138 protein-coding genes and 2 tRNA genes (1 of these 140 running past the window's edge) are annotated in these 113354 nt (G+C 38.2%); 100 read left to right on the top strand and 40 right to left on the bottom strand.

The window, feature by feature from the left end; all coding sequences use genetic code 11:
- A protein-coding gene (locus tag A33I_RS11430; protein ID WP_022628558.1) for an acetyl-CoA hydrolase/transferase family protein crosses the window boundary here: on the top strand, nucleotides 1-1197 show its 3' portion. Its footprint begins 87 nt before the window's first position; 1197 of the gene's 1284 nt are visible here — the last part of the coding sequence; its start codon lies beyond the left edge, outside the window; the stop codon is at nucleotides 1195-1197.
- A 15-nt stretch (nucleotides 1198-1212) separates the two neighbouring features.
- Here A33I_RS11430 and A33I_RS11425 read toward each other — a convergent pair whose 3' ends face one another.
- The 3 genes from A33I_RS11425 to A33I_RS11415 form a co-directional block, all read right to left on the bottom strand.
- Nucleotides 1213-3750 carry a CBS domain-containing protein gene (locus A33I_RS11425; RefSeq protein ID WP_022628557.1) on the bottom strand — a complete coding sequence of 846 codons (2538 nt, stop codon included), beginning with the start codon at nucleotides 3748-3750 and terminating at the stop codon, nucleotides 1213-1215.
- A gap of 103 nt (nucleotides 3751-3853) precedes the next feature.
- Entirely contained in the window at nucleotides 3854-4519 is a 666-nt protein-coding gene (locus A33I_RS11420) for a hypothetical protein (protein WP_022628556.1), read from the bottom strand.
- 219 nt (nucleotides 4520-4738) lie between these two features.
- The gene (locus A33I_RS11415) at nucleotides 4739-5329 is read right to left on the bottom strand and encodes a cell wall hydrolase (RefSeq protein ID WP_022628555.1); all 591 of its coding nucleotides are present in this window, start codon (nucleotides 5327-5329) and stop codon (nucleotides 4739-4741) included.
- Nucleotides 5330-5685: 356 nt separating this feature from the next.
- On the opposite strand from A33I_RS11415, the gene A33I_RS11410 reads away from it, so the two are divergent.
- Nucleotides 5686-6501, top strand: a complete 816-nt coding sequence (locus tag A33I_RS11410; RefSeq protein WP_022628554.1) for a CAP domain-containing protein — start codon at nucleotides 5686-5688, stop codon at nucleotides 6499-6501.
- Between the two features lie 103 nt (nucleotides 6502-6604).
- Nucleotides 6605-7729, top strand: coding sequence for a D-alanyl-D-alanine carboxypeptidase family protein (locus A33I_RS11405; RefSeq protein WP_022628553.1), 1125 nt, complete (start codon nucleotides 6605-6607; stop codon nucleotides 7727-7729).
- 49 nt (nucleotides 7730-7778) lie between these two features.
- Here A33I_RS11405 and coaA read toward each other — a convergent pair whose 3' ends face one another.
- Together coaA and A33I_RS11395 are read right to left on the bottom strand one after the other, a co-directional pair.
- A complete protein-coding gene (gene coaA / locus A33I_RS11400; RefSeq protein WP_012959754.1) occupies nucleotides 7779-8729 on the bottom strand; it encodes a type I pantothenate kinase in 951 nt (316 codons plus the stop codon).
- 146 nt (nucleotides 8730-8875) lie between these two features.
- The gene (locus A33I_RS11395; RefSeq protein ID WP_022628552.1) at nucleotides 8876-9685 is read right to left on the bottom strand and encodes a PRC-barrel domain-containing protein; all 810 of its coding nucleotides are present in this window, start codon (nucleotides 9683-9685) and stop codon (nucleotides 8876-8878) included.
- Nucleotides 9686-9883: 198 nt separating this feature from the next.
- Here A33I_RS11395 and A33I_RS11390 point away from each other — a divergent pair, with 198 nt between their 5' ends.
- The 4 genes from A33I_RS11390 to A33I_RS11375 all read left to right on the top strand — a co-directional run bounded on the left by A33I_RS11390 (nucleotide 9884) and on the right by A33I_RS11375 (nucleotide 14284).
- Complete coding sequence (locus A33I_RS11390) at nucleotides 9884-10318, top strand: MarR family winged helix-turn-helix transcriptional regulator (protein ID WP_022628551.1); 435 nt, start codon at nucleotides 9884-9886, stop codon at nucleotides 10316-10318.
- A 32-nt stretch (nucleotides 10319-10350) separates the two neighbouring features.
- Nucleotides 10351-11331: a ring-cleaving dioxygenase gene (locus tag A33I_RS11385; protein ID WP_022628550.1), complete on the top strand. Its 981-nt coding sequence runs from the start codon at nucleotides 10351-10353 to the stop codon at nucleotides 11329-11331.
- A gap of 30 nt (nucleotides 11332-11361) precedes the next feature.
- Nucleotides 11362-11979 carry an alpha/beta hydrolase gene (locus tag A33I_RS11380; RefSeq protein ID WP_022628549.1) on the top strand — a complete coding sequence of 206 codons (618 nt, stop codon included), beginning with the start codon at nucleotides 11362-11364 and terminating at the stop codon, nucleotides 11977-11979.
- Nucleotides 11980-12112: 133 nt separating this feature from the next.
- A complete protein-coding gene (locus tag A33I_RS11375; RefSeq protein WP_022628548.1) occupies nucleotides 12113-14284 on the top strand; it encodes a DNA topoisomerase III in 2172 nt (723 codons plus the stop codon).
- A 51-nt stretch (nucleotides 14285-14335) separates the two neighbouring features.
- Here the strand turns inward: A33I_RS11375 and A33I_RS21295 are convergent, their stop codons facing one another.
- Both A33I_RS21295 and A33I_RS20885 read right to left on the bottom strand, forming a co-directional pair.
- On the bottom strand, nucleotides 14336-14632 hold the full coding sequence (locus tag A33I_RS21295) for a hypothetical protein (RefSeq protein ID WP_012959748.1): 297 nt from the start codon (nucleotides 14630-14632) through the stop codon (nucleotides 14336-14338).
- A 33-nt stretch (nucleotides 14633-14665) separates the two neighbouring features.
- On the bottom strand, nucleotides 14666-14803 hold the full coding sequence (locus A33I_RS20885; protein ID WP_012959747.1) for a hypothetical protein: 138 nt from the start codon (nucleotides 14801-14803) through the stop codon (nucleotides 14666-14668).
- 175 nt (nucleotides 14804-14978) lie between these two features.
- Between A33I_RS20885 and A33I_RS11365 the strand changes: the two genes are divergently transcribed.
- The 5 genes from A33I_RS11365 to A33I_RS11350 all read left to right on the top strand — a co-directional run bounded on the left by A33I_RS11365 (nucleotide 14979) and on the right by A33I_RS11350 (nucleotide 18071).
- Nucleotides 14979-15824 (top strand): DUF2268 domain-containing putative Zn-dependent protease, encoded by an 846-nt coding sequence (locus A33I_RS11365; RefSeq protein WP_022628547.1) that lies wholly within the window; start codon nucleotides 14979-14981, stop codon nucleotides 15822-15824.
- Between the two features lie 59 nt (nucleotides 15825-15883).
- The gene (locus A33I_RS11360; RefSeq protein WP_031311585.1) at nucleotides 15884-16090 is read left to right on the top strand and encodes a YuzI family membrane protein; all 207 of its coding nucleotides are present in this window, start codon (nucleotides 15884-15886) and stop codon (nucleotides 16088-16090) included.
- Nucleotides 16091-16218: 128 nt separating this feature from the next.
- Nucleotides 16219-16965, top strand: coding sequence for a YjbA family protein (locus A33I_RS11355; protein WP_012959745.1), 747 nt, complete (start codon nucleotides 16219-16221; stop codon nucleotides 16963-16965).
- A 172-nt stretch (nucleotides 16966-17137) separates the two neighbouring features.
- A complete protein-coding gene (locus A33I_RS21425) occupies nucleotides 17138-17260 on the top strand; it encodes a hypothetical protein (protein ID WP_012959744.1) in 123 nt (40 codons plus the stop codon).
- Nucleotides 17261-17432: 172 nt separating this feature from the next.
- A complete protein-coding gene (locus A33I_RS11350) occupies nucleotides 17433-18071 on the top strand; it encodes a hypothetical protein (RefSeq protein ID WP_152976470.1) in 639 nt (212 codons plus the stop codon).
- 124 nt (nucleotides 18072-18195) lie between these two features.
- Here the strand turns inward: A33I_RS11350 and trpS are convergent, their stop codons facing one another.
- Entirely contained in the window at nucleotides 18196-19188 is a 993-nt protein-coding gene (gene trpS, locus A33I_RS11345) for a tryptophan--tRNA ligase (protein ID WP_031311584.1), read from the bottom strand.
- A gap of 194 nt (nucleotides 19189-19382) precedes the next feature.
- On the opposite strand from trpS, the gene A33I_RS11340 reads away from it, so the two are divergent.
- Complete coding sequence (locus tag A33I_RS11340; protein ID WP_022628543.1) at nucleotides 19383-20519, top strand: MGDG synthase family glycosyltransferase; 1137 nt, start codon at nucleotides 19383-19385, stop codon at nucleotides 20517-20519.
- A gap of 49 nt (nucleotides 20520-20568) precedes the next feature.
- Here A33I_RS11340 and A33I_RS11335 read toward each other — a convergent pair whose 3' ends face one another.
- Both A33I_RS11335 and A33I_RS11330 read right to left on the bottom strand, forming a co-directional pair.
- Nucleotides 20569-21660: a class II aldolase/adducin family protein gene (locus tag A33I_RS11335; protein WP_022628542.1), complete on the bottom strand. Its 1092-nt coding sequence runs from the start codon at nucleotides 21658-21660 to the stop codon at nucleotides 20569-20571.
- Nucleotides 21657-22898, bottom strand: coding sequence for a zinc-dependent alcohol dehydrogenase (locus A33I_RS11330; protein ID WP_031311583.1), 1242 nt, complete (start codon nucleotides 22896-22898; stop codon nucleotides 21657-21659). Before A33I_RS11330 ends, A33I_RS11335 begins: the two co-directional genes overlap by 4 nt.
- Nucleotides 22899-23071: 173 nt before the next feature.
- Here A33I_RS11330 and A33I_RS11325 point away from each other — a divergent pair, with 173 nt between their 5' ends.
- Nucleotides 23072-23950 carry a diacylglycerol/lipid kinase family protein gene (locus tag A33I_RS11325; protein ID WP_022628540.1) on the top strand — a complete coding sequence of 293 codons (879 nt, stop codon included), beginning with the start codon at nucleotides 23072-23074 and terminating at the stop codon, nucleotides 23948-23950.
- 15 nt (nucleotides 23951-23965) lie between these two features.
- Here A33I_RS11325 and A33I_RS20880 read toward each other — a convergent pair whose 3' ends face one another.
- Both A33I_RS20880 and A33I_RS21095 read right to left on the bottom strand, forming a co-directional pair.
- Nucleotides 23966-24118: a hypothetical protein gene (locus A33I_RS20880; RefSeq protein ID WP_161808683.1), complete on the bottom strand. Its 153-nt coding sequence runs from the start codon at nucleotides 24116-24118 to the stop codon at nucleotides 23966-23968.
- 68 nt (nucleotides 24119-24186) lie between these two features.
- Entirely contained in the window at nucleotides 24187-24354 is a 168-nt protein-coding gene (locus A33I_RS21095; protein WP_022628538.1) for a hypothetical protein, read from the bottom strand.
- Nucleotides 24355-24444: 90 nt separating this feature from the next.
- On the opposite strand from A33I_RS21095, the gene A33I_RS11320 reads away from it, so the two are divergent.
- Nucleotides 24445-25002: a TlpA disulfide reductase family protein gene (locus A33I_RS11320; RefSeq protein WP_022628537.1), complete on the top strand. Its 558-nt coding sequence runs from the start codon at nucleotides 24445-24447 to the stop codon at nucleotides 25000-25002.
- A gap of 62 nt (nucleotides 25003-25064) precedes the next feature.
- Here the strand turns inward: A33I_RS11320 and A33I_RS11315 are convergent, their stop codons facing one another.
- Together A33I_RS11315 and A33I_RS11310 are read right to left on the bottom strand one after the other, a co-directional pair.
- Entirely contained in the window at nucleotides 25065-26060 is a 996-nt protein-coding gene (locus A33I_RS11315) for a sodium:calcium antiporter (protein ID WP_022628536.1), read from the bottom strand.
- 426 nt (nucleotides 26061-26486) lie between these two features.
- Nucleotides 26487-27008, bottom strand: a complete 522-nt coding sequence (locus A33I_RS11310) for an HD domain-containing protein (protein ID WP_022628535.1) — start codon at nucleotides 27006-27008, stop codon at nucleotides 26487-26489.
- A gap of 169 nt (nucleotides 27009-27177) precedes the next feature.
- On the opposite strand from A33I_RS11310, the gene trhA reads away from it, so the two are divergent.
- From trhA to spxA, 5 genes are all read left to right on the top strand, one after another.
- Nucleotides 27178-27822, top strand: a complete 645-nt coding sequence (gene trhA, locus A33I_RS11305; RefSeq protein ID WP_022628534.1) for a PAQR family membrane homeostasis protein TrhA — start codon at nucleotides 27178-27180, stop codon at nucleotides 27820-27822.
- A 173-nt stretch (nucleotides 27823-27995) separates the two neighbouring features.
- Nucleotides 27996-28226: an excisionase family DNA-binding protein gene (locus A33I_RS11300; protein WP_022628533.1), complete on the top strand. Its 231-nt coding sequence runs from the start codon at nucleotides 27996-27998 to the stop codon at nucleotides 28224-28226.
- 39 nt (nucleotides 28227-28265) lie between these two features.
- Entirely contained in the window at nucleotides 28266-29477 is a 1212-nt protein-coding gene (locus A33I_RS11295) for a putative glycoside hydrolase (RefSeq protein WP_022628532.1), read from the top strand.
- A 198-nt stretch (nucleotides 29478-29675) separates the two neighbouring features.
- Entirely contained in the window at nucleotides 29676-30245 is a 570-nt protein-coding gene (locus tag A33I_RS11290) for a GNAT family N-acetyltransferase (protein WP_022628531.1), read from the top strand.
- A gap of 533 nt (nucleotides 30246-30778) precedes the next feature.
- Complete coding sequence (gene spxA / locus A33I_RS11285; protein WP_012959728.1) at nucleotides 30779-31174, top strand: transcriptional regulator SpxA; 396 nt, start codon at nucleotides 30779-30781, stop codon at nucleotides 31172-31174.
- A 49-nt stretch (nucleotides 31175-31223) separates the two neighbouring features.
- On the opposite strand, the gene A33I_RS11280 is transcribed toward spxA, so the two are convergent.
- On the bottom strand, nucleotides 31224-31892 hold the full coding sequence (locus tag A33I_RS11280) for a TerC family protein (protein WP_022628530.1): 669 nt from the start codon (nucleotides 31890-31892) through the stop codon (nucleotides 31224-31226).
- 463 nt (nucleotides 31893-32355) lie between these two features.
- On the opposite strand from A33I_RS11280, the gene mecA reads away from it, so the two are divergent.
- From mecA to pepF, 4 genes are all read left to right on the top strand, one after another.
- Nucleotides 32356-33009 (top strand): adaptor protein MecA, encoded by a 654-nt coding sequence (mecA, locus tag A33I_RS11275; protein WP_022628529.1) that lies wholly within the window; start codon nucleotides 32356-32358, stop codon nucleotides 33007-33009.
- Nucleotides 33010-33116: 107 nt separating this feature from the next.
- Complete coding sequence (gene cls / locus A33I_RS11270) at nucleotides 33117-34628, top strand: cardiolipin synthase (protein WP_022628528.1); 1512 nt, start codon at nucleotides 33117-33119, stop codon at nucleotides 34626-34628.
- A gap of 156 nt (nucleotides 34629-34784) precedes the next feature.
- Nucleotides 34785-35987: a competence protein CoiA gene (locus A33I_RS11265; protein ID WP_022628527.1), complete on the top strand. Its 1203-nt coding sequence runs from the start codon at nucleotides 34785-34787 to the stop codon at nucleotides 35985-35987.
- A 100-nt stretch (nucleotides 35988-36087) separates the two neighbouring features.
- On the top strand, nucleotides 36088-37890 hold the full coding sequence (gene pepF / locus A33I_RS11260) for an oligoendopeptidase F (protein WP_022628526.1): 1803 nt from the start codon (nucleotides 36088-36090) through the stop codon (nucleotides 37888-37890).
- Nucleotides 37891-37956: 66 nt separating this feature from the next.
- Here pepF and A33I_RS20580 read toward each other — a convergent pair whose 3' ends face one another.
- The 3 genes from A33I_RS20580 to A33I_RS11250 form a co-directional block, all read right to left on the bottom strand.
- Nucleotides 37957-38133: a hypothetical protein gene (locus A33I_RS20580; protein ID WP_235806186.1), complete on the bottom strand. Its 177-nt coding sequence runs from the start codon at nucleotides 38131-38133 to the stop codon at nucleotides 37957-37959.
- A gap of 244 nt (nucleotides 38134-38377) precedes the next feature.
- Nucleotides 38378-39295, bottom strand: coding sequence for a ClpXP adapter SpxH family protein (locus A33I_RS11255; RefSeq protein WP_022628525.1), 918 nt, complete (start codon nucleotides 39293-39295; stop codon nucleotides 38378-38380).
- Nucleotides 39296-39340: 45 nt separating this feature from the next.
- Nucleotides 39341-39715 carry a globin domain-containing protein gene (locus tag A33I_RS11250; RefSeq protein ID WP_022628524.1) on the bottom strand — a complete coding sequence of 125 codons (375 nt, stop codon included), beginning with the start codon at nucleotides 39713-39715 and terminating at the stop codon, nucleotides 39341-39343.
- 231 nt (nucleotides 39716-39946) lie between these two features.
- On the opposite strand from A33I_RS11250, the gene A33I_RS11245 reads away from it, so the two are divergent.
- On the top strand, nucleotides 39947-41986 hold the full coding sequence (locus tag A33I_RS11245; RefSeq protein WP_022628523.1) for a molybdopterin-dependent oxidoreductase: 2040 nt from the start codon (nucleotides 39947-39949) through the stop codon (nucleotides 41984-41986).
- 33 nt (nucleotides 41987-42019) lie between these two features.
- Here A33I_RS11245 and A33I_RS11240 read toward each other — a convergent pair whose 3' ends face one another.
- Entirely contained in the window at nucleotides 42020-42730 is a 711-nt protein-coding gene (locus A33I_RS11240; protein ID WP_022628522.1) for a lytic transglycosylase domain-containing protein, read from the bottom strand.
- A gap of 63 nt (nucleotides 42731-42793) precedes the next feature.
- Nucleotides 42794-43390: a CYTH domain-containing protein gene (locus A33I_RS11235; RefSeq protein WP_022628521.1), complete on the bottom strand. Its 597-nt coding sequence runs from the start codon at nucleotides 43388-43390 to the stop codon at nucleotides 42794-42796.
- A 177-nt stretch (nucleotides 43391-43567) separates the two neighbouring features.
- Between A33I_RS11235 and A33I_RS11230 the strand changes: the two genes are divergently transcribed.
- The 4 genes from A33I_RS11230 to A33I_RS11215 are packed head-to-tail and all read left to right on the top strand — an operon-like array spanning nucleotide 43568 to nucleotide 46387.
- The gene (locus tag A33I_RS11230) at nucleotides 43568-43954 is read left to right on the top strand and encodes a UPF0738 family protein (RefSeq protein WP_022628520.1); all 387 of its coding nucleotides are present in this window, start codon (nucleotides 43568-43570) and stop codon (nucleotides 43952-43954) included.
- 21 nt (nucleotides 43955-43975) lie between these two features.
- Nucleotides 43976-44608, top strand: a complete 633-nt coding sequence (yjbM, locus tag A33I_RS11225; RefSeq protein ID WP_031311579.1) for a GTP diphosphokinase — start codon at nucleotides 43976-43978, stop codon at nucleotides 44606-44608.
- Between the two features lie 23 nt (nucleotides 44609-44631).
- Nucleotides 44632-45426 carry an NAD kinase gene (locus tag A33I_RS11220; protein WP_022628519.1) on the top strand — a complete coding sequence of 265 codons (795 nt, stop codon included), beginning with the start codon at nucleotides 44632-44634 and terminating at the stop codon, nucleotides 45424-45426.
- The gene (locus tag A33I_RS11215) at nucleotides 45419-46387 is read left to right on the top strand and encodes an RluA family pseudouridine synthase (RefSeq protein ID WP_083477637.1); all 969 of its coding nucleotides are present in this window, start codon (nucleotides 45419-45421) and stop codon (nucleotides 46385-46387) included. The genes A33I_RS11220 and A33I_RS11215 overlap by 8 nt, the downstream gene beginning before the upstream one ends.
- A 51-nt stretch (nucleotides 46388-46438) precedes the next feature.
- On the opposite strand, the gene A33I_RS11210 is transcribed toward A33I_RS11215, so the two are convergent.
- Nucleotides 46439-46903, bottom strand: coding sequence for a hypothetical protein (locus A33I_RS11210; protein WP_022628517.1), 465 nt, complete (start codon nucleotides 46901-46903; stop codon nucleotides 46439-46441).
- A gap of 50 nt (nucleotides 46904-46953) precedes the next feature.
- Nucleotides 46954-47691, bottom strand: a complete 738-nt coding sequence (gene prpE / locus A33I_RS11205) for a bis(5'-nucleosyl)-tetraphosphatase PrpE (protein ID WP_022628516.1) — start codon at nucleotides 47689-47691, stop codon at nucleotides 46954-46956.
- A 202-nt stretch (nucleotides 47692-47893) separates the two neighbouring features.
- Between prpE and A33I_RS11200 the strand changes: the two genes are divergently transcribed.
- Nucleotides 47894-49957, top strand: coding sequence for a cation:proton antiporter (locus A33I_RS11200; protein WP_022628515.1), 2064 nt, complete (start codon nucleotides 47894-47896; stop codon nucleotides 49955-49957).
- A gap of 60 nt (nucleotides 49958-50017) precedes the next feature.
- Here the strand turns inward: A33I_RS11200 and A33I_RS11195 are convergent, their stop codons facing one another.
- The 3 genes from A33I_RS11195 to A33I_RS11185 all read right to left on the bottom strand — a co-directional run bounded on the left by A33I_RS11195 (nucleotide 50018) and on the right by A33I_RS11185 (nucleotide 52524).
- The gene (locus A33I_RS11195; protein WP_022628514.1) at nucleotides 50018-50983 is read right to left on the bottom strand and encodes a glycosyltransferase family protein; all 966 of its coding nucleotides are present in this window, start codon (nucleotides 50981-50983) and stop codon (nucleotides 50018-50020) included.
- Nucleotides 50984-51095: 112 nt separating this feature from the next.
- Complete coding sequence (locus tag A33I_RS11190) at nucleotides 51096-51749, bottom strand: class F sortase (RefSeq protein WP_022628513.1); 654 nt, start codon at nucleotides 51747-51749, stop codon at nucleotides 51096-51098.
- Entirely contained in the window at nucleotides 51703-52524 is an 822-nt protein-coding gene (locus A33I_RS11185; protein ID WP_022628512.1) for a DUF4397 domain-containing protein, read from the bottom strand. The genes A33I_RS11190 and A33I_RS11185 overlap by 47 nt, the downstream gene beginning before the upstream one ends.
- Nucleotides 52525-53024: 500 nt before the next feature.
- Here A33I_RS11185 and fabI point away from each other — a divergent pair, with 500 nt between their 5' ends.
- On the top strand, nucleotides 53025-53801 hold the full coding sequence (fabI, locus tag A33I_RS11180) for an enoyl-ACP reductase FabI (RefSeq protein WP_031311576.1): 777 nt from the start codon (nucleotides 53025-53027) through the stop codon (nucleotides 53799-53801).
- A 51-nt stretch (nucleotides 53802-53852) separates the two neighbouring features.
- On the opposite strand, the gene A33I_RS11175 is transcribed toward fabI, so the two are convergent.
- Nucleotides 53853-54284 carry a hypothetical protein gene (locus A33I_RS11175; RefSeq protein WP_022628510.1) on the bottom strand — a complete coding sequence of 144 codons (432 nt, stop codon included), beginning with the start codon at nucleotides 54282-54284 and terminating at the stop codon, nucleotides 53853-53855.
- A 144-nt stretch (nucleotides 54285-54428) separates the two neighbouring features.
- Here A33I_RS11175 and A33I_RS11170 point away from each other — a divergent pair, with 144 nt between their 5' ends.
- Nucleotides 54429-54779 (top strand): DUF1360 domain-containing protein, encoded by a 351-nt coding sequence (locus A33I_RS11170; protein ID WP_022628509.1) that lies wholly within the window; start codon nucleotides 54429-54431, stop codon nucleotides 54777-54779.
- 46 nt (nucleotides 54780-54825) lie between these two features.
- Here A33I_RS11170 and A33I_RS11165 read toward each other — a convergent pair whose 3' ends face one another.
- Both A33I_RS11165 and A33I_RS11160 read right to left on the bottom strand, forming a co-directional pair.
- Nucleotides 54826-55530, bottom strand: a complete 705-nt coding sequence (locus A33I_RS11165) for a hypothetical protein (protein ID WP_022628508.1) — start codon at nucleotides 55528-55530, stop codon at nucleotides 54826-54828.
- A 108-nt stretch (nucleotides 55531-55638) separates the two neighbouring features.
- Entirely contained in the window at nucleotides 55639-56307 is a 669-nt protein-coding gene (locus A33I_RS11160) for a BMQ_0737 family morphogenetic spore coat protein (protein ID WP_022628506.1), read from the bottom strand.
- 193 nt (nucleotides 56308-56500) lie between these two features.
- Here A33I_RS11160 and A33I_RS20875 point away from each other — a divergent pair, with 193 nt between their 5' ends.
- A complete protein-coding gene (locus A33I_RS20875) occupies nucleotides 56501-56662 on the top strand; it encodes a hypothetical protein (protein ID WP_022628505.1) in 162 nt (53 codons plus the stop codon).
- A gap of 51 nt (nucleotides 56663-56713) precedes the next feature.
- Here A33I_RS20875 and A33I_RS11155 read toward each other — a convergent pair whose 3' ends face one another.
- A complete protein-coding gene (locus A33I_RS11155; RefSeq protein WP_022628504.1) occupies nucleotides 56714-57163 on the bottom strand; it encodes a hypothetical protein in 450 nt (149 codons plus the stop codon).
- Nucleotides 57164-57302: 139 nt separating this feature from the next.
- Here A33I_RS11155 and A33I_RS21420 point away from each other — a divergent pair, with 139 nt between their 5' ends.
- The 6 genes from A33I_RS21420 (at nucleotide 57303) to A33I_RS11125 (ending at nucleotide 63695) form a co-directional block, all read left to right on the top strand.
- Nucleotides 57303-58259 carry a BclA C-terminal domain-containing protein gene (locus tag A33I_RS21420; protein WP_022628503.1) on the top strand — a complete coding sequence of 319 codons (957 nt, stop codon included), beginning with the start codon at nucleotides 57303-57305 and terminating at the stop codon, nucleotides 58257-58259.
- A gap of 102 nt (nucleotides 58260-58361) precedes the next feature.
- Nucleotides 58362-59483, top strand: coding sequence for a DegT/DnrJ/EryC1/StrS family aminotransferase (locus tag A33I_RS11145; RefSeq protein ID WP_022628502.1), 1122 nt, complete (start codon nucleotides 58362-58364; stop codon nucleotides 59481-59483).
- A complete protein-coding gene (locus tag A33I_RS11140; RefSeq protein ID WP_022628501.1) occupies nucleotides 59480-60538 on the top strand; it encodes a Gfo/Idh/MocA family protein in 1059 nt (352 codons plus the stop codon). The genes A33I_RS11145 and A33I_RS11140 overlap by 4 nt, the downstream gene beginning before the upstream one ends.
- 15 nt (nucleotides 60539-60553) lie before the next feature.
- Nucleotides 60554-61264 (top strand): acyltransferase, encoded by a 711-nt coding sequence (locus A33I_RS11135; protein WP_022628500.1) that lies wholly within the window; start codon nucleotides 60554-60556, stop codon nucleotides 61262-61264.
- Nucleotides 61265-61351: 87 nt separating this feature from the next.
- Complete coding sequence (locus A33I_RS11130) at nucleotides 61352-62605, top strand: nucleotide sugar dehydrogenase (protein ID WP_022628499.1); 1254 nt, start codon at nucleotides 61352-61354, stop codon at nucleotides 62603-62605.
- A gap of 19 nt (nucleotides 62606-62624) precedes the next feature.
- Nucleotides 62625-63695, top strand: coding sequence for a glycosyltransferase family 2 protein (locus tag A33I_RS11125; RefSeq protein WP_022628498.1), 1071 nt, complete (start codon nucleotides 62625-62627; stop codon nucleotides 63693-63695).
- A gap of 35 nt (nucleotides 63696-63730) precedes the next feature.
- Here the strand turns inward: A33I_RS11125 and A33I_RS11120 are convergent, their stop codons facing one another.
- Nucleotides 63731-64366: an HD domain-containing protein gene (locus tag A33I_RS11120; RefSeq protein ID WP_022628497.1), complete on the bottom strand. Its 636-nt coding sequence runs from the start codon at nucleotides 64364-64366 to the stop codon at nucleotides 63731-63733.
- Entirely contained in the window at nucleotides 64363-66720 is a 2358-nt protein-coding gene (locus A33I_RS11115; RefSeq protein ID WP_022628496.1) for an ATP-dependent helicase, read from the bottom strand. The genes A33I_RS11120 and A33I_RS11115 overlap by 4 nt, the downstream gene beginning before the upstream one ends.
- Before the next feature lie 167 nt (nucleotides 66721-66887).
- Between A33I_RS11115 and A33I_RS11110 the strand changes: the two genes are divergently transcribed.
- Together A33I_RS11110 and A33I_RS11105 are read left to right on the top strand one after the other, a co-directional pair.
- Nucleotides 66888-67070, top strand: coding sequence for a hypothetical protein (locus A33I_RS11110; protein ID WP_012959698.1), 183 nt, complete (start codon nucleotides 66888-66890; stop codon nucleotides 67068-67070).
- A gap of 94 nt (nucleotides 67071-67164) precedes the next feature.
- On the top strand, nucleotides 67165-67476 hold the full coding sequence (locus A33I_RS11105; RefSeq protein ID WP_022628495.1) for an HNH endonuclease: 312 nt from the start codon (nucleotides 67165-67167) through the stop codon (nucleotides 67474-67476).
- On the opposite strand, the gene mscL is transcribed toward A33I_RS11105, so the two are convergent.
- Together mscL and A33I_RS11095 are read right to left on the bottom strand one after the other, a co-directional pair.
- Complete coding sequence (mscL, locus tag A33I_RS11100; RefSeq protein ID WP_022628494.1) at nucleotides 67465-68001, bottom strand: large conductance mechanosensitive channel protein MscL; 537 nt, start codon at nucleotides 67999-68001, stop codon at nucleotides 67465-67467. The two genes, A33I_RS11105 and mscL, sit on opposite strands and share 12 nt — an antisense overlap.
- 107 nt (nucleotides 68002-68108) lie before the next feature.
- Nucleotides 68109-68180: transfer RNA gene (locus tag A33I_RS11095), tRNA-Gln, on the bottom strand.
- 183 nt (nucleotides 68181-68363) lie between these two features.
- Between A33I_RS11095 and A33I_RS11090 the strand changes: the two genes are divergently transcribed.
- Nucleotides 68364-69086 carry an ATPase, T2SS/T4P/T4SS family gene (locus A33I_RS11090; RefSeq protein ID WP_022628493.1) on the top strand — a complete coding sequence of 241 codons (723 nt, stop codon included), beginning with the start codon at nucleotides 68364-68366 and terminating at the stop codon, nucleotides 69084-69086.
- Nucleotides 69087-69090: 4 nt separating this feature from the next.
- On the opposite strand, the gene A33I_RS11085 is transcribed toward A33I_RS11090, so the two are convergent.
- Complete coding sequence (locus A33I_RS11085) at nucleotides 69091-70527, bottom strand: recombinase family protein (RefSeq protein ID WP_022628492.1); 1437 nt, start codon at nucleotides 70525-70527, stop codon at nucleotides 69091-69093.
- 14 nt (nucleotides 70528-70541) lie between these two features.
- Complete coding sequence (locus tag A33I_RS11080; RefSeq protein WP_031311572.1) at nucleotides 70542-71219, bottom strand: LexA family protein; 678 nt, start codon at nucleotides 71217-71219, stop codon at nucleotides 70542-70544.
- Nucleotides 71220-71384: 165 nt separating this feature from the next.
- Between A33I_RS11080 and A33I_RS11075 the strand changes: the two genes are divergently transcribed.
- The 18 genes from A33I_RS11075 to A33I_RS11000 all read left to right on the top strand — a co-directional run bounded on the left by A33I_RS11075 (nucleotide 71385) and on the right by A33I_RS11000 (nucleotide 81055).
- The gene (locus A33I_RS11075) at nucleotides 71385-71600 is read left to right on the top strand and encodes a helix-turn-helix transcriptional regulator (RefSeq protein ID WP_022628491.1); all 216 of its coding nucleotides are present in this window, start codon (nucleotides 71385-71387) and stop codon (nucleotides 71598-71600) included.
- A 15-nt stretch (nucleotides 71601-71615) separates the two neighbouring features.
- On the top strand, nucleotides 71616-71744 hold the full coding sequence (locus A33I_RS21415; RefSeq protein ID WP_022628490.1) for a hypothetical protein: 129 nt from the start codon (nucleotides 71616-71618) through the stop codon (nucleotides 71742-71744).
- Between the two features lie 155 nt (nucleotides 71745-71899).
- Nucleotides 71900-72142: a hypothetical protein gene (locus tag A33I_RS11070; protein WP_022628489.1), complete on the top strand. Its 243-nt coding sequence runs from the start codon at nucleotides 71900-71902 to the stop codon at nucleotides 72140-72142.
- 211 nt (nucleotides 72143-72353) lie between these two features.
- Nucleotides 72354-72659, top strand: a complete 306-nt coding sequence (locus A33I_RS11065) for a hypothetical protein (protein ID WP_152976468.1) — start codon at nucleotides 72354-72356, stop codon at nucleotides 72657-72659.
- Nucleotides 72643-72960 carry a zinc-finger domain-containing protein gene (locus A33I_RS11060; protein WP_022628487.1) on the top strand — a complete coding sequence of 106 codons (318 nt, stop codon included), beginning with the start codon at nucleotides 72643-72645 and terminating at the stop codon, nucleotides 72958-72960. Before A33I_RS11065 ends, A33I_RS11060 begins: the two co-directional genes overlap by 17 nt.
- Before the next feature lie 76 nt (nucleotides 72961-73036).
- A complete protein-coding gene (locus A33I_RS11055) occupies nucleotides 73037-73594 on the top strand; it encodes a host-nuclease inhibitor Gam family protein (RefSeq protein WP_022628486.1) in 558 nt (185 codons plus the stop codon).
- A 2-nt stretch (nucleotides 73595-73596) separates the two neighbouring features.
- A complete protein-coding gene (locus A33I_RS11050) occupies nucleotides 73597-74265 on the top strand; it encodes an AAA family ATPase (RefSeq protein ID WP_022628485.1) in 669 nt (222 codons plus the stop codon).
- A 12-nt stretch (nucleotides 74266-74277) separates the two neighbouring features.
- A complete protein-coding gene (locus tag A33I_RS11045) occupies nucleotides 74278-74709 on the top strand; it encodes a DUF669 domain-containing protein (RefSeq protein WP_022628484.1) in 432 nt (143 codons plus the stop codon).
- A gap of 58 nt (nucleotides 74710-74767) precedes the next feature.
- Entirely contained in the window at nucleotides 74768-77158 is a 2391-nt protein-coding gene (locus A33I_RS11040) for a phage/plasmid primase, P4 family (RefSeq protein WP_022628483.1), read from the top strand.
- Between the two features lie 274 nt (nucleotides 77159-77432).
- A complete protein-coding gene (locus A33I_RS11035; RefSeq protein WP_152976467.1) occupies nucleotides 77433-77834 on the top strand; it encodes a hypothetical protein in 402 nt (133 codons plus the stop codon).
- Nucleotides 77831-78361 carry an ERCC4 domain-containing protein gene (locus A33I_RS11030; protein WP_022628481.1) on the top strand — a complete coding sequence of 177 codons (531 nt, stop codon included), beginning with the start codon at nucleotides 77831-77833 and terminating at the stop codon, nucleotides 78359-78361. Before A33I_RS11035 ends, A33I_RS11030 begins: the two co-directional genes overlap by 4 nt.
- Nucleotides 78358-78552, top strand: a complete 195-nt coding sequence (locus tag A33I_RS11025) for a hypothetical protein (protein ID WP_022628480.1) — start codon at nucleotides 78358-78360, stop codon at nucleotides 78550-78552. Before A33I_RS11030 ends, A33I_RS11025 begins: the two co-directional genes overlap by 4 nt.
- Nucleotides 78549-79151 carry a dUTP diphosphatase gene (locus tag A33I_RS11020; RefSeq protein ID WP_022628479.1) on the top strand — a complete coding sequence of 201 codons (603 nt, stop codon included), beginning with the start codon at nucleotides 78549-78551 and terminating at the stop codon, nucleotides 79149-79151. The genes A33I_RS11025 and A33I_RS11020 overlap by 4 nt, the downstream gene beginning before the upstream one ends.
- Before the next feature lie 11 nt (nucleotides 79152-79162).
- Complete coding sequence (locus tag A33I_RS11015) at nucleotides 79163-79732, top strand: HNH endonuclease signature motif containing protein (RefSeq protein WP_022628478.1); 570 nt, start codon at nucleotides 79163-79165, stop codon at nucleotides 79730-79732.
- A 19-nt stretch (nucleotides 79733-79751) separates the two neighbouring features.
- Nucleotides 79752-80081 (top strand): hypothetical protein, encoded by a 330-nt coding sequence (locus A33I_RS11010; RefSeq protein ID WP_022628477.1) that lies wholly within the window; start codon nucleotides 79752-79754, stop codon nucleotides 80079-80081.
- A gap of 142 nt (nucleotides 80082-80223) precedes the next feature.
- Nucleotides 80224-80445: a hypothetical protein gene (locus tag A33I_RS11005; protein ID WP_152976466.1), complete on the top strand. Its 222-nt coding sequence runs from the start codon at nucleotides 80224-80226 to the stop codon at nucleotides 80443-80445.
- A 202-nt stretch (nucleotides 80446-80647) separates the two neighbouring features.
- Nucleotides 80648-80809 carry a hypothetical protein gene (locus A33I_RS20870; RefSeq protein WP_022628474.1) on the top strand — a complete coding sequence of 54 codons (162 nt, stop codon included), beginning with the start codon at nucleotides 80648-80650 and terminating at the stop codon, nucleotides 80807-80809.
- 45 nt (nucleotides 80810-80854) lie between these two features.
- Nucleotides 80855-81055, top strand: a complete 201-nt coding sequence (locus tag A33I_RS11000) for a hypothetical protein (protein ID WP_022628473.1) — start codon at nucleotides 80855-80857, stop codon at nucleotides 81053-81055.
- Here the strand turns inward: A33I_RS11000 and A33I_RS20865 are convergent.
- A complete protein-coding gene (locus tag A33I_RS20865; RefSeq protein WP_161808682.1) occupies nucleotides 81033-81179 on the bottom strand; it encodes a hypothetical protein in 147 nt (48 codons plus the stop codon). The two genes, A33I_RS11000 and A33I_RS20865, sit on opposite strands and share 23 nt — an antisense overlap.
- An 87-nt stretch (nucleotides 81180-81266) precedes the next feature.
- On the opposite strand from A33I_RS20865, the gene A33I_RS10995 reads away from it, so the two are divergent.
- From A33I_RS10995 to A33I_RS10850, 33 genes are all read left to right on the top strand, one after another.
- A complete protein-coding gene (locus A33I_RS10995; RefSeq protein ID WP_022628472.1) occupies nucleotides 81267-81809 on the top strand; it encodes a hypothetical protein in 543 nt (180 codons plus the stop codon).
- Between the two features lie 227 nt (nucleotides 81810-82036).
- On the top strand, nucleotides 82037-82951 hold the full coding sequence (locus A33I_RS10990) for a hypothetical protein (RefSeq protein ID WP_022628471.1): 915 nt from the start codon (nucleotides 82037-82039) through the stop codon (nucleotides 82949-82951).
- Nucleotides 82952-82971: 20 nt separating this feature from the next.
- A complete protein-coding gene (locus A33I_RS10985) occupies nucleotides 82972-83397 on the top strand; it encodes a hypothetical protein (RefSeq protein ID WP_022628470.1) in 426 nt (141 codons plus the stop codon).
- A 79-nt stretch (nucleotides 83398-83476) separates the two neighbouring features.
- Nucleotides 83477-83788 (top strand): hypothetical protein, encoded by a 312-nt coding sequence (locus A33I_RS10980; RefSeq protein ID WP_022628469.1) that lies wholly within the window; start codon nucleotides 83477-83479, stop codon nucleotides 83786-83788.
- Nucleotides 83739-84173: an HNH endonuclease gene (locus tag A33I_RS10975; RefSeq protein ID WP_338012134.1), complete on the top strand. Its 435-nt coding sequence runs from the start codon at nucleotides 83739-83741 to the stop codon at nucleotides 84171-84173. The genes A33I_RS10980 and A33I_RS10975 overlap by 50 nt, the downstream gene beginning before the upstream one ends.
- Before the next feature lie 79 nt (nucleotides 84174-84252).
- Complete coding sequence (locus A33I_RS10970; RefSeq protein WP_022628467.1) at nucleotides 84253-84777, top strand: phage terminase small subunit P27 family; 525 nt, start codon at nucleotides 84253-84255, stop codon at nucleotides 84775-84777.
- Nucleotides 84777-86474 carry a terminase large subunit gene (locus tag A33I_RS10965; RefSeq protein ID WP_022628466.1) on the top strand — a complete coding sequence of 566 codons (1698 nt, stop codon included), beginning with the start codon at nucleotides 84777-84779 and terminating at the stop codon, nucleotides 86472-86474. The genes A33I_RS10970 and A33I_RS10965 overlap by 1 nt, the downstream gene beginning before the upstream one ends.
- Nucleotides 86475-86642: 168 nt before the next feature.
- Entirely contained in the window at nucleotides 86643-86849 is a 207-nt protein-coding gene (locus A33I_RS10960; protein ID WP_022628464.1) for a hypothetical protein, read from the top strand.
- A gap of 15 nt (nucleotides 86850-86864) precedes the next feature.
- Nucleotides 86865-88109: a phage portal protein gene (locus tag A33I_RS10955; RefSeq protein WP_022628463.1), complete on the top strand. Its 1245-nt coding sequence runs from the start codon at nucleotides 86865-86867 to the stop codon at nucleotides 88107-88109.
- On the top strand, nucleotides 88102-88854 hold the full coding sequence (locus tag A33I_RS10950; protein ID WP_022628462.1) for a head maturation protease, ClpP-related: 753 nt from the start codon (nucleotides 88102-88104) through the stop codon (nucleotides 88852-88854). Before A33I_RS10955 ends, A33I_RS10950 begins: the two co-directional genes overlap by 8 nt.
- Nucleotides 88855-88986: 132 nt before the next feature.
- Nucleotides 88987-90177: a phage major capsid protein gene (locus A33I_RS10945; protein WP_031311568.1), complete on the top strand. Its 1191-nt coding sequence runs from the start codon at nucleotides 88987-88989 to the stop codon at nucleotides 90175-90177.
- A 14-nt stretch (nucleotides 90178-90191) separates the two neighbouring features.
- Nucleotides 90192-90521 carry a hypothetical protein gene (locus tag A33I_RS10940; protein WP_022628460.1) on the top strand — a complete coding sequence of 110 codons (330 nt, stop codon included), beginning with the start codon at nucleotides 90192-90194 and terminating at the stop codon, nucleotides 90519-90521.
- A 26-nt stretch (nucleotides 90522-90547) separates the two neighbouring features.
- A complete protein-coding gene (locus A33I_RS10935; protein WP_022628459.1) occupies nucleotides 90548-90850 on the top strand; it encodes a head-tail connector protein in 303 nt (100 codons plus the stop codon).
- Nucleotides 90847-91179, top strand: coding sequence for a phage head closure protein (locus A33I_RS10930; protein WP_022628458.1), 333 nt, complete (start codon nucleotides 90847-90849; stop codon nucleotides 91177-91179). The genes A33I_RS10935 and A33I_RS10930 overlap by 4 nt, the downstream gene beginning before the upstream one ends.
- Nucleotides 91179-91568, top strand: coding sequence for an HK97-gp10 family putative phage morphogenesis protein (locus A33I_RS10925; RefSeq protein ID WP_022628457.1), 390 nt, complete (start codon nucleotides 91179-91181; stop codon nucleotides 91566-91568). The genes A33I_RS10930 and A33I_RS10925 overlap by 1 nt, the downstream gene beginning before the upstream one ends.
- Nucleotides 91565-91900, top strand: a complete 336-nt coding sequence (locus tag A33I_RS10920) for a hypothetical protein (RefSeq protein WP_022628456.1) — start codon at nucleotides 91565-91567, stop codon at nucleotides 91898-91900. Before A33I_RS10925 ends, A33I_RS10920 begins: the two co-directional genes overlap by 4 nt.
- A 3-nt stretch (nucleotides 91901-91903) precedes the next feature.
- Entirely contained in the window at nucleotides 91904-92473 is a 570-nt protein-coding gene (locus A33I_RS10915) for a major tail protein (protein WP_022628455.1), read from the top strand.
- A gap of 2 nt (nucleotides 92474-92475) precedes the next feature.
- A complete protein-coding gene (gene gpG, locus A33I_RS10910) occupies nucleotides 92476-92826 on the top strand; it encodes a phage tail assembly chaperone G (protein WP_022628454.1) in 351 nt (116 codons plus the stop codon).
- 47 nt (nucleotides 92827-92873) lie between these two features.
- Nucleotides 92874-93020: a hypothetical protein gene (locus A33I_RS10905; RefSeq protein WP_022628453.1), complete on the top strand. Its 147-nt coding sequence runs from the start codon at nucleotides 92874-92876 to the stop codon at nucleotides 93018-93020.
- A gap of 3 nt (nucleotides 93021-93023) precedes the next feature.
- Entirely contained in the window at nucleotides 93024-96491 is a 3468-nt protein-coding gene (locus A33I_RS10900) for a phage tail tape measure protein (protein ID WP_235806185.1), read from the top strand.
- Nucleotide 96492: 1 nt separating this feature from the next.
- Nucleotides 96493-97920, top strand: a complete 1428-nt coding sequence (locus A33I_RS10895) for a distal tail protein Dit (RefSeq protein WP_022628451.1) — start codon at nucleotides 96493-96495, stop codon at nucleotides 97918-97920.
- Nucleotides 97920-98252, top strand: a complete 333-nt coding sequence (locus tag A33I_RS10890; protein WP_022628450.1) for a hypothetical protein — start codon at nucleotides 97920-97922, stop codon at nucleotides 98250-98252. The genes A33I_RS10895 and A33I_RS10890 overlap by 1 nt, the downstream gene beginning before the upstream one ends.
- Nucleotides 98252-99541 (top strand): hypothetical protein, encoded by a 1290-nt coding sequence (locus A33I_RS10885; RefSeq protein WP_022628449.1) that lies wholly within the window; start codon nucleotides 98252-98254, stop codon nucleotides 99539-99541. Before A33I_RS10890 ends, A33I_RS10885 begins: the two co-directional genes overlap by 1 nt.
- Complete coding sequence (locus A33I_RS20575; protein WP_022628448.1) at nucleotides 99541-100401, top strand: glycine-rich domain-containing protein; 861 nt, start codon at nucleotides 99541-99543, stop codon at nucleotides 100399-100401. The genes A33I_RS10885 and A33I_RS20575 overlap by 1 nt, the downstream gene beginning before the upstream one ends.
- Before the next feature lie 11 nt (nucleotides 100402-100412).
- The gene (locus A33I_RS10875; RefSeq protein ID WP_022628447.1) at nucleotides 100413-100811 is read left to right on the top strand and encodes a hypothetical protein; all 399 of its coding nucleotides are present in this window, start codon (nucleotides 100413-100415) and stop codon (nucleotides 100809-100811) included.
- A 50-nt stretch (nucleotides 100812-100861) separates the two neighbouring features.
- The gene (locus tag A33I_RS20860) at nucleotides 100862-101008 is read left to right on the top strand and encodes a hypothetical protein (protein ID WP_022628446.1); all 147 of its coding nucleotides are present in this window, start codon (nucleotides 100862-100864) and stop codon (nucleotides 101006-101008) included.
- Between the two features lie 102 nt (nucleotides 101009-101110).
- Entirely contained in the window at nucleotides 101111-101503 is a 393-nt protein-coding gene (locus tag A33I_RS10870; protein WP_022628445.1) for a hypothetical protein, read from the top strand.
- Between the two features lie 26 nt (nucleotides 101504-101529).
- On the top strand, nucleotides 101530-102036 hold the full coding sequence (locus A33I_RS10865) for a hypothetical protein (RefSeq protein ID WP_022628444.1): 507 nt from the start codon (nucleotides 101530-101532) through the stop codon (nucleotides 102034-102036).
- 84 nt (nucleotides 102037-102120) lie between these two features.
- Entirely contained in the window at nucleotides 102121-104421 is a 2301-nt protein-coding gene (locus A33I_RS10860; protein ID WP_022628443.1) for a prophage endopeptidase tail family protein, read from the top strand.
- Between the two features lie 15 nt (nucleotides 104422-104436).
- On the top strand, nucleotides 104437-104583 hold the full coding sequence (locus A33I_RS20855; protein ID WP_022628442.1) for a hypothetical protein: 147 nt from the start codon (nucleotides 104437-104439) through the stop codon (nucleotides 104581-104583).
- Entirely contained in the window at nucleotides 104573-104746 is a 174-nt protein-coding gene (locus tag A33I_RS20850; RefSeq protein ID WP_022628441.1) for a hypothetical protein, read from the top strand. Before A33I_RS20855 ends, A33I_RS20850 begins: the two co-directional genes overlap by 11 nt.
- Nucleotides 104747-104785: 39 nt before the next feature.
- Nucleotides 104786-105232, top strand: a complete 447-nt coding sequence (locus A33I_RS10855) for a phage holin family protein (RefSeq protein ID WP_022628440.1) — start codon at nucleotides 104786-104788, stop codon at nucleotides 105230-105232.
- Nucleotides 105229-106257, top strand: coding sequence for a peptidoglycan recognition protein family protein (locus A33I_RS10850; protein ID WP_022628439.1), 1029 nt, complete (start codon nucleotides 105229-105231; stop codon nucleotides 106255-106257). The genes A33I_RS10855 and A33I_RS10850 overlap by 4 nt, the downstream gene beginning before the upstream one ends.
- A 130-nt stretch (nucleotides 106258-106387) precedes the next feature.
- On the opposite strand, the gene A33I_RS10845 is transcribed toward A33I_RS10850, so the two are convergent.
- From A33I_RS10845 to A33I_RS10835, 4 genes are all read right to left on the bottom strand, one after another.
- Nucleotides 106388-106654 (bottom strand): DUF3006 domain-containing protein, encoded by a 267-nt coding sequence (locus tag A33I_RS10845; RefSeq protein WP_022628438.1) that lies wholly within the window; start codon nucleotides 106652-106654, stop codon nucleotides 106388-106390.
- Between the two features lie 14 nt (nucleotides 106655-106668).
- The gene (locus A33I_RS10840; protein WP_022628437.1) at nucleotides 106669-108099 is read right to left on the bottom strand and encodes an MBL fold metallo-hydrolase; all 1431 of its coding nucleotides are present in this window, start codon (nucleotides 108097-108099) and stop codon (nucleotides 106669-106671) included.
- An 822-nt stretch (nucleotides 108100-108921) separates the two neighbouring features.
- A complete protein-coding gene (locus A33I_RS20265; protein ID WP_022628436.1) occupies nucleotides 108922-109068 on the bottom strand; it encodes a sporulation histidine kinase inhibitor Sda in 147 nt (48 codons plus the stop codon).
- Between the two features lie 204 nt (nucleotides 109069-109272).
- Nucleotides 109273-109629: a YhjD family protein gene (locus A33I_RS10835; protein ID WP_022628435.1), complete on the bottom strand. Its 357-nt coding sequence runs from the start codon at nucleotides 109627-109629 to the stop codon at nucleotides 109273-109275.
- Between the two features lie 134 nt (nucleotides 109630-109763).
- On the opposite strand from A33I_RS10835, the gene A33I_RS10830 reads away from it, so the two are divergent.
- From A33I_RS10830 to A33I_RS10800, 7 genes are all read left to right on the top strand, one after another.
- On the top strand, nucleotides 109764-110144 hold the full coding sequence (locus A33I_RS10830; RefSeq protein WP_022628434.1) for a hypothetical protein: 381 nt from the start codon (nucleotides 109764-109766) through the stop codon (nucleotides 110142-110144).
- 207 nt (nucleotides 110145-110351) lie between these two features.
- Nucleotides 110352-110555 carry a hypothetical protein gene (locus A33I_RS20260; RefSeq protein ID WP_041203512.1) on the top strand — a complete coding sequence of 68 codons (204 nt, stop codon included), beginning with the start codon at nucleotides 110352-110354 and terminating at the stop codon, nucleotides 110553-110555.
- Between the two features lie 123 nt (nucleotides 110556-110678).
- Nucleotides 110679-111071, top strand: coding sequence for a hypothetical protein (locus tag A33I_RS10820; RefSeq protein ID WP_022628432.1), 393 nt, complete (start codon nucleotides 110679-110681; stop codon nucleotides 111069-111071).
- Nucleotides 111055-111606 (top strand): hypothetical protein, encoded by a 552-nt coding sequence (locus A33I_RS10815; RefSeq protein WP_022628431.1) that lies wholly within the window; start codon nucleotides 111055-111057, stop codon nucleotides 111604-111606. Before A33I_RS10820 ends, A33I_RS10815 begins: the two co-directional genes overlap by 17 nt.
- Before the next feature lie 7 nt (nucleotides 111607-111613).
- On the top strand, nucleotides 111614-111973 hold the full coding sequence (locus tag A33I_RS21510; protein WP_022628430.1) for an ATPase, T2SS/T4P/T4SS family: 360 nt from the start codon (nucleotides 111614-111616) through the stop codon (nucleotides 111971-111973).
- On the top strand, nucleotides 111970-113034 hold the full coding sequence (gene comGB / locus A33I_RS10805; RefSeq protein ID WP_022628429.1) for a competence type IV pilus assembly protein ComGB: 1065 nt from the start codon (nucleotides 111970-111972) through the stop codon (nucleotides 113032-113034). Before A33I_RS21510 ends, comGB begins: the two co-directional genes overlap by 4 nt.
- A 158-nt stretch (nucleotides 113035-113192) precedes the next feature.
- Nucleotides 113193-113268: transfer RNA gene (locus A33I_RS10800), tRNA-Ala, on the top strand.
- The last annotated feature ends 86 nt before the right edge of the window (nucleotides 113269-113354 follow it).

The following is a 113354-nucleotide window of genomic DNA, read 5'->3' as shown; positions in this document are numbered from 1 at the left end:
GTACCCCTGGCAGTCGGGGAACCACCTGGATTAGTTCAAGCATTAGCGGAACATAATGGATTAGAGGGAAATCGTTTATTTCAAATGCTTTCTCTATACCCTGTTTTATCAGTCGATCCATCTAAGGTGAAAATTGTTTCTATGTTCTTAAATAAAGATGAGCGTCGTGCATTTTATGATAAAGAAGTGGATCTGCTTCCAAACCACTTTTCTGATTTGCCGCAAATTTTAAAAGAGACGACACACGACCGAGTGATTATGGCCGCCGTTTCACCAATGGATGAGGACGGATATTTTTCACTAGGAACAAATTGTGATTATGTAGCTCCTTTATTAAAAGACGCAAAACGAATCATTTTAGAAGTGAATGAGAATATGCCGAGAACATTCGGACAAAACCACATTCACATTGATCAAGTAGATGCATTTATAGAAAATCATGTTGAGCTGCCTGTGACACCAGAAATTCCTTTAAGACCTGAGGATGAGATTATTGGTAAAACGGTAGCAGATTTAATTCAAAATGGAGATACCCTTCAAATCGGTTTTGGAGCGATTCCGAACGCGATTATGAACTTCTTAAAAGATCACCGAGATTTAACCATCTTCACTGAAATGATTCCAGATAAAGTAGTCGACTTGTTTGAGAGCGGAGCTGTATCAAATCTTTCAAATCCACTTCATAAAGGGAGTATGACAGCAACTTTTGCTTTTGGCACAAAAAAACTTTATGATTTCATGGATCAAAATAAACAAGTTCAAATGTATCCGGTTGATGAAACGAATGACAGCTGTTTAATAGCAAAGATCAATCAGCTTGTTACAATTAATGCCACGATTGAAGTCGATTTATTAGGTCAGTGTAATTCAGAATCAATAGGCGGACGCTACTATTCATCAACTGGGGGCCAAGGAGATTTTGGAATTGGTGCAAGAATGTCAAAGGGCGGGAAGGGTATTATCTGTCTTCACTCCACAACAAAAGGCGGCACGATCTCAAAGATTGTTCCGACATTGGCTACTGGTTCTGTTGTTACAACATCAAAAAATGATGTGGACTATATTGTTACAGAATATGGTGTGGCTAAACTGCGAGGCAAGACTATTAGGGAAAGAACAAAAGCTTTAATTGACATCGCTCACCCGAATTTCCGAGATGAACTTACTGATAAGGCAAAAGATATGGGTTATCTATAAAAAAGCAGAAGCTAACTACAAATGGTTAGCTTCTGCTTTTTGTTTTTCTTCGAGTACCCACCTAGTAGCTTCTTCTTTTGATGAAATTTCCCCATTCAGCTGTTTGATTTCAAGCTCAAATAAGTAATCTCTGAAATGAGGTCCTGGTTTAAAATCAAGTTTTATCAGGTCATCGCCAGATAGATATAAAGACATCTCCTGTCTCTTTTTGAAGTAATCATCTAAGTGAGTGTGGAATTCTTGGGTTGGATCCAGCAGGTAGAAACGCAATGTTTCATCATGCACAGCATACAAATACCTGTGTAATTCACCTATCGATTTAACCTCTTCTATTGGTGCTTGTTTAAGCTCATTTAACTGTTCGATAAAGACTCGTTCTTTTGCCGTCATAATATAAAGTTGGATCATTTCACGCCAATTAGAAAGCGGGGAAGCAAGTGCTGTTAACATATGAAAAACAGTATGGCCGGATTGACTAAACACTCGCTCCGCATATTGCCAAGAAGATGCGGGCAGCTCTTTTTGAAAGAGTGTTTTCCATACATTTAGTGTATCCAAAAGGTAGTAAGCTTCTAAGTCTGTTGCTTCCTTATGAATTAAGGTTAGTTCCTGTCTAAGTCTTTGCTGGCTTAGAGAGAAAAGGTGAGACATCGCGCTTTGTGCGAGCCTGGCCGTTTCTTTTTCGATGGAATAGCCGAACCTCACTGCAAAACGAACAGCTCTGAATATACGTGTTGGATCTTCAATAAAACTGATTGGATGAAGAATACGAATTTTTTTCGCTTTAAGGTCTTCTATCCCCTGATATTCATCTAATAACTTGCCAAACGAATGTTCAGATATCGACATGGCCATAGCATTAATCGTAAAATCGCGCCTTGTGAGATCCTCATGAATATTTGATGATCTTACAATAGGAAGAGCGGCGGTTTCCGCGTAGTATTCAGTACGGCAGGTAACGATATCGATTTTCATATCGTCAGGAGTCGTCCATGTAGCCGTTCCAAATGTGTCGTGTTGTTTAATACTGCCGCCATGTGAAGCAGCTAAAACATTGGCAAATTTAATTCCATCTCCCTCAATGACAACATCGAGATCTTCATTAGGTCTTTCCAATAACAGATCACGAACAAACCCTCCGACTAAATAGGCACTTACCCCAAAACGGTCTGCTTCTTTTCCAATCAGCTTAAGCAAATGAAAGTGTTCTTTACTTACTGTGTCTTCTAAACGTTGCACAAGATTTGGGAGGGAGGCTTCTTGTTCTTTTCTTTGAAGATAGGAAATAATATTTGTTCTTGAAATGATCCCTGCAATGTTTTGATCGTCCATAATGGGGATCCGCCCAACATTATGACTAATCATAGCCTGCTGCACTTCATCAATGGTTGAATCTACTTGTTTTGTAACGATCTCTCGTGTCATATATCCTTTGATAGGCGCATGACCATATTGATGGTGAATCGCTTTGTCGACATCTCTTCTTGAAATAATACCAACCAGTTCTTTGTGGTCATTTACAACTGGAAAACCGGTATGGCCAAAGCGAATCATCATCTCTTTTGCATCTGTTATCGTATCATTTTCATGAATTGTTTTAACTGGATAACTCATCACTTCTTTAGCTGAAACGGTGTGCTTAACAATCAAATCTATCAGAGGGAGTACTTTCCTGCGTGCCTCTTCTAAAGTAGATTTCTTCATCATAGCTGAAGCCGCTTGGCTATGTCCTCCACCACCAAGCTCTTTAATAAATGATTGAAAATTAATGCGTGTAGAACTGGCTCTGCAGACGAGGTGGACATGCTTGCCCATCTTGACAATAGTAATCACAGCATCGGCAGAGCTAGCATCTAATAATTTTTCTGTAAGGCTGGATAATCCATTCTGAAAACGGTCTTGCTCATGACATGAAACAACTATCTGCAGTCCATCTAATTGATGCAGCGTCTGTGAGTGAAATAATTGATTAAATAAAGCCTGTTCGGCTTCGGTTAAGGCTGGTGTGACAAATCGATTAACAATCTCAATATCTAAATGATGTTTCATTAAAAAAGAGGCTGCATGGAAATCACGAGATGTAGTGCTAGGGAACGTGAAGTTGCCCGTATCAGAGTACAAACCTAGTCCAAATAAATTCACTTCTTCAGGTGTAAGATGAACATCTCTATGTTCTAGGTGTTCTATTAATAAGGTAATAGCGGCACCTACTTGTTCGATTTGATGACGCACTTTTTCTTTTGTATGTAATAGAAAAGGAGGGTGATGATCATATACAATCGTTTCGATCTCATCCATCAGTTCTTCACTTGGAATTCCGGTCCGATCTATCGCCTGGACATCTACCAAGATTAGTGAGGAAACATGCTTCCATTCAACCGACTCATAAGTGGAAAAGGAAAAAAGGTCTTTGTAGATCGACATATAGGTGGTGACACTTCGATCTAATTTATCAGAAATGGCAATGATTGCTTCTGGATATAATTTTTTTGCAGCAACCATGGAGGCTACACCATCGAAATCAACATTTTGGTGAGAAACGATAACTTGCATGCAGGTGTTCACTCCCTAGTTTTTTCCTTATTGTATCAAAAATAAGGAGATGAAGACATAGGGGGATATAATATGTGCGCAAAATTGCATAAAAAAAGAGAGGTTAAAGCCTCTCCTCAAATAATATGCCAGTATGATGATAAGGAAGTTTTTCATAGGGGTTGTTGTTTAATGTCGGTTCGCATTTATCTGCAAGAATAGATTGGTACTCACTCAAAACTTTTTTCATAAATGAACCTATGAATTCAGAAGTGACCTTAGTTCTATTTTCGTTTTTTATACTGTATATTTTTTCATCAAAGGTTAAAAGAGAATGAGCGGTTTCGATCACTCCATACCCTTCAAAAATAGCGGCAAAGCCTGCATATACTTGATGCAGTTTAGCAGTATCATTTTGGCAGCTGATTTGATCAGTATGTTTTAGCGATTGAATGAGTTGATTATAGCTGTTTACTAACTTTATTACTAATTCTTTCTCTTGATCATTTTTCTCGCTTGTTAAGAGAGCTGTGCTGTTATTTTGAACCTCATTTCGAGAAAATCGATCGGAGTGAACGTTCGTTTCACTTGATTGAGTAAGGTGTTTTTCATAGTAATAATCGTAGCTTGTAAGCTGGTGGTCGCTAGAATGCTTGGTGGGATTTTTCGTTGCTTCCGTTTTCTCAACCGGCATTACTGGATTTACCCCGTTTGAACTGGACATTTTATTGACAAAGCTTGTATGGATACGATTTGCTCGAAGTGAGGTTACTCTTGATAGACGAGCCATAATACATTGCACCACCTTTCCTATTAAGAGACTTATTATACATATACATATTCTAAGTTATGTGTTGTATTCCCTTTTTGTACGCCTTTAATCGTCAAAAATTAATTATTAGAAAAATGTTTAATGCATGGAGGTTTAGTATGGGGTTTAGTCTAGAGCAAAGCGGGTATAAAAAAAGAAGCCGACATAAAATGCCAGCTTCTTAATTGGATCTATTATTTATTTTGCAAACACGTGTTTACCGATACGAACAGTTTCTGTTTGTGTGCCAATCCAATGGTTTGTTGCAATTTCTGGATTGTAGAAGTAGATAGATCCTTGGCTGTCACTTTGAAAGGCAATGGCTTCTTGTACAGCTTGTTTTGCTTCATCATCTGCCTGCTGATTAATCATTCCGTTTTGAACAGGTGAGAAAGCATAATGTCCTGATGGACCAATTTCATTAATAACTTCTTTAATCGTATCAGGAAACTCAGGATGATCGACACGATTAAGCACAACGGTTGCTACAGCTACTTTACCTGCATATGGCTCACCTTGAGCTTCTGCATGAACTAGACGTGATAACAGTTCACGCTCTTCCGTTGTAATAGCAGCCGGAAGGGAAAGAGTTTCTCCTACTTGAAGCGCTGATGTTTCTTTATTATTAAGTTCTTTAATTGATTCAACAGTTACGCTGTATTGTTGTCCTAATTGATAGAGTGTATCGCCTTTTTGAACGGTGTGACTGTGTGATGCCGCATCCGCAGTTTGGTTTGCGGTAAATGCTAGGGCAATGCCTGCACATATTGGTAAGATGTATTTCTTCATTTAGAAAACCTCCTGTAATCTATGCTGTCTACTAAACTAACAAAAATGAAGGCAGAATACTTCATGAAATCTTTTCCAACTTAATAAAATCACCGAGTAAATCCCTTAGGTAAAGGATTACCTAGGTTTTTTTACATTTCTGTAACGAATTTTGAATAAATCTATAAAAATATGAATAAAAGAATGAATATTTATTGTTCGGTTCTGAGTTGTTTCCTTATAATATAAGGGTTTTTTAGTATGGATTGATGCTTGGTATATACAGTAATATGCATGATTTACCATAGGAACAAGCTAGATTCTGTGCTAGGATTTTGATGTACCAAAAAAACAACAACCTTCAAGGAGGCATTTTCATGAAGAAACTTATCGTTACAACAATTGCCGCTGCAACAATGGCAGCTGGTTTTGCTGGTCAAGCTGCTGCATCTGAACAGCCTAATACAAAGGTATTCACACAAAAGCATGTGATTGCATTAAATGGTGCAGATCAAGAGTCTATTCAAAAATTACTAGAAGAAGTAAAACAAACTAGTAATCTACAAGACTTACTAAATAAATGGAATATTACATTACCAGAGCTTGAGAAAGAAATGCAAAAAGAAGAACCAGCTCCAGAACAAAAAGAAGAGCAGCCGGTTGAAACACCTAAAGTAGAACAGCCTGCTGAAGAAGCACCACAAGAGGAAGCACCACAAGAAGAAGCTCCTCAAGCTGAGCCGGCTCAACCTGTACAACAACCAGCTCCAGCTGAAGAAGCTGAGCAAAATTCAGAAGAACAATCACAAGAACTGTCTGCTGAAGAACAGCAAATGGTTAACCTTGTTAATGAAGAACGTCAAAAGCAAGGTCTTGCACCTTTAAATATTGATGTTGAGTTAACAAAAGTTGCTCGTGTTAAAGCGCAAGATATGATTGATAACAACTATTTCGCTCACCAATCACCAACTTATGGTTCACCATTTGAAATGCTTGACCAATTTGGTGTGAGCTATAACACAGCAGGTGAGAACTTAGCTGGTAACCAAACGGTTGAAGCAGCTCACCAAGCTCTAATGAACTCTGACGGCCACCGTGCTAACATTTTAGGCGGTAACTACAGTGAAGTAGGAATCGGCATTGTTGATGGCGGTCCTTACGGAAAAATGTTTGTTCAACTATTTAAAGGGTAATAAGGTACCTTAAAAACTGATAAAAAAAGAACTTGGTCAAGCGGCCAAGTTCTTTTTTTCGGAATGAATCAATTGGTTATAGTGTAAAAAAGGAGGACGATCAGTGAGCAAGAGAGGCATCACAAGAGTAAAGAGTATCATGCTCCTGTTATGTGTTTCGTTCTTGATTGCCCAGGCTATTCCACAACAAGCAAAAGCATCTGATACACCTGCTATCGAAAGTGAAACAGCGGTACTTGTAGACGGGGCAACAGGCGAAGCGTTATGGGAAAAAGACAGTACGAAGAGAATGTATCCAGCGAGTGTCACTAAAATTATTACAGCCATTGTAGCGATAGAGGAAGGGAACTTAGAAGAAAAAGTAGCTGTCAGTGAGAATGTAATGGATGTTATAGGTACAAGGGTATACCTTTTGCCAGGAGAAGAAGTCAGCTTATTAAAGCTTGTGCAGGGACTAATGATTAACTCAGGAAACGATGCGGGCCTAGCCATTGCTGAGCATATGGATGGAAGTGAAGAGGCCTTTGCACAAAGAATGAACCGATTTGTTGAAGAAGAGATCGGCGTAAAAGATTCCCATTTTACAAATCCACATGGTCTATTTGATGAAAACCATTATACATCCGCGAAAGATTTGGCGATGATTACGAAATATGCAATGGAAAATGAAGTGTTTAAAGAGATTGCCCAAACAAAAGAAATGGAATGGATTGGAGAAGGGTGGGAAACGACAATTTACAACCATCATCGGATGTTATGGGATTATGAAGGGGTGACGGGTGTGAAAAATGGATTCGTACAGCGCTCCGGGTTTACTCTTTCTACCGCAGTAGAGCGTGATGATATGGAGTTAATTGCAGTGACCTTAAACGCCCCTGCAGCAAAAGTTTCTTACCAAGATACGGCAGCCTTATTTGATTATGGCTTCACGCGCTATGAACCTCATGTTATAAAAAGCGATAGAATGTTTAGTGATGCGAGCGGGCGTAAATATGAACTAGAAAATGATATTAATTATGTGATGGGAAAAGGGAAAGAATCAACAGTGGAAGTGACTAATGAAGGAATGTTACAAATTGAGAATACGGAAGGGAAGGTTCTTAAAGAAGTCCCTTTAAAGGAGCAAAAGGATAAAGAAGATCTAATAGATAACCCAAATGTGAATGAAACAGCTGAGCAAGGGTTTATTCAGTGGTTTTTGAGGGTCATCCCTTTTACTAATCCCTAATTATTAAAAAAGCCGAAAGATGAACGTCTTTGTGTCCATCCTCGGCTTATTATTTTTTCTTAACCATTATTTCTTCTACTCGATGTCCGGCCCCTTTTTTCAAAATAAGATCGGCACGGTTTTTAGTAGGCCTAATATTACGTTCAAGATTTACCCCGTTTATACTTTTCCATATATCAGTTGCAAACCCGACTGCTTCTTCATCAGATAAATGTCTGTAACGGTGGAAGAACGATTCAGGCTTTTGAAAAGCGGTATTCCTTAAGAGCTTAAACCTTTCAATGTACCAGTTTAAAATGTTATCTTCTTCCGCATCAACGTAAATAGAAAAATCAAAGAAATCAGAGACAAACATTTGTGGGATTTTTTTATTCTTTTTATTTACTTGAAGAACATTGATTCCCTCTACAATCACTACATCTGGCTCTTCTACAATTTGTTTTTCAGTTAAACGATCATACGTAAGGTGAGAGTATAATGGGGTTTCCATGTAAGCGCAACCAGACTTTAAGTCGGTTAGAAATCCGAGTAAACTTTCAATATCATAGCTCTCAGGAAAGCCTTTCCTCTTCATTAAACCCCGTTCTTCTAATACGGCATTTGGTAAGAGAAAACCATCTGTTGTCACAAGATCAACTTTAGGCTGCGTAGGAAAACGTGAAATTAATGTTTGAATCAATCTGGCTGTCGTACTTTTTCCAACTGACACACTTCCAGCGATCCCAATAACAAATGGAACTTTTTTTGTTTTCTTTTGAAAAAATTGATTTAGATCTTTATGCAAGTGGTTTGCATGCTTCATATGCAAATATATGAGCTCTGAGAGAGGCAGATATATATCTGTTACTTCCTCGGCTGAGATCGTTTCATTAAGCCCTTGCAGCTGTTCTCGCTCATCAGCTGTTAAGGTAATGGATGTTTTGTGAGATAAATTCGCCCATTCATTTCTTGTAAACGTAGTAAATGCAGACGGACGAGAAACCATTTGGTAGGTAGTCATGATAGTCTCCTTTTCATACCAATGAATGTTACGTTCTATTGTACACTATTCCATATAAATCGATAAGGATCAATTTATTTTTCTTCTACTAAAAAAGATCGCTAAACTTAGTAATAAAGTTTAGCGATCTCATAAAGCAGTGGAAATTAGCGAATATCAACCCAATATCCCTTGCGATTGTAATGCTCATATAATGCAGCCTCATCTTCACGCGTAATAGGCTGGTCGGATACAAATTCAGGTGCATCCTCGATTCGTTTATTTTCAAGGTCAAACGTAATCGTGTGATCTCTCCAACTGACATCATTAAGCCAATCGATGGAAACAAGTACTAGTTCTTTATTGAAAAAGCCTCCAACATTTACGACAAAGTATCTTATTTTCCAATCTTCATCATCAATGACACAGTCGTGGATCTTACCTGCTTCACCATCAGCTGTATGAACTTTATAGCCTTTAATATCTTCTACACTAATCAGCTGCTGATCTTCACGATATTGCTGTTCACTTGCATGTGCCTCATCGCTCTTCAAACCATCATGCTCTTCACGCGGGCCTTCAGGATTAAATATAGGAGGCATCATAGGAGCATGAGCTTGAAAGCCAGTTATATCTCTTCTTGCGGCGTTATCAGCCCAGTAATTTTCCCAACCGTAATAAGAGCTTAGTTGTTGTTCGTATCTCCTCGTGATCGGTTCATGTTCTTCTGGTTTAGGACTATCTTTAATTTGATCTTTCGTTGCATTAACTGCAATACGCTCATTCGATCGGTCAATTTCTTTAAAAGATAAGGGGCTTAGCAGAACTTTTCCTCCAAAAAACCATGTCCTTGTATCTCCAACAAAGTAACGAATGGTTGCGGTATCGGAATCAAAATAAAAATCATCCAACGAACCTAATTCTCCGTCGCTAGCTAACATAGAATACGATTTTAAAGTCTTTGCGCGTAATAACATATTGTCAATCATCCTTCCTATTTGTTTTCCTTCTTCATTTGTTTCGAGTATTTTATTGTTTATTTTCTTACAAAGTAAGTTCCCGAACTTGGGCATATTAAACATAGAGTTGTATGATCAGCCGGCCAATAAAAAGTAAATGACTTTACAATTTATCAGTTTAGTACTAAACTGATAAATGTGGGAGGTGAATTAAACGTGTTTAGCAAATCAAAACATGAAGATCGCTTAAACGTACTAATCTGGTTTCGTTTAGCAAGGCTGTATCATGCGAGTATTAAACAGTCCAATCAACATTTAAGTCAATGGGGGTTAACTGCTTCACAATTTGATTTACTCGTTCAAATCGGCACGCATCAACCTCTTTCACAACAAGAGTTAGCGGAAAAGCTTTTTGTTACAAAAGGAAATATTACACAAGCAATCGTTAAACTTGAGGCAGAAGGTTTAGTATTACGTGAGCAAGAGTGGCGTACAAAAATATTGAGTTTGACCAAAAAGGGAAAGGCATTGTTTGACGAAGTGGTGCCAAAACAAGAAGAATTTCAAGCCTCTCAATTTAATGGCTTAACAAAAATAGAACAAAAAGAATTACTGCGTTTATTGCGAAAAGTAGAAGGTCATAACAATTAGAATAAAAATGATTAACAATAGGAGTGATAATCATGAGTAGAAAGCCTTTAAAAGGACAGCACCACGTATCAGCCATCACAGCAAATGCGAAGGAAAATTACCGGTTTTATACAGAAATATTAGGGATGAGATTAGTCAAAAAATCCATTAATCAAGATGATCCATCCGTCTATCATTTATTTTACGCAGACGAGCGAGGGAATCCTGGTACAGATTTAACTTTTTTTGAAATTCCTCACGCTGGAAAAACATACCATGGAACAAATAGTATAACGGCTACGTCTTTAAGAGTTCCTAACGATAAAGCATTAGAGTACTGGCTGAAGCGTTTTGAAGAATATCAAGTGGAACATGATGAAATGACAAGACATACAGGAAGAGCGATTCTTCCTTTCAGAGATTTTGAGGGGCAGCGCTTGGTATTAGTATCAGACGAACATGACAACGGTGTGAGCGGCGGTTCTCCATGGAAGGATAGCCCTGTACCAGTTGAACATGCGATTTATGGGTTAGGTCCCGTTACATTAACGGTTTCTCGTCCGGAATTAACGGAGAAGGTTCTTACAGCAATTATGGGCTTCCGCGAAACAAGACAATATGCACCGCTTGTAGAAGGCCAGAAGCCTGTGCGTGTATTTGAAACAGGCGAAGGCGGATCAGGAGCTGAGATTCACTTAGAAGAACGTAAGGACATGGACCGTGAGAGACCAGGCAGAGGTAGTGTCCACCATGTTGCTTTTAGAGTCGAGGATGAAGAAGATATGAAAAAGTGGGTCGAACATATCAATGAGATTGGCCTGCCAAACTCAGGTTTTGTAGAAAGATATTATTTTAGATCCCTATATTTTAGAGAGCCAAACGGCATTTTGTTTGAATTAGCTACTGATGGCCCTGGTTTTGAAGGAGATGAGCCGTTCGAAACACTTGGTGAAAAACTTTCGCTGCCTCCTTACTTTGAAAGTCAGCGTCCTCAAATTGAAGCAAACCTTAAACCGTTAAAAACAAGCAAGTAAGGATGGATGTTAGTAAAGGAGGAGATTTGAATGAAACTTGAACATATTTATAAAGAAGCAGCAAAAGAAAACATGCCTACGTTACTTTTGCTGCATGGAACAGGTGGGAATGAAAAAGATTTACTGCCCTTAGCAGATATGATTGCACCTGATGCCTCAGTTCTTGGTGTAAGAGGAAATGTTCTAGAAAATGGGATGCCACGATTTTTTAGAAGATTAAGTGAAGGTGTATTTGATGAAGAGGATCTTATATATCGCACAAACGAATTAAATGAGTTTCTAGATGAAGCTTCCAAGAAGTATAAATTTGACCGTCAAAATATCATTGCGATAGGTTATTCAAATGGTGCAAATATTGCCGCTAGCTTACTTTATCATCATGCTTCTTCATTAAGAGGGGCTGCGCTGTTTCATGCGATGGTACCTAGAAGAGGAGTAGACATTCCAAACTTAGAAGATCTCTCTATTTTTGTAGGAGCTGGCAAGGCTGATCCTTTAATCCCTGCAGAAGAAACAAAAGAACTGATTAATCATCTGCGCGATGCAGGTGCCCACGTAACAGAACATTGGGGCGAAGGCGGTCACCAATTAACAAGAGATGAAGTAATCGATGCGAAGTCTTGGTTTGAGGAAAAAATAATCAAATAGAAATAGTAAGCATACCTCGCTGATAGTAGGCCAGGTATGCTTTTTTATTAAGTGGAAACGTATTAAAAAGAGGACAAGTGTTCCCTTGATTCCCTCACTTGCGGTATACTTATAAGTCTAGGGGGGAGTTTAAATGAAATTAATCATTGCAGAAAAACCTGATCAAGGAGCAAAGCTTGCCGCCCCTTTTCCAATGGTGAAAAAGCAAGGTTATATAGAAATTAAGTCATGTGAGATGTTCCCTAAAGGCGCGTTTGTAACATGGGCAGTTGGTCATTTATGTGAATTAGAATCACCAGAAAAGTATGACTCTAAATGGAAATCGTGGAAGTTAGATACTCTGCCCATTTTGCCGCCAACATTTAAATATAAAGTGAGTAAGGGAAAATATAAGCAATTTCAAGTTGTGAAGAAATTAATAGAGAATCGAAAAGTGAGAGAAATCATTATGGCTGGTGACGCAGGACGGGAAGGTGAATTAATTGTTCGTTTGATTATTGAACAATGCAGGGCATCTCAGCCGTTAAAACGTTTATGGTTATCATCACTAACCAAACAAGCGGTTATTGATGGTTTTAACACGTTAAAGCCTGAACATGAGACACGTCCTCTTTATGATGAAGCATTGAGCCGAGCATGTGCTGATTGGTTGATAGGGATGAACGCTTCTAGAGCCTATACACTGCTTCTTGGTGAAAAAGGGATTGATGATGTGTTCTCCACAGGACGCGTACAAACCCCTACACTAGCACTGATTGTGAAACGTGAAAAAGAAATCGAAGCATTTAAGCCTGAACCATTTTGGGAAGTGAAGGCTGCCTTTAAAATGGGAGAGAAAACATATGAAGGTGTTTGGCATAAAAAGGGTGAAACAAGGGTGGATTCAAGTAGACGAGCTCTCCAAATTGCTCAATTTTGCGAGGGAAAGCCAGCAATTGTTCAAGCTATAAAAGAAGAGAAAAAGGAATACGCTCCACCTTATTTATACAATCTATCAAGCTTGCAAACTGCCGCAAATAAAAGATATAAATATTCCCCTAAAAAAACACTCGACCTTGCTCAAAAGCTCTATGTAAAAGGGTATATCTCTTACCCGCGTACAGACTCAAGCTTTGTTACGAAAGGGGAAGCAAGTACCTTTCCGGCAATCCTTCAAAAGCTTTCGGCATTTAAAGAATATGAATCGTTTTTTCCTTTACCGGTTAAAAGCTTAATGAACAATCGACGATTTGTAAATGATCAAAAGGTAAGCGATCATTATGCGATTATACCGACAGAGCAAGTACCTAAGCAAGAGAGGTTAGGGGCTGAAGAGCGAAACATCTATGATTTAATTGTACGGTCGCTTCTTGCTGCTCATGAAAATTCAGCGATTATAAGTCATACTCAAGTGGAAACGATTGTTGATGGACGCGCAACGTTTCAATCGAAGGGCAAGCAAATGATAAATGAAGGCTGGCGGAAAATCATTTATGAAGGTAAAAAGCAGGAAGATACACTTTTACCTCCCCTTTCGCATGGTGAAGAAGGCGTCGTTTCAAAGTCCATTGTAAAAGAGGGGATGACTCAGCCTCCTAAGAGATACACAGAAGGACAGCTCATAACGGTGATGAAAGCTGCAGGTAAGTCAATCGAGGATAAAGAACTCGAAAAGGTTATGATGGAGTCACACGGACTCGGTACAGAAGCAACAAGAGCAGGAATTATAACGGTGTTAAAAGACAGAGGATATATGAAGGTAGAGAAAAATATAGTTTTCCCTACTCAGAAGGGCCGGTTATTAATTGATTCTCTTGGCACAAGTATCCTTGCTTCAGCTGAAATGACAGCAAAATGGGAACAACGCCTTCGTGAAATTGGAAAAGGTGCCGCATCAAAGGACGATTTTATGGAACAAGCTAGAAAATTATCTGTTCATTTAATTAATGAAGCGGTATCTCAATCTAGATCATGGGATTTTACAAACATTGATACATCAAGCATCAAGCGAAGAGGCGGAAGAGGTTCCAAGTCGTACACAAGAAACAGGCAAGTCAAGAAAACAGTAGGTCAGTGCCGGTTATGTCAGGGTGAAATCCTGGATCTGGGCACGTTCTTTGGATGTTCTAATTATAAGTCGAAAAAATGCACGTTCACTTTATCTAAAACTCTGCTTGGGAAAAAACTGACGGAAACTACCGTCAACACATTGCTATCTAAGGGAGAAACAAGGGTTTTAAAAGGTTTTAAAAAAGGGGAGCAGATATTTGATGCCGCCCTTCGTTTGACTCCTGAAGGGAAAATCACTTTTCAAAAAAAAGAATAACCTCTTTTCATTCAAAAAGGATGCAGCTACATATCGAATGCCGCATCCTTTTTATTTTTTACGATTCATAAATGCATCAATCACATCCCCGAACGGCATTTCGCTTACCTTGTCAATGATCTTCTCTAACTGGGTTTGTTTACGCAAATTCCCTTGAAGAACGATTTCGACATTTTGCTCATTATCAACAAGTACCGCTCGAACGGTGAGGGCATTTGTTGCCAATGCGGCAATGACGGCAATTTGCTGAGGAGTAAGAGCATTAGAATCTTTTTTCTGCTGGTTGTTTTTTTGATTGTTATAAAAAGATCCATTTTGGCCGCTGTAAGGTCCGTTCTGTTGATTCATATCACTTACCACCCATCCTAGCCAGTATGAAGGTTAACCTAAGAGGATGACATCTTCTGTAGGTGAGGCAGTATCAGAGTCGACGGTGCCAATACCTAAAGCAAACGAGCCAAACAATAGCACCACAACGAAAAGTAATATAAGCCTCTTAGCTTCTTCTTGATCGGACATTATCTACACCTCCATGCCCATCTGTTCTTCCTCCATCTTATGAAAAGAAAGCCTACTAGGTGCATGCCTTGTTTAGAGTGAGCACAGTTAAAAAATAGAACTCATTCTAAATAAATTTACCTATAAGCGGAATCATTTCTGCTTCCCTCATCATAAAGTAGTACTAAGAGAGGGAGTGATAAGGATTGGTATTGTAAGAACGGACAAGTGGTTAACTCTTTACTTGGCTGAATGGAAAAAGAAATCCAACCTTATGCAAAAGATTGCATGGCATCAAAAAATGCTCATCTCTCCATTAGAGAAGGTGAGTGACTCTCTGCCAGATACAAATAAATTACAACAATTTTTCATTCAATCAGGTCTCATTTTGCCAGATGAAGATAGTCATCAAGACATCAATGATATGCTCGAACGCAATTATTGGAAAGTGATATCCACCCATTATCAACAATTAAAACAAAAGTGGTCAGCTCATGATGCTGGGGTGTATATTTTTCCTGCTAGTAAAGATCAAGCTTCTATTCAATCTCTTGGCGGGAAAAATGGACTAACCATAGATCGTTTTATCTTTCTATTTTTAACAAACGGGTTATCAAATTCAGAATTAAAAGCCATTATTACGCATGAATATCATCATATATTCAGACTCTCTGTAACGGAAGAAACGGAAGAGTCGATTACTTTCTTAGAATCAATGATCATGGAGGGGTTAGCAGAGTTAGCTGTAAGTCATGAAGTGGGCAGGGATTACACAGCGGTTTGGACGAAAGATCTTTCTTTGAAGCAGATGAAAAGGTTATTTAAAGAATGGCTCGAACCCCATTTGTTCACAAGAGGCAGAAAGGACCATCACACTCTCTTATATGGAGGCGGACCTTATCATGTACCGAGGTGGCTAGGGTATCACTGCGGACATCTTATCGTAGAGCAGGCGTACAAAACTTTTAATGAACGTTCGATAAAAACAGTGACTGAAATACCAGCTGAAGATTGGCTGTCGGCATCAGGGTTTCTAAAGTGAAGGAGGGCGGTACATGTTTGTAATTTATTATTATACTAAGTGGATTGGCAGTGGTGAGTATGGTTAGAATTTTCATTATGTTTGTTGGATTTGGTTTTTCGGTTGCAGGAGGAATAAGTTTACTTGCCTATTTGAATTTACTTACTTTAGGCTATGAATTCTCCTATTATATGCGTTTTATTACAACTAGAGTTGAGTTCTATTTGTTTATTCTTGGAGTAATAATGGTCATTGGATCACTGGCTATTCCAGATCGCAGAAAGTAAGCCGGTATAATAAATTCGACTGAGCAAGAGGGTCAGCTATCTATTAAATGTATCGAGGAAAGTGTTTAAAATTCTCAAAGCTTGCCTATACTGTGGATACAAATCGCAATCAGTAAGGGGGGCTTTATATGGTCCATATCAGGGACGTATGGGTCAATTGGTTTGAAGGGGAAGAGAATGGTTATAACGTGTGCGATTTTTTTGAATGGCGCAGTGATGACCGAATCGAGGTACTCGATCAAGCAATTTTGATTAAAGTCAGCCAAGAATTATACGATTATATTGAAAATCATTTGTCAGACCTGCCAGAAGATTTACTTGAAGCCGTACACCAGCAAAGTTATTTACGTAAAAATATGTCACGGATTCAATTGGATTATTGTTTTATTGCAACAGATGGTGCTGGCATCATCGCTGTTGATACTATGGGCTACAAAACACCGATTAGGAAAAGCCGCCTGACACCTAGACAGGATCAAATTGTCTATGAAATGCTAGAACAAAATCAATTTGAGACATTTGAGTTAAAAGAAAAACATGAACCTAAAGAATATCATATCTTATCTCCAGACCCAGATGATATGCGCGGCCTTACACGTAAGGAGCGTCAGCTGAAACAGCTTTTATATATGGCGCTAGATCAGCTTTATCATTCAGGGAATGATGCAGAAGTACGTTATTGGTACACGGAATGGAATCCTAGAGACTATGTCAGAATTCAGATGATGACTAGGGATGAAGCATGGCATGAATTATATAATGAAGTCAAAGCAGGGTGGTCAAAACAGCATCATCATTTATGTGAAGCAATGGTGAAGGGACAAGCCTTCTTTGAAAAGCTATGGGAACTAGAGCATGGAGAAAGTGTAAAGTAAAACACTGGTGATTGCTCATAGAAGATGAATACGGTCCTATCATTAATTAATCGTTTTCATTATGTATGATCTAAATATGTGGATCGCGTGAAACATTGGCTTCTAACATTTACAACCTACTTTAACTCTCCTATAATAAAAAGGACTATGGCATAGCAGGGAGGGGAAACGTGTGGAGACAATGGACAACTTTGCATATTTAATTATGCAGATCCTTACGGTCGTTTTACTAGTGGGAACTTTAGGTCTTTCTTTCTTTGTAGGGAAAGTATGGAAGAAAAACCACGGATATTAAAAAGTGTTGAATTAAAATGAAGCTGCACTCACCCTTAAAGGAGAGTGCAGCTTTTTTGTGATGAAAGAGGTATGTCTTTTGTATGGTTTTAATTGTGCTAATTGACAAAAATACACAGTGTGTTAATTTGAATAAGGTTGAAGTAGATCATAACGGAGGAGGTTTCACACATATGAAAAGGTTAAGTATGGCAGTGTTTATCATTTTTTGCTTAATCCTCATCACAGCTTGCAATGCAGATCAGACAGCAAATGAACAGGTGGACGACCAAGAAGAAACAGGAGAAGAAACAGGAGAAGAAACAACGAATATTCAAGAAACTGAGGAAGAAGAGAGCGATCAGCAAGATGGAAATGAAGCAGAGGGTGGCGATGGAGATGGCGGGGAGAATGCTGAAAATGCTCAACAACCCCAAGCAGTAGAAACGTCTTCTGTTGAGGATACGGTTTCATTCACAAGAATTTGGTGGACATTTGGTTCGCCTGATCGTAAACCGGAAGCGGGAGTTTGGCTGTATACGGATGAGGAGCATCCAAGCAACAAAGCAGATACATTTGACTTTGAAGAGAATGATTACTTATTGTATCAGGTGAGTGATGAAGATTTGCTTGGGCATGACCTGCGTGCAAAAAGGATTGTTCTCCTTGAAGATGACGTAGTGAAAATTGTAACGGACATTCACTCAGAACCGAGTGATGGAAGCGATAACCTTGAAATGCCTAGACAATACTTAGAAGTAGAAAAGAATGTGTTAAGAGGAAAGAGCTTTATTATAGAGCTTGAAGACGGAACATCTCTTCGTTTGAACTAACATAAAGCAACTAAAATTGAGACAAAAGTATTTCTAAAAGGAGTTTGAACATTACAGAAGCGGTATTTATAGACCGCTTCTGTAATGTACTAGTGTGTCCAATCCGAATAATTCATCCGCTAGATTAACGCTTTTTACGTCCGAGTCCCATTGCGCGCTCCGCTTTCTCCACCATTTTGCTAGCTGTGCGGTTTGCTTTTTCGGCCCCTTCATCGAGGATTCGATCGAGTTCTTCAGACTCAATAAGCTCATGATATCGTTGTTGAATCGGCTCTAGCGTACTCACAACAACATCAGCTAAATCTTGTTTAAATTCCCCGTAGCCTGCCCCTTGATACTTTCTTTCTAATTCTTCAATTGATATTCCTGAACATAACGAATAAATGGATAATAAATTCGAAACGGCAGGTTTATCTTCTCGATTAAATTTAATTTCACCATCTGTATCAGTTACAGCACTCTTGATCTTTTTAGTGATTGTTTTTGGATCATCAAGCATTGATATATAGCTTTTTGCATTAGGGTTTGATTTACTCATTTTTTTGGAAGGGTCATTTAACGACATAATACGTGCTCCGACTTTTGGAATACGCACTTCCGGTATTGTAAAGATGTCATTATATTTTTTATTGAATCGTTCTGCAAGATCTCTTGTAAGTTCGAGATGTTGTTTTTGATCTTCACCAACGGGCACAATGTCTGTTTTATAAAGAAGAATATCAGCTGCCATTAAAGGTGGATAAGTTAATAGTGAAGCAGATACAGCCTCTTTCCCGTCAGACTTATCTTTGAATTGAGTCATTCTCTCTAGCTCGCCAATATAAGCTACACATTGCATTATCCAGCCAAGCTGCGCATGTGCAGGAACTTCTGATTGAATAAATAAAGTAGATTTATTAGGGTCAATTCCAACAGCAAGATATAAGGCAGCAAGACTTCTGATGTTTTCTCGTAACTTTAATCGATCTTGCGGTACTGTAATTGCATGCTGATCTACAATACAGAAATAGCAGTTTGCTTCATTTTGCATATCTACAAAATGTTTCATTGCCCCTAAATAATTTCCAAGAGTTAATGTACCGCTAGGCTGAATGCCTGAAAAAACTGTTTTCATAATACACGACCTTCCAATCATTATCTAATTATTGTTATGTATGTAATGTAATAAGAAAATCATAACAAATTGTTACGGAAAATCCTAGTCAGCGTTATCTGTCTTGCTAATTAATTTGAATAGTATCCTTTACTCATTTAAGGAAATAATATGGTTACCTGCTTAGTTTTTAGAAGGTTAGAGGAGGGATATTACCATTGAGCCATATAACCATTTTTTCAGCTTCAATCGGGCATGGTCATAATGAAGCATCAAAAGCATTAAAAGCGCAGTTAGAAGAGGAGGGTAGAAGTGTAGACATTGTGGATACTTTTCATGCTATACATCCAATCCTTCACAAATCGTTTGTCACAGTTTACTTAAATATGATTAAAAGAGCACCTACTCTATGGGGAAGTCTTTATAAATATGGTGCTGAACATTCTTGGTATTTATTAGTAGATAAATTAGCATCTTTATTTTGTGGAAGATTAAATGCGATTATTACAAAACAAAATACATCCATAATGATTTCTACCAACCCTTTTGTAACATCTTTTCTCTCCATTATAAAGAAGAAAAGATGTTTAGATATTCCTTTATATACAATTATTACTGATTTTGATTTGCATCCGGGGTATGTGAGGCCTGAAGTAGACGCTTATTTCACTGGATCACCTTATCATGCTGAATTCGCTGCTGAACATAACATTCCCCTAGAACAAATTCATTTTACAGGGATACCTATAAAAGCCATTCCAGAACCTTTAACACCCAGAACTCAAATGAGGAAGGAACTTGGCTTAGAACCTTATACAAAAACCATCCTTATTACTGGGGGAGGACTAGGATTAGGTAAATACAATGAAATCATTCGTTCATTAGAAGAAATAAAAGAGCCTCTCCAGATTCTATGTATGACCGGAATAAATCAAAAAGTAGCAAAGCAATTACAAAAGGTGCAAAGTACACACTCTATCCAAGTTATCGAATTTACAGAAATATTTTTAGATTATTTACGTGCAAGTGATGTTGTATTATCGAAAGCTGGCGGCTTAACTATGTCAGAAGCCCTTGCTTGTGAAACTCCTATGTTAATTTATAATCCAGTTCCAGGACATGAAGAAAATAATGCGACGTTATTGTCCGGTTTAGGTGCTGCTGTAAAAGCTGATCAATTATCTGAAGTAACATTGTTACTTGAGCATATTCTTTTTAATGATACGCATTATAATACCCTTGTACAAAACGCAAAAAGATCAAAGAAGCCTGATGCTGCAAAGCAAATTGCAAGGAAAATTGAATATTTACAACAAACTAAAGGAATAAACAGTGATCGTCTGCAACCTTCATAGGAAATAAACTGCCTCGATTAAGAAGCAGTTTATTTTATGTCTATTTATACTAATTCATAGGAATTTGACGTTGAATTTTACCTTCTATGCGTTCAAAGATATTTTCAAGAGATGGTCCGGTGATGGTTAAGCCATGGTTTTTTAGGCCGATGATGGTTTCATTGGGATTTTCAGATTCTCTTACTAATTGCGCGACTGTTTCTGCTAATTCCAGTGTACCGCATGGGTAATTAATTTCTGTTGCCTTTATACCTTCCATCCATGCGTGAATATGCACAATAGCTCCAACATCAGGATGTTCTTTATAAATCATCCAATGTTCAATGGCATCCACTGATGCTCTTTTAGGTTTAATATTCGGAGGAATACTAACCTCCATTTGATTGGATTCCTCGTTATACCCTTTTATATAAAGGATATCTCTACCTACTTCATTCATATTTGACTTATCAATTCCGCTCGCACTCATCCAGAAATGATCTTCATTAGAACGTGCACTTAAATTTCCGTAGCTTAATCCTCCAATTCCATAAAGTTTATTTAAATGACGCATATCTCTTTCACTTAAATAATGGTCAAGAGGAAATGGGGCTGGCAATAAATCCATCATGTCTAATTTTTTCCCCGAAGCACTAAGTTCAACCGTAACTTGATCTCCTTCCCATTTAGCAGCTGGCAAGTCTTCAGAAAATTGATTATCAATGACTAAACGAGAGGTTGATAATGGCTGCAGGCGTTGAAAGACTTTCATAAAAAATGTGTGTTCATCTTCCCCTTTATTATGTTGAATAGAATAACAACCCTGCTCAGGAGTGAGGAAATGAATATCAACTTGATCATTCTTATGATTTACATAAACGAGATGGTTAGCTAACGAACGTATAAGAAAGGGATACACTTCTCTAAAAATATCATAAGGTGCTCCCTTACTTTCTAAGATAGCGACAACAAATGTAGCTTGTGCTTTTCTTCGGTAAGGTTTTGGATTGTCTTGATCGATAAAATGAAAAACAAGGTTTGTGTGTGCATCAGATTGATTTGTATGGTTAAAGCCATTTTTAATAAAAGTTGAAGTGAGACCAGAGGATAACCAATCTAGTGTTGAAGTTGGTGGTTGGGAACTGAAAGTAAAGTTAGTCATGCGCTGCCTCCTACTGTCTTATCATGGTCAAAAATAACTTTTAAGACATCTTTTTTTTGCTTTCTCGATATGGTTTGAAATGCAAGTTTATAATCTGCTAAGGAAAACCGATGAGTAATGAGGGGAGATAGGTCGACTTTCCCTCGCTTCATAAGTTCAATGGCAATATCCATTGTGTCTATATTTTCACCTTCAAACTCGTTATAGCTGTAAGCAAAACATCCTTTAATCGTTAGTTCATTCAACCAAACGGCAGTCCAGTCAATTTTTTCCATGACACTTGCTAGTCCAAGTAATACCACTTTCCCGCCGCTATTAGTAAATCGTAAAGAATCTTTAATGCTTTTATCTTTACCTACACATTCATATACAATATCTGCACCACCTTGTATGACTTCATCGCCAATAACTGGCCTTAAGACTTCGGCATTTAAAACACGTGCAGTTTCCCCTACGTAAGACTTGTCCAAATAAACAATATGGTCTGCCCCGTAGGACTTAGCAGCTTCCCCTTGAAATGAATACTTCACAAGCATTGTGATAGAACACTTTATATCAAGAGCACGCAGCGCGACTAAAACGGATAAGCCGATCAGTCCGCCTCCAATAATTAATACATTATCGTTTGGTGCAGGTGGGTTTCTAAGAACGGCATGCAAGGCACAGCTAAATGGCTCTACTAATACACCGTTTAAATCATCGACTTCATCAGGCAAAGATTTAATTTGACTTTTATGTGCTACTAAATACTGTCCCCAGCTACCACCTGTATTGTGGCAGGCGCCGATAAGCAAGCCTGGTTGAATGGATCCTTTATTCTTGTTAATGCAGAGGCTTTGATCACCTCGCATGCAAGCAGGACAAGGTTCCATATCCCGGCTTTCACAAGATAAGACAGGATTGATCACAACTCGTTGACCTTTAGAAAGTCTATCCACGTTTGAGCCTACCTCATCTATTTGTCCTACTGCTTCATGTCCGATTGTGAAAGGAAACGATACAAAAGGTGAAGTAGAGGGACTATCATGTAAATATAAAAGGTTCATATCACTACCACAGATCCCCCCATATTTTACCTTTACCTTAACCCAATCTTCATTTGGTAAGGTTGGTTCATGAATTTTCCTCCACTGTAAACAAGAGATGTGATTGTTCCAAAAAACGGTTGGTATAAATCTGCCTATTGTCTTTGAGAGAAGATATCTAGGAATGGTGAAATCAAATTGCAATGCGTTCATTAGATCGACCCTTTCTTAACCTTTTTTTTAATATGTGCATTTTCTGCCTAGATATGTATATAGTTACCAAAAAAATGAATGAATTGGGCACAAAATAGTGATCCTATTAAAGGGATCCGCTGATATATGAGGAATTAAGACAAAAGGCACAAATAGGTGGGGGTATAACTATTATGTTCGTTTTTATTGTGAACACTAAAGCTGGAAAAGGTAGAGCGGAAAGGGTCTGGACTAGAGTAGAGGAATATTTAAAAGACAATAAAATTAAGTACCAAGTATTAAAAACAGTTTCTAAAGAGGAGATAATGCAGTTAAGGTCAATTCTTGAGAATGCTCGAGGTAAGGTGAGGTGTGTGATTGCAATTGGGGGTGATGGAACAAGCCATAGCGTCATTAATGAATTAGCAGGAACAGATGTCCCATTCAGCATAATTCCGACGGGTTCGGGTAATGATTTCGCAAGAGCCCATGGTATAAGTAGAGATTGTATTAAACAGATCAATCATATAGTAAACAGTGATCATGAAAAAATGGATGTGCTCACAATGGGGGAAAAGAGTTGTCTCACAGTCATTGGGCTTGGCTTTGACGGTTTAGTTGCTAAGGTTACTAATGAAATCAAAATAAAAAAATGGCTGGGCAGTGCTGCTTATATATACAGCGTGCTAAAAGTATTGAATTATTTTAAACCGGCGAATGTTGTATTAACTATTGATGGTGAGGAGATGAAGATTGACAATGTATGGCTTATTGCTATAGCAAACCATCCCTATTACGGGGGAGGGATGAAGATTTGCCCTAATGCATCGAGCAAGGATGGATTATTAGATATATGTGTAGTTCATAGTTTATCAAAATGGAAATTGTTGAGCATATTTCCTTTAGTATTTAGTGGAAAGCATTTGGGAAAAAAAGGAGTCAATGAGTATAGAGGAAAGACAATACAAGTCTCTTCTGAAAAGCCCTTAATGATTCATGGAGATGGGGAGATGATTGGAGAAACTCCAGTAACCATTTCTGTTAAAGAGCAGGCACTAAATGTGATATCGTAACGAAATGAATTTTCGTTACGATTTATAAGGATTAAGTTTATTAGCAAGAGTGTATCTTTTTTGTGTTTTCTGATCAAAGTTAAAAACTTCTTCATATTCAAGGGCAAAAAGAATTTCAAGAAATTCAATACTAATATTTTTAATTGTTCGTAAGCTGAAAGTCATCATATATTCCTCCTCTTAGGTGGTTACATTTAATGTAAGCAAAACAAGAGAAAAAATACTCACCTTAATTATTAATTATTTGTTTTTCTTTCGCGAAGTCTTAAAACCCATAAAATGATATTAATAGAAGCTATAATAAAGAAGAACCAATCTGCTTCTGTATAGTTGGTATAGGCTAATATCACATAAATTCCTAAGATCGTTACAGCAATCACTTGTAAGATTTGTAGCTTGGTCAAAATTATTCCACTCCTTTCGCATCATTACTGATAGATGGACATAATCTACATTATAGCATCTTGTTTAGTAATAAGAAGGGAGGATAACAAATGAAGGTTCGCCAAATGGCGTTTAGAAGTGCTCTTATATTGATCCTTTGTTCAGTCGCGTTTATGTACAGCCAGTCAGAGAGTATATTTCAGCAAGTTGAAGAAGCTGTAGCTGCCTCAGTTAAACAGGGGGTACAAGTTGGTAATGAGGCGAAGTCATTTGAACTTCATTCATTACGAGGGGAAACCGTTTCTCTTAACGATTTTCACGGCACACCTGTCGTTATTAATTTTTTTGCTACATGGTGTCCGCCTTGCCAAGAAGAAATGCCTGTCATTGTAGAATTAGAAAAGCGCCTGACTCAAAAAGGGGCAAAGTTCATAGCGGTTAATATGACTAGTCAGGAAGCAAGTATTGCCGAGGTTGAACCGTTCTTAAAACACTTTAATGCTTCATTTGATGTGCTGCTTGATGAAACAGGAGAGATCATGAATATGTATCAAATTATAGGTATCCCAACAACCGTTGTTATCGATGAAAATGGAGTCATTGTTCAAAGGATAAATGGAGGGCTCTCATATAGTATGATGGAGGATCTATATTTATTTAGACAGTGATGAAGATAGAAAAAAAGAAGAGAGCCAGTCAGCTCTCTTCTTTTCGTTTTATTTCATTGTTTTTACTGAACAAAAATTAAGTAGGAAGAAACAAAGTAGAGGGCAATTAACACGATAGATGGCAGCGCATATCTAAACGTGGAGTTAATGGGTTTCCTCACTAATGAATAAAGTACTACCACACATAAAATCGCTACAGCGGCCGCGGTAATTTGATGTACGCTTGATACCGCAGAAATAATGGAACCTTTTTGATAAAAAATATCAGATGCACCTAATATTAAGATATTGAATAAATTACTACCAAGGATCGAACCGATCGCTAAGTTATAATTTCGAAGCTGAAGTGCTACTAAGACAGATACTGCTTCAGGCAAGGAAGTAGTAGCTGCAATGAGAAAACTCCCTACAAAGCTTGAACCAAGTCCAGTGACAACAGCTATTTTATCACCAGAAACCGTAAGTAATGTTCCAGCACCCATAATGACTACAGCAGCGATAATAAAGCCGATTATTGCAGTTTTTAGGGGAATGGCAGAAAAATCATGGGCAGATTCCTCTTCATCAGCCACTGGCATAGGAGCTTTAGATTCTTTATTGGACATTTTAGAAATATACCATACACCAAATCCATAAAGAGTAATTAAGATCCATATATCCACACCAATATTTAAAAATGATATGTCAATTCTTATGGTTAATGCAAGCAGAGCTACTATGGCAAGCAATAATCCAAGGCTTGCAGTAAAGAAATGAGAGTGATCGGCATGACGGAATATTTGCTGCTTACGAAAGTACAAGTCAAAGCAAGCGATGATTAGTAAATTAAACATATTACTGCCAAAAACGTTTCCCACCGCAATATCTGGGTTATCTAGTACAATAGCCGATACACTGGTTGTTACCTCAGGCAGAGAGGTTGCCCCAGCAAGAAAAATGGTCCCAACCACCATCCCCCCGAGTGATGATTTCTCTCCAATGGTATCAGCATATGTTGATAGCTTAATGGCTGCAAGAACAGTGATAATGGCTGCTACTATAAACCAGACGAAAACCATACAAAAACCTCCTCAATATCAATCAAAATATAAATCATCAATCAAAAATATAAATCATTAAACAAAATTTAAATCAAAGTCAAAATAAAAATAAGAAAAGTCTGTCTAGAACACAAAAAAGACCTTTTTATGAGAGTTTGCCCAATAAAGCAAACTCTCATAAAAAGGTCTTGCGTACTTTGAATAATCAAAGCTCAATGAACCGAGTGTTATCCACTGTCATGACGACTCATTGACCATAGGTCGCTACTCCCCTTTTTAGGGCTAACTGTATTCGATTAAGTATTAATGTAGCATGTGGATTGCGGGGCGTCAATCATTTTTATTTTGGCCGCACATCAGAGTAGGATAGAAACAGCATAAAAGGTTAATCAAAAAAGATTAACCTTTTGTTGTACTATTTATAATGAAGTGCATGTCTCTGTATTATGTGGTTTGTGACAAGGCGAGTGCTACTAAGTCGTCTAGTTCGGCAAGCATTTTTCTTGCTCTCTCATCTGAGATCGTTCTGTAATGATGTTCCCCGCTTGGCTCTTCATCTGCCTCATCAGCTAAGGCAACCACTTGTTGAAGGGGATTTAAATGAAGCTCTCCTTGAGGCAGATATGAATCGGTATGGAGAAGGATAGCAAGGGCAATTTCTTTTGCTGATTTCGGATGTTCTCCAAGACGAATCAGCAATTTGTGCGCACGCTCTGCCCCTTTAATCGCATGTATATCATTTTGTTTGTATAAATCATAATCCCACTTCCCGTTGCGATACCAAGTATAATGACCAATATCATGAAGAAAAGCAGCTTTTGTCGCAAGGTCAGGGTTCACATTGTATTTTTTTGATAATTTATAGGCATGAAAGGCACAAGCAATTGCGTGCGCCATCCCAGAACGTTTTACGAATTTTTGAGTGATTGGGTGATTAAAAAGTTGAATTAATGTGACATGTCTCATGAGACTGGCTCCTTTCAAGTATGGTAAGATATCTAACGAGCAAAAAATGTATTTTTACTATTATATAGAGGACGAATAGTAGATGCAACGAAAATGTACGATTTGTTTGTTATTCTTTTATCCCATTCTCTGTTATAATAAAGCAATTATTAGCAAAAAGGAGAGACGAATGGATACGACACATACGTTTTCAAAAGGCGAAGAAATAGCAAATGCTATCACTCACGGTATTGGGGCATTATTAAGTATTGCCGCATTAGTATTACTCATTGTCTTCTCAAGTTTACACGGATCAGCTTGGCATGTTGTCAGCTTCACCATTTTTGGAGCAACGATGCTTATGCTCTATATCTCTTCAACGATGTTACATGCTCTTCCACCAGGGAAAGCAAAAAATGTATTTGAAGTGTTAGATCATGCCTCTATTTATTTGTTTATTGCAGGTTCTTATACGCCGATTTTATTTATCGTTGTTCAAGGCGCATTAGGTTGGACATTGTTTGGAGTTGTTTGGGGTCTTGCGACGATCGGGATTGTCTTTAAAGCTTTTTTTGTTAAGAAATATTTATTCTTATCGACTGTATTTTATATTTTAATGGGCTGGTTAGCACTATTTGCTATTCAGCCTATTATGACCAACTTAGGTACAGAAGGGCTGATCTTCCTGATTGGAGGAGGACTTTGTTATACGATTGGAGCAGTCTTTTATGTGTGGAGAGGATTTAAATATCACCATGCTATCTGGCATCTTTTTGTTTTAGCAGGGAGTGTACTGCACTTCTTCCTCGTCATTATTTTTATTCTTCCATTATAGAAGGTAAAAGTATAGAAGGTAAAAGGTTATGTGGAAGGTTAAAACGATAGGCCCGAAACGATAGAGAATTGAGAGAGCCGAATAACGAATGTCGTTGTTCGGTTTTTTTTGAAGGAGCTTCAAGGGTGACTTCATGAATTAGAGACGTTATAATTCAAGTGGGAGGATTATACATGTATGTAAGCATCGAGGATTTAGCGGAATATCTTGGAGTATCCAGCCTCTACATCAAAGAACAGATTCAAAAAGGCAATATTCGTGCCGTTTTTGATGGAAATACGTATTTAATAAATAAAGCACAGTTTTCAAAGCACAAGGAACAAATTGAATTAAAGAAAAAGCAATTAGCTGAGGAACTTGCAGAACCTATTCCAGAAGATTGGGATGCAAAAGATGAAGATTAATACATAAAGAAAATAGTTAGGGAGAAAGGTTGTGTATGAATGGGGAAATATCTCGGCATAGTCATGATTGTAATGACTTCTTTACTCTTATTTGTTATGTCACCAGTATCGGCAGAAGAGGCTTCTACGGTGCAGGCAAAAGACCATGCCTTTAAATTGGTTGAACGTTCGCCTCTTGGGCTGCCAGAGCAATTAAATCGATTTGTTTATGATTCAGGGTACCACTTTACTTATCCGGAAGACGGGGTTCGAGGGATTTATGTAACAGGAAATTCAGCTGGAGGAGAACGCTTTGAAAGTCTTTTAGAATTAGTTAATTCAACCGACCTTAATTCAATGGTAATCGATATTAAAGAGGATCATGGGCATCTCACCTATCGACCTGAAGAGGACTCTCCTTTTTATGGAATTTCCCAAAACTTCATTTCCAATACGGACCAAATGATGGAGACATTAGAAGAGAATGACATTTACCCGATTGCAAGAATTGTTGTTTTTAAAGATTCGATCTTAGCTGAAGAACGTCCGGATTTATCCTTTCTTGATAATGGACAAGTTTGGAAAAATGGACGAGGAGAAGCATTTGTTAACCCATTTCTAAAAGAAGTATGGGACTACAATATTGATATTGCAGAAGAAGCAGCCAAAATGGGATTTAAAGAGATTCAATTTGATTACGTAAGATTTCCTGAAGGGTTTGAGAGAAGAGATGAGATGCTTCAGTATTCAGTTGGTGAATATGAAGGCGGAGATGGTGATAATATTCAAAAACGTGTCTCTGCTGTAACCGATTTTGTTGCTTATGCTAGAGAACGATTAGCTCCATATGATGTGGACGTATCTGTAGACATCTTTGGTTACGCTGCGACGATATCAGAAGCGCCTGGCATTGGCCAAAACTTCTCAAAAATATCTGAGAATGTAGATGTAATCTCATCTATGATTTACCCGAGCCACTGGACTCCTTATTTTGGACTTGATAAACCAGATCTCTATCCATATGAGTTAACAAAGGAGTATGCAAAAGTTGAAAATCAAGTATTAGGGGCATTAGAGGAACCACCTGTTTCTCGTCCATGGATACAAGACTTTACAGCCAGTTATTTAGGTTCCGGAAATTATCTCGTTTACGGTAAGGAAGAAGTTGAAGCTCAAATACGAGCTCTAAATGAGGAAGGAATTGATGAGTTCTTATTGTGGAATGCATCAAACCGATACACAGAAGGCGTGAATTATAAGCCTCTAGATTAAAGAGTGTCCGAGTGGACGCTCTTTTTTGTTTTCTAGAGTATATCGTAGCATCTTAGAAGGATTCTATGAGAAAGAGGTGTGATCTCGGTTAGCTTCATCGTGTGAAGTTATCTCACAAAAGATGATGTAAAGTGCGAGTTTATAGTTTTTGAAAAGAGGAATATACTAGTAATAGTACATTTTACGGAGGTCATAATTGTGAATTGGTATGAAAAATTAAATAAGTATTTTCCTGTTGAAGAAATGAAATCAAAAGAACATATGGAACTGTTATTAAAAGAGAAAGCAGATATTTACCATAAAGATGAAGGGCCAAATCATGTTATGATGTATGTAGAAACAGATGACTTTACATTTGTAGATTATTTGTTTGTTTCTAAAGATGCTAGAGGTCAAGGGTTAGGTAAGAAGCTTCTCGATAATCTCAAAGCAAAGCAAAAACCGATTATCCTTGAAGTTGAACCAATTGATTATGAAGAAACGGACACAGAAAAAAGACAGCGCTTTTATAATCGTGAAGGGTTCAAACATGCACAGTCTATAGGATATCGCCGACGTTCACTAGCGACAAACGAAGTGAATGAACTTGAGATCCTATATTGGTCACCAACGGATGAATCTGAGCATAGCATCTATGAAAAAATGAAGCATACGTATGAAAATATTCATACGTATAAGGATAAAGAATTATATGGTTCTTCATATGAGGATGTCGATCAGGTTCTTACGTATAATAACCCAAGTGACGATGATCAGCCGACTGTATAAGTGGACTCTTGACGCCAAGTAAAGGAAGGTGTTCTAGATGAAAGGTTCACAGAAGAACAAGTTGAGAAAACGAAAAAGAGACATGGTGAAAGATTTCCTTAAGAAAAAGGCAAAAAATTTAAAAGGAATTCCTAAAAGAAGGCCTATGACGCAGCCTTCAAAACGGACACCTGCATCCTAGTATACGCACAGGCTATGTACAAAGTATGTACATAGCTGTTTTTATGCAAATAATTATCTTGAATTTAAAATGTCTACCATTTATGTGACGATCTTGTGACAAGTAAGGCATGAAACGAAAAAACAGCGTATAATCAACTAAGTAAACATAAATGTTTAGAAACTTTTACGTTTAATGCTTAGAGTATGAGGGTACTAGGTAAGTGCATATAGAGTACTTTGTTCAACTATTGTATAGATAATTTGAACTTTACCTATACAAAACTTAAAAAATCCATTATAATTAGATCTATAAGACAATTCCCAACAATCTTCATCAATAGATCTCAATTTTGGAAGGAGAGGTCCACACGATGGTTACATTATTAACTTCACCAAGTTGTACATCTTGTCGAAAAGCAAAAGCATGGTTAGAGGAAAATAATATTCCGTTTGAAGAACGTAATATTTTTTCTGCGCCGCTTTCAGTGGAAGAAGTGAAAGAAGTCGTACGCATGACCGAAGATGGAACGGACGAGATCATTTCAACAAGATCAAAAGTGTTTCAAGAGTTAAATGTAGAACTAGAATCTTTATCACTTCAAACACTCTTCAAAATAATTAGTGATCATCCCGGCTTGCTTCGTCGCCCGATTATTTTTGATGAGAAACGCCTGCAAGTTGGATACAATGAAGCGGAAATTCGTCGATTCTTACCAAGGAAAGTTCGTTCTTTCCACTTAGAAGAAGCAAAGCGCATGGTTAATTAATACAAAACCTTCTAGTTAAAACATAAACTAGAAGGTTTTTCTCATCTCACTATATAATATGGCGCATGTATTTTTTCTTTGTAAGATAGCCTAGAAGAAGAACCCCCCCAATGACTATAACTTGAAATGCAATTGAAAAAGATGGGTGATGAGTGAATAGAGGCGATAACATGTTTTCGTGCTTAATCATTCTTGTTGCTGTAAAGGCCAATATGGCAGCACCGAAATAAATAATAATAGGAAAGCGATCAAAAGCTTTTAGAATAATTTTGCTGCCCCATATAATAATAGGCACTGAAAAGAGGAGGCCTATTAAAACAAGGGTTGTGTTTCCGTGAGCGGCTCCCGCTACAGCAATGACATTATCAAAACCCATAACAAAGTCTGCAATGACTATTGCTTTTATTGCTGAATAAAGACTGTTTCCGCCATTAATAGTCGTGTGGTCATCTGGTGTAGCTAGAAGGGAATAGGCTATGTAAATTAATAGAGCACCGCCAATTGCTAATAAAAACGGAATTGCTAGTAATTCTACTGCTATAAAGGTTAAGCACATCCTAATCAAAAGGGCTAATGTAATTCCTAGAATAATTGCCTTATTACGAACATCTGGATGAAGATGCCTGCATGCTAAGGCCACAACAATCGCATTGTCTCCCCCTAAAATAATATCTACACCGATAATGGTTACTAATGAGATGAACCAATCTATATCCATTTATGCATCAGCTCCTATAGTGTATAAGCTAAATCCATCATATTTATTCTTGACATAACATAAAGTGATCTGTAACAATTAAAAGTCATAACAGCTAATGAGACAAAATGATCTAGCTTGTCTTCACACTCTATAGAACACATATATTTATAGGCAGGCTAAATTATGATGAAAACCTCATAAATGGAGCAGTGTGATTATTGGAACGCCTTTTTTCTGAAAAATCATAGAAAAATAGGTTTTTAGATTTCCATTTTGAGCTTATATGTCATAAAATATAAGAAACAGATAATATGCTCTATAAATCATGTCTTAAATAATTGATAGTTGAAACCAGCTAAGATTGAAACCAGTAAGGATGTAGTAGGTTATTTTTGTATGAAATAGGGCAAGCTGAGTCGATAAGAATGATATAGACTTTACTTTTCTGTTTGATTAAAGTTCGATAGGAGGGAGAGCGAACATGGATATTGAACGCGTGAATGATACAACAATTAAATTCTTTATTACGTATAAAGATATTGAGGACCGGGGCTTTGACCGAGACGAAATTTGGTATAATCGTGAACGTGGCGAAGAGCTCTTCTTCGAAATGATGAATGAGGCAAATGACCGAGATGAATTTGAATTAGATGGACCTTTATGGATTCAAGTTCATGCATTAGATAAAGGGTTAGAAATTGTGGTTACCCGCGGACAAGTGAGTGATGGCAATGTGAAACTCGAAATCCCTGTGAGTCAGGATAAAGAAAAAACTGACGAGAACATCGTTGACTTAATGACAGGTCATTCAAGTGAAGACGATGAAGGTATTGATACAGATCAGCTGGAAATTGTGATTGGTTTTAATGATTTTGAAGATATTATTTCGTTAAGCCATAACTTTTTTATAGACGATCTTGAAAATGAACTATATCATTTCGAAGGACGTTATTATTTGCATGTGCTATTTAATGACGATCAATATAACGAAGATGAGCAGGATGACATGTTAAGTCAAATGCTTGAATATGGATACGAAACAGACCTTTCCATTTACCGTATGCAAGAGTATGGTAAAGAGATTATTGGAGAATATGCTCTTAAACACCTAAGAGGTCATTTTTCACAAAATTAACTGATGTAAGCCGATTTCATAAAGAAGTCGGCTTTCTTTTATCTTGATCAATGTTAAAATAAGGTTGTTAATCAACCACCATTTATTAATTGCCATGGGAGAATAAAATGAAAAACAGATTAAATGTTTTAGCTTTTTTTGCGCTATTATTTGCTGCCCTGTACATTTCAAGAGGTTTTCTGCAAAGCTGGATGGTAGGAACGCTTAGCGTTGTGTTTACTCTATCCGTCATATTTATTGGAATTATTATTTTCTTTGAGAACAGACATCCTACAAAAACCCTTACTTGGCTTCTAGTGTTAGCGGCATTTCCAGTCGTTGGCTTTTTCTTTTATTTAATGTTTGGTCAAAATCATAGAAAAAGTAAGCGGTTTTCTAAAAAAGCAATAGAAGATGAACGAGCCTTTCAAAAAATTGAGGGGCAGCGGCAGTTAAATGAAGAGCAGCTGAAGAAAATGGGAGGGCATCAACAATTATTGTTCCGCTTAGCTCATAAATTAGGCAAAAACCCGATCTCCTTTTCAAGTGAAACGAAAGTATTAACAGATGGAAAGGAAACCTATGCTCATATCCTGCAAGCACTAAAAATGGCCGAACACCATATTCACCTTGAGTATTATATCGTTCGTCATGATGACCTTGGTAACCAAATTAAAGATATTTTAATTTCTAAGGCCAAGGAAGGAGTTCATGTACGTTTTTTATATGATGGGGTAGGGAGCTGGAAGCTTTCGAAGTCATATGTCGAAGAGCTGCAGGATGCAGGAGTGGAAATGGTTTCGTTCTCACCTGTAAAATTACCTTTTTTAACTCATACGATTAATTATCGCAACCATCGCAAGATTATTGTCATCGATGGGGTAGTAGGATTTGTCGGTGGTTTAAATATCGGTGATGAATATCTAGGTAAAGATGCATACTTTGGTTATTGGAGAGATACACACTTGTATGTAAGGGGAGAAGCTGTTAGAACACTTCAGCTTATTTTCTTGCAGGACTGGCATTATCAGACAGGTGAAACGATTTTAAACCAAACGTATTTATCTCCTTCACTATCAATGACAAAGGGAGATGGCGGCGTTCAAATGATTGCAAGCGGGCCGGATACGAGGTGGGAAGTGAATAAGAAGCTATTCTTTTCAATGATCACTTCTGCTAAAAAATCGATTTGGATTGCAAGTCCGTATTTCATTCCAGATGATGATATCTTAAGTGCTTTAAAAATTGCCGCATTAAGCGGGATTGATGTGCGAATCCTTGTCCCAAACCGTCCAGACAAGCGAATTGTTTTTCATGCCTCAAGGTCTTATTTCCCTGAGCTGCTTGAAGCAGGAGTAAAGGTTTACGAGTATAACCGTGGTTTTATGCACAGTAAAATAATTATTGTCGATCATGAGATAGCATCAATAGGCACATCTAATATGGATATGAGAAGTTTTCATTTAAACTTTGAGGTGAATGCCTATTTATATCGTACGAGCAGTGTGACAAAGCTTGTAAGTGATTATGTTTACGATCTCGAGCATTCTAACCAAATTAACTTTTCATTGTTTAAAAACCGACCATTTTTCCATCGGCTAATTGAATCAACCTCAAGGCTTTTATCACCATTATTGTAAACGTACAAATAAGTCAGAAATCCCTCTTCTTATTATTAATTAAGAATGGGGATTTTTTATTTCAATTAAATGAATGATTTAATTATTAGAAATAAACAGGAGATCGAGAAGAAGAGGTCGAATAAAGGTTTATCTTAGAATGGAGGTGTTCCTCAGTTGTTAACTGCAAAACTAAAAGATGGCACAACTATTTCAATGTGTGATCAGTGGACCTTTATCCAGCTAAAGGATATGAGAGAGGAAGTGAATTTTTATTGTCCCTGCTGTACGGCCGAACTTCTTCTCAAGATTGGCGACAAGAAACAATGGCATTTTGCTCACAAAAAAGGATCTTCATGTACTGTTCAAGGAGAGCCTGAATCCCTTTATCATTTGAGAGGGAAAAAGCAGCTATATGAATGGATCAGAAAACAGGGCTATAAAGCTGCACTTGAAGTATATCTTCCGCTTATTAGACAAAGACCAGATGTGTTATTCAAAGTGAAAGATCAGCTTTATGCTATCGAATATCAATGTTCAGTTATTGAAGAGAGCCAAATACGAAAAAGGTCGAAAGGGTATGAGCAGCTTGGCATCATTCCTATTTGGATTTTTGGCGGCAATCGTTTAAAAAGGGTAGGTGCAAAGGTCTTTTCTATCCAATCGTTTGAATGGTATGCCAGTTCGATTCTACGTGATATCCCCTCTGTCATTCACTATTATTGTTCCGACCTTCAAAAATTTATCACTCTTACACATCCCTCTCCAATTTCTAAAATGAAACACGTAGCTCCTCTTCGTGAAGTTTCGAATCAGGACTTTCTACTAGCCCACTTATTGCATATGCCAGACCCTATTTCATCCTTTAATGAGAACTGGATAGAGGTCAAAAAGAAATGGCGCTATGCTAAAGCATATCCTTACCCCACCCCAACTGATCGATTTTTTCAACAATTATTGTATCATCACCGTATCCCGCCTTCTTTATTTCCCATAGAGGCTGGATGGCCCACTCCTTCCTATTCCTTGATTGAAACCTCTCCTCATATTTGGCAGACGTATTTATTGTATGCCTGTCTTCTTCAAAAGCCAACTCACCACCCTATTACCTTTCGTTCGATTCATTCATGCTTTCTTAAAAAGGAAGGGAAACGTTGGCTGAAAATGAGGTCTTTTTATCAGCCAGTCTATTTAGAAGAAACGCTAGCTGGGTATCTCACATTTTTAACGGAAGCAGGCTTTCTGCAGGTGATCTCTGAGCAACCCAAAACGTATATGAGGCTTCGGGATGCTGTAATTCCTCTTACTGTAGAGGAAGCGAACCAGCTTGATCATAAACTATTGCATCAATCCCGAAAAAACTTACATGTGGATAGTTAATAAAGAAAGGAAAAACCTCCTTTATGACGAATAATATAAGTTGGGAAGGAATGATTTCACACCTTCTCTTTTTGAGCGATCATATTTGGAGGGATTAATCTTGGCTAAACAACGTTTAAAAAGAACTGAGGTACCTGAAGCTTCAAAATGGGACCTAGAAGCTATTTTTGCGACAGATAAAGAGTGGGAAGAAGAGTTTTCTGCTGTAAAATCTCTTTACCCGCAAATGACCGCATATAAAGGGAGACTAGGAGAATCAGCTGAGAGTCTATACGAAGCACTTCAAAAGCAAGATGAGATCAGCGAGCGCTTAAACAGACTATATACGTATGCTCATATGCGTAATGATGAAGATACAACAAATTCACTCTATCAAGGGCTGCATGACAGAGCAATGAGTCTAAGTGCACAAGTTGCACAATCTGTAGCATATTTAACTCCTGAACTGCTAGAGCTTGATGAGAAAGTAATTAAGCAATTTTTGGATGAACACGAGGGATTAATCAGATATGAGCATATGTTGGAAGAATTGTACAAAGAAAAGCCGCATGTGTTATCTGAAGCAGAAGAGGCAATCTTAGCTCAAGCGAGTGAAGCGCTTCAAAGTCCTGGGCAGACGTTTGGTATGTTAAACAATGCAGACTTAACATTTCCGACAATAAAGGATGAAGATGGTGAAGACGTAGAGATTACTCATGGCAGATTTATATCTTTACTTGAGTCAAAAGACCGTAATGTGAGAGAAAATGCTTTTAAAGCTGTTTATAATACATATGGGCAGTTTAAAAATACCTTTGCTCAAACATTAAGCGGCCAAGTGAAAAAGGATTTATTCTTTGCAAATGTACGGAAGTACCGCTCGGCTAGGGAGGCAGCATTAAGTCAAAATCATATCCCAGAGGTGGTGTATGATCAGTTAGTAGAAACGATTAATAAAAATATTCACTTGCTGCATCGATATGTGAAGCTGCGCAAAAAAGTACTAGGCGTTGAAGAGCTGCATATGTATGACTTGTATACACCGTTAGTAGAAGGCAGCAAGGTCAAAGTTTCTTATGAAGAGGCTAAAGAACTTGTAATCCAAGGGGTCGAGCCGCTTGGAGAAGAATACGTGAACGTCTTAAAAGAAGGTTTTACTAAACGCTGGGTCGACGTAGAAGAAACGGTTGGTAAGCGCAGCGGAGCCTATTCTTCAGGTGCATACGGAACGATGCCCTACATTCTAATGAACTGGCAGGATAACATCGATAACCTATTTACATTAGCTCATGAATTTGGCCATAGTATGCACAGCTACTATACTCGTAAGCATCAGCCTTATGTCTATGGGGATTACACTATTTTTGTCGCTGAAGTTGCTTCGACTCTAAATGAATCATTATTAAATGATTACTTAGTTAAAACGACAACAGATAAACAACAAAAGCTGTACCTGTTAAATCATTTTCTAGAAGGATTTAGAGGGACAGTTTTCAGGCAGACAATGTTTGCTGAGTTTGAACAGAAAATTCATGAACTGTCTGCTGAGGGGGAGGCTTTGACCCCTGAATTGTTAACTACAACCTATTATGAATTAAACAAGAAATATTTCGGTGAAGAAATGGTTGTAGATGAAGAGATTGGTTTAGAGTGGGCACGTATCCCTCATTTCTATTATAATTTCTATGTTTATCAGTATGCAACGGGCTACAGTGCAGCAGCAGCTCTTTCAAAGCAGATCTTAGAAGAAGGGGAGCCTGCGGTTGATCGTTACTTATCCTTCTTAAAAGCAGGAAGCTCTAATTTCCCAATCGAGGTGCTGAAGGAAGCTGGTGTAGACATGACGTCTAAAGAGCCAATTGAAGAAGCGCTGCGCTTATTTGAAGAAACACTTGATGAAATGGAACGTTTATTAGAAGCATAGGTAAATGTATACATTGTAAGGAGGCCCCGCGTTTACTATATGAACGCGAGGCCTTTTTGATATAAGCTATCTGTACCCCTTAAATCGATTTTGTTTCAATGGAGGACTAATGGTAAATAGAATAGAAAGGAACAATAGTGGAGCTGCAACAAACAGCGGGAACATACTCATTAGGGATAAGATGTAAAAATAGAAGGCAATGATGATTAAAATGATCCCGATAAAGCGCTTTGCCTTAGTCAATGTCAATCTTCCTTTCATTAGGAAATAGTCATATTAAGTGAATAGGTATGTAACATATGTATATGAGGGTGAGGTCTGTTTAAGACAAGTTTTTACACATATGACGATCTGATGAACGATGCAGAATCAATATTGTCTTACCTTGATTCATTTGATATTCTATACATGTGAAACACATCACATTCTCTCCCCCATAGAGGATGAAAAGAGCGCCTCATATTGAGACGCTCTTTTATCAACTCTTTTAGCTGCCGATATACCTCCAAAAGGTTCCGTATTTTACCGGGACGGCTTCTACTTTTTGCTGAAGTTTTAACAATTTTAATTGTTTCTCAGCTTCCTCAGGAGACAAATCAAACACAACCGCTGCTTCAATTGTCGCCACGAATTTATATCTCTTAAGGAATTCTTCAATAGAAATAGGCTCGGCTTTTTCCGGCGTATAGCCTAGGAGTTCTTCAATCATTTGAACGTAGATGTGATAAGGATATAAGCCTGTAATACTTAAACCTTCCTCATCTGCATTATTATTGAAGAAAACAAAGGTCGGAACCACTTCAACGCCCATCTCATTTGTTGTTTTTATATCACATTGAAGAGCCTTCTCTGCAAGTGGTGATTCAAGGTCTTTCTTAAATTCTTCTAAATCTAAATAAGCAGATTCGGCACAATTCATAATGATCTCATCTTCGGTAATGTTTTTTTTCTCCAAAAACAAATACTCTCTTAATTTACGCAAAAAGCGTGCACCTGCGTGTGGTCCTTGTAGTTCCGCAGCTTTAATGGCAATAGATGCTTTATATGGAGAAGACCATTCATGTTCTAACCATACATCCCCATCACATGACATCCCGGTTTCATGAGCAATCTTTTCCCAAACCTTAGCTATTTCACTCTTTTTGGCTAAGCCTTTTTTTGTTTCTTGGCAGAAATTCCATGCTTGTAATCGGCCAGCGACTAGAAATCGAATTTTGAAATAAGCCCCGTACTCTACTTGGAGCTTTTTTAATATCGGTTCAAACGCCCAGCATTCTGCGCATAGCGGATCAATAAAAGTATATATTTCCAGCGGCTTACGTTTTGTTTGCAGGGGGTGTTCAGGATCCAGACCACATATGCCGTGTTCGTTATCACAAGATGAATGGAGCTCTTTTGGTTTCAATGGTCATTCTCCTTTCTTAAAAGCTTTTTTCATTGTAGGCAGTCTCTATTTATTAACCATATGATGAGCAGTCATCGTTAGTCTTTCCATCATGTATTCACGTATAAGACCTTCTACCTTCACGGTATCCATTGCTTTATTCATACAAGACAGCCATGCTTCTGCTTCTTTTTTAGAAATCGGAAATGGCATATGTCTTGCTCGTAACATAGGATGGCCATGCTCTTCTGTATAAAGGGAAGGACCACCTAAAAATTGAGTCAAAAATTGTTTTTGTTTACGCGCCGTTTCCGTTAAATCCTCTGGAAATAAGGGGGCTAGGTCTGGATGATTAGCTACGTATGAATAAAACGTATCGACCAACTCAGAAAGAACGGCTTCTCCGCCGAGGGCTTCATAGGGTGTCATTTGGTTTGACATGTATCTCGCTCCTTAACACAGCCAGTACACTCTTAGGGTGAGAGCTAGTATAATTAATATAAAAGAGCAGCTGCATAATTTGACCTATCTGTACCTTACTGTTTGTGATTATAATTGCTAATCATTACTGTTTCATATTGTAGCAACCTCAAACAACTTCGGCAAATAATCTGTTTGCTAATAACAGCATAGAACAGCCTTTAGCGTCTTAAAAAGAGGGGAGCGGTCCTTTTGAATCATCCAAAAGATATGAACATGACCAAGTTACATACAGTATGTCCTCATAATTGTCCTGATACTTGCGGTCTGACCGTAGGTGTGAGGCAAGGTGTTGTGCAGCATGTCACCGGACAAGCGAGCCACCCTGTTACAAAAGGAGTCATTTGTGAAAAGGTAAGACATTATCCTAAAAAGATCTATTCAGAAAAAAGGCTGAAAAAACCTCTCAAAAGAATAGGGGGAAAAGGGGAAGGAAAGTTTGCGGAGATAAGTTGGAGTCAAGCAATGGCAGAGATCTCAGCAGAGCTTTTAAACGTGAAAAAGCGATACGGAGGGAGGAGCATACTGCCGTATAGTTACAGCGGTACAATTGGAGTCATTCAAAATGCCAGCATGGACCGGCGTTTCTTTAATCGTCTTAATTCGGCAATGATTGAGCGTACGATATGTTCAGCTGCAGGTAATGCTGCTTTTTTGTATACGATGGGTGCACAAGTCGGTATAGATCCTGAAGATACTGTCCATTCATCTCTCATCATTATTTGGGGAGCGAATACACTGTTAACAAATATCCATCAATGGCTGCTAATAGAAGAAGCGAGAAAAAAGGGAGCGAAAGTTATTGTAATTGATGTAGAGCGGACAGAAACTGCTAAAAAAGCAGATCAATATATTCAAGTGTCTCCTGGAACTGACGGTGTGCTTGCTTTAGGTTTGATTCATGTTTTATTTGAACAGGAGCTGGTTAATCAGACATTTATCCGCCGTCATACAATAGGTGTAGATCATTTGAAAGAAGAAGCATTGGCATACACCCCTGAATATGTAGAAGAAATGACTGGTGTTAAAGCAGAAGTGCTTAAGCAATTAGCTATTAAGTATGCTGCACATAAAGCTTCCTTCATCCGTATTGGGAATGGGCAGCAGCACCATACAAACGGAGGAATGAATACACGGGCGATTTTATGTTTGCCAGCGTTGACCGGTGCATGGCAGCATCGGGGCGGGGGAGCGATCTTTTTTAATTTAAGTCAAGGCAGGGTGAATTCAAAAGCACTTGAGCGGCCCGATCTTCGGACAGAAAAAGCAAAGCTTATTAATATGAATAGTCTTGGTGAGGCATTGGTGGCACGAAAGGACCCTGTTAAAGCGTTATTTGTCTATAACAGTAATCCTGCTTCAGTGAATCAAGATCAGTTGACTGTTCTAAAAGGGTTAAAAAGAGAGGATTTATTTACAGTTGTGCATGAGCAAACGATGACTGAGACAGCCATGTATGCAGATTATGTACTACCTGCAACGACAGCGATGGAGCATCTAGACTTATATAAATCATATTGGCATCGCTACTGGCAAATAGGGAAACCGGTCATTAAGCCTCTAGGTGAAGCGGTTTGTAATACAGAATTATTTAGAAAACTGGCGGATGCATGTGGTTTTAAAGAAGAATGCTTTTTAGAGGACGATGAAACCCTTATCCGACAGGCCATAATAGACAAGCCCAACCACTGGCAAGAAGATCTGTTAGCAGGGAAGGCTGTGAAATGGCCATTAGAAGATGTAGATGATGTGGAACCTTGGACGGCGGGAGATTACCTTACTCCATCTGGTAAAATTGAATTTTATTCCGAACAAATGAAACAACACGGCTTATCACCTGTCCCTTCCATCAATAAATTGATGAAAAAGGGGGAGGATGAATGGTGGCTTTTATCCTCACCGCATCGAAGGGGTTTAAATAGTCAATTTCTAACTAGTTTTTATGACGAGGGGGAAGAAGAGCCTCTTGCCGTTATTCACCCGAAAACAGCAGGGAAATGTAAAGTTGTTGAGCACGACACGGTTTCGCTGTTTAATCGAAACGGGTCCATTGAGGTGAAGGTGAAAGTTGACGATCGTGTAGCTGAATCGGTGATCATGATTAGAGGGGTCTGGCCGCATAAAGCATTTGGCGGGAAGAATACAAATGCTTTAACTACGAATAAACTTTCCGATTTTGGCGGCGGAGCGACCTATTTCACTACATTGGTAAAAATAAAGAAGAAACAGTAAAAAAACACCCCCTTATAAGGATGAAAGGGGGGCTCATGCATTTAGATACGTATTATACACTTTTGGGACGTAATTTTGGGTTTCTTTGAATGGCGGGATGCCATTATAACGGTCAACATTTCCTGGTCCTGCGTTGTATGCCGCAAGAGCAAGTTTCACGTCTCCTTTATATTTATCAAGCATTTGACGTAAGTATTTAGTTCCGCCCTCAATATTTTGTTTAGGATCTAACATATTATCTACCTTAAGCATACGGGCAGTAGCTGGCATCAGCTGCATTAAACCAGTCGCTCCTACATGACTTCTAGCAGATGGGTTAAAGTTAGACTCGTGTTTAATCACAGCATAAATTAACTTTGAGTCTACATTGTATTTTTTTGCTGCAGCTTCAATAAAGGAGGCAAATGGGGCGCTGTTGTTTAATGGCTTTGAATATTGATGCTCTTGTGAATGAACCTTATCCCCTTTGCTCGTTCGGCTTTGAACCTGACTAGCTTGATCAGATACACTTGATTGTTGCATCTGCAAAAATAAATAACGGTCTCTTAATGAGGGGTTCATAAATAAGTCTTGGTTTCTACCTATCGAAGTACCCATCAACGAATTGCTTATTTCATTTGTATTCTCTTGCTGTAAGAAGGCAGCAAAGAGAGGGCGTAAAGAAGCGGCTTGAGTCGTCGTGTCCTGAGTCACATTTCTTATAAAAGGTTGTGTGTTGACAGAGTTTAAAAATGATAAATCCATAAGGTTACCTCCGTAACAGATTTAACCTAACTTTACCAAATATTTCACTAGGCAACAATTAGTTTATGATGATAATTGTTGTTTTCTATCAAAGAAACGCTCAACTTTATTCGGTGTAAGGGCTTGGGAGAGGTTGGCGCTCGATAATAGGTTTTCTATTACGCTATGTGCATGCGATAAAGTACTGCCTTCAAATTCAACTTCATAGTCTACTTGACCTAAGTAGGTACTTTTATCAAAGCACAAAATGCCGTTCTCATATTCCCCTTCGATCCGGCTTGTTGTCAATGTACCTAAGTAGGTTAATGAATCTACGTTAACACCCAGCTGCATGAGTTGCTCGCACACCTCACCTGAAGGAAGTTCTCCTGTATTAATAGCATGCTCTGCTTCATTTAAAGAGAGCATCTGGTGGGTTTCAAGTAAGCCTTCTTGTTCGGGTTTCTTGTTCGGTTCTTTTAAGGTTAATGTATAGGTCCCTTCTTTCTCTCGAATGCGAAGAGCAGATTTTTTGTTCTTAAGGATAAAATCAGCTGTTTCAAAGTAATGATTTTTTTGAGTAACAGCATGTTCAACAGAGTAGTTTACTTTTTGGATTAAATGGTGAAAAGCCTGTTCTGTAACTAATGATTTTACTTCAATTTCAATTTCTTGCGACATATCGGCTCACGTCCTTATATTTTGAGATTTCCTCATTATCTCATAGCTCCAATGTCTACTCAATACAGATCTTAATTACCTTGTGCTGCTAATAGGAATGAACATAAGTGTGTGGTAAACTTGTGTGGTAAACTATTGAAGATAAATACTCTATGAATGTGAATGTTGGAGGGTACTATGAAGAAGTTGAACGTATTAGAAATTACAAAAAATAGTGAGGGGTATGCTGCAGTGTGTGAGCATACATTTACTCAGAATGAAATCAAGGGAATCAAAGCCGGAGAGAGAATGCTGGTTGATTCTGATGGGTTAGCACTTATATACATAATAGAAGACGATGAGCAGTTTTACTATGTATCTTTTGGTCAAAATACATGGCCTTTGCTCAATGAAGCGTATAAGACAGAGGCTCCGCTTATTTTAGAATTTGATTCTAATCATACACTTGAGTTACTGCAGCTGCATGCTGAACTAGATTTTCTTTTAGAGAATATTGAAGGGAACAGCAATTATGGTGAAGAGTTAGAGACAGCTGTTTGTGAAGTGTTTAAAAAGACTGTTTAGCAATGGACGGATGGTGATTGAATGAGTGACTGGGGAACTTTTTTAATGCCTTATAAGCAAGCGGTTGAAGAGTTGAAAGTGAAATTAAAAGGGTTGCGCGAACAATATCAGCGATCTTCTAATCATACACCGATTGAATTTGTCACTGGGCGAGTCAAGCCTATCTCTAGCATTGTAGATAAGGCAAAACGAAAAAATATTCCTTTAAATGAACTCGAGGATAAAATGCAGGATCTTGCGGGAGTTCGTATTGTTACACAATTTGTAGAAGATATTGAAACGGTTATAAAGTTAATTCGCACACGCACAGACTTTGACATCATAGAAGAACGGGATTATGTGGTGGAAAAGAAACCAAGCGGATATCGTTCGTATCATTTAGTGCTCCGTTATCCTGTCCAGACGATTGAAGGCGAGAAGAAAGTTTTAGTAGAGCTTCAAGTCCGCACGCTTGCAATGAACTTTTGGGCAACGATTGAACATTCTCTTAATTATAAGTACAGCGGAGAAATTCCAGAAGATATAAAAATGAGGTTAATGCGTGCGGCCGAAGCTGCCTTTAAGCTCGATGAGGAAATGTCGATTATACGTGATGAGGTAAGAGATGCTCAGGAAATATTTATTCAAAAACAAGAGCAAGGCAGAAAGCTATAGGAGCAGGAAGGGATGAGGACCATATGAAATTTACCGTCACTTCACGTGGTGATGATCTTTCTAACACATTACAGCAGCGAATCAAACGATATTTGTTAGATTTTGGATTAATATATGATGAAGAAACTCCTGAGATGGTTGTAACAGTGGGCGGAGATGGTACCTTGCTTCAAGCTTTTCACGACTACAGTGAACGTCTTGAAGATACTGCTTTTGTAGGAATCCATACAGGCCATTTAGGATTTTATGCAGATTGGGTGCCAGATGAGGTGGAAAAGCTTGTGATTCACATCGCTAAGACTCCTTATCAAATTGTTGAATATCCGCTGCTTGAAGTCGTCATTAGGCATGAGGGCGAAGGGAAGTCTGAGCGCCATCTTGCATTAAATGAATGTACGGTTAAAAGCTTAGAAGGTTCTCTTGTAAGTAATGTACAAATAAAAGGAGATACATTTGAGGTCTTCCGCGGTGATGGGTTATGTATATCAACACCATCAGGTAGTACAGCTTATAATAAAGCTCTTGGCGGTGCTATTTTGCACCCTTCTCTTGCTTCGATTCAAATAGCTGAAATGGCTTCGATTAACAACAGGGTATATCGGACAGTAGGCTCGCCGCTTGTCTTGCCGCAGCATCATACCTGTTTGTTAAAGCCATTAAATAATGTTGATGTTCAAGTAACAATTGATCACTATACACTTGATCACAAAAGAGTGAAGTCGATTCAATGCCGGGTTGCAGAAGAGAAGATCAGATTCGCTAGATTTAGACCCTTCCCATTTTGGAAGCGTGTAAAGGATTCATTTATCGGTGAGTAACATGTCTCAAAATGAAAGAATGTCATGTAAAATACAGTGGGTTGTACCAGCGAATGTTGTTTCTTCAAACGCTTGTTCTTCAATCAATGAGGGAGTTAATGAGGGAATGCTCCTTAGAACGTTTTTGCGGGAAGTTAATGGGATTTCTAAGAAATCGTTAGCCGACATAAAATTTAAGGGTGGAAAAATCCTCGTTAATCAGAAGGAAGTCACGGTTCGAACAACGATTTTCAGTGGGGACCGAGTGGAAGTGTATGTACCGCCTGAGCCTAAAAATGAATCACTGAGGCCTGAATGCATCTCGCTAGATATTCACTATGAAGATGATCACCTTTTAGTGATAAATAAGCCGCATGGAATGCCTACGATTCCATCTAGAGAGCACCCAAGTCGTACGCTTGCTAATGCTGTTATGGGGTACTATGAAAGCCACCATATTCCCTTTACCTTTCATGCTGTAAACCGGCTGGATCGTGATACTTCAGGGCTTTTAGTTGTAGCTAAACATGGGTTAGCTCATGATCAATTGTCTAAAGGACAAAGGGCTGGTAAGCTGAAACGATATTACTTGGCGTTAGCTGAAGGCTATGTTCAACCGAGAGAAGGAACGATTCACGCTCCTATTAAAAGAAGGCCCTCAAGTATTATTGAGCGGATGGTTGCAGCTGATGGTCAAGAGGCGATTACTCATTATAAAGTAATCAATACTAATCAAGCTTATTCTGAAGTAGAGATTAATCTTGAAACGGGCCGAACTCATCAAATCCGTGTACACTTTGCCCACTTAGGGCACCCGTTACTTGGGGATGACCTTTACGGGGGCAGTATAGAATTGTTGGCAAGACAAGCTCTCCATTGCCAAAGAGTTGAATTGATTCATCCGTTTACAGGAAAGTATCTTCACTTTTCTGCTCCACTCCCTAAAGATTTGATTGAAGTCAAAGACAAACTCATAAAATAAAGCGAAAAGCATCCTAAGAATCCTTTTGCTAGGACCCCTAGGATGCTTTTTTTATTCTGTTGTCACTTGGTTTACAGTCATTCGTGCAAGTTCCGTTTCAGATTCGTCTAACACAGCTACTTCAATCATTCCCTGTAATTCATCGATCGGCTCTTCAACTTGATAAGCGAAGGATTCAGAAATGAAATAACTTCCATTCGGTTTTATATCGAATGTTTCAAGGTTTCCTTTACGGTCCATGAATGCGAATGGAGATTCTTGGTCTAATTGGTCTAAAAGATTTTCATCATTTATATGAAACTGAACACTTAACGGTCCTGAAGGAATAGCAGTAGGATTTTCAAAACGCGTATAAATTGTGAGCAATGACCGTTCCTCATCTACGATTAAACGAGTCGCTTCTTCATCAATTGTCACTTCTAAAGACGGACCGCAGCCTGATAATAGGAAGATAAGCAATAGGAAGAACCATCTCACTTTTGATTTTTCTAGTTTCATTTTAATTTGATCTTTCAATCTTTTTCAACTTCCTTTCTAAATTAATCAATTAGGTTTACTTAATACGTTTAAGTAAATGAACGGAACTTTTCTTCGACATATGGCATAGAAGAAGAAACTTCTACTGTTTTCATTTCAGGATACCTTAAGGCGGTTAACTTTCCCCCGAATACACAGCCTGTGTCAATATTTACGGTGTGGTTCAAAAAGCGTGGCTCTTTGACCGGCGTATGGCCATAGACAACAACTGCACGTCCATTATAACTTTTTGACCAATCCCTTCTAACAGGGGTGCCATCAGGGTTTGTTTCACCTGTAATATCACCGTATAACACAAATGTCTTGACCCTTTTATTCATTTGCCCAATATCCTTGGCTTGAATCCCGGCATGAGCGATAACAAGGTTTCCGCTATCCAATACGTGGTATAGAGGGGACTTCTCAACAAGAAATAGAAACATCTTTCGGATTTGGCTGTATTCCTCTTTTGATACGTTATTTAATTCTGCAACGGTTGTCTCTAAACCATGTTTTTGTTGGACATTTCTACCTAGAAAAAATCTATATAGTTTATCACAGTGATTACCAGGTACATAATACGCTTGTTCATCTTTCACTAAGCTATAAACTAATTTTATTACTTTAAGTGAATGAGGTCCCCTGTCTGTGAGGTCGCCTACAAAAGCAAGTTTTCGCCCTTGTGGATGGGCAAAACTTGTATTAGATTTCTGATATCCTAATTTTTCAAGCAGGAATACCAATTCTTCATAACAGCCGTGCACATCGCCAATACAATCTATGTTCAATGATTTCACTCCTTATTAATCATTTTAAGACATGAAAGAATACAAGCATTTTAGCATAAATCTTTCCATACGAGATAAGGATATACAAACTATATCTATTTCAATCAAATTGTAAGGGTATACATTTCAGCTCTTCGTTGACAATGAAGAGCTGCTTTCTTTAAGATGGTTAGGATAAATAAAAATAAAAGGTGTGCTGATTTTGTTTGAACAACCCGTGACGAACCCCGTCCTTATTTTTGCTATTGCTATGGTTGTCTTTTTAATAGCCCCGTTAATCATGGCGAAGCTGCGTATTCCTGGAATTATAGGTTTAATTTTAGCCGGGGTCATTATTGGTCCTAATGGTCTTGGGATGCTTGATCGTGACCCCACCATTGTTTTACTTGGAACGGTTGGACTTCTGTATATTATCTTTATTGCAGGTCTTGAGATTGATTTAGATGGATTTAAAAAATATCGAACAAGAAGCTTGTTTTTTGGTTCTATGTCATTTACTATCCCGTTCATACTCGGAACCATTGTTGTTTACCTTCTAGGTTATTCTACAGCCGCCGCTATCTTGCTTGGCTCGCTGTTAGGTTCTCATACGCTGCTGGCCTATCCAATTGCCAGCCGTATTGGGATAACGAAGAATAAATCTGTAACGACCACTGTTGGCGGGACAATTATGACGGATACTTTAGCCCTTCTTATCTTAGCGATAGTGGCAGGCTCTACTCAAGGTGAACTAACAGCTAATTTCTGGTTTATCCTGCTCGTATCTCTTGCACTTTATGTAGCCGCGGTACTAATATTAGTACCGATTGTAGCTAAATTTTTCTTCCGCACATTGAGCAGTGAAGGAGCACTTGAATTTATCTTTGTAATGACGGTTCTGTTTGTATCAGCTTATTTTGCGACAATAGCAGGTTTAGAACCTATTATAGGGGCATTCCTTGCCGGTCTTGCGTTAAACAGATTTATTTCTGAGCAGGGTACATTGATGAATCGAATCAAATTTGTAGGTAATGCTTTATTTATTCCATTCTTCTTATTATCAGTTGGAATGCTGATGGATATAAGAATATTATTGTCGGACCCGTCTGCATGGCTTATGGCAGCTGTTGTCGTGACACTTGTTATTAGCGGTAAATTTTTGGCTGCATGGATTGCAGGTAAAATCTATCACTATTCGTCCGACGAAATTAAGCTGATGTTTGGATTATCGATTCCGCAGGCAGCTGCAACATTAGCAGCAACATTAGTCGGGTATGACCTTGGTTTATTTAATCAAGCCACAGTAAATGCAGTGATCGTCATGATCTTAGTGACATGTATGATCGGTCCATATATGGTGGAAGTGTACGCCAGAAAGATTGCTTTAAAGGAAGAACAGCGGCCGTATGAGCCTTCAGAGGCGCCGCAAAGGGTTCTAGTGCCTGTCGCAAACCCAAAAACGATTGAATCCCTGCTTGAGCTAGCATTTATTATTAGAGGGAATTCACCTGAGCCTCTATACACATTATCCGTTGCGCAGGGGCGCGGGGAAGAGGCACCTGAGAAAATCATTCAAGCGGAGAAAACTCTTAGTAAAGCAGTTAGTTATGCCGCTGGCGCTGAAGTGCCTATACAGATGTTAACGCGTGTGGATCCGAATATTACTTCAGGTATGATCCGGGCTATGCAAGAGTCTAGAATCACTACAGCCGTGATAGGGTGGAATGGTAAATTATCGACCCCGCAGCGGATGTTTGGAGGGATATTAGATCAATTGCTTGAAAGAACGAACCAAATGATTTTAGTGTCTAAGCTCGGTCACCCTTTAAATACGACGAAAAGACTTGTCGTTATTATTCCTTCAGGTTTTGACCATAAAAGGGCCGCGTATGAGTCCATTCGTACAGCTAAGCAGCTCGCAAGTCAAATAGGAGCGATCATTACGGTTTATGTGATTCATGATGAGACAAAAAGCTATGAGAAGATGTTTGACAAGGTGAAACCTGATGTGCAGCTTCAAGTGATCGGCGTTCCTACATGGAATGAATTACATCACTCCTTTATGCCTCACTTGCGTAAAGATGATCTAGTTGCTGTATTAAGTGCAAGACGAGGTACTCTTGCATGGCATCCACAATTAGAGCGGCTGCCTCGAGTGCTTGCTGTAGCGAAGCCAGAGAGCTTTATTATGATTTATCCACCAGATAGGGAACCGGTGGATTTGCGTGGATCTAGAGGGACAGATGTACCCAGAACAATGTTATCTAATAAATCTTACGAAGAATAAAATAATTAACATAAAGAACTGCATCTGAATTGAGACGCAGTTCTTTTATGTCTAATTTTTTTATAGGAAGTCTTGTATCATTTGAACAAATTGTTTTGCTCTAATTTGGTTCGTATGTTGTGAATGGATAAATTCATACCCATTATTGGTAATACGTTCTCTTTCATTAGAGTTTGACAAGTAATATTCTGCCTTTTCATAAAAGTTATCACGCGAGCATGCAACAAAGTTATCACCGTCTACAAAACCTAAGTCATTAATTTCTCGGTTAGGTTCTGCAAGCAATAAAGATCTACAACCAGGAACTTCAAAAAATTTAAGGACAGCAAACCCGCCTAAATTATCTGTACAGCCACATGTGAAAAATATTTTCGCCTTATTTATTTCTTTTGCATATTTCTCGTTAATTAATAACTTTTCATTTTCTTTTGCATTGTGTCCAGGGTGTGGATGAAAAACAAAGTTATCTAAGTTTCTCATTTTATCCAAAACTAGATCTCTAAATTGATATCTTCCTTTCTGTGGCTTCACTTTTAAATCTTCAGCCCATACTAATCCTAGAAGTAAATAGTCTATACTCTTGGGCTCTTTCCAATCTTTAATAATCAAAGGATTGATTGACCAAGGAAGCCACCTTAACTTATTTTTCAGTTGGGGGAATACTGCCAAAAATGGATGCTTGCTAACTGAAAAAACTAAATCAATCTTATTTTCGTTGAAATATTGTATTCTTTTTTTATTATCCCAGTGTAAATCGATCACATAGCAACCTTTTGGAATATTAACATTTTCTAATCCGGTAATGTTAGGAGATAGGGCATAATTCCATGCAATGTCATAATGGAAGATAAAATCTGGTGTAAAAGGAATTTCTTTAAGAATGTCTTTAATATCTCCATCCTCGTACCAATAGCACAATTGAGCATATTCTTCAATTGCATTAATGATATCCATTTTTATTTTATGTTTAGGGTGAGAAAGATCAAATCTCTTGATTAGGATTAGAATTTTTAATTGCTCTGTCAATTTAAATGTCTCCTCCCTGCAATGTGTATATCACATCTATATGCAAGAAGAAGTCAGAGTGATTGCAAAAAATAAGAAGTGCACCCTAAAGGGTGACACTTCTTACATATTGTTAATTAACAAGTTCCGTTGTCACGACTAACCGTTCGCGGTGTGTCCGCTCTACTCTGTCAAATTCACCTGTACACGTAATCAAGTTTAAACGCTTAGCAGAAGTGTAACCGAAGATTTGATCTATTGGAGCGTCATTGTACGGATAAATTTCCATACTTGTCACTTTAAATTCGAGTGTCTGGCCTTCTTGGTCAGTTACATACACTTGATCGCCAACCTCTAACTGATCGAGATGAAAGAATATGGCTAGACCAGTTCTTGAGTCCACATGACCTGCAAGTACTGCACTCCCTTGACTGCCGGGTTTGGTCCCTGGTTGAAACCAGCCTACTTCAAAGGGGTCTTCAGGAACCTCCATTTGCCGTTGTTCATTTAAACCAACTTCTAAAACGTCAGCTTCTATCTCGATCTTTGGAATAGAGATGGATGCCGGCACAATCCCTGATTGGTGTTGTATGGCTGATGGTATTACTTTCTCTTGTGCGGCCGCTTGATTGAGAGCTGTTGAATCGTTCGTTGTAAGAGTAGAAGGTGGCTCAGCAACCGTATCAGCCTGCTGGCACCCGCTTACAATGAATATGCTGACAAGAACGATAAACAGTAGATTATGCTTCTTGTCTACGACGAATATTAAGAAAAAAGACAGCTGCACCGAGTGCTAGTACTCCTGCAAATAAAATTGGCATGAAGCTAGTGTTGTTTTGTGCACCGCCCATCCCTGTGGCAGGCATTTCAGCTGGCATCGCTTCGTGGGACATGTCACTTAATACAATGATATCAAGTCCAGGTTCTCCATCAGAAAATCCTACTGCAAAAACACTGTAAAGCATGTCTGCTTGAAGTTCAGTCGCTGGAAGCTCAAGCACAACATCTTCTGTTCCTGCAACTCTGATTTCAAGATCTAATGTAGCGGGTGCTGTTTCTAAATAATCAGTAACAGCTTTAAAAGGTGAATCTTCGAATAATACATCCCCGCCTGCTACTGCTACATCTACATTTGGCGCATCAGGAGAAAAGTGTCCAACTCGTACTTTCGTTTGTCCCGCTGTAGTCATTTGTTCGTCATTAATAACAGAAAGCTCAAGGTTTTCAATCGTATTAACAGCGGCTACTGTGTATGCTTCTCCGCCTTCAACAGATAATGTAGCAGAGAGCATAGGTTCTTCTTCTTCAACTGTACCAGCAGCAAAGATTTCTACCTCATGATCTCCTGATGGAACATGAAGGTAATCAGTTGCCGCTTTGAAATCGGCCCCGTCCACGACAACATCTCCATTTAATACAACATCTACAGCTGGTGCATCGGGAGAGGCATGTACAACACGAACTTTCGCTTTATCATCCCCGTGGTCCGCTGCCAGTCCTGCACCTCCAAATGATAAGGTTAGGGCACCGACTAATGATAAAATGAATCCTTTTTTCAACATGAAATCATCTCCTCGTGTTTGATTAATTTTGTATGGTTATTACTGTTTTGAAAGCCTTCCAACAAAAAGTCACCTCCTTATACAGTTTGTTTAAGTTTTGTTGTACTAATGTACAGTTGAAGTTTAGCTTTATTCCGTCGAAGTTGTCAAAACATTAGCTATACTAATTCGGTAAAATAAGACGATAGACCTAATATGTATAATCTTCTCTAATTGGGAATGTTAGAAGAGAAGGAGGTATGACCTATGGAACCGCATATAATATGTCCTAAATGTCATAATAAGAAAGAAATTAGACATTTACTAACTGCTCAGTCAAATCAAAATATCATCTATGAATGCCCAAATTGTGCATTTATCTTACGAAATATAGAAACAAAGAAGGGATAAGATCTTAATTTGTTGAAAGAGATATTAAGGTAGTACCAAGTAATGGAGAGGTATGATATAATAATTAGTACTTGGTACTAATAACTACCTATAACGGAGGAGATTATATGATTCAGCTGTCACTAAAAGATCGTACATATGTTGTCATGGGTGTGGCAAATAAAAGAAGTATCGCGTGGGGAATTGCTCAATCACTTGCTAGTGCAGGAGCTAGATTAATATTTACATATGCTGGTGAAAGACTTGAGAAAAACGTGCGCAGTTTGATGGACACACTAGATCGTGAAGATCATCTAATTCTGCCGTGTGATGTTACGGATGATGCGGCAATAGACCAAACGTTTTCTAAGATTAAAGAAGAAGTAGGTACAATCCACGGTATTGCTCACTGTATCGCTTTTGCTAATAAAGAAGAGTTGGAAGGAGAGTATTTAAACACAACTCGTGATGGGTTTCTCCTTGCTCAAAACATCAGCGCTTACTCATTAACTGCTGTAGCAAAAGCAGCGCGTCCGCTATTGTCTGAGGGTGGAAGTATTGTGACGTTAACATACTTAGGCGGAGAAAGAGTTGTTCGCAACTATAATGTTATGGGTGTGGCAAAAGCTTCTCTAGATGCAAGTGTGAAATACCTAGCGAATGATTTAGGAAAGGAAAATATTCGTGTTAATGCAATCTCAGCTGGTCCGATTCGTACGTTAGCAGCTAAAGGAATTGGCGGTTTTAATGATGTTTTAAAAGAGATTGAAGAACGTGCCCCATTACGTAGAACTACAACACAAGAAGAAGTAGGGGATACAGCATTATTTTTAATGAGTGATCTTTCTCGTGGGATAACAGGAGAACTTCTACATGTAGATAGCGGGTATAATACATTATCCCTTTAAGAACATAACAAAAAAGCAAGCACCTGTTTAAGGTGCTTGCTTTTTTGTTGATTAACGAGGGCCAGGAGATTGGCTGCCAAAGCCTCCTTGGCCTGATTGCTGACCATAAAAACCTCCCTGACCACCGATTCCCCAGAACCACCAAGGGAAAAACGGAGGTCTAGGGCGTGGTGGTCTTGGTTGTGGCCCTGGACCAGGGCCTTGATGTGGGCGTGGTGGGATCGGCCCGTAATATGGAGCAATTCCAACTAAATCACTGTTATGCACTTGAATAAACTGAGGCTGATAGTAAGGAGCCTGATAAATAAACATAGAAACCATTCCATTACGTCGGTTAAAGTCAGTTACATAGGCAATGACTTGGCCGTAACCTGGGATAGATGTTGTGATCCACTGATTTACATATTGGTCAATAACGGATGGGGGGAGAAATTGCACAGATGGTTGCTGGCGGTAAAGGTTATGTTGTTCATAAAAAGTCATAAAAAACACTCCTCTCAATATAGAAACAAAGAACTATACAGTAGCCTATGTTAATAAAATAAATAAGTGTATGTATTTCTAATTTATATGGTCAAAGTAGTCTGCTTTTGCGTAATTATAAATAATTGAAATGGAGGGGTGAATATGGGGGAATATGTGAATTGGATAGATTTTGTAATTCTTTTTCTTGCCGTTTTCAGGCTTACTCACTTAATTGTGTTTGATCGATTGTTTGATAGAGTGAGAAATATTTTTGTTGAAATTATTGAAGAGATACAAGATGACGGTGAGGTATACCAATATATAGAAAGTAAGGGGCGTGGATTGAGAAAATTAATAGGTAATGTTATTAGTTGTTATTGGTGCACGGGGGTTTGGGTTTCAATTTTTCTAGTCATAGCATTTGTTTTTTTATATCAAATTATTTGGATTCCACTGTTAATATTCGCTATTTCCGGCGCAGCCGGTATTATAGAGAGTATGTTGCGAAAATAAATATTTATATGCACTTGACATAGAGATGTCAAGTGCTTTGAATAATTTAGATGAAGGCACAACTTATCTTGTTCAGAGAGGGCACCCCTTTAGGGTATTCTTCAGAATAAAAATAGCTTTGAATTTTACAATTAAGTAATGGAGACTTGAATGGAATCTTAATTTCAAAATCAGAGAAAGATAGATGTTCGTTTATATCTATACTATGCTGCTCAACAGGCTGTAACCAATATTGACCGGTCTTTCTAGCATCTTTAAAAGTAGTACCCTCAAGAAAACGCCAAGCTTCTATACTGTTTTCTTGAATCATGCCATCACTCATGGATGGACGATCAGTTTGAATTCTTGCAGTTAAGTTAGTTAGTAACGGGTCATCAAATTCAATACAAATGACCGGAGACGTTAAGGGAGTCGCAGTACTATTAATTATTTCTAAGTTTCCTTTAATGATAATTGGTTCTTCTTCATTAGCGGTTTTAGGTATAATTAACGTGTACATAAAAATGCTGACAGGGAGGTTGTTACCGCCGGTGTTTTTACCTGTAGGTTGTTCAATTACGGTATTATGCGAATTTCTTTCAAATCTCGATACATTTTCCATTAAAGATTGGATCGTCTCTTGTTGAGTTTTTATAAGGCTTTCACTCTTATTAAGACGAGATCTTAGTTTTTTTATTTCAGATTTATAATGTATAATCTGTTGTTGTTTTTGAAGATTATTTTGAGGTGAATTTTTTATGTTTTTATTCATAAGAGCCTCCTTTTTTTTCTTACTTTTATTCTATGTCTATGAATCAATTAAAGAAGAAAAAATCGAGCATTGGTAACCAAACCAATGCTCGACTCTTTGAACCAATATTTATTTAGTGTGTCTTCCTGGAAAAATGAGAGGACATTGAGGTGGATTTTTTTCAGGCTTACAAACCACAATATCGCTGATTGGAAATTCATTACGAGGCTTGCAATATGCTGCTTCGATTTCTAATTTAATGAAGTCTGTAACATGAACGTCCAAACAGAATGCAATATCGATACTTAAGATTGCAGTATCGTTGCAGCTGATTAACTCTACATCACACTCTCCGTCAATTACACGTGCATGTACGCACGTCCCTTTTGGTGCGCATAAATAGAATGTTTCAGTAGTGCAGAAATCTACAATTTTAGACTCGACTACACAACGCTGGCCATCTAGAATAAGCACCTTGACTTTTCCAGAAATTAGAATTTTAACTTTTTGCAGCTTTACTTCTTCACCGCTAGGTAGTGTTACCTCAACTTTTTGACGCCCATGAGCTTGAACGATCTCTTTTGCAACTAAACAATCCTCTAATACGATACATTCAGTTGTAAGTGAAGGATTTTTATCAAGAAACTCACAAAAATCGTCATCAAAGGCTTCGTTCTCTTCAAAGAGATCCTCTAATTCTGGACCGAAGAAAGTTTTTCGTTCAATCTCAACTGGTCTTATAACCCAGTCAAAGACTTTTTCAGCATTAATACATAAATTATTCTTTTTATGACTCATCCTTTTACCTCCTATTTTTACCCTTCTAAAGTATTTAGTGGGTATTCAGACTACTGTATAGTATGACAGCCCGATAAATTTGTGTTTAATAATTCAGGGAAAATTAAAAAGGGGCAAATACATAGGTACACTCAATTAGGTAAGAGCATACAATTTTTCAAGGAGTGGTCTGAAAAATGTGAGGAGGAGAATGATGATAAATGGTAATAAGTTCTATTCACGTAAACCTGAGTATGCTTCTAAAAAAAGTATCTCAAACAGGGGTGCTTTTAAAAAGAAGGTAGTAGGAAAAAAAGAAGGGTCAGAGGAAAGTTGTTGTCAGAAGAAGTTTTTTACGAAAGATGAAAGAGGATAAATCTAAAAAAAGCTATCCAAATCTTTTAGATGGGGATAGCTTTTTATATGGTTATTCATGATTTTGACTTTTTATATTTTCTTCAAACCATTTATGAGAGCTGCTGCTGTTTGAATGATTTATAGGGCTGGAATGACTGATATCTTCACTAGAACGTTTCTCTTTAATTAACAAATTATTGGAGTCCTCAAGCTTTTTTTCAACAGTTAATAATTTCTCTTCTAATAATATGATTTTCTGTTCGGCTTCTCCTAACTTATTTTTTAATGAATTTATCTCCTTATTGTATAAGGATTCTTTCTCAAATAATTCATTATTATTTAGCTGAATTTCGTTTTCTAAATTCTCCTTATCTTTCTTTAATTGATCAATTAAATTGTAGTAATAATCGTTTTTGTACTTTTCTACTTGCAGTTTGTATTTTTTTAATTCAGATTGAGTATAAATTAACCTTTGTTGTAATTGTACAGGTGTTAATCTCAAATAGGTATCTTGTTTCACAACATCCCCTCCTTATATATGTAATTTCTATGCAGTGAAACTATAAAAATGAAACTTTTATTGTGTTATCTAGTTAAACATACAGTCAATAAACAATCAGAATAAATAATATAAAAAATGAAATGAGAGGAGGTACCATATGTTTTTTAGGGGAAGACATAAATGTAATAAAAAGTCAAAAACAATTTGGAGTTGTAGTAATTCGTATTGCTACGAAAGGTGTGGGAGAAGGGGAAAACGAGGGAAGCAAGGTCCACCCGGTCCACCCGGTCCACCCGGTCCACCTGGGGTTCCTGGGGTTCCCGGGGTTCCCGGAATTCCGGGAATTCCAGGTCCAGCCGGAGAAATCGGTCCAGCGGGAGCAACGGGCCCAGTAGGAGAAATCGGTCCAGCGGGAGCAACGGGCCCAGTAGGGGAAGTCGGTCCAGCGGGAGCAACGGGCCCAGTAGGGGAAGTCGGCCCGGCAGGAGCAACGGGCCCAGTAGGAGCAACCGGCCCAGCAGGAGAAATAGGACCAGCGGGAGCAACAGGTCCAGCGGGAGCAATCGGTCCAGAGGGTCCAGCGGGAGCAACCGGTCCAGCGGGAGCAACCGGTCCAGAGGGTTCAGCGGGAGCAACGGGTCCAGAGGGTCCAGCGGGAGCAACCGGTCCAGAGGGTCCAGTAGGAGCAACAGGTCCAGCAGGTCCTATAGTTACAGAATCTTCTGGCTTCGTGAGTAATATTGGTACACCTATATTAACAGTCATTTCAACAGGTACTGCTGTACCGTTGCCAGATGCCCAGAATTTATCAACGGATATAATTTTAAATGGAGATAGTACAATTTTAACAATACAGCCTGAAGGAAGGTATTATATATCATTTAGTGTAAGGTTAACTGAAGAAGAAATAATTGGGGCTAGGTTAATTGTAAACGGGGATCCTGTAGCTTCAGCCACACTAAATGCAGTGCTGCCTAGAAGTGAACTTAATGGAGAAGCCATTCTTACATTACCTGCTAATTCATCGCTGTCAGTAGAATTATTTGATTATGATGGAGTTGTCTCTCTGCAAAGCGGTGCTGGCGCTACCTTAACGATATTACGTCTAGTATAGAGAGAGAAAAAGGCTTCTGAATATATTCAGAAGCCTTTTTTAAGTGCATGAATAAACCTTTTGCGCAAATCGCATATAGATAAGGGATAAGGGGGAGTGTAAATGAGACAAATTTCATTTTTGCAAGTCGATAGACAATTCCAAAGTATTAAAAATGAAGTAATGATTGCGATTGCAGATGTTATAGATCGAGGTCAATTTATACTAGGGAAAGAAGTAGAGGAGTTTGAAAAAGAGGTCGCAGATTATTTAAAAGTGAATTATGCCGTTAGTGTTGCTAATGGAACAGATGCCTTAGTCTTAGCTTTAAGAGCGTTAAATATAGGGAGTGGTGATGAAGTAATTACTACGCCGTTCACTTTCTTTGCCACGGCAGAAGCTATATCTAGAGTAGGCGCTACGCCTATCTTTATTGATATTGATGAGGATACGTTAAATTTAGACCCGTTCTTGATTGAAAAACACATCACATCCAAAACCAAAGCCATTTTACCGGTACATTTATTTGGTCAAAGCTGTGATCTTAAAAAAATAGGTACTATTGCAAAAAAGTATAACTTATATGTCATAGAAGACGCTTGTCAAGCATTTGGAGCCTCCTATGAAGATAAGAAGATAGGCACAATCGGGGATATCGGATGCTTTTCTTTTTTTCCTACTAAAAACTTCTCTACAATAGGTGATGGGGGACTTGTGGTTTCAAATAATCCTACGATTGCTCAAAAAATAAAAAAGCTTCGACATCACGGATCAACAAAAAAATATTTCCATGATGAGGTTGGGTATAATAGTCGTCTTGATGAACTTCATGCAGCTATATTACGAATCTGTTTGAAAAAAATAGATAGCTGGAACAATAAAAGGATTGAGTTGGCACATTCTTATGAAGATCATCTAAAAGGTTTGAATACTATAAAGCTTCCTTTACAAAAAGACACTGTAAAGTCACATGTGTATCATCTATATTGTGTCGAATGTTATAACCGAAATGAGCTAATGCAATATTTAGGTACTTGTGGCATAGCAAGTGGAATCTATTATCCTCTACCCTTGCATTTACAAGAAGTATATAGAGGTCTTGGATATAAAAAAGGAGATTTACCGATTGCTGAATCAAAAGCAGATCGAGTTTTAGCAATTCCTCTACACCCTTTTCTAAGCAATGAAGAACAACTATATATTGTTAAGGCATTGCAAAAGTTTAAAGATGGTGAAAGTCAATGACTTTAAAAGTAGGATTAATAGGGTGTGGGAGGATTGCTGCAAAACATGTTGATTCAATTAATAAATGTAATGGAATAGAAATTATAGGTTTAAGTGATATAAATCAAAACAACATAGAAAAGTTAAAGAAGCAAGTCCACAAAAACGGATATTTAAGAAGTTTTTTGAATTACAAAGATCTTTTAAGACATGATGACGTAGAATTAATAGTAATTACGTCACCCTCCAATACTCATGCAGAGATTGCAGAAGCAGCTTTGAAAGCAGATAAACATGTTCTAGTGGAGAAGCCTCTTTCATTGAGCCTAGATGATGCAAGGAAGTTAAACGAACTATCATTAAAATATAATAAGCATTTACTGGTTTCACATCAATTGCGTTTTCTGCGAGTAATAACGATGTTAAAAGAGATGATAAATAAACATTCTTTTGGTGATATTTATTATTCAGCAGTTACCATTGAGTTAAACAGATCAGAGGATTATTTCAAAGAGGCAAAATGGAGAGGGACATGGGAACTTGATGGAGGGATGTTGCTAAATCAAGGAATACATTTAATTGATCTTATGGTTTGGTTAATGGGAGACGTTGATTATGTGCACGGCCAGGTCGTTAAAAAGAATTTAATAAAAGAAACAGAAGATGCTGCTATTGGAATTCTATCATTTAGAAATGGGTCTAAGGGAATTATTCAAGCTAATACCATTACCCAACCTAATAATTTGGGTATATCACTCAAAGTATTCGGCGAAAAAGGGACAGTAGCGCTACGTGGGGATAAATTACAAATAAGAGACAGGTGGCATGTATCCAACTCTCAATACAACGAATTAACAAAACAGTTAGGAACCGAAGAGAATGAACATGTGAAAATGTATGAGGCAATATTAAAACTAATGAAAGAGGGGAAGGCTTCAACGAGTTTAGTGAGTGGTGAGACAGCCATTCAATCATTAGAAACGATATTAGCTATCTACAAATCTGCCCTAGATAGTAAACCCATACAATTACCGTTGCTATCTTTTGAGACGACTGATATGAAAAGCAAATATTAGAAAAGGGGCAATGAGATGGAAATTCATCACAGTGTAAAAGTAGGAGAAGGGGTTAAAATTGGAAAGGGAACGGTAATAGAAGAAGGCGTAGTAATAGGTAACCAAGCCGAGATAGGAATGAACTGTATTATCAAAAAAGGTACAAAAATAAATCAAGGTGTAATAATAGGTGATTTGACAATTTTAGGTAAATCTCCAACATCAAACAGGAAAATGGCTAGAAGACCGTCTACCACACTTACGGAGTTAACGATCGCGGATAATGCAAGAATAGGTAGTCATGTAATTATATACAAGGGGACGGTCATTGGCAAAGATACATTTATTGCTGATCAAGTAAGTATTAGAGAAGAAGTGACAATTGGAGAATCAACTGTAATAGGAAGGCAGGCGATGATAGAACCAAAGACAATAATAGGCTCGAATACAACTATTCAAACGGGTTGCTATATTACAGCTGATACCATAATTGAAGACAGGGTATTTATTGGTCCGTGTTGTTCCATGTCTAACGATAAACATATGGCAAGCGGGAAAGGTCTTCATACCGGTCCAGTGATAAGGTCTGGCGCGAAAATAGGAAATAACGCAACGCTTTTGCCTAGCATTATCATTGGAGAGAACGCAATTGTGGGTGCAGGGGCCGTTGTGACGAAGGATGTTAATGAAAAATCTACAGTGGTTGGAAATCCAGCAAGATATTTAAAAAAAGATAGCGACAATTGAGTGCTAGGGTGTAATAGACTAGATCACATCTACTCTTTTTAACATATTATTACTTATGTAAAGGTATGAGAAAAGGGAGAGGATGACGTGAAAACCATAGGGGTAATTGGGTTAGGATATGTAGGGCTGCCCTTAGCATTAATGTTCCATTCAAAGGGCTTTCCTGTAGTGGGTATAGATATAGACCCTGATAAACTGGCTTTGTATCATAAGGGCAGATCATATTTATCTACCATTGAAGATAAAGTAATAACAGAGTTGAAAATGTCAGATAGATTCACATTCAGTGATGACTACTCTCTTATCAATAAAGTTGATGTGATTATTATTTGTGTTCCTACACCGTTATCAGAAAAAGAGGAGCCTGAGTTAGTTTATATTTTTTCAGCATTGTCATCTATGCTGCCATATTTAAAAAAAGATCATTTAATAGTTCTAGAAAGTTCAACATATCCTGGCACAACTGAAGATGAAATTGTCTCGTTTTTACAAAGAAACGGATGGGCTCCTGGTGAAGATATATTAGTGGGTTATTCACCAGAAAGAATTGACCCAGGTAATACAACACATGCACATCAAGATATACCAAAAATAATAAGTGGTATTAATGACCAATCATTGAATGAAATACACGCTGTTTATGAACAAATTTTTAACACATTAATCCCTGTAAGTACACCTAGAGTAGCAGAAATCACAAAATTAGTGGAGAACACACAACGATTTATAAATATCTCATTTATTAATGAGATTAGTAAACTCTGTCATGAGTTAGATATAGACATTTGGGAAGTAATAGCAGCGGCTGGTACTAAGCCTTATGGTTTTACACCTTATTACCCTAGCTCAGGTATTGGAGGGCACTGCATACCAGTTGATCCATTGTATTTAAAGTGGAAAGCCGATCAACACAATTTTAAACTTAATTTTGTTGAAATAGCGAAAAAAGTAAATGATATACAACCTTCTTATATCGTTCAGAGGGTAAACGAATTGATGAAACAAACGAATCAGAGTGAAGCAGGAGGAATCCTTGTAGTAGGGTTGACATATAAACCAAATGTAAATGACTTAAGAGAATCCCGTCCACTTAAAGTTTTTGAATTATTACAAAATCAACATGACCAAGTCTATTTTTATGACCCGTATGTTAAAGAGTTTACTTTGAATGGGGAGGTCCATTCAAGTCAAAATCTTGATCGTCTTGAACATTATGAATTGGTCCTTATTCTAAGTGATCATGACAAAATAAATTATGAAAAGATATTACAATCTGCAAAATTGATATTTGATACAAAAAACTGTTATAAAAAGAATTATCCCAATGTTAAGAGGTTATAAGAGCTGGGAGGGGTAAGCAGTGATTACAATTAGTCTTTGCATGATCGTTAAAAATGAGGAAAAATTATTAAAAAGATGTTTAGAGTCTGTTGTGGACCTTGTAGATGAAATTAATATTATAGATACTGGTTCTACTGATGCTACTATTAAGATTGCAAAAGAATACACTGATAGAGTGTATTCTTATAAATGGAACGGTCATTTTGCTGATGCTAGAAATGAATCATTTAAATATGCTACTAAAGAATATATTTTATACCTTGATGCTGACGATGTTATAAAAGAAGAGGATAGAACTAAATTCAAAAAATTAAAAAATGAGTTGCCTCAAGAAATAGATTCAGTTTCAATGTTCTATCACGCGGGTTTGGATGCATACGGAAATGTAACTCTAAAATATAGAAGAAATCGATTAGTAAAGCGCTCTAAACAGTATAGGTGGGTAGGAGATGTTCATAATTATTTAGATGTACATGGGAAAGTTTATAATTCTACTATTGCTATCACCCATCTGAAAGAAAAACATACAGTCAGTAGGAACTTAAATATCTATAAAGAAAAACTGAATCGTGGTGATCAATTTTCTGCCAGAGACTTTTTTTATTATGGTAATGAACTAAGGGAAAATAATTTATATCTTGAAGCCATTCAAGCATATGATAAAAGTATAGAACATGAAAACGGATGGGTTGAAGATAAATTTTATAGCTGCATATTTAAAGCAGATTGTTTAGCACAGATAGGGAAAACTTTAAAACAACGAAACTCCTTATTACAATCTCTAAGGTTTGCTAAAACTCCTAGACCAGAGATGTGTTGCAGGTTAGGTGATGTCTACTTAAAAGAGACAGATTATATTTCAGCAAAATATTGGTATGAATTGTCATTGATTGTTCCTGAAGACTCAAATAAATGGAGTTTTACTTATCCTGCATATTCTACTTGGTATCCGCACTTGCAATTATGTATTTGCAATTTTAAGCTTGGGAAATTTAAGGCTTTCAAAGTTCATAACGAAAAGGCGGCTGCATATGTTCCGCGTCATCCAGCGATAGAACATAATAGAAAGCTGCTTAAGAATATTGCATAATAGTCAGGGCGTCATTTGCCCTGACTAGTTTCACTTTACCCCCATTCACTGTAAAACTGTTCAAGGTACGTTTCCATAAAAGCATGACGCCGAGCAGCTAATTTCATGCCAGTAGTGGTGTTCATTTGATCTTTCAGCTTTAGGAGTTTCTCATAAAAATGGTGTACAGCCGATGATTTCCCGTGACGATATTCCTCTATAGACATTTCATTTCTAACAGGTAATTCTGGGTCATACATAGGCTGTCCTTTATGTCCTGAATACACAAACGTGCGAGCAATACCAACCGCACCTAGTGCATCTAAACGGTCTGCATCTTGCACAATTTTTCCTTCTAATGTGGAGACTGGCTGGCCATTTCCTCCTTTAAAGGATATCGTGGTTATGATAGAAATAATTTGATCGATCGCCTCATCATCTAAACCATTCTCTTTAAACCACTCGGCTATTTTCTTTAAAGCCTCTTTTTCATTTTGAGCAACTTTATCATCAGCTAAGTCATGTACCAATGCAGCAAGAGTGACGATCTCATCGTTTGCGTGTTCTTCTTTAGCGATTTGCTGAGCAGTTCTTGTTACACGTAAAATGTGATACCAGTCATGGCCTGATTCTTCGTTGATCAATTGAGCTTTTACCCATTTTTCCGTTTTTTCTATAATCCCTTTATTCATCTCTTACCTCCAATTAAAGAAGGAATTTTATGTTTCGATTGGATACGAGCCATCTTCTTCACTTCTCTTACAAATCTTGATGGATGAGCTCTTTTACCACGTCTCATAGTCGGTACAGATATGGCTAGAGTATGTTTAGCTCTCGTCATAGCTACATACATTAAACGCCGTTCTTCCTCGAGAGGTTTGTCATCACCTTCACGCCAAGCATCTAATGCGTAATCATGGGGAAGAGAACCTTCATTTGCACCAAGGATATAAACATGCTTATATTCCAGTCCTTTCGCACGGTGAATTGTTAATAATTGTACAGCTGCTCTTTCAGCTGGCATCTTTCTAGCTTCCTCTTGTTTGGCAATCATATGATCCACATGTTGAATAAAAGCTTCTATCGTTTCATGTTGTCTAGCAGCCACTTTTAAATCACGTACATCATCTGACCCGCGATCAAGTTTATTCCCTTCATTTCCCTGCTTTTTAAGATAATCTTTCAAGCCCATCTCTTGTTCAATAAAGGCAATGGCCTCAACGGGTGTCTTCTTTTTGATTTGTTTAAATTGGTCAGGCAGTTTTTGCAGCTTCTTTTGTTGAAAGTTTGGCAGACCGCTTAAGTGAGTAAGCGCCTCTACAAACGTACAATCTTCCGTAATTGTGAGAGCTTTCAAATCTTGAATGACTTGCTGCTTTAAAAATAGAGCTCCAATTAGGTCTTGTATAGCCTGTCCATTATCAGGATTGATGCACAACTGCAAGTAGGCGAGAACTTTACGAACTGCTTTTCTTCGATAAAATGAATCCCCGTCACTTTCGATAGAAAATGGCAGGCTTGAAGTTACCATTCGTTCAAATAAAGCGCGTGACGTCACATTTGTTCGAAACAACACAGCAAAATCACTTGGCTCGGCGCCATTTTTTATTCTGCTTTTAATATCATTCACGATCATTGTTGCTTCCTCTTCCTCGTCATAAGGAAAAAAGAGAACAGGTGCATTCTCATCGGTGTGCTGGGCATGGAGCTGTTTATTAAAGCGAGTTTTATTAGTTGTAATGACATTATTAGCTGATTCAACAATGGGATGGGTAGAACGATAATTTTGATCGAGTACACATACTTTTGCTTCAGGGTAATCGCTTTTGAAATTGAGAATATAATCAGGATCGCTCCCGCGAAAGGCATAGATTGATTGATCATCATCTCCTACCACACAAAGGTTCCGCTTAGTTTCTGTAAGTAAAGTAATTAATTCAACCTGCACCTTATTAATGTCTTGGAACTCATCAATAGAGACATAGGCAAAGCGTTCTTGGTAGCGTTCAAGCAATGCTTGATTTGTTGTTAAGAGATCATAGCAGCCTAACAGCATATCATCAAAATCAAACAAACGTTTACTGGTCCGCATTTGTTCATAACGCTTATATAAGTAAGCCGCGCGCTCTTCCCAGATATCTTTAGGCTTAATTTCGTTGGGGTTTTGCATATGATTTTTCCACCAGCTTATCTGAGTTAGTGCCTGGTCATATGCAAATTCCTTTTCATCTAAGTCGATCTCTCGTCCAGCCTCTTTTATCATCTGGTCTTTTTGCCAATCCCATTTTAATAAATGCTGGCTGTTCCATTTTTCAAAGTCATAATGCATGAGCATTCTGTAAAAGATGCTATGAAAGGTTCCAACTACTAACTGTTGAAGGGCTTGTTTTGTGACCCCAGGATAAATTGTCATTCTTTCTTTCATTTCTTTTGCTGCTTTTGCTGTAAATGTGACTAAGATCATTTGTTTTGGTGAATAATTTTTCTCTGTAAGCATATAGGCAGCTCTAGTCGTTAGTACTCTGGTTTTCCCGCTTCCTGCTCCGGCTAAAATAAGCAGCGGTCCTTCCGTTGTAGTAGCAGCATTCCATTGCTGATCATCTAATAAAATACCTTGTTCTTTAAGGATCGCTCTGTAACCTGTGTATTTTTCATAGCCGCTCTTATGATGAGCGGTGAAAGTAGGAATGGCTTTTATTGGTTCTGGCGGTTTCCACTGGTCTGTTGCAGATGATTCATTGCCAGAAGAAGAAATCTCTCTTCTGACAGGCATTTTAAAACCGTTGAGAGAAGCTGTTTCTGTACGATCGCTTTGTTTCTTTTGAGTCTCTCGCTCATAGGCTGCTACTTCTTTAAGACAATCAAGAGAAGTAGGCGGGTGAATAAAAAAGGGTGCCTCATGAATGCCGATGTTGATGCGCAAAGGCTCCCCGCAATGCATACAAGTTAGTTCTTGTCGAATACTAGCATTATACATTTGTTGCCATTGGCTGCGTTCGATTGAAGACAGCTGAATGACTTTTTGTTTATATAAGGCTGTTTTCACATCAAAGCCTCCTTACTTCATTAACCAAATTCAATCATATTGATTTATTTAAACTGTCGTTACATTTTGTTTCACGTTGTAAACCACTTTTCTATCCTAGCAGATTTAAGAGGAGAGTTGGACTTTTTTTAATAAAGGAAAATAAGTTATTAAAAGGAGGAATTTATATGATTGCATTCTTTTCAGCAGGAGTAATCGTCACCTTGTTATCTATTTTATTGTTTGGGTATCATTGGCTTTTGAATCAGGAGTTTTTGTTTGGAGCTTTTATCGCTTCTCTTGTTGGGCTGAATTTTATCTTTATCGCATATATCCAATATAGACAAATGAAAGAAGACGGTGGTTTATAGGGTATTAAGCAGGGAATAGAATACTACATTGATTGAGTAGATTAAATTGAGTAGATTAAATTGAGTAGATTATATACAAAAGGAGAATGAACTTTTGAAGAAACAAAGAGTAGGTATATGTGAACTGTGTGAGAGAGACAACGTGCAGCTTACGGTTCATCACCTGACTCCAAGGGAGGAGGGGGGAGCACATTTAGAAACGGCATTACTGTGCATCCCTTGTCATAAACAAATTCATGCCATCTATACAAATGAAGAATTGGCTATTAGGCTTGATACAATCCCCCGTTTAAAAGATGATGAGCAAATAAAAAAATACATCGAATGGATACGTAAGCAGCCTTCCCAAACGTTAATTAAAACGAAAAAATCAAAAGAGAAGCGTTCAAAATCATCAAGGTTTTGAACGCTTTTTAATAACTGTTATTGGAAGAGCATGTGTTGGATTAGAATGATTTAAGTTTTCGGCATTTTCCTTGTTGGAACGTTGAATTAAATTTGATGTGCAGTGTGGGCACCTACGGGCTTTATAGGCAATTGATTTGAAACAATAAGAACATAACTTTGTTTTCATATCGATTAACGGATCTTCATCTGGCCTTCTGATTCTGTTCATCTGCCTGACAAATAAAAATAAGATGAAAGCTACGATGGCAAAGTGAACAATGTGATTTAAGAACATACCATATTTAAGCATGGGAATTCCGGCAGCTTCAGCCTCGGCGAATGAATTAAAGCGACGGTCTGATAAATTAAGGTATAGATTAGAAAAATCAACTTGTCCGAACAGTACACTAAAAGGAGGCATGATCACATCTTCAACAAAAGATTCTACAATTTTTGCAAATGTCGTGCCGATAATGACCCCAACACTCATATCAATCACATTTCCGCGTACAGCGAATTCTTTAAATTCTTGTAAAATATTCATTGTCACCACCTGCAATTATAAGGTTGTTCTATACAAACCTATGCATAAGTCATGAACAAATGATAAAAAAGTGGACATGAATGCTTCATGTCCACTTAGTAGATATACTGGGCTAGCTGGATTCGAACCAGCGAATAACGGAGTCAAAGTCCGGTGCCTTACCACTTGGCTATAGCCCATCGCTCTGTACTTATAGAGTAACCTGATTATGTTCGTTTATTCATTTTTATTGCAGGATTTTTAAAAATAATATCGAATAACCGTTCTTATCGAAAGAATAATCATATTGAATCACCTTTGAATGACGTTCCTTATAATTGTTCTTTTTACATTGATCTTTTAAATCGAGAGGAGAGAGAGATTTGTATGATGTAGAAAAAATAAGTATGACTATGTTTGAAGAAGCAGTAAGTGTACATGCCACCGACATCCATTTAGTCCCTCTAGAACGTGAATGGCTCATTCAGTTTAGAATGAATGGTACCTTGTACGATTATAAATCGATTCCTCTTTTGTTAGGTGAGAGAGTGCTTGGGCACTTAAAGTATCATTGCGGCATGGATATAGGAGAAAGGCGTTTTCCTCAAAGCAATGCGATGACTATTGTTGTAAAAAAAGAAAAAATTGATCTCAGACTATCAACCCTCCCTACACGTTCTAAAGAAAGTTTAGCTGTGCGGCTATTACCTCAAAAGCGAAAAAAAGAATTAATACATCTCCCGATCCTTTCATCGAATGTTCACCAACTCCAACATATCACTACTCTCCGGCAAGGGCTGTGTTTAATTTCAGGACCAACTGGCTCTGGGAAAACGACCACTTTATACGCATGTTTAGAAGAAATCCTCTATACCTCTTCAAAAAAAATTATTACCATAGAAGATCCCGTTGAAAGAACTCTTGATTATCTTGTACAAATTGAAACAAATGATAAGGCAGGTATTACCTTTGATATTGGGTTGAAGGCAGCGTTAAGACATGATCCAGATGTCATTATGATTGGAGAAATTCGAGATGAAAAAACGGCTAAATTAGCCATTCGAGCAGCTTTGACAGGACATCTAGTCAGTATAATAGGCACGTAATAAATTAGTTAAAAATAATATCCGATACTTCAACCGATGTTGGCAATCTTTTTTTAGAGATCTTATCGACTTTGAATTCCTTGACTGTTAGGTGTAATAATTTTTTCTTGTCCTTTGCAGTCAGCTTATTCCATGTATATACCATATCATTGATAAACTGTTTTGAAGGACCTTTTGAGTTATTGTTCATCCCTTGGATAAGTTCTAACTTTTGGTTTAATTCTTCTTCTTTTTGTGTTTCCTCTTGTAATCTTTTGCTAAGGTCTTCATCGGAAATCATATTATTCACCCAAGCATATTGCCATTTAGATCTTCTTTTATTGACATCACTTAACTGTCTTCTGATGAGCTTTTGCTCATCTAACTCTGTATTAAGATCTGTACCTTGTATCTTTTTAATATTTTTAGAAAAGTCCCAAATCGATAATATTTTATGGAATTGTTCTTCGAGAAAACTGTCTGTAATAGTAGGTTGATCACACATTCCTCTTCTTACATTGGAACATTTATAAGACTTCGAAAGATATGTTTTATCGCCTTTTACTTTTTTAGAAGTTTTGCCAAACAAAGGAGCTCCGCATCTTTTACACTTTGCAATGCCGCTAAAAACATAATCGCTATTTGCGGCCCGGGGATGTAATTGGGCTCTTGTGTTTCTTATCTCTTGTACGGTCTCATATAAGTCTTTATCAATAATTGGAGGGATAGCATCCTCGACTTCAAAGTAATTTTCCTTATTTGTTCTGAAGTTATATCTCATCGTACCTATATAGGCAGGGTTTGTAAGGATGTATCTGATGGATCCTTGATGCCAGTTTGAATTTGATTTGGTTTTGGTCCCATTATCGTTAAGGTCCGTCACAATTTGATTCATACCTCTGCCCTTTAAATATTGGTCGAAAATATATTTTACTGTATTCGCTTCACCGTCATTTATCTTTAGGTAGCCATTTTCTATATCGTATCCGTAGGGTGGCGTGCTTAAAGCCCACTTACCTTCTTTAGCCTTTTGTTCCAGGCCAAATCTTACACGTTCACCTAAATTCTCTCTTTCCCACTGAGCAAGGCTGGCAATGATCGTCACGAACAGTCTTCCTGTGGCGGTAGTGGTGTCATACACCTCTGTAGCAGATTTGAATTTAATATCATGCTTTTCAAATTTTTTAATCATTTCATAAAGGTCTAACACTGAGCGGGTAAGTCGATCTAATCTATAAACAAGGACGCAATCAAAAGCGCCCTCTTCCATATTGTTTAATAAACGTTGCAGCTCAGGACGGTTCATATCCTTTGCGCTCAAACCCTCATCAACGTAGAACTGTACTATTTCCCATTCTTGAGATAACGCATATGCTTCTAACTTTTTTCTTTGAGCTTTTATAGAGTATCCTTCTTGCGCTTGTTCCTGTGTAGATACTCGAATATAAACAGCAACTCTCAAATGTACCACCTCATCTAATCTAAAACTACAGAGTAACCAATGACCTTTGCATATATTTGTAAATCTCTACAAGTAGTAGAGTCGATAGCGAGCTCTCTAAAACGTCTGTTAGTTGATTCAGGGCTAAAGATAAGAGATCCGTCTTCTGGATCTTTCCAAAAACGTTTCATGCTATATTCTCCGTCGTGACTGAAAATTAAAATGTCGTTATCTTGGATTGCTGTAAATTCAATCGGCTTACATATAACTAATGAGCCATCTGGGATAATTCGATTCATGCTATCTCCATTAACTCTCATGGTAAATAAATCTTTTGAATGACTATATTTGCCTAGCATTTCCACAGGTACTTTGATGTGTTTAAGGTTTTCTTCTGTAATTCCTTCTATTGTGGCAAGTGCTCCTGCTGCTACACTGCCGTATAAAGGAAGCTCAACGTGTTGAATATTGTAGTGATTAATAGGTTCTGCTACCTGGTCCAGAGCTTTATTTTCTGTATAGTCTTCAAAGAATTCATTAATTTCTACATTGAATCTTTTAGAGATCATAACGATCTTGTCCATTAGAGGTCTATTTGAATCTCTTTCCCATGCGGAAACAGCTGTAGGGGCAACACCTAGTATTTTAGCGAATTCACTTTGAGTTAATTTATTTGAAGTTCTTATTGATTTAATTAGTTTTCCTACGGTCATATTAAACCCTCCTCGGTTAATTTAATAATACATTAAAACTGTAGAAAAGTACAGATTTTCTGTGAAAAAAGTATCTATTTGTGACATTTTTACAGTTTTTCTGTATTAATCGCTTGTAACTACAGAAAAACTGTAGTAAAGTTCTATTCAACGGAGGTGATCAACTTGAAGTACACTCTTAAACAAGCCCGAATTTTAGGTGGCTTGAATCAGGTAGAAATGGCTAACAAATTGGGCATGTCTGAGAAAACTTACATTCAGTATGAAAAATACCGTAAGGTATTGAGGATGGATCACGCCTTTACCTTTGTTCAGGAAACATCGGTTGCTTTTGATGAGATAATTTTTTTTGAAGGTCAAGTACAGAAAATCTGTAGTTAGAAGGGAAGGGTTGCTATGGAAAAAGAAAAAAGAACGCAGCCTTCCGATGAAGCACAAATGAGGGCGATTAGATTTCTTCTCACCTGTGAATATGCAATGACTGAAGATGAAGAAAAATCAACTGTTCCATGTGAGAAAGAATGAGTGCCGACGTATAAAGTGTGTTCAATATAGGTTGGTAAAATACAAGAGCAACCATATGAACTCTCGCAGAAGAGAGTTATCTTTTTACCCTAGTTGCGAAATTTGACTGCATATGAAGTCGAACCAAATCTAATAAAAGAAAGTGGGAACAAACCATGTCATTAAAATCTATTGTTCTATCAAATCCAACAGAAAAGCATTACTTCATGTTATTAAATATCGAATCGATCTTGGTACAGACAGCTGAGCACTATAAAGAAAAAGGATATAAGGAAGATCTGATTGAGGTGCTTGAAGCGAAAAAGAAAACACGTATCTTGCGAATTTGTACAAAGGCAGCACTGCAGCTGAAAGAGGCAAAAGAAAAAGCCGAAAGCGCAGCAACGCAATCGGCATAAGGATAAATCCCATGACAACGTAATACTATCATACTTTCAAATTCGAAACTAGGGTTTTCCCTAGTCTAGTGGGAATAGCCAGCCACAGCTGATGAGATAGGCTATGTTAATTGATGCGCTGTAGTGGAGCAGCCAATGAAAAACCACGTTGATCATTTAAGCGCTCAACAGGGAGCCAATGAACCTGAAAGATGAAGGGAGAGTATATGAAATGAATGTACAAGAATTACGTGATTTAGCTGCAGAAGGGTATGAAGCTCAGGTTGACAAAACCATCAAAGGTTTAGAAGAAGTGATGTGGGAGCATGCGAGATTAGGAGACACCATGATCTATATCATGAACACTCCTTTCCACAATTATGGTTACTTACTGAATCGTATGCCTAAAGACCGTGTGGATCTTATTCAATCTCACTTTGAAGATCTCGGTTTTGAAATCAAAATCACATTAAGTAGTGAAGGTCGAATAGAATCACTCTATATATCTTGGGGGCTTTCAAATGAAAGCAAAGAGTAAATTAATAATTCAGGCTGGAAAGCTTCTTGATAAGCACTGCAAGGGTTGTGAATTAATTAAAGATTTGAGGAGAGGTGACGACCGTAATCGCTTTTGCCTTTCTAATTGTGAAGTTTATAAAGAGCTAAGAGAAATTGGAAATGAGCTCGAAGGAAGTAATGTAACAATTGCAAGAGAATGGAGCAAAGACGAGGTTTTCTACTTAAAACATCATCGCAAACGTTACACGATTAAGCAGTTAGCAGTACGGTTAGATCACACTGAAGAATCGGTGAAGTGGAAACTCAAAAGCATAACTTAGACCTCATACCTTGGCAGAGGTAGAAGGCCTTTAAAAGATTTAGTCAAATTTAGTTTACCACAAATGGAGGGATAAGATGAACGCTTTACAAAAATTCGAAATGGAAGAGCTAGAAGGTGTTGAGTTAACTGAGGAAACAAAGGATCGATTTAAGATAAATGATCTTGATCAGCTAAACTGGGCTTTCCGTAAGTACAATGCACTGTTGGAAGAAAAAAAGAAGAAAGAGCAACTAGCAGCTGCTGAAATTGAGCGGATTACAATGTGGATAAATGAAGAGAAAAAGCCGATTGAAGACTCACTTCAGTTCTTCGAATTTCTAATTAAAGAGTATCACCAAGAACAACTTGTAGCTGATCCTAAAGCAAAGACGATTAGCACTCCATACGGTAAATCGAAAAGTAGAGCTGTCAAAGAAGCTCCAAAGCAAGTGAATAAAGACTTTGTTCTAGATTATGTTAAATCTAACAATCTAACAGATTTCATTAAGGAAGAAGTTAAGTGGGCTGACCTGAAAAAGACGTTGAAGATTGCAGATGTTCGCGGTAAAAAGATTGTCCTTAACGAAGATGGACAAGTAGTGCCAGGTGTTGAAGTAACTGAAGCTAATACATCTTTTAAAGTTGAGGTGTAATTATGCAAATAGTAAGCGCAAAGGAATTGTCTCATAATCAAGCAACGTATCTGATTTATGGCCCTCCTGGTATGGGCAAGACATCATCAATCAAATCTTTTCCCGGTAAGACATTAGTTCTTGATGTGGATAGGACAACTAAGGTGCTTAAAGGGGAAGAAAACATTGATATTGTTTATGTCAGTAATACTGATACCTGGGATGAATGGCAGAAAATCATTATGGAGCTTGAAGAAAAATATAGAGGCAAATACAACAATATTGTTGTGGACAACATTAGCGAGTTAGAACGATGCTTGCTTTCTGATCTAGGGAGCAAGGGGAAAAATAAAGGTGTTCCATCACAAGGTGACTACCAGTATATGCAGTTTCGAATAGTCAATAGCTTGCGATACTTAAAGAACCTTGGCGCGAATTTGATCTGGACTGCTTGGGAAACGGATGATCTATTTACTGATAGTAGTGGCCATCAATACAATCGCAGTTACCCACAAATTAATAAAAAGATTATGAACAATGTACTTGGTTTATGCGATGTTGTTGGCAGAATCCTGATTAAAGAGGACGGAGAACGAGGATTTGTTCTTTCTGCTACAAATAGCACGTATGCAAAAAATCAGTTAGATGACCGAAAAGGTTGTAAGCAAAGTGAACTAATCATAAACAAATAGGAGGAATTATACATGTTTAAAATTGATCATTCAAAAGGTGAATATTTCGAAAAGGTAGTACCAGGTGAGTATGAGGCTACACCTGTAAATTATGAGCAAAAAACATCATCAAATGGTACTCAAATGATTGTCTTTGATTATGAGATTCGTAGTGATGTGGAGCAAGCGGCCAAAGGTCAAAAGCTACTATATGACAACTTCGTAGTAAGTGATAACCCTTGGAGATTTCAACAAGCTTCTAAGGCTGCTAAACTTCCAAACGGCAAACAATATGGCAGTTATAAAGAATGGGCAGATGAGTTTTTGAATAAGCCAGTTCGTTTAATTGTAGGAGAGCGTGAATACAATGGTAAAACCTATCCAGAAGTTAAAGGCTTTAAAGAATCACAAGTAGGACAAGCTAACCAAGGTCCAACCATTTCTGATGCAGATGTACCATTTTAAGAACAATCTATAGAGGGGGCTTCATAGCTCCCTTCTTTCAACAAAAGGGGAGTTCAATATGAATTATGATTTCAATCGAATACCGGATGAACTCAAGAACACTCCTCAGTGGATTGTTTGGAAATCGGAGATCAGGAATGATAAGCCAACAAAGGTTCCTTATCAAGCAAACGGCCAGTTTGCGAAATCAAATGATCGTTCATCATGGTCCACATTCAATGAAGCGCAGCATGCTTTTGCTACTGGTAGGTATGACGGAATCGGCTTTATGTTTTCTAAAGAAGATGAATTTATTGGTATTGATCTAGATGATTGTATTGAAGAAGGCGCTTATAATGAGCTTGCAAAAGATATTGTAGACATTGTGGACAGTTATACAGAATTTTCGCCTAGTGGCGAAGGGCTCCATATTATTATCAAAGGTAAATTACCCTTGCGTGGCCCTGGAACAGGAAAGAAGAATCCAGAGTTAGGATTAGAGATCTACCGTCACGGCCGTTACTTCACTTTCACAGGAAGTGTGGTTAGAGATGTTGGTATTCAGGAAAGAACGGACGCTCTAAAAACAGTCTGGTCGAGGTATATAGAGCCGGAAGAGGATAATAGTATCAAATCCTTACCAAAACGCAATTCGTCTAATATAGGTGATCTGACGAATCGTGAGCTATGGGAAAAGATGTTCAACAGTAAAAATGGTGACAACATCAAATCATTATTTGAAGGGGCATTAATAAACCGTGATCACTCATCAACTGACCTGGCTCTATGTAACTACTTGGCATTCTGGACTGACCGAGACTCTATAAAAATGGACAATATGTTTCGTGAGTCTAATCTTTATCGTGAGAAGTGGGATAAAACTCATTCAGGTGATGGATTAACATATGGGCAAATGACTATTGATGCAGCAGTCCGCTCCTGCCCTACAACGATATCCGATTACTCTCAACCAGTATCAAAACCATATGAGATATATATTTCAGATGAAGAACCTCAAAGCGAAAAAGAAGCTAAGAAGAAAGATGAAGCTCCATTCTTTCGTCTGACTGAATTAGGCAATGCAGAACGTCTTGTTTACTACAACGGGGAGAACATTCGATTCTGCGAAGAGCGCGGTTGGTTTATATGGAATGGCAAGCGTTGGGAAGATGATAGTAAACGAAAGATCGAAAAGTTAGCTGCACAAACATTTCGTGCCCTCTATAAAGAATCAGCTGAAGCAGAGAAAGGTCGAAAGAAAGCATTATATGAGTGGGCCCAGAAGTGTGAAAGGCGCGGGATCCGCATGAATAGCATTCTTGATGCTAGACCAATGGTCGCAGTCACCAATGAAGAGTTGGATAATCACTCTTATCTATTTAACTGTGAAAACGGTGTGATTGATCTGAAGACAGGTGAGTTATACCCACATGATAGAAAATACCTCTTCACTAAGATTTCATCTATAGAATATGATCCTTTAGCTGGTTGCCCCAACTGGATTAAGTTCTTAGAAAGCATTTTTAAGAATGATAGTGATGAAACGGATTATGAAGTGATTAACTTCATGCAGAAAGCAATTGGTTACACATTGACAGGAGATATTTCAGAGCAAGTAATGTTCTTCTTATACGGCACCGGCCGGAATGGTAAGAGTACATTTATTAATACAGTACAAACCTTGCTTGGGGCGTATGGGAAGCAAACTAACAGCGATACATTCATTCGTAAGAAGAATGATAATGGAATAAACAACGATATTGCACGACTGGACAAGGCTCGTTTCGTCTCAGCTGTGGAAAGTGAGGAAGGGCAGCAATTGTCCGAGTCATTAGTAAAGCAGATTACTGGTGGGGAAAAGATGATGGCCCGATTCATGAGACAAGAGTTTTTCGAATTTACACCAGAGTTCAAAGTCTTCTTCACCACAAACCACAGACCGATCATCAAGGGTAGTGACGAAGGGATTTGGAGACGCATTTGTCAGGTCCCATTTAAAGTAACAATCCCTAAAGAACAGATTGATCGTAAGCTTCCACAGAAATTAGAAACCGAAATGCCAGGTATTCTCCGTTGGGCGGTGGAAGGTTGCTTGAAGTGGCAGAAGGAAGGGTTGGAGCAGCCGGAGTCGATCAAGAAGGCGACCGATAGTTATCGTGAAGATATGGATATATTAGGACCATTCTTAATGGAAAAGTGTTTAATTAACCCTTTGGCAAAATGTGAAGCAAAAGCTCTTTATGAAGAATATAAGGACTGGTGTTTTGATAATGGTGAAATCGAATTAAAGAACCGAGCTTTTTACAGGGCACTAGAAAGTAGGGGCTTTAAAAAAACAAATGGAGCTAAAAACAGAGTGATATTTGAAGGAATTGGATTAAGGCGTGAAAATCCAGACCTAGTAAAACAGGAGAGGGTTAATGAAGGGGTTAACGAAAAGTTAATTAATTTCGAGAGAGAAAAGTTGTGAAACCTTTGGTACATCAATGTTTTTAACTAGTGGGTTAACGAGGGTTAATTAATTTCTATGTTCCTTTCTTATGTAAAACAATTAATTAAATAATTAATAAGTATTAATAGAACTATATAGGAAAAACCATTAACCTTCGTTAACCTTTTCTAAAAAAAGCTTCTGTATCAATGGTTTGAACGGGTTAATAAACTAAATTATTAATTAACCCTTTATTAACCCATATGAGGTGATTACTATGCATCCAAAGCAAATTATAGATGATTTTTCATCAATGGGATCGGCTATAACCCGTGATGGGACTGAGCTTTTCTTGTCCAATCCAACTAATGTTACTGATGAAATGAAACAATTCGCTAAATGCTACAAAAAACGATTAATTAATTATTTATCAGGTGATTATTCGGACAAAAAGCATTTAATTAATCAAACTATCGATAAATTAATTGATTATATGACAAATAAACCAGTGGATAATCAATTAATTATTGATAATTGGTTGAAAGTTGATCAAGAGTCGTTAGATTTAACGATCCAATTAATGCAGCTACTGTATAACAATGGCTGGACTAATTACGACGAACCAGTGGCAAATTACTGTAATGATGAAACAGATCGGATTTATGAGCAGTTATTCAACAAAGCCATGTCTCAAATTAAAGGGAGGGCAGCATGAGTAGGACTCACTTTAAATACACAGACAAAGAATTAACCGAATTATTAAAAACCTTGGTAATCATCGTTGATACACGTGAACAAGTAAATGAACATGTACGTGATTATTTTAGAAGACATGACATTACTTATAAGATTCAAACAATGAAGACTGGTGATTACACGGCCATGATTCCTAAGAATGAAGAGTATGGTATCAGTCGTGATATGTACTTATCAGCTTGCTTGGAACGGAAAAATGGAGTGGACGAGCTGGTACAAAGTATTAAGGATCGAAACAGATTTGAACATGAGCTATGGAGAGCGAAGGATAATCCATTTGTGTTAGTAGTGGAGGATGTTGATGGGTACCGGAAAATTCTTAATGGTGAATATCGAAGTGCTTATAAGCCGCAGTCGTTGTTAGGCAGCTTAAAAACATTTGAGGCACGGTATGATTTTTCAACTGTTTTTATTAACCCTGCTTACACTGGAAACTATATTTATCATCATTTTCATTATCTTGCTCGTGAAGTGTTGCGTTCATGAATAGAAGTGAAGCACGGAATCAGTTAGCAGAAATATTGTCCGAACAAAAAACGGTAAGTACATCAAGGCTTAGTAAATTGATGGCTGCTTTAAATGTAGATGAGCTAGTACGGATAAATACAGAGCAAGCCAAGAAGATCACCAGGCAGAAGGAAAGATTACGAAAATACGAAATGAGGTCAGGAAAATGAACCTATCAAAACTGTTTGAGATTCAGAAGATGTTGCGTGACAAGATTGGTTACCAGGAAGATGATAAGTTCGACAAGATGAACCTAGCAGCTATCGTTGAAATGGCTGAATGTGCAAATGAATGGCGTGGGTTTAAGTATTGGAGCAAGGATCAAGAGCCGAGGACAGAAGTATTAATTGCATGTGAGGATTGTGGAGGTTCTGGAAGAGATTTATCAGGATATTGCGGTTCTTGTCACGGGGGGTATATCGGTAAAACTAACCCGATCCTTGAAGAATACGTTGATGGTCTACATTTTGTTCTGGAAGAAGGTATTGAACTTTACGAATGCGGGGAGCTTGATACCTTACCTACGTTTGAGCAAGTCATGCCATTACGACATTTAACTATCTCCAAGCAATATAAATCGATCATTAAAAATATCCTCTTGTTAGAAGATGATTTTGAAGAGGGGGATCTAGTTGATGCTCATTACCTTGCGTTATTGGGTGACTTCTTTGGATTAGGTCAAATGCTCGGTTTTACATTGGAGCAGATCGAACAAGAATATTTAAGGAAAAACGAAATTAATCATATTAGGCAGCAGAACGGATATTGAGGTGATTAAGAATGGATAAGTTAATTTGTCAATGCGGTTGCAAATCAGTTATCCCTTTTAAGAAACACCACATAAAATCTCCTCCTAAATTTATAAAGGGTCACAGTAATAGAGTTAGAGCTAGAGAAGAGTACAAGGTAGAAGATGCATTCTGGGAAAGGGTTAACAAACTAGGCAAGGAAGAATGTTGGGAATGGGAAGGTTTCTTAATGCCCAATGGGTACGGACAATTAAAGAACAAAGGTAAGAATGAGTACGCACATAGATTTTCGTACTCGCTGCATTTCGGAGACTTTCCTAAAGAATTATTAGTTTGTCATAAATGTGATAACAGAAAGTGTGTTAATCCCCATCACTTATTCCTTGGCACGCATCAAGACAATATTGATGACATGATACAAAAAGGAAGAGGTTATAAAGGGAAACCAGGTACAACTAAATTGAATGAGACGAAGGTCAAAATGATAAGAACGTTAGTAAATAATAATTTCGATAAAAATCAAATAGCGGAAGTATTTTTGGTTAAGAGATGTACTGTTGCAAATATTGCAGCTAAACGTTTATGGAAAGAAGTTAATTAGAATAGGAGAGTGGTTATTAATGTGGAGCTGGGTGTTAGGTAGTTTAATTGTGGTGTATCTGATATTGGTTATTCTTCAGTACCGTGAATATAAAGAAAAGGTAGTAGAAATGAAAGAGCTTAGAAGTGCAATTAATAAGATTAAAGAGCTACATCAAATAAAGCAAGATCAAATGAAAACGTTCAAAGATGAGCACGATCATGTGATTGACGTTGCTTGGGATAATGTAGTCCAAATTTCTGAATACCGGAAGCAATTAGAGCAGAAGGATATGGCGTATCAAAAGTTGATTCATAAAAAGTCGAATAGACGTAAAAAGAAGGTACGGGGTAAACGTAGGAAGGCATAGGAAGTAATTACATTAGCAAGCTTGGAACGTTGGCTTTCTGTAGTTTGTATTAATCATGGAGGTCCAACGTTCTAGCTTGAGATTATTATTTCTAATTAGTTGGAAATTATTCGAGGCGCTAAAGAGAGATGAGGTGGTAGGGATGAAAGAGAATCGTAGTAATTGGGTTAAAAAGGACCAGTTAGATACGCCATTGTGTGAGATTTTTGAAGACGTAAGAACTACTGGAACGGTTAGACATTATGTAACTACGGCCGAAAGAATATTGGGTCTCAAACCAAAGAGGCTAGACCGCATGCGTTATGTGGAGATGAACAGATATATTGATTCCTTGGACGAAAAAATAAAAGCAGCAGCTGAGTAAATGTTGATGAAGATCAGAGGGATACTACGAAATAAGAAAGAGGTGGGAATATTGCATACTTATCAATGCGAGGACTGTGAAAAGACGGTTGAAATCGAACAATATGAGGCGTGTTATGGTAATAATGAGCCTTATGAGTTTAGCCAATGTCAAGAATGCTTTAATAATAATAATTGAGATTGTGAATTAGAAGGAGTGGTTAATGAGTATGCAACAAGGAGCAAAAACGGTAGATGAATTGTTAGAGAAAATTAGACCATTAGCAAAAGAAATGCTTGAATTTAGCGATTGTTACAACGCTGTAAAAGAAATTGAAATTAGATTAGATGACGAAGATGGAGAGTTTCTTATTACGAGTGACTGATTCGCAGTCCGATGATATTGTCCATTAAGAAGAAAGGAGTTTTCTATGGGTAGAAAAAGAGTTACTTCAAAAAGCAAGCGACTTTTTGAGTTAATGGATAACCTTCATATATACAAGGAAGATATGGAATACCATGTTATTAAGTCTCGTTCTAACCGTTTAGATAATGTGGAAAAAAATGCTAAAGAGATTGAAGCTATAGCAATTGAAATGCAAAAGTTGGTTAAAGAAATGCGAAGAGCTTAATGAACATTACGACCATTAAATGCCGTTTAAGAATAACGATGGTATCAAGGTGAGAAACAAGAATCGTAGCAATGAGCATTAAAATATAACCAATCAATATCCACCAACCATAATGTATTTTCATTATAATCACCTTTAACAGTATTCTCGATATCGGTAATTAATATTCTATATATCTCTAAGGAAATAAGTATTGTAAGGAGGAGATGTCATGTCCAATGAGAAATTGCTTGAACAGGTGGCAAAAGTATCAGCTGAGACAGCTGTAAAAACTGCTCTTGAATATATGGAGCAGAAACAATTAAAGGCGCAAAAGAACAGACGTGACATGAGATTAAGAAACACTAAGCTGTTATTAAAACACTATCGATCGTTTGTCTTACATAGTAAAGACTTGCAGATCGAGCTCGATGAACTTGAGGTTCCAGATGATGTATTTGAAGAAATGCACTCAAATGAATTGGTTGTTGAATCGATTAAACGCAGCAAGAAACGAACGCTTGCTATGGTAAAGTTTATTGATCAAATGTTACGAGTTTACAGGGTCCTGTGTGAGGAATCTGGAAGGGATGAAGAGGTGAGAAAGTACAAAACAATCTACCATCTATATATTTCTCAAGAAAGGTTATCAGCTGAAGAAGTTTCTGAAAGGCACAATATAGACAAAAGAACAGTTTATAAAGATGTTAATAAAGCGGTAGAAGTCTTGTCCTCATTGGTATTCGGGATAGATAGTATCACTATGAATAGGTAAGCGTCAGGGCACAAAGTGGTCATTTTTTATTCATAAGTAAAGTGATACAATGATAGTGTCAAATTAGTGTGAGCAACAGAATCCTCTAACCCCATTAGAGTGAAATCTGTTGCTTTTTTCACTTTACAACAGTACAATGAGAACATAAGTTCCCTTTATATGTACCTATTTTAGTAGTAAAATAGACAACGTACTTACTAATTTGACATAAATAGGGGGATTTTTACTTGAAAAGAAGAATAACTGCTAACTTTTTCTATGTGAGCGAAGCTGAAGAATACCCCAGGACAATCGATGATCTGTTAAACTTACAAAAAGGGGTTATTGATTCTGGAAAAGTAGATAATGTTGAAGCGGGCGGTCATGTATTAAGAATAACTTATATTGAAAAGATGCAACGTGATGACCATACTGACAGACATTGGTGGGTAGGGATACTTGAAAAACTTGATACATCTTCTGAAGGAGAGATAGCTAATTTAGATGGCAAAAGGACAGCATATGCTACTAAGCCGGATGAAGGCACTATAGTTAATACAGGATTTGCATATTATCCATTTACTCAAACTCTTGTTTTGCATAAAAAAACAGGAGGAGTTAATGATAAAGTTTTTGGTGTATACCTTAGAAAATTAATTCGACAAACTGGAATAATCCCTGAAAAAAGTAGTAAATTTATAATAGAGTTAATACCCGACCTCAAAAAATTATTTAGGTTAGAAAATGCACATAATATTAAGTTCTTTGAGTATACTTACAAAATGCCAGAAAATGCAGCTGGAGTTCAAAAAGAACAACGACCGATTTTAGGTGATATTTATCTGGCAAGGAAATTAAAGGCGGATAAGATTACAGTACGTCTCAGTGCAAAAGATGGTCTTGAAGTTCTTGATACTATTGCCAAAGCAAAAAATATTATTCAAATAAGTAAAAAGGATGACATTTCGACTTTGAAAGCTATTTCCGAACACAACGGAATAGAGGAACCTTTAGACTTGATTAATGAAAAGTTAACCGATTATTTAGATGTAGAATTGGCAAAGAATAAAAAAGAGACACCTACTTTAGTAATGGAAACTATTAATAATATATTCAAAAAACAAAGAAGGCTTTTAGAAACAATGTATATTAATAAAGATTAACTTTGAAGGGGGATTATGAAATGGTTGGGTTTATTTTTAAGTTTAGTCTTTTCATATTTCCTTTTTTAATTTTCTTTTATGTGGTCCCTGATTATCAGAAAATACAAAACTTAAATGACGTTCTCTTAGGGTCCATAGCGTTAGGTTCTGCATCAGTTGGCTTTTTCATTGCGGGTATATCTATATTACAAACTTCTAATGTAAGTCGCTTTTATAGTCATCTGGTGGAGTTGCAGACAAATAAGAAAATAATTGCGTGGCTCATGACAGCTATTATCTATATGTTCTTATTGTCAGTGATGAGTCTTGTTGTCTTATTCTTTTTAGGGAGTGGCCTTGGGTGGGTAACTTTACTCTTGCATATCTGGTTAGCTTCTCTGGTAGCCTCAATATTATCAACTTTTTTAGTTATTCTATATTTTAGTTTTGTATTTCTGTTCTATTAATTTTTTATAAAGATACTAAACAAGCGCCTACCTATTTATCGGTAAGGTGCTTTTTATTTTAAGAAAGGAGAGCTGCCTAATGAATGTCACCTGTAACGAAGGCTGCCAACAGGAATTTAAGATAACTGCCTTAAAAACAGATCATGTAGAAAAAATGCCGGGGAATGTAGAGCGTTATTATTTCACCTGTCCAAATTGTAACCAAGAATATACCAGCTATTTCTTAGATGATTCGATGAAAGAGATCCAACAAGAAATTAAAGACCTAAGATCCAAAGGTGATCTTAAAGTAAAACAAAAGAACAAACTATTAAAGCTAACACGTAAGGTCAGTGCTATGAATGAAGCACACAAGCATACGTACAGAAAGCTGCAGCAGAATTATGGCTAGAAAACCTAAGCGTCCTTGTGCAGAGATATCCTGTGGAAATCTTACAGAGAAAACCTTCTGCAAAATTCACCAGAAAATTGCTGAGAAAAATCACAGAGAATCAGCCAAGTATTATAACAAGTACGGACGTGATCCGGTGGTCAATGCCTTTTACAAGTCGAAAGAATGGAAGCAGGTAAGAGACCTAGCATATGAACGTGATAACGGGCTGTGTCAACGCTGTTTGAAGCGCGGGGTGTTGAAGCCTGCGAACGTGGTCCATCACCTTGTGGAGGTTAAAGAAGACTGGAATTTAAGGCTATCAATCGACAATCTTGAGTCATTATGTCATGGATGTCACAATCGAGAGCATAAAAGTGGTCCCCCCGGGGTCAAAAATTTTTAAAAAAATTTGCCCCTGAGCGACTCGCCCTCAAACGCACACAAAAATCCGTTTATTCAATTTTTATAAGGAGGTGTAATGGATGGCAGGAAGACCAAGACAGCCTTTAGAGGTGATTAAAGGAAAAGGACGTTCCAATCATTTAACCAAGAAAGCCATAAAGGAACGTGAAAGTCAGGAACAAGCTATTCGCGGTTATACAGATAACATTGAACCACCAAGCTACTTGACTAAAGAACAGAAAAAAGAATTCGAGAAGATTGCAGCTGAATTGATGCGACTCAACATCTTCAGCAACCTAGATGTGGACGGTCTGGCACGATACATTGACTCAAGAGATCAATATATTCGAGTTCAAAAAGAATTACGTTCGATGAAACCAACTAGGATAATGGAAGTTGAGATTCTCGGTAAGCTGACGAAAGAGAAATTTCTAAATGAAAATTATACGAAGCTTCAGCGCGCTAAGAACTTACTCTTCAACGAATGTAAAGCAGCTGCCAGTGAGTTAGGGCTGTCTATTACATCTCGCTTAAAATTGGTGATCCCGAAAGTGGATGAGGAGAAACCAAAGTCAGAATTCGAAAAGAAATTCGGTGATGTGTAATGTCGCTAAGGGAAAGGCTAATTGAATACAGTAAACAAGTTATTAGCGGTGACATCGTAGCCTGTCAAAAGCATAAATGGGCGTGTCAGCGCTTTTTATTGGATCTTGAAAGAGAAGGATCGGATGAATTTCCTTATATCTTTGATGAAGAACGCGGAGAAAGATTCTTAGACTGGATGAGATCCTTTAAGCATAGAAAAGGAATCTTGGCTGGTAAATATATTGAGCCTCATATCATCCAAGAATTTAACTTCGGCAATATTTATGGGTGGGTTCACAGAGAATCAGAATATAGACGATTCACAAAAGGCTTTTGGGAAGTGGCACGTAAAAATGCAAAATCTCAATCGCTGGGCGCTGTGGGAAGTTATGAGGGATCAGCTTTTGGAGAGGCTTCAGCTGAGGTATATTGTGCAGCTACAAAAAAAGAGCAAGCAAAGATTGTATGGGATGAAATTGAGGGAATGATCAAGGCTAATGAGTTTCTGAGGGATAAATTCAAAGTTGCTTATGGAACCATCACTCACATAAAAAGCGACTCCTTTATTAAGCCGTTGAGTAAAGAGGACCGAAAAACAGGGGACGGTTACAACCCTCAATGTGGAATTATTGATGAATATCACGCTCATGAAACAGATGAAATGTACGAGATAATTGAATCAGGAATGGGTGCAAGACCGGAGCCGCTAATGATGATTATTACGACAGCCGGGTTTAATCTAAACAATCCTTGTTACAGAGTAGAATATCAATATGTGTCTCAAATTCTTGATCCGAATAGCCCAATAGAGAATGAAAACTACTTTGTTATGATTAATGAATTGGATAAAGGTGATGACATAAAGGATGAAATGGTTTGGGAAAAAGCAAATCCAATTATATGCTCCTATGAAAATGGCCGTGAATATTTAAGAAAGCGCCTTAAAGCAGCACTTGATGTTCCAGAAAAGATGACAAAGTTCTTAACCAAGAATATGAATATTTGGGTAGATGCTAAAGAGAACGGATATATGGATATGGCTAAATGGAAAAAGTGTAAATCGAAAGTTGAGGAAGTGAAGATGGATCTCCGTCAATTTCCGGCTTGGCTGGGAAGTGATTTGTCAGCCACTACAGATTTAACAAGCCTTGGTCTTGTGTTTTCCTTGCCAGATAATAAATTTGTCGTAAAACAACATTCTTTTATGCCTGAAGATAAGTTGCAAGAACGAATTAATTCTGATCGGGTTCCTTTTGATTTATGGGAGCAACAAGGACACCTCACTACAACACCTGGTAGTATCGTTGATTATTCATTCGTCGAGCAGAAGGCAGTAGAATGGAGAGAATATGGTTATCAGATTCAAGAGGTAGATTATGATAAGTGGAATGCTTCTCATTTTGCTCAAAACCTTGAGTCATTAGGTTTTACTACCATTGAAATCCCACAAATGTTAAGGCATTTATCCTTACCCACAAAAGACTTTAGAAAGTTTGTGTATGCAAATAATATTATTCATTTTGATGATCCTCTTTTAACGTGGGCGATCGGAAATGCAATAACTAAAATGGATGCTCAAGAAAATATAATGTTAGACAAGGCGAAATCAAAAGATAGAATTGATCCAATAGCAGCCATTATTAATGCTTTCTCTAGAGCGATGAGCGGTCACAGTGAGGATTTAAGCAGCCACTTTTTAAATAATTGGAGGATGTAAAAGGAGATGATCAAACGTGTTGTCAATTAAAGTAAATATTAAACTGAAGCGATGGTTTATCTTTCTACTTAAGGCATCATCTTGGACTGGGAACCATCGTATGTATAGCTGGACATTTCATACTTTCTTCCAAAGAGGTTCTGTAATTACGATAGGAGGTAAGTGAATTTGGCTAAGGTCCTAAAAGGTTTTATCATAGCATTTCTAACGGCATTCTTCACCAAATGGTTGGAGGATGTTTTTATTTTATCTGGTCTTGTATTAGTTGTTGTTAACACCTACCTCATTTCAATTGTGGAGTGGAATATCCTTGCTGGTAACTACCTGTTAGGAATGGTGTTAATCATCCTCGGGTTCGTTCTTGCTAAAAGATAGAAAGGGGGTGAGAAAGTGATTTTTCGTAATGCTTTGGCTTCCAAAGGTCAAACGACAGATTTAAAAAATCCGGAACCTTGGTTCATGAAGATGTTTGGCCACCAAGCATCAAGCGGGGAGACCGTGACAGTTAATTCAGCGTTAGGCGTTCCAGCTGTGTATGCATGTGTAAATATCCTTGCAAATGGAATAGCAACATTACCCTTCCAGGTCTTCAAAAGGACAGCTAAGGGAAGGGAAAGAGATAAAAAGCATGCAGTTGCTAAGCTATTAGAGAATCGTCCTAATCCATACCAAGGTCCTTTTAAATTCAAGCACCTTATTGAAACACACCGTAATCTGTGGGGAAATTCTTATATCAATATCGAATGGGGAGCAGACGGTAGACCTAAAGGATTATGGCTCCTTAATCCAGCCAATACAGAGCCAGTTGTGGACATAAGGACCAATGATTTGTGGTATCACACTGTACTGCCAAACGGTGAAAACGTGAAGATCTGGAATGGTGACGTGGTTCATTTAACCGCATTATCTACTGACGGAATCAAGGGGAAGCCACCAATTCAACTTATCAGGGAGTCTATAGGAAGTGCTCAGGCAGTACAAAAGTTTAAGGGGAAATTCTTTAAGAACGGAGTATCTACTACAGGCTTTTTAAAGATTCCAGGCATGCTCAACCCTGATGCTAAAGAAGTAATCCGCGGGGAATGGGAGCAAGCAAATACAGGGATTAACAATGCTCAACGTGTGGCTATTCTAGATGCTGGGCTTGACTATCAAAGTATTTCAATGCCTCTGAAAGATGCTCAATTTGTTGAGGTAATGAATTTTGACAAGAAAGAGATTGCTACCTTCTTTAATATTCCTATGCATATGGTGAATGAACTTGAAAGAGCAACTCACACAAATATTGAGCAGCAAGCAATTGATTTTATTCGAAATACATTGAGTCCGATCTACACTCAATATCAAGAAGAATTTTCATACCAATTGTTTTCATTGCGTGAGCAAGAAAGATACTACCTAAAGTTTAACCTGGAAGCACTGCTAAGAGCCGATAAGAAAACCCAAGCTGAATTTTATTCGATCATGCTTGATAAGGGTGTCTTCAGTATTAACCAAGTTCTCGAGCTTGAAGATATGGATACCATCGAAGGTGGAGATAAGCACCGTGTAGACCTTAACCATGTATCTTTAGACATAGCTGACGAGTATCAATTAGGCAAAGCAGGCTTGAAAGGAGGTGAGGAGAATGAATAAGACTAAGCATTATCCTATTTACATGAGTGCGTTGCCCACACCGAAAAAACAACATCAGCTAATGACGGTTAAGAACCTCACCTCAAAATCAGCTGATCTTTACATTTATGGAGAGATTGTGGACAACACTGACTGGAAATGGGATGAGTCGGATGTGATGCCGGAGGATGTACTAAATGCATTGAATCAGGTAAACGAATTAGATGAATTGAACATCTATGTAAACAGTCCTGGTGGATCCGTGTTTGCTGGCTTAGCTATTTACAATATGTTAAGTCGAAACAAGGCAAAGAAAAAAGTCTATATTGATGGGGTAGCTGCTTCTATTGCCTCAGTTATTGCTTTAGCCGGTGATGAAGTGTACATGCCTTCAAATGCATTCTTAATGATCCACAATCCGTGGACGTTAGCAATCGGTAATGCGAGGGACTTACGAAAAGTTGCTGATGATCTTGACCAGATTGCAAAGGGGGCTTTGGCTGTTTACAAAGATAACTTAGTTGAGGGTGTAGAAGAGGCAACTATTCAAACCATGTTAGATAACGAAACGTGGTTGAATGCAGAAGAAGCTGCCAAGTATTTCAGGCTTAACATTGTTGAATCTAAAAACTATGCTGCATCTGCAAAAGATTATCTTAAACATTACGCAAAAACACCAAAGCCATTATTGGAAGAACCAGAACCAACAGTAACGCCATTTAATAAAATCAAATTTCAAAATGAGCTGGACTTACTAACATTGTAAGGTCTATTTTTTTATGCTCAATCCAAGGAGGAAATTATGAATATTCCAATTCAAAAAGAAATGATGAAATCTTTTTTATCTCTTAAATCAAATAAAAATGTACTTGCTGTTCGTATGATCGGTACACCTGGTATGACGAAACGTGAGCAAGAGCTACGTCAATCTGTTGCTGATTATAAGGCAGAGGCTGAATCCTTAGTGGAAGCAGGTAAGGATGAAGAAGCTCAAGCGAAGTTAGTTAAAGCAAAATCTGCAAAGCAGGACCTTGATAACTTCTTAGTTATGCAAAAGGATTTCGAGGGGTTAACGGTGCCGGAACCTCAAAACAAAGGTAACAGTTTGCCGCAACCACAACAAACAGATCAAAAACCTGAATACAAATCCCTCTTCTTCAAAGCGCTACGTGGCCATAAGTTAAATGATGAAGAAGCGGAAGAAATGGATAAATACTACGCTCGTCTTACTGCAAGCAACGGTGAAGATGGTGGATATATAATTCCAGAGGACATCTCAACTCAAATTAATGAGCTGGTACAAACTACTGATGATTTACGTCAGTACGTAACAGTTGAACCTGTATCCACTAATAAGGGTGCTCGTACTCTAGAACGTCGCGCAGATCACACTCCACTAGCTCCATTGTCTGAGTATGGGGATCCTAATGCTATGCAAGAGATTGCATCACCAAAGTTTGATCGATTGAATTATACAATTGAGGATTATGCAGGTTTCTTACCTGTTGCTAACACGGTGCTTGCTGATACAGACCAATCATTAACATCATATTTAGTGAAATGGATTGCTAAGAAGTCGCGTGCTACTGGAAACCACCTGATTCTTCAAGTGTTAAATTCATTCAATAAAGTAGATTTAGGTGACTACAAAGGAATTAAAACGACTTTGAATGTAACTCTTGATCCGGCTTTTGCTCAAGAAGCCATTATCATCACTAACCAAGATGGCTTTAACTACCTAGATCAATTATACGATGGGAACGGGCGTCCACTTCTGCAACCAGATCCACAAGACGCGACACGCAAACTACTTTTTGGTCGTCGTATTGTAGTGTTATCAAATAAAACGAAACCGTCTCTAAACGGCAAGGCACCATTTATCATCGGTGATCTTAAAGAAGCTGTTGTCTATTGGGATCGTCAACAAATGCTATTAGACATGACAAAAGAAGGCGGCCAGGCATGGAGAACGAACACGACTGAGTTCCGTGTGATCGAGCGTGAAGATGTAACGAAATGGGATGAAGAAGCAATTGTGTATGGTGAGATCGACATCACAAACCAACCTGAAACAATTCCAGAAGGGTAAGGTGAAATAAATAGATGAAGGCTAAAGTGATTAAACGATTCCGCGATAAGCATACGAAGAAAACTCACAACCTTGGAACTTTCTATGAAGGTTCTGAGCATCGTATTCAAGAGCTACAAGGTTTTGGTTGGTTAGGGCAAGCGGAAGAAGACGCAGCTAAAATCAATGAACTATTAGACTGCAGCATTGCTGAAGTGAAAACAAATACAGAAGGGTTATCAGTAGATGACTTAAGTGAATTACTGGAACAGGAAAAATACTCCAAGAATCGAAAAGGTGTCATTGAACATTTTGAATCGGTGATAGCTACACGTGAAGAACCACCAGACGGAGAGGGCGAATAATCGTCCTCTTTTTTGAGGTGATAAAAATGGAATTAGAAGAATTAAAACGGTATCTTCGTATGGATTATGAAATGGAGACTGAAGAAGAACAGGATCTCCTGAAGTTCTATAGCCTGGCTAAAATCCACATCAAAAATCAGGGTGTGAGGTTAAATCCTGAAGATCCTGATATGGTAGAACAATTCAACCAAGCATGCGCTATGTTAACTGAGCATTGGTATGATAATCGGCAATCTTACCGTATAGGAAACCAATCTTATGAGATCCCCTATTCTTTAGATAGCATTGTCCGACAGCTAAAGTATTGCTATGGCGGTGATGCTGAATGAATCCAGGGGACTTAAGGCAGAAGCTCACTTTTCAACTTCCTAGCGACAGCCAAGATGCAGATGGTTTTCCTATCTTGGAGGCAACCACATATACAACAGCTTGGGGAGCGCTTAAAACACTAAAGGGTAAAACCTTTTATGCTGCAGCCCAAACCAACATGGAGAACAACAGGGTGTTTACCATTCGTTATCAGAGAAAGCTCATGGATGATGAACGTCCTAAAGGATTAAATGTCTTGTGGAGAGGAACCTCCCACGAGATTGAATCCATAGAAAACGATGATGGATTGAATATCTCCATGACTGTGATTTTGAAAGCGGTGAAATAATGAGCGAATTTCAGTTTCAGCTTGAGGGGCTAGAGGAATTAATGAGGTCATTAGAGCAGTCTTCAAATGATGTTGAAAAAGTGAAAGAGGACGCACTGCTAGCTGGGGCAAAGATTATGCAAGATGAAACAAAAAAGACCGCAGGAACAGTATTAAAACGTAGATCAGGAGATCTAATAAATAATATTGAAATCTCTGATGTAGAGGGCGATGAAGTTCATGTATACGTAGATAATCAAGGAAAAGCTTATTATGGGCATATGCATGAAAACGGTACATCTAAAATGCCAGCCAGACCTTTTATGGGCCCTACTTTTAACCGTAGCAAGGTACAGATTAACCGCGCTATGGCAAATAAAATTAGAGCAAAGCTTGGGTGGGGGATATGAGTTTAAATAGTTTAATTCTTTCCACACTTGATAACCTCAATGTACCTGTTAATCCACTGAATTATAGCGGCAGTGCTCAAACGTATATCACCTTCTTTGAATACGATCAAAGAGCTGGAGTCGAGGCGGATGATGGAGAAATTGCGACTGTTTATTACATTCAATTAGATATCTACTCACCAGGAAACTATCTGTCTTTAGTGAAACAGGTAAAAGGGAGTATGAAACGAGCAGGTTTTAAGAAAAACGCAGAAACAGAAATGTACGAGAACGACACGAAGCTCTTTCACAAGGTGCTTCGTTTTTATTTTATTTCCGAAACGGAGGAATAGAGAATGCCAACTATCGGTTTAAGAGATATTTATGTAGCGAAAATTTTAACAGATGATGAGGGTGGTACCACGTACGATACACCTAAACGTGTAGGAAAGGCAATTACGGCCAATATGCAAAATCAATTTAACACGGCTGATCTGAGAGCGGATGACGGTGTAGCTGAAACGGCTGAGTCACGAGGAGTAACCACTGTAGCATTAAATACAGATGATCTATCTCCTGAAGTCCAATCTTATATGCTCGGAAAGAAGATTAATAATGACGGAGTTCTCATCGATAGTGAAGATGACCGACCGCCATATGTTGCTTTAATGTTTAGATCAGAAAAAGCAAATGGAGCTTATCGTCATGTTGTCTTATACAAAGGAAAATTCACTCCACCTGACCAGAACTATGAAACAAAACAAGAAACCCCAGCATTCCAAACACCTACAGTTAATGGTCGTTTCTTACGACGTCAATCAGATAACAAAATTGGGGCTCAAGTAGATGAAGATCAAGAAGGACTTGATACTTCAATTATTGATAACTGGTTTAATGATGTATACGAAGAAACACCGGAGGGGTAATCATGTTGAAACTTATGCTGAAGAAAATTGAAGATCAGGATGATGAAGTCCAAGTAAAGGAAGAGGTTCACGCCATTCCGCATGCTACAGGTCTACACTTCCGTAAGGTTGTAGAGTTTGATGCCTCAATTAATTACTCAGATTTGTCATTGGAGGAAATGGATAAGGTTGTAGGCTTTGTGTGTGAAGTGTTCCGAAATCGATTTACGGTTGAGGAGTTTTATGAAGGTACTCCAAGCCATCAATTAATTAGCAGGATTGGTGAAGTGTTCACTTTCGTACGGACAGGAAAAACCGTTGAAGAATTACAAAAAGAAGCCCAGTCTGAACAAGATGAAGTGGGAAAGAAATAACGCCTGAAGAAGCCTTTGCTTCTCAGGTGAAAAAAGCAAGAGAAAAAATGAAAGACATCAAAAACCTTTACAGAAGTCACATGAAAAATGGATGGACACTCAATCAATTAGATGAGATGGACATCCATTTTTATTTAAGTTTAGGAACTGAAGAAAACGAAGAAGTGTTCATTGATGAAATTAAATTATTTTAGGGGGTGACGGTCTTGGAAGTTGGTGCATTAAAAACGAAAATAACCATGGATTCAGCTGAATTTGTCCAATCGATGGGGAGCGTTCAGAGACAGTTAAAGAGTCTGCAGCAGGAACAAAAAGCCGTCACCTCAAGTGGTACTGGTTTTGCACGTGGAGTGGATGAGTTACGAAATAAATCTGATGTCTTAAGTCGAACGTTACAGCTTCAACAAAAGCAAGTGTTGAATCTAAAGCAGCGTTATGATGAAGCAAAAGCATCCACCGGTGAGAACTCTAAACAAACTGAAAATGCTCAAATTGCCTATAATAAGGCCGTTGCAGAAATGAAGCGTACAGAGGAAGCGTTACGCGGTGTTTCAGCAGAGTTAGAACGCCAGACAAATCCTTGGAACGTCCTTGCAGACAATATGGAGCAAACAGGACAGAAACTTCAAACTGTGGGCAGAAACATAACTGACTTTGGTAAGAGTTGGTCCATGAGAGTTACTGCACCTATTGCGGGTGCGGGTGCTCTAATGTTGAAAACAGGGATGGACTTTGAAGAAGGTATGTCTCAAGTTCAAGCAGTATCAGGAGCAACCGGTGCTGATCTAGAGAAGTTAGAAGCTAGAGCCCGTGAATTAGGCGGTACCACTTCAAAGAGTGCAACTGAAGCTGCAGCTGGTCTTTCTTATATGGCTCTTGCTGGATGGGATACTCAACAAATGCTAGATGGGTTAGAACCTATCTTACGGTTATCAGAAGCTGGTGCGATGGATTTAGGACGAGCTTCTGATTTAGCTACTGACTCAATGGCTGCATTACAAATTGAAGTTAAAGATCTTCCTAGATACTTAGATAATGTAGCTGAAGCGTCTAGGAGCTCTAACACAAGTATTCAACAACTCATGGAAGCTTATGTTGTGGCCGGAGGTAACTTGGCACAATTTAATGTTCCGTTAGAGGAATCAACTGCTGCATTAGGCCTCTTAGCAAACCGAGGGTTAAAGGGTGCTGAAGCCGGTCGTGCTTTAAATGCTATCATGGTCAACCTTACAAGTGGGGCAGGTCAAGCAGGAACTGCTATGGAAGAGCTTGGCTTGAGTGCTTTTGATGCAGATGGAAACTTTATAGGACTAGAAGAAACCTTAAGGTTAGTGAAAGATCGAACCAAGGATATGACAGATGAACAAAAAGCTCAGTATATCAGTATGATTGCTGGCAAGGAGCATTTAAAGTCATTCCAAGGATTACTTGCAGGGCTAGATGAAGAGTATGGCGATCTTAAGACCTCAGTGTCAGAAGCGGATGGGGCTCTTAATGATATGGCTAAAACGATGCAGGATAATGCAAAAGGGAACGTGACTCAATTAAAGTCAGCCTTTGAAGAGCTATCGATTCAGTTTGCCCAGCACATGATCCCTACGTTCACAGCCGGAGTTGAGAAAGTAACAGAGCTTGTTCAATGGTTCAGTGAGTTAGAAGATGACACAAAAAAGAATATAGTTACCATGTCAGCCTTAGCGGCTGCCGTTGGTCCCGTAGCCATTGTGTTTGGTAATTTAACTACAGGTATAGGCGGGTTACTTACAGCTGGAAGTGCTGCTATCAAAATGCTTAAGGGCCCTGGAGGATTAGCAGCAGGAGTTGGTGCATTAGCCAATCCAGTCACATTAGGTGTAGCGGCCGTAGCCGCTTTAAGCTTTGGAATCTATAAATATATTGATGCTCAGAATGAAGCCAAGAAAGTGAACTTGGATGCAGCTTATTCAATGATGGAACAGGCTGATGCTCTTGAAGCCAATGTCTTGAGGTACGATGAGTTGCGTGCTGCTTCAAGGTTAACTGTAGATGAAATGGGTAGGTTACTTGATATTCAATCTGAGCTAAACACTGCTCAGGATCCTCAAGTTATCGAAAGGTTACAAGCTGAATATGAGAAGCTAAGAGAAAAGAGCGGCTTAACTAATGATGAATTAAATGAAATGCTTGGACTAAACGATAAGATCATCGAGCAATCTCCAACTGTGGAACAATCTTTTACTAACAAGGGTAATGCAGTAATAGAAACCACAAAAGCAGTGCATGAATATATTCAATCACTTCGCGAAATGTCACTGATTGAGTTGCAAGAAGAAAGAGTTATCCAACTTGAGCGAGAAAAAGAATTAATAAATGAACAGAGAGCTTTAAAGGAAGAATTAAATGCTATAGAACAAGAGATGAATACTTTACTTCAATACAGAGATGTGAGCGAAGAGGAAGCAAAAGCACGATTAGATGAGATTAACGAAAAGAAGAGAACGGGTCTCCTAACCGAGCAAGAGATTGCTGAAGCTAATAACGAGATTTGGCATTTAGAGAGAATTATAAACGGTGAATTAGCAGATCAATTAGAAGCGCTTCGTACTCGAAGAGAAGAGATTGCTAAAAATATCGCATCTAAAGACGAGGAACTTGCAAAACTCTATGAGATCGACAGTGCCATTGCTGAAATTCTCCTCAAAGAAATTGGAGTTAATGAACAAGGTCAAGAAGGTGTAAGGATTGCAGAAGAAAATCTCCAAAAGCTTAGAGAACAGAAGAGTGAACTAGAAACATTGATTCAAAAAGAAGGGGATAAAAGCGGGGAGATCAGAGAACAAATCACTTCTTTAGACCGTCAAATCTCTCAACACGAATCAATCATTGGCCAGATTGAAAAAGAAACCAATCTTTCTTCAGAAATGACTAGAGAAGCTGAACGGTATGAACGACAGGCTAGACATGTGACAGATGCCTTAAATGCTCAAGAGAGACAACTGCAACAAAATAACGGGCGTATTGATGAAGGTACTGGGAAAGCAACTGAACTTACACAAGAGTTAAGTAAAGATGTCAGAAAAGAAGTAGATGTGGATGATAACGGGACTGCCAAAGCAATAAGTGAAGAAGCTAGGAAGCCCGAACGAAAGAACATTACTCTTGTGGCTACTGCTCTTCAGGGATTCAGTTCATTAGTTAGTAGAGCGGTTGCTGGAATTCGAGTACCAGGTTATGCAATCGGTACAGAAGCAGCTGGAGGTCATAAAGGTGGACTCTTCATAGCGGGTGAAGAAGGTTGGGAGCTTGGCCGCCAAGGGAACAACTGGGAGTTACTCGGCCCGGGGCTCTATAATCGTCCGGCTGGTTACCAAGTATTCACTCACGATGAATCCAAGAAGATCATGAATGCAGCGACAAACATACCTGCTTATGCTACTGGAATTAGCCCGTTAGGAGAAACAAATCGTGTTATCAATCAATTAAGTAACATGGATTCTCGAAGCCGACAATCAACTTTTACTGACAGTCGTATAGTCACCTTATTACAAGGAATATTGGATGGTGTAAGGAATGGCAGCTCAATCTTTATTGATGGACGAGAGGTAGCAAGAACAACTGCTCCTTACATGGCTGAACAAACCAGTCTATTAGAAAAAAGAGCAAATCGAAGTAGGGGGAGGGGATAATATGCCACATTTTAACGGAATTGATCTGAGGAAATGGGTCATTGTAGAAGACAAAACGAGGTCATTAGCCCCTCCGATCTACAATGATTTAGTAGAGGTTCCCGCAACAAATGGTGCTTATCAATCTGGACAGAGGTTAGGTGTAAGACAGATAGCCATACCGGTCACGTTTATAGGAACAAATAGAGCAGATTGGATGTTAAAAGCCAAACACTTTATTGGCCACATATTAACAAATGAACCTAAGCCCTTATGGTTTAGTGATGAGCCAGATGTTTATTATAATGCCATTTTGAGTGGAGATACGAATTTAGAAGAGTTTGTTCAGTATGGTAGAACGACTCTTCTTTTTGTTTGTGCTGATCCATTCAAATATGACACACAAGAAACAAAAGTGAATTTAAACGATGGCAGCACAACCGTTCATTATGATGGTACGTATGAAACCAAGCCGCGCTTCAAGATTACATTTAATCAGCCGGTAACTCATTTCGAGATTAAAAACCATTTGAATGAACGAATCTTATTAGGGAAACCTGCTGCAATGACTGATACGATAGTCGATCCTGAAGAATTAGTATTCATGGACACGATGAATAGTACGTCAAATTGGGTGTTGCCTGATTCGGTAGATAACGGCTATTTAGAGGGTGAAATGTCTAGTAGTGGCGGGCGGTTTTATCCTAGTCTTTACGGTGTTGGTATCAGTCCTAGAGCATGGCAAGGTCCATCCTTAAAACGGTCAATTGGAGCTAGTTTGCAGGATTTTCGGGTTGATGTTTTGGTTAATCTTGAAAACGTTGGATTCGAAACGGGAATGATGGAAGTCTATCTTCTTGATGCTAATAACGTAACAGTTGCCAAAATTGGCGTTGAAGACATTTGGCAGAACGTAGCTCAAGTTCAAGGGAAATTCCAGTTAGGGCCAATAAATAACAGAATGAACATGTATGCCTTGCCTGATATTAAAACAGGCTGGAACAACTATGACGGGATCTTACGAATTGTAAGAGTAGGAAATGAGTTCCGTCCATATTGGGCAAAGATTGATCAGAATGGCAATCATAATTGGGTCTTATCTCAAAGGAGGTATGTTGATTATGATTCAAGGTATGCAAACCGAATTACACAAATTCAATTAGCAGCTAGAATTTGGCCTTCAACAGCCCCATCACAACAGAGTTTTAAAGAAATAAAAGTATTTAGGTTAAACCAGGCACAGAATGATAGTCAGGTTGCTAATATCGCTCAAACGGGTGATGTGATCGAGATTGACACTGCTACACAGTCAATACGCAAGAATGGAGAAGTATTTTTGATTAATGATTTATCATCCGAATTCTTCTCCTTGTTTAGAGGGGAAAATGTTCTTGATGTTACACCTGGAGTTGCAGAGGTTGAAATGTCTTATGAAAGAAGGTGGTTATAGTGACACAACTAAAAAGAGAAAGTAACCCATCACCGGGCTTCCCTGCTGGATTTCTCCCGCAACATCTAGGATCAAATGGTCAATTCTTAGTGACGGGAACCGGTAATCCGCTACCCACAAGAGACACGCAGCTCTTTAACGAATTAAGAACATTAAAAGAAGAAGTGCAAAGTCTTAGAACCATCATCAACCAATTAAATAATAAGCCCTCTAGTTATGTAGGGTATTCCAGTGAAAGCAAACCATCTAATGTGATTAAGGCATCTTCTTTTTATGAATTAGATACAGGAGAAGCATATTTGTATGACGGTTCTAAGTGGGTGGTAATCTAATGGATCCGATTACACTAAAGAAAGCAAAAGATTATACAGATCAACAAATAAGAAGTGTGGATAATAACGCAGCTGCAGAATACGCCATGCAACAAGGAGATTATGCAAAGGCTGAAGCTGATAAAGTGCAGCCTAAACTAGTTGAAGTAGAAAGTGTGTTATCTTCAGCTAATCAAACCATTGAATCAATGGAGCAGGCCACAATTGAAGCGAATCAATCAGCGGATTATGCATTGGAACAAGGCGACTATGCAAAGAGCCAGGGATCACTTGTTGAAGGTAAATTAGAAGAAGCGGATCAAGCTATTTCAACCGCTAATCAATCAGCTGCTAATGCAGATGAAAAAGCGGAGATTGCTCAACACCAAGCATCTTTGGTTGATGATAAGTTGATCGAAATGGAAACAGCTTTATCAAGTATCGGAGAATCTACAAGCCTTGCAGAACAAGCCGCTGGTCAAGCAGAGTCACAAGCGCAATATGCCAAAGAACAAGGTGATTACGCTAAACAGCAAGGTGATTTGATCCAAGATGCATTAGATGGGAACTTGGTCACTTCAGTTAACGGTAAGAGTGGAGAAGTTCAACTTGCGGCTGCAGATGTAGGAGCTGAAACGGTTGAAGGGTCGCAGGATAAAGCCAATCAAGCCGAGCAGAACGCGAAGGATTACACGAATCAACAGCTTGAAAACTTTTCAACTGTCACTACATGGGACGAATTAGAGGATAAGCCGACTGAATTCACACCTTCTTCACACGGTCATTTAATCAGCGAAGTTGAAGGGCTGCAAGAAGAATTGAACGAAAAGATTACTTTTCAAACTGTTCAAGAAGAAGCTGCAGCTGCTGAACAAAATGCCATAGAGTATACTGATCAAGTGACAGCAGGAAAACAAAACTCATTAGGTTTTACACCTGTTAACAAAGCAGGGGATGAAGTTACTGGAAATCTAAGAACAAGAAGTGTGCAGGAACGATATTTAAGCACAGAAAATAACGTAGCCTTAAACTTCAGTCAATTCCCTTTGACTAATATTGATTTCACAACTTCAGGTTCAAAAGTTATCAGTATCTTAAATACAACAACCTATCATTCTAACTATTCTTTGTCAGGAACAGCTGTTATTAATCAACATTCAGATCCAGCGCCTATCACATGGAATTTTAATGTGAAGTGGAAAGATGGTCAGATTCCTGATCTTTCAGGCGCAAGCAAAACCTATGTTTTAACATTTGTAACCTATGATCAAGGCGCATCATGGTTAGGTTGCTTGGTAGGTGAGTTTTAATGTTAGCGGATAGAATGAGAATGTCCTCAGGAAGAAACGGTGAAGCGGTCGGTCAAGTTTTATTTGATGAAGTTGGAACAATGGAATGGGTAGTTCCAGCAGGGGTAACATCTATCTCGGCAGTATGTATTGGAGGTGGGGCTAGTGGTCAAAATGTTGACACCAACCATAATGCCGGAGGTGGCGGTGGTGGAGCGCTTGCTTACGTGAATGATGTGCAAGTATCACCGGGACAAGTCTTAACAATTGAAGTGGGAGCAGGTGGAGCTTCCGGGGGCTCAGCTAGATCTTGGAGCGCAGGAGGACACTCGTCAATTCGGTCAAATGGCACTACATTAGTTAGAGCAAATGGAAGTTCAGGTATAAACGGTGGAACGGTACACACAGGAGAAGGTTGGAGCGGTGGATCGGCAGGTCTTGGATCACAGCAAGGAGTCATGAGAGTCGGTGGCGGTGGCGGCGGTGCGGGCGGCTACGGAGTTATTGGATCGGGTGGGCGAGGTGGACGAGGTGGAACATATACTAGCGCTACAGGAGGTCATGGAACAATTGGTGGCGGAGGCGGTGGTGTAGGTGTGTATGGAAGAGGATCTTCCGGGACGGATGGAAGTAACGGAGTTATAGGCGGGAACAGTACAACCGCTAGAGGTGGAGCAGGTGGCGGAGGGAGTAATGGGCAAGACGGTGAATTCGGAACTTTAACTGCCGGAGCTGGCGGCTTATATGGTGGCGGAGGCGGTGGCGGTAGACAATCGCAAAACTCATCAAGAGCTGGAGCAGCAGGAGCGCAAGGAGCAGTTAGAATTATATTTCCAGGGACAGAAAGACAGTTTCCGTCCACAAGAACATTAGATGAATAAGAGGTGAAAATATGGCATATGCACATGTCAAAGATGGCGAGGTCACTCTTTCGGGTCGTTTACCTAAAACATGGACAAAGAAAGACGGAACAACCGTTTCAGGGTTTCACCTCCTTCCTGAAGAAGATATCAAAGAAGAAGGTTGGCTTCCTTTGATTGAAGATAAACCTGAATTTGATCCTGATACTCACTATTTACGATTTAGCAGCTACGAAATACGAGAAGATAAAGTAATACGATTGTATGAAGTTATTGAGCAACCAGTGGAAGAATTAGCACCTTATACACCGAGCATTGAAGATTTAGCAAAAGAAAATCAATTGCTCAAGGCACAAAATAAAGCTTTATCTGAAAAAGCGGACTTTCATGAAGATGTACTTACCGAACTTATAATAACGGTGCATTCATGATGGTTCGTTTTTTGTTTTCGATATTAAATAAACTCATAGGAGATGATGAAATGATGGCATTACTATTAACGCAAAGAGTGATTTTGGACAAGTTGAATTTTGAAGATGTACCTGAAGTTTTAAAACCTCAAGTGTATGAACATTTAGAAGATAGCGGTGTGGCTTTCTTGGCTGGGGATTATGGGAACAGTATGTAGGAGGCTAGTTACTTCTCGTATGCTCTATTTTTATATTCCTAAATTTGTATATCTTTGGTAAAGTTAATGGGAATATAAAATATCTACGAAAGGTAACGTTTTATGAAACGTACAACTTTATTATTAGTATTTGTTTTTGGGGTTATTTTATTGTCTGGCTGTAGTGAATCTTTTATACCGGAAGAATTAGGTATAGATAGTAATAGAGTAAAAGAGGAACTACTTAAGTTAGATATAATGATTGAAAATGGATATTCAAAAAGGCACATAGAATTCACAAAAATCTGTGCTGTTATCCACGAAAATAAAAGTGAACATAAGGGGGATTATTTTCTCTATTGGCAAACTACCGACGCGCCAACTGCAGATTACGGGGGGTATTACATGCATAGAGTAAATATTAATGATTATTCTATACACACTGGAATAAATCAGTTTGTACCTTATGAAGAGGTGGGCTGTTTTGCTCAGGACGATGAAAATACTTACAACTAAAAGAGTAGCTTAAGGGGGAGTGGGCGATGAATTTTAAATTTTTACTTTTTACTATAACTCTTATATTTCTTTTAATGGGTTGTTCTGACATAAATACTATAAGTGAATCACCTGATTACGATGTTACAGTTTTGGAAGATAGTAATGACGAATCTTTGGATGATTCTTCGAAATATATCCTTCCTAAACCGCCAAGTTTAACTGTTTATGTTGGAGAAGAACCCCTTAGTCCAACTCTTGGTACTTATAGTTGGATTGACGAGACAGGCAGTGGAATAGAAGCAGATTCTGTTGCACCTCCAGAATTAGTTAAAAACAATAATCCAATGTCAGTAACAGTAGACACCAATATCGAACTTGAGTTTGATGAACAACCAGCTAGTTATACAGTGAGAATATGGGAGGAAGATCACAATATAAAAAGCGAATCAAATAAAGTAGTTCTTTCGGATAAAGGTAGAGTTATTTACGAAGTATTGGCACATTGGGAACAAGGTGTTGCAAGTTATGCTTTCGCTTTAAATATTGAATAGCTATCTTATTACGCTTAGTTTAATTAGAAGACTCAAGTCAACATTAATTTGTTGGCTTTTTTATTTTATGAAAGGAGGAACCGAATGAGTACAAAACGCTCACCCATTTGGATTTATGATAAGGACGAAATTTTAAGGCTTATCCTTCTGCCTGCTGATCCATACACGAAAATGTCTACACAGGGCATGGAGATACAACAAATGGCTAGTATGTTCTACGGCAGTGAAGTGCCGCCTGCACCGCCTGCTGAAGATCGAACTATACCTTACTTCAATGGTCGATATACCGAACAATTAAACGGAGAAGTCAGTCTTGAATTTGAAGTTCCAGCTGATCATGAAAACGTTGGTTACATTGAAAATGATGGTAGAGCGGTCATACGTGATCATGATGGGAACTTTGTTGAATTTATTATTCGGACACCAACCGACATAAATGATGGAAATGTACCACGCAAGCAAGTATTTGCTGAAGGTGGAGATTATGAGCTAATTGACGACTTTATCTCAGGATATCAAGCAAATGAAGTGACGTTATCAACAGCCTTATCCACAGTTCTACAGGCTACACGTTGGAGAGTAGGGAGAGTCGCTAATCTAGGACGGTACAATGTTAACTTAAAAGACATAACCGTCAAAGAAGCAGTTATGCAGCTGCTCGATTTATTCGGTGGTGAAGTTCGGTACCGTATTGAAATTGACGGTAATCAAGTGGTAAGACGTTACATTGATATAGAAGAACAACGAGGGTTGCGAATCGAAAAAACCTTTGTGTTCGGGAAAGACATTATTGATGTAGAACGGGTGACTGAATCGGAAGGCATAAAGACAGCTTTGTATGGTCGAGGGGCTTCAGGAGAAAATGATGGACCGCGATTAACATTTGCCGATGTAGAATGGTCTGTTGCGAATGGCGATCCGGTTGATAAACCGAGAGGACAGTCATGGGTAGGTGATCAACAAGCTCTGCAAAATTGGGGGTATGATCGTGGTAGGAAACATCGTTTCGGTATGTATGACGGCCAAGAAGAAGATGCGGGTGAACTTTTGCTTGCTACATGGAATGACCTACAAAAAAGGAACAAGCCATTTACTTCTTACCGCCTGAATGTTCTCACGTTAGAAAATTACACGGGGTATGAACATGAAAGGGTAAGGCTAGGCGATATAGTGGGTGGGGTTGATAAATTCCTCAAACCGCGCATGGAAGTAGAAGCTACCGTTGTTGCCTATGTTCTTGATTTGAATGATCCATCAGCTTCTGAGATCACTTTGGACAATTACCGTAATGTGTTTGCGGGCTCTCTTAGATTAACCGATTTAGAGCGCACGTTAAACGATAAACAGGGAAATTGGGATAACAAAGAAACCCCAGAAGGCGCTCAAGATAAAGCGAACAAGGTGCTGGAAGAAGCTCAAAGAAAGATTGATGAAGCGCAGCTAAGAATTGATGAAGCGTACCTTGAGATTGAAAGAACAGAACAACGATTAGAGGACGCAAAAAAAGAATTAGAAGATGCCATGCTTGAAATAGAAGTTGGCGGGATCACGATTGAAGAAGCTGAACAAAAGATCATGGATGTGATCAGCAACCCTCAAGATTATGAGGGTTATTTTAGTGGGGATGTAGCTGCAAGGAATCTAGTTTTAACTGGTTCCGTAATTTCTTCAGGGGCAACTATAACTGGAACCATAACCGCATCTAAAGCAACTTTTATGAGTGCAACAATGGATCGAGGACGGATCATAAGTGCCACCATTCAAGATGCCACAATTACTGGTCAACTCTCATCGAGTCAGGCAACCTTTTTAGATGCCACTATGAGAAGGGGAACGATCATTGATGCCACTATGCAGAACGCTGTTATTACCGGTGAACTGGTTGGGGTAACAGGAACGTTTGTAGGAACACTAACAGGAGCGAGGATTCAATCAGGATCTACTATTCAAGTTGGTACAAACGCTTATATAGGGCAGCACTTACATTTAGGTTACACCTTTACAGATACAAGTTATAAAGCAATATTTTTCAGAGGAAGCGGTACAGGTGGTTCGAGGATTGAGTCACCAGCAGGATCAGATAACATCAGTATTCTAGCTCCACTTAGTAACCTTATATTTAATGGTGCTTACGGTATTAGCTTAACCACAAACTCTGGTTACTCTGTAAATGTGAATGGTAGTCCAGTAATGACGCAAGGGACAAGTATTTTAGATTCTCAGTTACCAGCTGTTATAACAGGCGTTAACCGACTGCAATTAACCTATCAAGGCGGGGTTGCAGGAACATTGCCAGGCGGTTCGATTGTGTATGGGGCACGTAATGGAGTTCAAGGGATCTACGCTTACATTAACGGAACGTGGGTTACATTAGGGACTGCATAATAAGGAGGAATTGAAATGAACGTGAATGCAGGAGAAGTAATTGAAGTGTTAACGAATCAATTAGCTCAAGTGATGAAAGATAATGCTGTTTTAAAGGTTCAGGTTACGGATCTTATGAAAGAGAATGAACAACTGAAAGGAGCTGCTAACGATGACAACTAAGACAACCATTCAGATTCTAAAAAATGAGATTGATCAATTAGTCGCACAGCTGCCGGATAAGACGGTAGAAGAAAAAGAAGGGATTATGAGGCAACTTGATCGGACTTTGAACATATATAATCAGCTCAGACACGATCCGTATTTTAATGGAACTAACAATTAGAAGCCTTAAGGCTTTTTTATTTTGGGGAGGAGACGAGATATGTTCGATTCAATTAATGTAGCCAAGGCTTCAGTCGGGTTTGGGGCAGGTGTCATATCATTTTTGTGGGGAGAGTGGTCAGTGTTTCTGACTGCTCTTATCTTTTTTGTAACGTTTGATTGGATTACGGGTTTGGTAGCTGCATGGAGAAATGATGAGTTGAGTGCAGTGGAAGGGTTTTGGGGTATTGCTCGTAAGTTTATGATCTTTGGAATTGTAGCCTTAGCCTTTCAAATTGACATCATTTACACAGAACTTGCGGGTGATCCTTTATCCATTGGAGAGTTCCATTTAAGCGTAGTAGGAGCATCCGTACTTTATTACCTTGTGAACGAATTAATATCAATCGCGGAGAACCTTGGCAAGATCGGTATGAGATTGCCGTCACCTATTATGAAAGCTATAAAGTTGTTTGATGATGATGACCACAAAGGAGGGGTAGCATGAGTAAAATTATAGATATTCGTAATAAAATGCCCCGGCACCGGACAAAGAAAGTGACCAGGCGGCAATTGAATGCGATTCGGTTTTGGGTGCTGCACCACTCACTTACCACAAGTGGCAGCCCTGAAGCCTTTGCCAACTATCATATCAACACGAATGATTGGTCTATTATGGCTTACCATTACGTGATCATGAGGGATGGAACGATTTACTGGTGTGCGGATCATGACATACAAACTCCTCATGTGGGCAACAGTAACCGCCATTCCTTGGGCGTTTGCATGGTTGGTGACTTTAGGACTCAGATACCGACAAAAGAGCAATATGAAGCGGCCTTGTGGTTGTTTCAAGTTCACCTGCCGAGTGTCTTGCCACAAAGTGCAACTATTCAAGGCCATAGTGAAATGCCGGGTTATGCATGGAAGGTATGCCCTGCAATTAGCATGACTCAATTCAGAAGAGATGTACAAGGCTCTCCAATCTCTATTAGCAATCCGAGTCAAACAACCTTCAAGCAGGGGGATCGAGGGCAGGGGGTTGCAGAGCTGCAGCAATTACTAAATACAATTGGCTTTGATGTAGGTACAGCTGACGGAATATATGGAGTATTAACTACACAAGCGGTTCGTAACGCACAAAGAGTACTAAGTATCACAGTAGATGGAATTGCTGGTCCACAAACCGTGGCAGCGATCAAAAAGGAGGAAGAACGAATGAGACAACAATTAGAACAAATGAGTAGAGAGTTGGAGCAAATGAAACAAACAGTGGCTGCTCTTAATAAAGATAATTTACCAGTGAGTGTGTGGGCTGAGGAACATTGGAGAGAAGCAAGAGTCAATGGTTACTTTGATGGGAAGCGGCCGCAAGCTAACATTACAAGACAAGAGGTGGCGATTGTGGTTAATCGCCTTCGTAGTAACTTCTTAGCGTTGATCAGCAAGAACAGTAAGGATATCGGTACACAAGCTGAAGATATTAGAAACTTAGAGGAGCAATTAAAAAAGATTGAAGCAATTGGAAAATAAACGAAAAGCCCTCACATTTGTGGGGGCAAAAAAAGACCCCTATACAGAATAGGCGCTATAAGGATCTTTGATTTTTTTCCATAATTTTGTCATTACAGGTAGCGATTCATTATGCGAGGTATTAAAAATGCTATTTTTTAAATTTACTACCTTTTCTTTTCTTAAGGAGCTCCATCTTACTACTAATTCTAGATCGGGCTATATTTGTTTCATCCACATCTAACACTACAACACTTACCTCGTTAGATTCAGTGAGAGTTATTTTTAACCAAGCTCCTTCTCTAGCTTCCTTAGGTAACTGAGAAACTGAAATGATCTTCTCTTCTTCTTTATCACCAACTAATAGAACAGCATGCTCGCCATCAACAATTCGATCTAGTACGGCTTTTTTTTCCATGAAATACACCCTCCTTAATTAAAACAGATAATTCCTTGTTGTTCGATCTCTTTCACTCTTGCGTCACCAATTCCGCTAATTCTTGTTAAACTTGAATAGGAAGAGAATGGACGCAAGTTAATAACTTGGTCAGCTCTATCCGGACCTATTTGATGTATCTTTTGTAATTCCTCTTTGCCGGCAGTGTTAATCGCAACTGTGTTTGGTGGGCATGAAACTTCTTGAGGCTCTTCTTGCTCTTCTGGTTCCTTGTTTTCGGTTACTGGTGAAACAGGTGCGGGAGCCGGAGCTACAGAAATTGAACCTGTGGGTTGATGTGTCTCAACTGAAAAAGATAACCCATCAGTAATAACAGTAATATTCCCATCTTTATCTGTACCAAATATTTCTGCACCGATATTATTTAAACGGTCGATTACTTCGGTGTGAGGATGTCCATAAGAGTTATTAGCTCCAGCTGAGTAAATTGCTACTGAAGGTTGAACGGCATGTAAAAAATTGTTTGTGCTTGAAGTGTTTGAGCCATGATGACCTACTTGTAGTATATCTGCACTTAAATCAAAGTTGTTACTCATGTAACTTTCCGAGCTGGTTTCAGCATCACCGGTGAACAAGAAGCTAACTTGCCCATAACTCAACTTAAGACTAATAGAATTATCATTTAAATCACCAGAGAGTGAATTTGGATTCAATATCTTAATTTTAGCAGAACCAATTTCGTAATCCTCTCCAGCGCGTGGCTCATTATATGAAGTTTCATTTGATAAAACAGCATCTAATACACGTTCAAACGTTTGCGATGTCGTCTCATCACCATTCATCCATACCTCTCCGACATCAAAGCTTTCTATTACTTTATCAATTTGTCCAATATGATCTGCATGTGGATGAGTAGCTATAATTAAATCTAAAGATTCAACTCCAACATGATTTAAATAAGGCACTACTTCATTACCATCATGTCTCCCAGCATCAATAAGAATAGTAAAATCAGAACCTTGAAGTAAAGTAGCGTCTCCCTGTCCTACATCAATATAATGTACTGTTAAATCCCCTTCTGGAATAACAATATCTGAAGCATTGGAATTTATTATGTCATCAGTATTTTCCTCTTTGTCTTGCTCGTCAATATCAGAATTTACGTTATCTCCTTGTTCTGTTTCTGGATCCTTATCAGTTATTTCTGTAGCAACTTCTTCATTGGTTTCTTCTGAGTCTTCGATTGTTGCTTCTGCAGTTGCCACTGGTTCTATATGTGGTTCAATTGGCTCGGCAATAAATCCAAGTGTTAGAAAACTAGCGATAAATAAGCCACATGTATAGGCAACTACCATCTTTCTTGAACTTGCTTCTTTTCTCCAAAATAATAGCTTATCTGGTTTGAACATACCAATTAGAAATAAGATAGGCATAGCTAAAATAATCAACATTAATAATACTTCCATAGAAACCTCCATAAGTAAAATTGATTTTTATTAAGACTCTTTGCCTATAGATTATACAGTAAAATATTCACAAATATAATATTTTTTGTTTTGAATGGAATATTAAATATAAAGAAGCGTAGGTATGAATTGAGAGATCGATTATAAATATACTAATTAGACTTGTATTATTTTGTCATTTATAATAAAGACATCGTTGGTAAGTCATATGTTCCCCCTTCGTTATATGTACACAAACCTCTTATGGAGCCCTCACACTAGTGGGGGTTTTTCTTGAAATTAAAAAGCCCAGCCATAATATGGCCGAGTTAATTCTTTTATGCTCTCCGGTGACGGGAGTCTTAAAGCCTGAGAAAGGTGTCAGCCTTCTCCTAACTAATTTATGCAGGGAATGAGAATTAAAGAATGCAAATCAAAAAACATCTATCCCCCACTACGAAGATAGATGTTCTCAGGGTGTATATTGAAAGATCTATTCATCCTACTCCAGACTATCACTAACAAAGCACTTAGAAAAAAACACCTATTCCCTGCCAGGATAGGTGTCTTCGGATCTTACTTGGACTACTACATCCACTAATGAGAATTTACTTTCTCAAATCGATTATAAGTCTTTGTGCCTAAATTGTCTATACAATGATGTCATTTTATTATCCGCTATATACTACCACTGTAACAGGTTTGATTTGTCGAAATTTGAATCAAAAGATATAATGTGGGTAGTTGGGAGGGGTATAGTTGGAATCAAATGATGAATTAAGTACTTTGATTATGTATTTTGAAACTAAATTAGGTAGAAAATTAAAAGAAGATGAGTTGGATTTAATTAGACAAATGATCATTTGGCAACAAATTTCTTCTAGCTAACTCCTCTTTAAGAAGGTTTACAAAATCATCGTCTAATCCAAGTTCAATGGCCTTACGGTAAGATTCTAACAAAGTTGTATCACTCAAAAATTTGATACTCATAGATTTCCCTCCCTTACAGAGTTCTTCTAGGCATGTGCCCAGTTATTTGAGCAGCATATTCCTAGCAGACACTATCCATTACAATTCTGAAGGCGATCTGGTGAGTATTTCTAGATGAGGGAGTCTAACACGTTCTTAATTATATTTGTAGTCTAGATAGCCTTATCGATTATAAGGCTATTTTACTTACATGTCTATACATTTTCAGTTATTGATATAAGAAGCCAATATCTCCCGCACATTATTCCTCATATGTACAGCAAGTAACCTCATTTCCTTCTCCTGTCCTTTATGTACAATGAGATATCTACAGAACTTAGTATCACCATACTCAACATCAGTTGGACCATGAATCATAATTCCGCGCTGTTTTAGCTTGCGTTTTACCTCACCTAAATCTTTGCCGATCCAGTCAGCTTTTCCCCTGAAGAAATCAAGATACACATCCCTGAACTTAAAGTTAGCACGTTCCATCTTAGCAAGATCCTGTTCAATCACTTTACGAGTGAGAGGCAGGTATATGTATTGCAATATTAGTTCATGGTCTTCTTGTGGCAGCATGTGATCACCTCATAATAAGAATGTTTGTTCCAATTATATGCGAATGTATGTTCTGGTATCAAGGTGAGTTTTGTAAAATGGTCATTGTTTCCTTTGTTTTCTATTAGTAATATAGTGAGTGGGGAGGCGGTATAATGAAAAAATTATTATTACTTTTGTTGTTTATAATTTTGTTGGCGGGGTGTTCTTCTAATGAAGTAAGTACAGAAGTGTATAATGACACTCGGCAACTACACACTGAACTAAATGCTGATTATATTACCAATCAAGCGAGCTCAGAAGAAATAAACGAGTTATTTGCGAAGTATGAAGAAAAATATAACAGCGTTAAAGGTGATGAAAAGGTACTTGTAGAAAATCTTCTGAATGCTAAAAGGTATTACGAACTTATGAGATCAGAAGAATCGAACTTAGAAAGTGAATCCATTGAAAATATGGAAGGGTTTATGGAAGCAAATTCAAAGGTATCTGAGATGTTAAAGGAAGTTAGAGATAAACACGAAGGAGAAGAGTGACCGGCCGCGGTTGCTCTTTTTTTGAAAGCTTTAGTTCTAACCTCAGTCATACCTCCATATGATTAACTATCACAGCATGAAGGAGGTCATACAAGAGTATGAACACAAACCAATTTAAAGAGATGATTAAGCAAATGCAAATGTCGGGTAAGATTTATCTAACTAAAGAGGGTAAAGCTTTGGTTAAGGAAATGGGGGCAAGTTGGTATGAAGAAGACCAAAAGTGTAGCGTTCAATCTGTCAGATCCATACGAGGAGCAGCTGCTGGAACATACTAAACAATTTACAAACTTTTCGTCCTATATTAAGCGGCTGATTCAAAGAGACATGGAAGAAGGAAAAGCGAAGATTCCTGTAAAGAAACAAGTAGTACGTTCAGAAAATGGTGGTTTTAAACTCGACCTTAGCTAATCATACCATGTTCATACTCTTGGTCCTTCCATTCCCCTACCTTGTACAATCTTGACCGAGGGGACGAGGGGACCAAGGATAAGGGAGAGATTTTCAAAAATTTATAAGATAGGGGAGAGAGTTTTGAATCTCAATCCAATGTTGAATCAAACAAAAAGAAAGCAATCTCAACCTTCAGTTAGAAAAAAACGTTCGGATTCTAAGGTGGATATCCGAATACCGATCAAACCAAAAGACAGGGAATTTGTTCTTTATGCTGCAAGGAATAGAAGGGAGTCTATAACATCTTACGCTACTGGAATTGTAAAGGCACATCTAGATCGACGGAGAGACTTTCCTCAACAAGTTTACGAGCCAAGTGATTTTATTGTTCATGTGAAAGCAACACCGAAAATGTATGAAGCCATTGTTGTGTATTCAATCAAATGGAACTGCAGCATTAGAGAGGCTACCCATAGGATATTCTCAGATGCTTTATTTCGAGAGCAAGGCGGTGTTTATGTTGAGGGCATTTAGCGAAAGAGATTTACTTGGAAAGGAATTGAATAAATCTAATGTCTGGAAGAGGATTTTCACATCTCGATCAGTAACATTAACTCTGCATTTGCCTAATGATATTTTCCTTAGAGCTAACGTGATATGTGATGACATATGTGAGATAACTGAAGAACGCTTTAAACTAAATAACTTAGTAGAGCTTCTGTGGAAAGATTTTTTAGATGAGGTTAGAAGGAAGCAAGATGTTAAGGCGCTGTATAAACTGCTTTTAGATTATGATCGCGGCACCCCGAATGTGCGTTTGAGTAAGTATAATGAAGAAAGTATTGATGAAGTACCATTGTATCCAGTTAGAAAGAATTTGGTGGATCATACGGAATATGTATTCTGTAGGCTGGATCGTAAGGATGTCTTAAGGGGAGAAGTGATGTTGTCTGATATATCCAAACTCTATCCACAACACCCTTTTCATTTTGAGCGTGTTCTAGAGATATTGTTTATCGACTTTGTGAGTAAATATGAACGTGGAGAAGCAGTAAATATAATAGTCTAAAATAGTCGTGCCTATTATACATACAGGACATCTTGTTTTTGCGACTGTGCATGCAAATAATAATTACTCAGCCGTATTAAGGCTGTTGGAATTTGGTGTGTCTAAACAAGATGTATGTGAAGGGTTACAGGCAGTTATCTGTCAGTGTTTAGTTAATCGACAAAGCAAGGTAAGAATGGAGGTAGAGTCTTTTAATCACATGCCTATCTATAATCGTGGTTCCCTCTATACGTTTGATCATAACGAGCAAATTAGAGAGATGGTGAACAAGGGTTTAACAAGAGAGACCAATACTTTAGAAAACCAATTAAGAAAGGCTTGGGCTCTGGGTTATACAAACGAGTGTGAAAGGGGTGGGGAGGGGTGAATGATAGGGTTGCTCATAAGCAAACATCTATTTTTAACCGTAATCAGCAAATGGTGTATGCAAGATCATTTAAACTTTTAGGGAAGTTGTTAAAACAAGGATATTCTATGGACCACGCCTTATCATTTATGCTGATACATCTTCCAAAAGAAGTTTCTGTCCCCCTCACACAAGTGCAGACAGCTCTTAAAGATGGTCAAGAAATTCATCAGTCTTTCTCTCAATTGCCAGTCCCAAGAGATGTGATTTCATTTCTTTATTTTTATCAATATCATGGACAGGTGAGTGATGGATTCATACAAGCTGGAACATTATTAGAAAAGCGGCAGGTTACGAAACAACAAATGTATAAGCTGTTGAGGTACCCAATAATGCTTGTCTGGATTTGTTTCGTCGTTCTCATTGTACTCCATCTGTTTGTTGTTCCTCATTTTAATTCTTTATTTGAAACAATGCAGGGGGACCCTCCGCTGTTAACTACTATTGTTCTGCATTCTCTATCAGCTATCCCGTACATAGGAGCAGCAACAATCCTTTTAGCAGTGTTTTCTTTATTCTATATGTTTCTGTTTAAGAAAAAGTGGCCGCCAAGTAGAAGAATGAAGTTTTTATTAAACACTCCCTTTGTCAATCAGATCGTAAAACAATTAAGCACGTATTTTTTCTCTCTTCAAATAGGACGCCTTCTTCTTTCAGGAACCTCCCTTCAACAAGCATTATCTCTGTTCGAAAGACAGAGCCATCTGCCATTTTTCCAGCAAGAAGTAATTAAAATTAAGTCTGAACTACAACTTGGTACACCATTTTATCTTTTAGTAAAACAAAAAGATTATTTTATAAAAGAATTAAGTTTTGTCATCGAGAATGGGGAGAGGACGGGCTACTTAGGAGAAGATCTAGAAAATTTCAGTACATTAATATACTCAGAATTAGAAGAGAAGTTAACCAAAGTGATGGACTACTTACAACCAATAATTTTTATTTTAATTGGAGCTTTTATTTTTATTTTATTCCTTGCTATTATGCTCCCTATGTTCCAAATGATTGGTTCTTTGCAATAGGGGGAATCCCTTAAGGTACAAGCCTTTTTTAAAAAAATATAACTTTTTTCGAAAAAGGCTTGTATTTTTATTGTGATTCATGGTACATTATTAAACGTCGCTGGTGAGCGAAAAAACAACGATAGAAAAGACAAACTCTTTTTAATCGCATTACATATGGGGCCTTAGCTCAGCTGGGAGAGCGCCTGCCTTGCACGCAGGAGGTCAGCGGTTCGATCCCGCTAGGCTCCACCATATATCGCGGAGGAATACCCAAGTCCGGCTGAAGGGATCGGTCTTGAAAACCGACAGGCGGGTTAAACCGCGCGGGGGTTCGAATC

It is taken from the genome of Alkalihalophilus marmarensis DSM 21297 (assembly GCF_000474275.2).
Lineage (GTDB): Bacteria > Bacillota > Bacilli > Bacillales > Bacillaceae_D > Alkalihalophilus > Alkalihalophilus marmarensis.
This window is presented reverse-complemented; position numbering and strand designations above follow the sequence as displayed.

Coding starts and splice junctions, on each gene's coding strand:
- A33I_RS10840 (WP_022628437.1), bottom strand. CDS start 108,099: ATGGAAGTATTATTAATGTTGATTATTTTAGCTATGCCTATCTTATTT.
- A33I_RS11015 (WP_022628478.1), top strand. CDS start 79,163: ATGGATAAGTTAATTTGTCAATGCGGTTGCAAATCAGTTATCCCTTTT.
- A33I_RS11010 (WP_022628477.1), top strand. CDS start 79,752: ATGTGGAGCTGGGTGTTAGGTAGTTTAATTGTGGTGTATCTGATATTG.
- A33I_RS11120 (WP_022628497.1), bottom strand. CDS start 64,366: ATGAATAAAGGGATTATAGAAAAAACGGAAAAATGGGTAAAAGCTCAA.
- A33I_RS11410 (WP_022628554.1), top strand. CDS start 5,686: ATGAAGAAACTTATCGTTACAACAATTGCCGCTGCAACAATGGCAGCT.
- A33I_RS11185 (WP_022628512.1), bottom strand. CDS start 52,524: ATGTTGAAAAAAGGATTCATTTTATCATTAGTCGGTGCCCTAACCTTA.
- mscL (WP_022628494.1), bottom strand. CDS start 68,001: ATGAATATTTTACAAGAATTTAAAGAATTCGCTGTACGCGGAAATGTG.
- spxA (WP_012959728.1), top strand. CDS start 30,779: ATGGTTACATTATTAACTTCACCAAGTTGTACATCTTGTCGAAAAGCA.
- yjbM (WP_031311579.1), top strand. CDS start 43,976: ATGAGTGACTGGGGAACTTTTTTAATGCCTTATAAGCAAGCGGTTGAA.
- A33I_RS11025 (WP_022628480.1), top strand. CDS start 78,358: ATGAATAGAAGTGAAGCACGGAATCAGTTAGCAGAAATATTGTCCGAA.
- A33I_RS11240 (WP_022628522.1), bottom strand. CDS start 42,730: ATGGATTTATCATTTTTAAACTCTGTCAACACACAACCTTTTATAAGA.
- A33I_RS10975 (WP_338012134.1), top strand. CDS start 83,739: ATGAAGCACACAAGCATACGTACAGAAAGCTGCAGCAGAATTATGGCT.
- A33I_RS11050 (WP_022628485.1), top strand. CDS start 73,597: ATGCAAATAGTAAGCGCAAAGGAATTGTCTCATAATCAAGCAACGTAT.
- A33I_RS11170 (WP_022628509.1), top strand. CDS start 54,429: ATGGGGGAATATGTGAATTGGATAGATTTTGTAATTCTTTTTCTTGCC.
- A33I_RS20265 (WP_022628436.1), bottom strand. CDS start 109,068: ATGAGTATCAAATTTTTGAGTGATACAACTTTGTTAGAATCTTACCGT.
- A33I_RS11300 (WP_022628533.1), top strand. CDS start 27,996: ATGTATGTAAGCATCGAGGATTTAGCGGAATATCTTGGAGTATCCAGC.
- A33I_RS11325 (WP_022628540.1), top strand. CDS start 23,072: ATGTTCGTTTTTATTGTGAACACTAAAGCTGGAAAAGGTAGAGCGGAA.
- A33I_RS10870 (WP_022628445.1), top strand. CDS start 101,111: ATGAAACGTACAACTTTATTATTAGTATTTGTTTTTGGGGTTATTTTA.
- A33I_RS11035 (WP_152976467.1), top strand. CDS start 77,433: ATGGGATCGGCTATAACCCGTGATGGGACTGAGCTTTTCTTGTCCAAT.
- A33I_RS11355 (WP_012959745.1), top strand. CDS start 16,219: ATGGTCCATATCAGGGACGTATGGGTCAATTGGTTTGAAGGGGAAGAG.
- A33I_RS11425 (WP_022628557.1), bottom strand. CDS start 3,750: ATGCAAGTTATCGTTTCTCACCAAAATGTTGATTTCGATGGTGTAGCC.
- A33I_RS11235 (WP_022628521.1), bottom strand. CDS start 43,390: ATGTCGCAAGAAATTGAAATTGAAGTAAAATCATTAGTTACAGAACAG.
- A33I_RS11005 (WP_152976466.1), top strand. CDS start 80,224: ATGAAAGAGAATCGTAGTAATTGGGTTAAAAAGGACCAGTTAGATACG.
- A33I_RS20860 (WP_022628446.1), top strand. CDS start 100,862: ATGATGGCATTACTATTAACGCAAAGAGTGATTTTGGACAAGTTGAAT.
- cls (WP_022628528.1), top strand. CDS start 33,117: ATGAAAAACAGATTAAATGTTTTAGCTTTTTTTGCGCTATTATTTGCT.
- coaA (WP_012959754.1), bottom strand. CDS start 8,729: ATGACTACCTACCAAATGGTTTCTCGTCCGTCTGCATTTACTACGTTT.
- A33I_RS11295 (WP_022628532.1), top strand. CDS start 28,266: ATGGGGAAATATCTCGGCATAGTCATGATTGTAATGACTTCTTTACTC.
- A33I_RS11040 (WP_022628483.1), top strand. CDS start 74,768: ATGAATTATGATTTCAATCGAATACCGGATGAACTCAAGAACACTCCT.
- A33I_RS10940 (WP_022628460.1), top strand. CDS start 90,192: ATGAAGGCTAAAGTGATTAAACGATTCCGCGATAAGCATACGAAGAAA.
- A33I_RS20260 (WP_041203512.1), top strand. CDS start 110,352: ATGAAGAAGACCAAAAGTGTAGCGTTCAATCTGTCAGATCCATACGAG.
- A33I_RS10985 (WP_022628470.1), top strand. CDS start 82,972: ATGGTTGGGTTTATTTTTAAGTTTAGTCTTTTCATATTTCCTTTTTTA.
- A33I_RS11415 (WP_022628555.1), bottom strand. CDS start 5,329: ATGAAGAAATACATCTTACCAATATGTGCAGGCATTGCCCTAGCATTT.
- A33I_RS10925 (WP_022628457.1), top strand. CDS start 91,179: ATGAGCGAATTTCAGTTTCAGCTTGAGGGGCTAGAGGAATTAATGAGG.
- A33I_RS10905 (WP_022628453.1), top strand. CDS start 92,874: ATGAAAGACATCAAAAACCTTTACAGAAGTCACATGAAAAATGGATGG.
- A33I_RS11055 (WP_022628486.1), top strand. CDS start 73,037: ATGAACGCTTTACAAAAATTCGAAATGGAAGAGCTAGAAGGTGTTGAG.
- A33I_RS21415 (WP_022628490.1), top strand. CDS start 71,616: ATGGAAAAAGAAAAAAGAACGCAGCCTTCCGATGAAGCACAAATGAGG.
- A33I_RS11280 (WP_022628530.1), bottom strand. CDS start 31,892: ATGGATATAGATTGGTTCATCTCATTAGTAACCATTATCGGTGTAGAT.
- A33I_RS21295 (WP_012959748.1), bottom strand. CDS start 14,632: ATGAATCAACAGAACGGACCTTACAGCGGCCAAAATGGATCTTTTTAT.
- A33I_RS11360 (WP_031311585.1), top strand. CDS start 15,884: ATGGTTAGAATTTTCATTATGTTTGTTGGATTTGGTTTTTCGGTTGCA.
- A33I_RS10970 (WP_022628467.1), top strand. CDS start 84,253: ATGGCAGGAAGACCAAGACAGCCTTTAGAGGTGATTAAAGGAAAAGGA.
- A33I_RS20870 (WP_022628474.1), top strand. CDS start 80,648: ATGAGTATGCAACAAGGAGCAAAAACGGTAGATGAATTGTTAGAGAAA.
- A33I_RS20850 (WP_022628441.1), top strand. CDS start 104,573: ATGACAACTAAGACAACCATTCAGATTCTAAAAAATGAGATTGATCAA.
- A33I_RS10815 (WP_022628431.1), top strand. CDS start 111,055: ATGTTGAGGGCATTTAGCGAAAGAGATTTACTTGGAAAGGAATTGAAT.
- A33I_RS10835 (WP_022628435.1), bottom strand. CDS start 109,629: ATGCTGCCACAAGAAGACCATGAACTAATATTGCAATACATATACCTG.
- A33I_RS11350 (WP_152976470.1), top strand. CDS start 17,433: ATGAAAAGGTTAAGTATGGCAGTGTTTATCATTTTTTGCTTAATCCTC.
- A33I_RS11175 (WP_022628510.1), bottom strand. CDS start 54,284: ATGACTTTTTATGAACAACATAACCTTTACCGCCAGCAACCATCTGTG.
- gpG (WP_022628454.1), top strand. CDS start 92,476: ATGTTGAAACTTATGCTGAAGAAAATTGAAGATCAGGATGATGAAGTC.
- A33I_RS10945 (WP_031311568.1), top strand. CDS start 88,987: ATGACGAAACGTGAGCAAGAGCTACGTCAATCTGTTGCTGATTATAAG.
- A33I_RS10950 (WP_022628462.1), top strand. CDS start 88,102: ATGAATAAGACTAAGCATTATCCTATTTACATGAGTGCGTTGCCCACA.
- A33I_RS10860 (WP_022628443.1), top strand. CDS start 102,121: ATGAGTACAAAACGCTCACCCATTTGGATTTATGATAAGGACGAAATT.
- A33I_RS11045 (WP_022628484.1), top strand. CDS start 74,278: ATGTTTAAAATTGATCATTCAAAAGGTGAATATTTCGAAAAGGTAGTA.
- A33I_RS10915 (WP_022628455.1), top strand. CDS start 91,904: ATGCCAACTATCGGTTTAAGAGATATTTATGTAGCGAAAATTTTAACA.
- A33I_RS11000 (WP_022628473.1), top strand. CDS start 80,855: ATGGGTAGAAAAAGAGTTACTTCAAAAAGCAAGCGACTTTTTGAGTTA.
- A33I_RS11060 (WP_022628487.1), top strand. CDS start 72,643: ATGAAAGCAAAGAGTAAATTAATAATTCAGGCTGGAAAGCTTCTTGAT.
- A33I_RS11320 (WP_022628537.1), top strand. CDS start 24,445: ATGAAGGTTCGCCAAATGGCGTTTAGAAGTGCTCTTATATTGATCCTT.
- A33I_RS11160 (WP_022628506.1), bottom strand. CDS start 56,307: ATGAGTCATAAAAAGAATAATTTATGTATTAATGCTGAAAAAGTCTTT.
- A33I_RS20855 (WP_022628442.1), top strand. CDS start 104,437: ATGAACGTGAATGCAGGAGAAGTAATTGAAGTGTTAACGAATCAATTA.
- A33I_RS20875 (WP_022628505.1), top strand. CDS start 56,501: ATGATAAATGGTAATAAGTTCTATTCACGTAAACCTGAGTATGCTTCT.
- A33I_RS10875 (WP_022628447.1), top strand. CDS start 100,413: ATGGCATATGCACATGTCAAAGATGGCGAGGTCACTCTTTCGGGTCGT.
- A33I_RS20575 (WP_022628448.1), top strand. CDS start 99,541: ATGTTAGCGGATAGAATGAGAATGTCCTCAGGAAGAAACGGTGAAGCG.
- A33I_RS11065 (WP_152976468.1), top strand. CDS start 72,354: ATGAATGTACAAGAATTACGTGATTTAGCTGCAGAAGGGTATGAAGCT.
- A33I_RS20880 (WP_161808683.1), bottom strand. CDS start 24,118: ATGATGACTTTCAGCTTACGAACAATTAAAAATATTAGTATTGAATTT.
- A33I_RS10995 (WP_022628472.1), top strand. CDS start 81,267: ATGTCCAATGAGAAATTGCTTGAACAGGTGGCAAAAGTATCAGCTGAG.
- A33I_RS11070 (WP_022628489.1), top strand. CDS start 71,900: ATGTCATTAAAATCTATTGTTCTATCAAATCCAACAGAAAAGCATTAC.
- trhA (WP_022628534.1), top strand. CDS start 27,178: ATGGATACGACACATACGTTTTCAAAAGGCGAAGAAATAGCAAATGCT.
- A33I_RS11140 (WP_022628501.1), top strand. CDS start 59,480: ATGACTTTAAAAGTAGGATTAATAGGGTGTGGGAGGATTGCTGCAAAA.
- A33I_RS10935 (WP_022628459.1), top strand. CDS start 90,548: ATGGAATTAGAAGAATTAAAACGGTATCTTCGTATGGATTATGAAATG.
- A33I_RS11030 (WP_022628481.1), top strand. CDS start 77,831: ATGAGTAGGACTCACTTTAAATACACAGACAAAGAATTAACCGAATTA.
- A33I_RS11315 (WP_022628536.1), bottom strand. CDS start 26,060: ATGGTTTTCGTCTGGTTTATAGTAGCAGCCATTATCACTGTTCTTGCA.
- A33I_RS20865 (WP_161808682.1), bottom strand. CDS start 81,179: ATGAAAATACATTATGGTTGGTGGATATTGATTGGTTATATTTTAATG.
- A33I_RS10845 (WP_022628438.1), bottom strand. CDS start 106,654: ATGGAAAAAAAAGCCGTACTAGATCGAATTGTTGATGGCGAGCATGCT.
- A33I_RS11020 (WP_022628479.1), top strand. CDS start 78,549: ATGAACCTATCAAAACTGTTTGAGATTCAGAAGATGTTGCGTGACAAG.
- A33I_RS11165 (WP_022628508.1), bottom strand. CDS start 55,530: ATGAATAAAAACATAAAAAATTCACCTCAAAATAATCTTCAAAAACAA.
- A33I_RS11230 (WP_022628520.1), top strand. CDS start 43,568: ATGAAGAAGTTGAACGTATTAGAAATTACAAAAAATAGTGAGGGGTAT.
- A33I_RS10865 (WP_022628444.1), top strand. CDS start 101,530: ATGAATTTTAAATTTTTACTTTTTACTATAACTCTTATATTTCTTTTA.
- A33I_RS11395 (WP_022628552.1), bottom strand. CDS start 9,685: ATGTTATTACGCGCAAAGACTTTAAAATCGTATTCTATGTTAGCTAGC.
- A33I_RS11220 (WP_022628519.1), top strand. CDS start 44,632: ATGAAATTTACCGTCACTTCACGTGGTGATGATCTTTCTAACACATTA.
- mecA (WP_022628529.1), top strand. CDS start 32,356: ATGGATATTGAACGCGTGAATGATACAACAATTAAATTCTTTATTACG.
- A33I_RS10930 (WP_022628458.1), top strand. CDS start 90,847: ATGAATCCAGGGGACTTAAGGCAGAAGCTCACTTTTCAACTTCCTAGC.
- A33I_RS21420 (WP_022628503.1), top strand. CDS start 57,303: ATGTTTTTTAGGGGAAGACATAAATGTAATAAAAAGTCAAAAACAATT.
- A33I_RS11335 (WP_022628542.1), bottom strand. CDS start 21,660: ATGACTAACTTTACTTTCAGTTCCCAACCACCAACTTCAACACTAGAT.
- A33I_RS10980 (WP_022628469.1), top strand. CDS start 83,477: ATGAATGTCACCTGTAACGAAGGCTGCCAACAGGAATTTAAGATAACT.
- A33I_RS20885 (WP_012959747.1), bottom strand. CDS start 14,803: ATGTCCGATCAAGAAGAAGCTAAGAGGCTTATATTACTTTTCGTTGTG.
- A33I_RS11250 (WP_022628524.1), bottom strand. CDS start 39,715: ATGTCAAACCAAATGACACCCTATGAAGCCCTCGGCGGAGAAGCCGTT.
- A33I_RS11380 (WP_022628549.1), top strand. CDS start 11,362: ATGAAACTTGAACATATTTATAAAGAAGCAGCAAAAGAAAACATGCCT.
- A33I_RS10850 (WP_022628439.1), top strand. CDS start 105,229: ATGAGTAAAATTATAGATATTCGTAATAAAATGCCCCGGCACCGGACA.
- A33I_RS10885 (WP_022628449.1), top strand. CDS start 98,252: ATGGATCCGATTACACTAAAGAAAGCAAAAGATTATACAGATCAACAA.
- A33I_RS11310 (WP_022628535.1), bottom strand. CDS start 27,008: ATGAGACATGTCACATTAATTCAACTTTTTAATCACCCAATCACTCAA.
- A33I_RS10965 (WP_022628466.1), top strand. CDS start 84,777: ATGTCGCTAAGGGAAAGGCTAATTGAATACAGTAAACAAGTTATTAGC.
- A33I_RS11110 (WP_012959698.1), top strand. CDS start 66,888: ATGATTGCATTCTTTTCAGCAGGAGTAATCGTCACCTTGTTATCTATT.
- A33I_RS11330 (WP_031311583.1), bottom strand. CDS start 22,898: ATGAACGCATTGCAATTTGATTTCACCATTCCTAGATATCTTCTCTCA.
- A33I_RS11135 (WP_022628500.1), top strand. CDS start 60,554: ATGGAAATTCATCACAGTGTAAAAGTAGGAGAAGGGGTTAAAATTGGA.
- A33I_RS11375 (WP_022628548.1), top strand. CDS start 12,113: ATGAAATTAATCATTGCAGAAAAACCTGATCAAGGAGCAAAGCTTGCC.
- A33I_RS11420 (WP_022628556.1), bottom strand. CDS start 4,519: ATGGCTCGTCTATCAAGAGTAACCTCACTTCGAGCAAATCGTATCCAT.
- A33I_RS11080 (WP_031311572.1), bottom strand. CDS start 71,219: ATGACCGTAGGAAAACTAATTAAATCAATAAGAACTTCAAATAAATTA.
- A33I_RS10920 (WP_022628456.1), top strand. CDS start 91,565: ATGAGTTTAAATAGTTTAATTCTTTCCACACTTGATAACCTCAATGTA.
- A33I_RS10830 (WP_022628434.1), top strand. CDS start 109,764: ATGAAAAAATTATTATTACTTTTGTTGTTTATAATTTTGTTGGCGGGG.
- A33I_RS11385 (WP_022628550.1), top strand. CDS start 10,351: ATGAGTAGAAAGCCTTTAAAAGGACAGCACCACGTATCAGCCATCACA.
- A33I_RS10895 (WP_022628451.1), top strand. CDS start 96,493: ATGCCACATTTTAACGGAATTGATCTGAGGAAATGGGTCATTGTAGAA.
- A33I_RS11145 (WP_022628502.1), top strand. CDS start 58,362: ATGAGACAAATTTCATTTTTGCAAGTCGATAGACAATTCCAAAGTATT.
- A33I_RS10855 (WP_022628440.1), top strand. CDS start 104,786: ATGTTCGATTCAATTAATGTAGCCAAGGCTTCAGTCGGGTTTGGGGCA.